At 68.9% G+C, this 113,382-nt stretch carries 101 protein-coding genes, 2 tRNA genes and 1 pseudogene (2 of these 104 cut by a window edge); 49 read left to right on the top strand and 55 right to left on the bottom strand.

Annotated features, from left to right (window positions below; translation table 11 throughout):
• From LCY71_RS00590 to LCY71_RS00600, 3 genes are all read left to right on the top strand, one after another.
• Positions 1–383: the 3' portion of a cupredoxin domain-containing protein gene (locus tag LCY71_RS00590; RefSeq protein WP_225334430.1), read on the top strand. The gene continues 1,186 nt to the left of window position 1, outside the view; the window shows 383 of its 1,569 coding nt (coding positions 1,187–1,569); its start codon lies off the left edge, out of view; it ends in the stop codon at positions 381–383.
• Between the two features lie 131 nt (positions 384–514).
• The gene (locus tag LCY71_RS00595) at positions 515–1,468 is read left to right on the top strand and encodes an Rv3626c family coenzyme F420 biosynthesis-associated protein (RefSeq protein WP_225334431.1); all 954 of its coding nucleotides are present in this window, start codon (positions 515–517) and stop codon (positions 1,466–1,468) included.
• A 63-nt stretch (positions 1,469–1,531) separates the two neighbouring features.
• A complete protein-coding gene (locus LCY71_RS00600) occupies positions 1,532–2,128 on the top strand; it encodes a DUF8159 domain-containing protein (protein ID WP_225334432.1) in 597 nt (198 codons plus the stop codon).
• Between the two features lie 23 nt (positions 2,129–2,151).
• Here the strand turns inward: LCY71_RS00600 and LCY71_RS00605 are convergent, their stop codons facing one another.
• The 3 genes from LCY71_RS00605 to LCY71_RS00615 form a co-directional block, all read right to left on the bottom strand.
• Positions 2,152–2,385 (bottom strand): DUF8527 family protein, encoded by a 234-nt coding sequence (locus LCY71_RS00605; protein ID WP_225334433.1) that lies wholly within the window; start codon positions 2,383–2,385, stop codon positions 2,152–2,154.
• Positions 2,385–2,906 (bottom strand): nuclear transport factor 2 family protein, encoded by a 522-nt coding sequence (locus LCY71_RS00610; RefSeq protein ID WP_373325139.1) that lies wholly within the window; start codon positions 2,904–2,906, stop codon positions 2,385–2,387. Before LCY71_RS00610 ends, LCY71_RS00605 begins: the two co-directional genes overlap by 1 nt.
• An 86-nt stretch (positions 2,907–2,992) precedes the next feature.
• On the bottom strand, positions 2,993–3,538 hold the full coding sequence (locus LCY71_RS00615) for a hypothetical protein (RefSeq protein WP_225334434.1): 546 nt from the start codon (positions 3,536–3,538) through the stop codon (positions 2,993–2,995).
• A 141-nt stretch (positions 3,539–3,679) separates the two neighbouring features.
• Here LCY71_RS00615 and LCY71_RS00620 point away from each other — a divergent pair, with 141 nt between their 5' ends.
• Positions 3,680–6,388 carry an AAA domain-containing protein gene (locus LCY71_RS00620; protein WP_225334435.1) on the top strand — a complete coding sequence of 903 codons (2,709 nt, stop codon included), beginning with the start codon at positions 3,680–3,682 and terminating at the stop codon, positions 6,386–6,388.
• Between the two features lie 43 nt (positions 6,389–6,431).
• Here LCY71_RS00620 and LCY71_RS00625 read toward each other — a convergent pair whose 3' ends face one another.
• From LCY71_RS00625 to LCY71_RS21630, 4 genes are all read right to left on the bottom strand, one after another.
• Complete coding sequence (locus tag LCY71_RS00625; protein WP_225334436.1) at positions 6,432–7,010, bottom strand: helix-hairpin-helix domain-containing protein; 579 nt, start codon at positions 7,008–7,010, stop codon at positions 6,432–6,434.
• A gap of 151 nt (positions 7,011–7,161) precedes the next feature.
• The gene (locus tag LCY71_RS00630; protein WP_225334437.1) at positions 7,162–8,928 is read right to left on the bottom strand and encodes a PH domain-containing protein; all 1,767 of its coding nucleotides are present in this window, start codon (positions 8,926–8,928) and stop codon (positions 7,162–7,164) included.
• On the bottom strand, positions 8,925–9,386 hold the full coding sequence (locus tag LCY71_RS00635) for a PH domain-containing protein (RefSeq protein ID WP_225334438.1): 462 nt from the start codon (positions 9,384–9,386) through the stop codon (positions 8,925–8,927). The genes LCY71_RS00630 and LCY71_RS00635 overlap by 4 nt, the downstream gene beginning before the upstream one ends.
• Before the next feature lie 129 nt (positions 9,387–9,515).
• Positions 9,516–9,824 (bottom strand): hypothetical protein, encoded by a 309-nt coding sequence (locus LCY71_RS21630; protein WP_373325140.1) that lies wholly within the window; start codon positions 9,822–9,824, stop codon positions 9,516–9,518.
• Here LCY71_RS21630 and LCY71_RS21635 point away from each other — a divergent pair.
• Both LCY71_RS21635 and LCY71_RS00645 read left to right on the top strand, forming a co-directional pair.
• Positions 9,768–10,382 (top strand): annotated as a pseudogene (locus tag LCY71_RS21635) (sialate O-acetylesterase); the annotation flags it as partial. The gene LCY71_RS21630 and the pseudogene LCY71_RS21635 overlap by 57 nt on opposite strands.
• A complete protein-coding gene (locus LCY71_RS00645) occupies positions 10,352–10,723 on the top strand; it encodes a dockerin type I domain-containing protein (RefSeq protein ID WP_225335860.1) in 372 nt (123 codons plus the stop codon). The pseudogene LCY71_RS21635 and the gene LCY71_RS00645, both read left to right, overlap by 31 nt.
• 7 nt (positions 10,724–10,730) lie before the next feature.
• On the opposite strand, the gene LCY71_RS00650 is transcribed toward LCY71_RS00645, so the two are convergent.
• Positions 10,731–13,493, bottom strand: a complete 2,763-nt coding sequence (locus LCY71_RS00650; protein WP_225334439.1) for an ATP-dependent helicase — start codon at positions 13,491–13,493, stop codon at positions 10,731–10,733.
• 133 nt (positions 13,494–13,626) lie between these two features.
• Between LCY71_RS00650 and LCY71_RS00655 the strand changes: the two genes are divergently transcribed.
• From LCY71_RS00655 to LCY71_RS00665, 3 genes are all read left to right on the top strand, one after another.
• Entirely contained in the window at positions 13,627–14,508 is an 882-nt protein-coding gene (locus LCY71_RS00655; RefSeq protein ID WP_225334440.1) for a dihydrodipicolinate synthase family protein, read from the top strand.
• Between the two features lie 54 nt (positions 14,509–14,562).
• Complete coding sequence (locus LCY71_RS00660) at positions 14,563–15,438, top strand: ArsR/SmtB family transcription factor (RefSeq protein WP_225334441.1); 876 nt, start codon at positions 14,563–14,565, stop codon at positions 15,436–15,438.
• Between the two features lie 369 nt (positions 15,439–15,807).
• Positions 15,808–16,596 (top strand): MBL fold metallo-hydrolase, encoded by a 789-nt coding sequence (locus LCY71_RS00665; protein ID WP_225334442.1) that lies wholly within the window; start codon positions 15,808–15,810, stop codon positions 16,594–16,596.
• Positions 16,597–16,626: 30 nt separating this feature from the next.
• Here the strand turns inward: LCY71_RS00665 and LCY71_RS00670 are convergent, their stop codons facing one another.
• From LCY71_RS00670 to LCY71_RS00735, 14 genes are all read right to left on the bottom strand, one after another.
• Entirely contained in the window at positions 16,627–17,694 is a 1,068-nt protein-coding gene (locus tag LCY71_RS00670; protein WP_225334443.1) for an mRNA surveillance protein pelota, read from the bottom strand.
• Between the two features lie 50 nt (positions 17,695–17,744).
• On the bottom strand, positions 17,745–18,470 hold the full coding sequence (locus tag LCY71_RS00675; RefSeq protein WP_225334444.1) for a DUF4013 domain-containing protein: 726 nt from the start codon (positions 18,468–18,470) through the stop codon (positions 17,745–17,747).
• Positions 18,471–18,614: 144 nt separating this feature from the next.
• Positions 18,615–20,741 (bottom strand): ribosome rescue protein RqcH, encoded by a 2,127-nt coding sequence (rqcH, locus tag LCY71_RS00680; RefSeq protein ID WP_225334445.1) that lies wholly within the window; start codon positions 20,739–20,741, stop codon positions 18,615–18,617.
• A gap of 49 nt (positions 20,742–20,790) precedes the next feature.
• On the bottom strand, positions 20,791–21,876 hold the full coding sequence (locus LCY71_RS00685) for an NAD(P)/FAD-dependent oxidoreductase (RefSeq protein ID WP_225334446.1): 1,086 nt from the start codon (positions 21,874–21,876) through the stop codon (positions 20,791–20,793).
• A gap of 60 nt (positions 21,877–21,936) precedes the next feature.
• Positions 21,937–22,698 carry an MBL fold metallo-hydrolase gene (locus tag LCY71_RS00690; protein WP_225334447.1) on the bottom strand — a complete coding sequence of 254 codons (762 nt, stop codon included), beginning with the start codon at positions 22,696–22,698 and terminating at the stop codon, positions 21,937–21,939.
• A complete protein-coding gene (locus LCY71_RS00695) occupies positions 22,698–23,159 on the bottom strand; it encodes an SHOCT domain-containing protein (protein WP_225334448.1) in 462 nt (153 codons plus the stop codon). Before LCY71_RS00695 ends, LCY71_RS00690 begins: the two co-directional genes overlap by 1 nt.
• Positions 23,160–23,230: 71 nt before the next feature.
• Complete coding sequence (locus LCY71_RS00700; RefSeq protein WP_225334449.1) at positions 23,231–24,895, bottom strand: tRNA uridine(34) 5-carboxymethylaminomethyl modification radical SAM/GNAT enzyme Elp3; 1,665 nt, start codon at positions 24,893–24,895, stop codon at positions 23,231–23,233.
• A 466-nt stretch (positions 24,896–25,361) separates the two neighbouring features.
• Positions 25,362–25,661 carry a hypothetical protein gene (locus LCY71_RS00705; protein WP_225334450.1) on the bottom strand — a complete coding sequence of 100 codons (300 nt, stop codon included), beginning with the start codon at positions 25,659–25,661 and terminating at the stop codon, positions 25,362–25,364.
• A gap of 45 nt (positions 25,662–25,706) precedes the next feature.
• Positions 25,707–26,192 carry a cupin domain-containing protein gene (locus LCY71_RS00710; protein WP_225334451.1) on the bottom strand — a complete coding sequence of 162 codons (486 nt, stop codon included), beginning with the start codon at positions 26,190–26,192 and terminating at the stop codon, positions 25,707–25,709.
• Between the two features lie 53 nt (positions 26,193–26,245).
• Entirely contained in the window at positions 26,246–28,465 is a 2,220-nt protein-coding gene (locus LCY71_RS00715; protein ID WP_225334452.1) for a DHH family phosphoesterase, read from the bottom strand.
• Between the two features lie 183 nt (positions 28,466–28,648).
• Positions 28,649–28,912: a hypothetical protein gene (locus LCY71_RS00720; RefSeq protein ID WP_225334453.1), complete on the bottom strand. Its 264-nt coding sequence runs from the start codon at positions 28,910–28,912 to the stop codon at positions 28,649–28,651.
• A 26-nt stretch (positions 28,913–28,938) separates the two neighbouring features.
• A complete protein-coding gene (locus LCY71_RS00725) occupies positions 28,939–29,553 on the bottom strand; it encodes a YIP1 family protein (protein ID WP_225334454.1) in 615 nt (204 codons plus the stop codon).
• A gap of 166 nt (positions 29,554–29,719) precedes the next feature.
• Positions 29,720–30,298, bottom strand: coding sequence for an NADPH-dependent FMN reductase (locus LCY71_RS00730; RefSeq protein WP_225334455.1), 579 nt, complete (start codon positions 30,296–30,298; stop codon positions 29,720–29,722).
• Between the two features lie 115 nt (positions 30,299–30,413).
• Complete coding sequence (locus LCY71_RS00735; protein ID WP_225334456.1) at positions 30,414–30,662, bottom strand: hypothetical protein; 249 nt, start codon at positions 30,660–30,662, stop codon at positions 30,414–30,416.
• Between the two features lie 389 nt (positions 30,663–31,051).
• Here LCY71_RS00735 and LCY71_RS00740 point away from each other — a divergent pair, with 389 nt between their 5' ends.
• The gene (locus tag LCY71_RS00740) at positions 31,052–31,291 is read left to right on the top strand and encodes a hypothetical protein (protein WP_225334457.1); all 240 of its coding nucleotides are present in this window, start codon (positions 31,052–31,054) and stop codon (positions 31,289–31,291) included.
• A 236-nt stretch (positions 31,292–31,527) separates the two neighbouring features.
• Here the strand turns inward: LCY71_RS00740 and LCY71_RS00745 are convergent, their stop codons facing one another.
• Together LCY71_RS00745 and LCY71_RS00750 are read right to left on the bottom strand one after the other, a co-directional pair.
• A complete protein-coding gene (locus tag LCY71_RS00745) occupies positions 31,528–32,160 on the bottom strand; it encodes a S26 family signal peptidase (RefSeq protein WP_225334458.1) in 633 nt (210 codons plus the stop codon).
• Positions 32,161–32,455: 295 nt separating this feature from the next.
• Positions 32,456–32,953, bottom strand: a complete 498-nt coding sequence (locus tag LCY71_RS00750) for a DUF7344 domain-containing protein (protein ID WP_225334459.1) — start codon at positions 32,951–32,953, stop codon at positions 32,456–32,458.
• 731 nt (positions 32,954–33,684) lie between these two features.
• Between LCY71_RS00750 and LCY71_RS00755 the strand changes: the two genes are divergently transcribed.
• The gene (locus LCY71_RS00755) at positions 33,685–34,437 is read left to right on the top strand and encodes an HFX_2341 family transcriptional regulator domain-containing protein (protein WP_225334460.1); all 753 of its coding nucleotides are present in this window, start codon (positions 33,685–33,687) and stop codon (positions 34,435–34,437) included.
• A gap of 329 nt (positions 34,438–34,766) precedes the next feature.
• Here LCY71_RS00755 and LCY71_RS00760 read toward each other — a convergent pair whose 3' ends face one another.
• Positions 34,767–35,699 (bottom strand): HhH-GPD family protein, encoded by a 933-nt coding sequence (locus tag LCY71_RS00760; RefSeq protein ID WP_225334461.1) that lies wholly within the window; start codon positions 35,697–35,699, stop codon positions 34,767–34,769.
• 110 nt (positions 35,700–35,809) lie between these two features.
• Between LCY71_RS00760 and LCY71_RS00765 the strand changes: the two genes are divergently transcribed.
• Positions 35,810–36,139, top strand: coding sequence for a ribbon-helix-helix protein (locus tag LCY71_RS00765; RefSeq protein ID WP_225334462.1), 330 nt, complete (start codon positions 35,810–35,812; stop codon positions 36,137–36,139).
• A 213-nt stretch (positions 36,140–36,352) separates the two neighbouring features.
• On the opposite strand, the gene LCY71_RS00770 is transcribed toward LCY71_RS00765, so the two are convergent.
• Positions 36,353–37,630 carry an MgtC/SapB family protein gene (locus LCY71_RS00770; RefSeq protein WP_225334463.1) on the bottom strand — a complete coding sequence of 426 codons (1,278 nt, stop codon included), beginning with the start codon at positions 37,628–37,630 and terminating at the stop codon, positions 36,353–36,355.
• A 136-nt stretch (positions 37,631–37,766) separates the two neighbouring features.
• On the opposite strand from LCY71_RS00770, the gene LCY71_RS00775 reads away from it, so the two are divergent.
• Positions 37,767–38,969, top strand: coding sequence for an AI-2E family transporter (locus LCY71_RS00775; protein WP_225334464.1), 1,203 nt, complete (start codon positions 37,767–37,769; stop codon positions 38,967–38,969).
• Between the two features lie 73 nt (positions 38,970–39,042).
• On the opposite strand, the gene LCY71_RS00780 is transcribed toward LCY71_RS00775, so the two are convergent.
• Complete coding sequence (locus tag LCY71_RS00780; RefSeq protein WP_225334465.1) at positions 39,043–39,330, bottom strand: PadR family transcriptional regulator; 288 nt, start codon at positions 39,328–39,330, stop codon at positions 39,043–39,045.
• A gap of 704 nt (positions 39,331–40,034) precedes the next feature.
• On the opposite strand from LCY71_RS00780, the gene LCY71_RS00785 reads away from it, so the two are divergent.
• Positions 40,035–40,751: a DUF7117 family protein gene (locus LCY71_RS00785; protein WP_225334466.1), complete on the top strand. Its 717-nt coding sequence runs from the start codon at positions 40,035–40,037 to the stop codon at positions 40,749–40,751.
• Between the two features lie 32 nt (positions 40,752–40,783).
• Here the strand turns inward: LCY71_RS00785 and LCY71_RS00790 are convergent, their stop codons facing one another.
• From LCY71_RS00790 to glyA, 3 genes are all read right to left on the bottom strand, one after another.
• Complete coding sequence (locus LCY71_RS00790; protein ID WP_225334467.1) at positions 40,784–41,677, bottom strand: bifunctional methylenetetrahydrofolate dehydrogenase/methenyltetrahydrofolate cyclohydrolase; 894 nt, start codon at positions 41,675–41,677, stop codon at positions 40,784–40,786.
• Between the two features lie 106 nt (positions 41,678–41,783).
• Positions 41,784–42,377, bottom strand: coding sequence for a hypothetical protein (locus tag LCY71_RS00795; RefSeq protein WP_373325141.1), 594 nt, complete (start codon positions 42,375–42,377; stop codon positions 41,784–41,786).
• Positions 42,378–42,440: 63 nt separating this feature from the next.
• Positions 42,441–43,715: a serine hydroxymethyltransferase gene (gene glyA, locus LCY71_RS00800; protein WP_225334468.1), complete on the bottom strand. Its 1,275-nt coding sequence runs from the start codon at positions 43,713–43,715 to the stop codon at positions 42,441–42,443.
• Positions 43,716–44,014: 299 nt separating this feature from the next.
• Between glyA and LCY71_RS00805 the strand changes: the two genes are divergently transcribed.
• From LCY71_RS00805 to LCY71_RS00815, 3 genes are all read left to right on the top strand, one after another.
• Positions 44,015–45,922, top strand: coding sequence for a hypothetical protein (locus LCY71_RS00805; protein ID WP_225334469.1), 1,908 nt, complete (start codon positions 44,015–44,017; stop codon positions 45,920–45,922).
• Between the two features lie 236 nt (positions 45,923–46,158).
• The gene (gene tbsP, locus LCY71_RS00810; RefSeq protein WP_225334470.1) at positions 46,159–46,980 is read left to right on the top strand and encodes a transcriptional regulator TbsP; all 822 of its coding nucleotides are present in this window, start codon (positions 46,159–46,161) and stop codon (positions 46,978–46,980) included.
• Positions 46,981–47,127: 147 nt separating this feature from the next.
• Complete coding sequence (locus LCY71_RS00815) at positions 47,128–48,906, top strand: YcaO-like family protein (RefSeq protein ID WP_225334471.1); 1,779 nt, start codon at positions 47,128–47,130, stop codon at positions 48,904–48,906.
• 92 nt (positions 48,907–48,998) lie between these two features.
• On the opposite strand, the gene LCY71_RS00820 is transcribed toward LCY71_RS00815, so the two are convergent.
• The 4 genes from LCY71_RS00820 to LCY71_RS00835 all read right to left on the bottom strand — a co-directional run bounded on the left by LCY71_RS00820 (position 48,999) and on the right by LCY71_RS00835 (position 51,767).
• Positions 48,999–50,150 (bottom strand): DUF63 family protein, encoded by a 1,152-nt coding sequence (locus LCY71_RS00820; RefSeq protein ID WP_225334472.1) that lies wholly within the window; start codon positions 50,148–50,150, stop codon positions 48,999–49,001.
• Between the two features lie 303 nt (positions 50,151–50,453).
• Entirely contained in the window at positions 50,454–51,269 is an 816-nt protein-coding gene (locus LCY71_RS00825) for an inositol monophosphatase family protein (protein WP_225334473.1), read from the bottom strand.
• 70 nt (positions 51,270–51,339) lie between these two features.
• Positions 51,340–51,534: a hypothetical protein gene (locus tag LCY71_RS00830; RefSeq protein WP_225334474.1), complete on the bottom strand. Its 195-nt coding sequence runs from the start codon at positions 51,532–51,534 to the stop codon at positions 51,340–51,342.
• A gap of 149 nt (positions 51,535–51,683) precedes the next feature.
• Positions 51,684–51,767: transfer RNA gene (locus LCY71_RS00835), tRNA-Leu, on the bottom strand.
• A 300-nt stretch (positions 51,768–52,067) separates the two neighbouring features.
• On the opposite strand from LCY71_RS00835, the gene LCY71_RS00840 reads away from it, so the two are divergent.
• Genes LCY71_RS00840 through LCY71_RS00855 form a run of 4 tightly spaced genes read left to right on the top strand, consistent with a single transcriptional unit; the run spans position 52,068 to position 58,958 of the window.
• Positions 52,068–54,899 carry a hypothetical protein gene (locus LCY71_RS00840; protein WP_225334475.1) on the top strand — a complete coding sequence of 944 codons (2,832 nt, stop codon included), beginning with the start codon at positions 52,068–52,070 and terminating at the stop codon, positions 54,897–54,899.
• A complete protein-coding gene (locus LCY71_RS00845) occupies positions 54,892–55,809 on the top strand; it encodes a hypothetical protein (RefSeq protein WP_225334476.1) in 918 nt (305 codons plus the stop codon). The genes LCY71_RS00840 and LCY71_RS00845 overlap by 8 nt, the downstream gene beginning before the upstream one ends.
• 9 nt (positions 55,810–55,818) lie before the next feature.
• Complete coding sequence (locus LCY71_RS00850) at positions 55,819–58,566, top strand: DUF1156 domain-containing protein (RefSeq protein WP_225334477.1); 2,748 nt, start codon at positions 55,819–55,821, stop codon at positions 58,564–58,566.
• Between the two features lie 2 nt (positions 58,567–58,568).
• A complete protein-coding gene (locus LCY71_RS00855; protein WP_225334478.1) occupies positions 58,569–58,958 on the top strand; it encodes a DUF8076 family protein in 390 nt (129 codons plus the stop codon).
• 870 nt (positions 58,959–59,828) lie between these two features.
• Here LCY71_RS00855 and LCY71_RS00860 read toward each other — a convergent pair.
• Positions 59,829–60,071: a hypothetical protein gene (locus LCY71_RS00860; RefSeq protein ID WP_225334479.1), complete on the bottom strand. Its 243-nt coding sequence runs from the start codon at positions 60,069–60,071 to the stop codon at positions 59,829–59,831.
• A 378-nt stretch (positions 60,072–60,449) separates the two neighbouring features.
• Between LCY71_RS00860 and LCY71_RS00865 the strand changes: the two genes are divergently transcribed.
• Entirely contained in the window at positions 60,450–60,818 is a 369-nt protein-coding gene (locus LCY71_RS00865; protein ID WP_225334480.1) for an SWIM zinc finger family protein, read from the top strand.
• A 2-nt stretch (positions 60,819–60,820) separates the two neighbouring features.
• Positions 60,821–61,090 carry a hypothetical protein gene (locus LCY71_RS00870; protein WP_225334481.1) on the top strand — a complete coding sequence of 90 codons (270 nt, stop codon included), beginning with the start codon at positions 60,821–60,823 and terminating at the stop codon, positions 61,088–61,090.
• Positions 61,091–61,093: 3 nt separating this feature from the next.
• Here LCY71_RS00870 and LCY71_RS00875 read toward each other — a convergent pair whose 3' ends face one another.
• Positions 61,094–62,251 (bottom strand): tyrosine-type recombinase/integrase, encoded by a 1,158-nt coding sequence (locus tag LCY71_RS00875; protein WP_225334482.1) that lies wholly within the window; start codon positions 62,249–62,251, stop codon positions 61,094–61,096.
• Between the two features lie 231 nt (positions 62,252–62,482).
• Here LCY71_RS00875 and LCY71_RS00880 point away from each other — a divergent pair, with 231 nt between their 5' ends.
• Complete coding sequence (locus tag LCY71_RS00880) at positions 62,483–62,962, top strand: DUF309 domain-containing protein (RefSeq protein ID WP_225334483.1); 480 nt, start codon at positions 62,483–62,485, stop codon at positions 62,960–62,962.
• Between the two features lie 4 nt (positions 62,963–62,966).
• Here LCY71_RS00880 and LCY71_RS00885 read toward each other — a convergent pair whose 3' ends face one another.
• Positions 62,967–64,070, bottom strand: coding sequence for a zinc metalloprotease (locus LCY71_RS00885; RefSeq protein WP_225334484.1), 1,104 nt, complete (start codon positions 64,068–64,070; stop codon positions 62,967–62,969).
• Between the two features lie 231 nt (positions 64,071–64,301).
• Here LCY71_RS00885 and LCY71_RS00890 point away from each other — a divergent pair, with 231 nt between their 5' ends.
• Positions 64,302–65,087, top strand: coding sequence for a M14 family metallopeptidase (locus tag LCY71_RS00890; RefSeq protein WP_225334485.1), 786 nt, complete (start codon positions 64,302–64,304; stop codon positions 65,085–65,087).
• A gap of 106 nt (positions 65,088–65,193) precedes the next feature.
• Here the strand turns inward: LCY71_RS00890 and LCY71_RS00895 are convergent, their stop codons facing one another.
• Positions 65,194–65,646, bottom strand: coding sequence for a UPF0179 family protein (locus tag LCY71_RS00895; RefSeq protein ID WP_225334486.1), 453 nt, complete (start codon positions 65,644–65,646; stop codon positions 65,194–65,196).
• Positions 65,647–65,718: 72 nt separating this feature from the next.
• A complete protein-coding gene (locus LCY71_RS00900) occupies positions 65,719–66,105 on the bottom strand; it encodes a DUF5820 family protein (RefSeq protein WP_225334487.1) in 387 nt (128 codons plus the stop codon).
• A 441-nt stretch (positions 66,106–66,546) separates the two neighbouring features.
• On the opposite strand from LCY71_RS00900, the gene LCY71_RS00905 reads away from it, so the two are divergent.
• The 8 genes from LCY71_RS00905 (at position 66,547) to LCY71_RS00940 (ending at position 76,793) form a co-directional block, all read left to right on the top strand.
• The gene (locus LCY71_RS00905) at positions 66,547–68,619 is read left to right on the top strand and encodes a PrkA family serine protein kinase (RefSeq protein ID WP_225334488.1); all 2,073 of its coding nucleotides are present in this window, start codon (positions 66,547–66,549) and stop codon (positions 68,617–68,619) included.
• Positions 68,619–70,901, top strand: coding sequence for a PrkA family serine protein kinase (locus LCY71_RS00910; RefSeq protein ID WP_225334489.1), 2,283 nt, complete (start codon positions 68,619–68,621; stop codon positions 70,899–70,901). Before LCY71_RS00905 ends, LCY71_RS00910 begins: the two co-directional genes overlap by 1 nt.
• Complete coding sequence (locus LCY71_RS00915) at positions 70,892–72,208, top strand: YeaH/YhbH family protein (protein WP_225334490.1); 1,317 nt, start codon at positions 70,892–70,894, stop codon at positions 72,206–72,208. Before LCY71_RS00910 ends, LCY71_RS00915 begins: the two co-directional genes overlap by 10 nt.
• Positions 72,205–74,232, top strand: coding sequence for a SpoVR family protein (locus LCY71_RS00920; RefSeq protein ID WP_225334491.1), 2,028 nt, complete (start codon positions 72,205–72,207; stop codon positions 74,230–74,232). Before LCY71_RS00915 ends, LCY71_RS00920 begins: the two co-directional genes overlap by 4 nt.
• Before the next feature lie 37 nt (positions 74,233–74,269).
• A complete protein-coding gene (locus LCY71_RS00925) occupies positions 74,270–74,650 on the top strand; it encodes a secondary thiamine-phosphate synthase enzyme YjbQ (RefSeq protein WP_225334492.1) in 381 nt (126 codons plus the stop codon).
• A 154-nt stretch (positions 74,651–74,804) separates the two neighbouring features.
• Positions 74,805–76,034, top strand: a complete 1,230-nt coding sequence (locus LCY71_RS00930) for a hypothetical protein (protein WP_225334493.1) — start codon at positions 74,805–74,807, stop codon at positions 76,032–76,034.
• A gap of 80 nt (positions 76,035–76,114) precedes the next feature.
• Positions 76,115–76,474, top strand: a complete 360-nt coding sequence (locus LCY71_RS00935; RefSeq protein WP_225334494.1) for a winged helix-turn-helix domain-containing protein — start codon at positions 76,115–76,117, stop codon at positions 76,472–76,474.
• Between the two features lies 1 nt (position 76,475).
• Positions 76,476–76,793 carry a DUF7521 family protein gene (locus LCY71_RS00940; RefSeq protein ID WP_225334495.1) on the top strand — a complete coding sequence of 106 codons (318 nt, stop codon included), beginning with the start codon at positions 76,476–76,478 and terminating at the stop codon, positions 76,791–76,793.
• A gap of 217 nt (positions 76,794–77,010) precedes the next feature.
• On the opposite strand, the gene LCY71_RS00945 is transcribed toward LCY71_RS00940, so the two are convergent.
• A complete protein-coding gene (locus tag LCY71_RS00945) occupies positions 77,011–79,011 on the bottom strand; it encodes an AMP-dependent synthetase/ligase (RefSeq protein ID WP_225334496.1) in 2,001 nt (666 codons plus the stop codon).
• 317 nt (positions 79,012–79,328) lie between these two features.
• Here LCY71_RS00945 and LCY71_RS00950 point away from each other — a divergent pair, with 317 nt between their 5' ends.
• Complete coding sequence (locus LCY71_RS00950) at positions 79,329–80,219, top strand: DMT family transporter (protein WP_225334497.1); 891 nt, start codon at positions 79,329–79,331, stop codon at positions 80,217–80,219.
• 179 nt (positions 80,220–80,398) lie between these two features.
• Here the strand turns inward: LCY71_RS00950 and LCY71_RS00955 are convergent, their stop codons facing one another.
• The 4 genes from LCY71_RS00955 to LCY71_RS00970 form a co-directional block, all read right to left on the bottom strand.
• The gene (locus tag LCY71_RS00955; protein WP_225334498.1) at positions 80,399–80,704 is read right to left on the bottom strand and encodes a DUF3892 domain-containing protein; all 306 of its coding nucleotides are present in this window, start codon (positions 80,702–80,704) and stop codon (positions 80,399–80,401) included.
• The gene (locus tag LCY71_RS00960; RefSeq protein WP_225334499.1) at positions 80,701–83,373 is read right to left on the bottom strand and encodes a hypothetical protein; all 2,673 of its coding nucleotides are present in this window, start codon (positions 83,371–83,373) and stop codon (positions 80,701–80,703) included. Before LCY71_RS00960 ends, LCY71_RS00955 begins: the two co-directional genes overlap by 4 nt.
• Before the next feature lie 211 nt (positions 83,374–83,584).
• The gene (locus LCY71_RS00965) at positions 83,585–86,875 is read right to left on the bottom strand and encodes a VWA domain-containing protein (protein WP_225334500.1); all 3,291 of its coding nucleotides are present in this window, start codon (positions 86,873–86,875) and stop codon (positions 83,585–83,587) included.
• Positions 86,872–88,749 carry a PKD domain-containing protein gene (locus LCY71_RS00970; RefSeq protein WP_225334501.1) on the bottom strand — a complete coding sequence of 626 codons (1,878 nt, stop codon included), beginning with the start codon at positions 88,747–88,749 and terminating at the stop codon, positions 86,872–86,874. The genes LCY71_RS00965 and LCY71_RS00970 overlap by 4 nt, the downstream gene beginning before the upstream one ends.
• Positions 88,750–89,013: 264 nt before the next feature.
• On the opposite strand from LCY71_RS00970, the gene LCY71_RS00975 reads away from it, so the two are divergent.
• The 5 genes from LCY71_RS00975 to LCY71_RS00995 all read left to right on the top strand — a co-directional run bounded on the left by LCY71_RS00975 (position 89,014) and on the right by LCY71_RS00995 (position 93,162).
• On the top strand, positions 89,014–89,859 hold the full coding sequence (locus LCY71_RS00975) for an NOP5/NOP56 family protein (RefSeq protein ID WP_225334502.1): 846 nt from the start codon (positions 89,014–89,016) through the stop codon (positions 89,857–89,859).
• Positions 89,856–90,488: a fibrillarin-like rRNA/tRNA 2'-O-methyltransferase gene (locus LCY71_RS00980; RefSeq protein WP_225334503.1), complete on the top strand. Its 633-nt coding sequence runs from the start codon at positions 89,856–89,858 to the stop codon at positions 90,486–90,488. The genes LCY71_RS00975 and LCY71_RS00980 overlap by 4 nt, the downstream gene beginning before the upstream one ends.
• Before the next feature lie 82 nt (positions 90,489–90,570).
• The gene (locus tag LCY71_RS00985) at positions 90,571–91,650 is read left to right on the top strand and encodes a glutamate--cysteine ligase (protein WP_225334504.1); all 1,080 of its coding nucleotides are present in this window, start codon (positions 90,571–90,573) and stop codon (positions 91,648–91,650) included.
• Positions 91,651–91,999: 349 nt separating this feature from the next.
• On the top strand, positions 92,000–92,632 hold the full coding sequence (locus tag LCY71_RS00990) for a winged helix-turn-helix domain-containing protein (protein WP_225334505.1): 633 nt from the start codon (positions 92,000–92,002) through the stop codon (positions 92,630–92,632).
• A 53-nt stretch (positions 92,633–92,685) separates the two neighbouring features.
• Complete coding sequence (locus LCY71_RS00995) at positions 92,686–93,162, top strand: phosphopantetheine adenylyltransferase (RefSeq protein WP_225334506.1); 477 nt, start codon at positions 92,686–92,688, stop codon at positions 93,160–93,162.
• Between the two features lie 21 nt (positions 93,163–93,183).
• Here LCY71_RS00995 and LCY71_RS01000 read toward each other — a convergent pair whose 3' ends face one another.
• Positions 93,184–93,492, bottom strand: a complete 309-nt coding sequence (locus tag LCY71_RS01000) for a transcription initiation factor IIB family protein (protein WP_225334507.1) — start codon at positions 93,490–93,492, stop codon at positions 93,184–93,186.
• Between the two features lie 72 nt (positions 93,493–93,564).
• On the opposite strand from LCY71_RS01000, the gene LCY71_RS01005 reads away from it, so the two are divergent.
• On the top strand, positions 93,565–94,077 hold the full coding sequence (locus LCY71_RS01005) for an MOSC domain-containing protein (RefSeq protein ID WP_225334508.1): 513 nt from the start codon (positions 93,565–93,567) through the stop codon (positions 94,075–94,077).
• A 33-nt stretch (positions 94,078–94,110) separates the two neighbouring features.
• Positions 94,111–94,194: transfer RNA gene (locus LCY71_RS01010), tRNA-Leu, on the top strand.
• Positions 94,195–94,517: 323 nt separating this feature from the next.
• Here LCY71_RS01010 and LCY71_RS01015 read toward each other — a convergent pair.
• Both LCY71_RS01015 and LCY71_RS01020 read right to left on the bottom strand, forming a co-directional pair.
• On the bottom strand, positions 94,518–95,663 hold the full coding sequence (locus tag LCY71_RS01015) for a glucosamine inositolphosphorylceramide transferase family protein (protein ID WP_225334509.1): 1,146 nt from the start codon (positions 95,661–95,663) through the stop codon (positions 94,518–94,520).
• 1 nt (position 95,664) lies between these two features.
• The gene (locus LCY71_RS01020) at positions 95,665–97,290 is read right to left on the bottom strand and encodes a COG1470 family protein (protein WP_225334510.1); all 1,626 of its coding nucleotides are present in this window, start codon (positions 97,288–97,290) and stop codon (positions 95,665–95,667) included.
• Between the two features lie 163 nt (positions 97,291–97,453).
• Between LCY71_RS01020 and LCY71_RS01025 the strand changes: the two genes are divergently transcribed.
• Positions 97,454–97,642 carry a hypothetical protein gene (locus LCY71_RS01025; RefSeq protein ID WP_225334511.1) on the top strand — a complete coding sequence of 63 codons (189 nt, stop codon included), beginning with the start codon at positions 97,454–97,456 and terminating at the stop codon, positions 97,640–97,642.
• Here the strand turns inward: LCY71_RS01025 and LCY71_RS01030 are convergent.
• Positions 97,639–97,866, bottom strand: a complete 228-nt coding sequence (locus LCY71_RS01030) for a DUF7385 family protein (RefSeq protein ID WP_225334512.1) — start codon at positions 97,864–97,866, stop codon at positions 97,639–97,641. The two genes, LCY71_RS01025 and LCY71_RS01030, sit on opposite strands and share 4 nt — an antisense overlap.
• 126 nt (positions 97,867–97,992) lie before the next feature.
• Between LCY71_RS01030 and cobT the strand changes: the two genes are divergently transcribed.
• The 4 genes from cobT (at position 97,993) to LCY71_RS01050 (ending at position 102,053) form a co-directional block, all read left to right on the top strand.
• Positions 97,993–99,036, top strand: coding sequence for a nicotinate mononucleotide-dependent phosphoribosyltransferase CobT (gene cobT / locus LCY71_RS01035; protein WP_225334513.1), 1,044 nt, complete (start codon positions 97,993–97,995; stop codon positions 99,034–99,036).
• The gene (locus LCY71_RS01040; protein ID WP_225334514.1) at positions 99,033–100,346 is read left to right on the top strand and encodes a cobyrinic acid a,c-diamide synthase; all 1,314 of its coding nucleotides are present in this window, start codon (positions 99,033–99,035) and stop codon (positions 100,344–100,346) included. The genes cobT and LCY71_RS01040 overlap by 4 nt, the downstream gene beginning before the upstream one ends.
• A gap of 109 nt (positions 100,347–100,455) precedes the next feature.
• Positions 100,456–101,265 (top strand): diadenylate cyclase DacZ, encoded by an 810-nt coding sequence (gene dacZ / locus LCY71_RS01045; RefSeq protein ID WP_225334515.1) that lies wholly within the window; start codon positions 100,456–100,458, stop codon positions 101,263–101,265.
• Positions 101,265–102,053 carry a mechanosensitive ion channel domain-containing protein gene (locus LCY71_RS01050; RefSeq protein ID WP_225334516.1) on the top strand — a complete coding sequence of 263 codons (789 nt, stop codon included), beginning with the start codon at positions 101,265–101,267 and terminating at the stop codon, positions 102,051–102,053. The genes dacZ and LCY71_RS01050 overlap by 1 nt, the downstream gene beginning before the upstream one ends.
• An 18-nt stretch (positions 102,054–102,071) precedes the next feature.
• On the opposite strand, the gene LCY71_RS01055 is transcribed toward LCY71_RS01050, so the two are convergent.
• Positions 102,072–102,572 (bottom strand): acyltransferase, encoded by a 501-nt coding sequence (locus LCY71_RS01055; protein ID WP_225334517.1) that lies wholly within the window; start codon positions 102,570–102,572, stop codon positions 102,072–102,074.
• Positions 102,573–102,642: 70 nt separating this feature from the next.
• The gene (locus tag LCY71_RS01060; protein WP_225334518.1) at positions 102,643–104,127 is read right to left on the bottom strand and encodes a TrkH family potassium uptake protein; all 1,485 of its coding nucleotides are present in this window, start codon (positions 104,125–104,127) and stop codon (positions 102,643–102,645) included.
• Positions 104,128–104,470: 343 nt separating this feature from the next.
• On the opposite strand from LCY71_RS01060, the gene LCY71_RS01065 reads away from it, so the two are divergent.
• Complete coding sequence (locus tag LCY71_RS01065; RefSeq protein ID WP_225334519.1) at positions 104,471–105,580, top strand: GNAT family N-acetyltransferase; 1,110 nt, start codon at positions 104,471–104,473, stop codon at positions 105,578–105,580.
• A 26-nt stretch (positions 105,581–105,606) separates the two neighbouring features.
• On the opposite strand, the gene purD is transcribed toward LCY71_RS01065, so the two are convergent.
• Positions 105,607–106,926, bottom strand: coding sequence for a phosphoribosylamine--glycine ligase (gene purD, locus LCY71_RS01070; RefSeq protein WP_225334520.1), 1,320 nt, complete (start codon positions 106,924–106,926; stop codon positions 105,607–105,609).
• Positions 106,927–107,048: 122 nt separating this feature from the next.
• Here purD and LCY71_RS01075 point away from each other — a divergent pair, with 122 nt between their 5' ends.
• The gene (locus LCY71_RS01075; RefSeq protein WP_225334521.1) at positions 107,049–109,202 is read left to right on the top strand and encodes a thioredoxin domain-containing protein; all 2,154 of its coding nucleotides are present in this window, start codon (positions 107,049–107,051) and stop codon (positions 109,200–109,202) included.
• 15 nt (positions 109,203–109,217) lie between these two features.
• Here LCY71_RS01075 and LCY71_RS01080 read toward each other — a convergent pair whose 3' ends face one another.
• Complete coding sequence (locus LCY71_RS01080; RefSeq protein WP_225334522.1) at positions 109,218–109,601, bottom strand: thioredoxin family protein; 384 nt, start codon at positions 109,599–109,601, stop codon at positions 109,218–109,220.
• Positions 109,602–109,771: 170 nt separating this feature from the next.
• On the opposite strand from LCY71_RS01080, the gene LCY71_RS01085 reads away from it, so the two are divergent.
• Complete coding sequence (locus tag LCY71_RS01085; protein ID WP_225334523.1) at positions 109,772–110,698, top strand: PLP-dependent cysteine synthase family protein; 927 nt, start codon at positions 109,772–109,774, stop codon at positions 110,696–110,698.
• A 106-nt stretch (positions 110,699–110,804) separates the two neighbouring features.
• On the opposite strand, the gene LCY71_RS01090 is transcribed toward LCY71_RS01085, so the two are convergent.
• The 3 genes from LCY71_RS01090 to LCY71_RS01100 form a co-directional block, all read right to left on the bottom strand.
• Positions 110,805–111,272, bottom strand: a complete 468-nt coding sequence (locus tag LCY71_RS01090; RefSeq protein ID WP_225334524.1) for a DUF5804 family protein — start codon at positions 111,270–111,272, stop codon at positions 110,805–110,807.
• 182 nt (positions 111,273–111,454) lie between these two features.
• Positions 111,455–112,642: a tRNA sulfurtransferase gene (locus LCY71_RS01095; RefSeq protein WP_225334525.1), complete on the bottom strand. Its 1,188-nt coding sequence runs from the start codon at positions 112,640–112,642 to the stop codon at positions 111,455–111,457.
• 56 nt (positions 112,643–112,698) lie between these two features.
• On the bottom strand, positions 112,699–113,382 hold the 3' portion of the coding sequence (locus tag LCY71_RS01100) for a methionine adenosyltransferase (RefSeq protein WP_225334526.1). It continues 519 nt past the right edge of the window; the window shows 684 of its 1,203 coding nt (coding positions 520–1,203); the start codon falls outside the window, past its right edge — the gene reads right to left on this strand; the stop codon is at positions 112,699–112,701.

Below are 113,382 nucleotides of genomic sequence, written 5' to 3' on the forward strand. Positions count from 1 at the left end.
ACGACCTGTTCTGCCTGCCCCACGAGCAGTTCGGCATGGTCGTCCGCGTCGTCGTGATGGAGGAGGACGGCGAGGTCCCCGAGGGCTACGACACCGCCAGCGCGACGGACGGTGAGACCGACGACGGCCTCGGCAACGAGACCGAGGCCGGACTCGGCAACGAGACCGAGGACAACGAGACCGAGGCCGGACTCGGCAACGAGACTGACACCGGCACCGCGCAGGGCGGGAACGGCGTCGGGCCGGCGCAGGCCGGCGTCTCCGACATCGCCCTCAGCGTCTTCCAGTCGCCCGAGATGGAACCGGGGAACATCGCCGACCAGGGCGAGGTCGCCTGGACCGACCTGACCGAGGTCGAATCCCAGCCCCCGGCCGGAGACTGATAGTCCGATAGCCGCGGTCCCCCGCCGCGTCCGTCGTCTCGGTGCGTCACTCTTCTCTCGCTTTCCGGCACCGGAGACGATAGCGGCGGCGCCGGGAGAAGGCCTTTGCCCCGTGCCCACGTCGTACGCGTATGGGACTGTATCGCAGCGTGCAGGCCGTCGCCGGGGCGTCCGGCGACGGACCGATCGACTGGAGCGCCGTCGCGGACGCGGCCAAGGGCGCCACCGACCCCGGCTCGATCGACCTCACCGAGGCCGAGCAGCGGGCGTACGCCGACGACGTCCGGGCGGCCCGCGACCGCGTCCGCGAGGTGGCCGGCGTGGGCTTCGACCTCCCCGACACCGTCGAGGTCCAGCATCGCCACCACTGGATCGACGCCAACATCGCCACCTTCGAGCGCGTCATGCGTCCGATCGAGGAGCAGGCCGACCTCATGCCCGGCCTCGCCAGAATCGCCAACACCGGGTCGATGGCCTTTGCTCTCTCCTTTCTGGGACGGAACGTCCTCGGCCAGTACGACCCGCTGTTGCTGGCCGACTCCGACGCCGGCCACAAACTGTACTTCGTCCACCCGAACATCGGTCGGGTCGCGGACATGCTCGAGGTGGACCACGACCGGTTCCGCCGCTGGATCGCCTTCCACGAGGTGGCCCACGCCGCGGAGTTCGGCGCGGCGCCGTGGCTCTCGGAGCACCTGGAGTCGAACCTCGAACAGACCGTCGAGGCGCTGACCGACGGCTCGTTCGACCGGGAGTCGCTCGGGGAACTGGACGTCACGATGACCGCCGTCGAGGGATACGCCGAACTGGTGATGGACCGGGCGTTCGACGACGAGTTCGACGACCTCCGACGGAAGCTGGACGAGCGCCGGAAGGGCCGTGGCCCCGTCGCGCAGCTGGTCCGGCGGCTGCTGGGCCTGGGGATGAAGCGCCGCCAGTACGAGCGCGGCAAGCGCTTCTTCGACGCCGTCGCCGACGAGCGCGGCGTCGCCGGCGCCGGCAAGGTCTGGGAGGCCCCCGAGAACCTCCCGACCGACGAGGAACTCGACAACCCACGCGCCTGGCTCGCGCGCGTCGATCCCTGAACCCAGGTATATTTCCATCCGTGAATAGAGAATTTTATATGCGATGACGAGGCAGCACCGGCCATGCGAACCCGAGCGATCGCTCTGTGTCTCCTCGTCGTGCTGGCGGGCTGTACGGGGACAGGGGGCGACCCCGGCACTGAATCGTCGACCGCCACGCACGTGACGAGCGACACCGCGACGCCGACCGCTACCCCGACACAGACCGCCACGCCGACTGCTACACCGACAGCGACTGCGACGTCGACGGCGACTGAAACGGCGACGCAGGCCTCCACATCGGAACCGGTCGAAGTGAACAAGTCCGAGTTCCGGACGGCGTTCCACGGCGTCCTCGAGGACAACAACGTCAGCGCCGCGTCGACTCGGTATGACGAAGCGAGGCTCGTGATGAACTACACCGAGTACAGCGAGAACACGACGGTCAGACAGGCGCGAGCCACCCTCGTCGCGATCACGTTCGCCGATATGGTAAACGCGACGCGCGGATACGCCCCCCTGAAACTGCACTACTATCTGATGACCGAGGAGGGCAGTCGTTCGCTTCCGTTCGTGATCCGACTCGAGACGGCCGAACGGTATAGCGAGGGCGAGCTCAGCTACGAGGAGTACGTCGAGGGGGTATGGGATCGATCCATGACGGACGTTCGGTGTCCCTGACGTGCTCGCGAACGCCCCCGGGCTCAGCGCCGCCCACGACGCCCGTCCAGCCGCGACATGCTGTCGGGGAAGACCCACCACGCCAGTCCGGCACCGACAGCCGCCCCGACCAGGCCCATGGCGCCCGCCAGCGGGAGCGCCGCGCCGCCGTGGGCCGACACCAGCGCCATCGAGAGGCCGACGAAGATGGCGAAGCCGATCCGGAACTTGAACATGAACGACCGGCTGCCCTCGGCGTCGATGGAGGGGCCGACCATCACAGCGCCTCCTCGTTGCTCGCGGCGTCGCCGGAAGACTCGCTGCGCTCGTCTTCCGACCTCTGGCTCGCTTCGCTCGCCAGGACGCCGCTCGCTCTCTCCGAGGCCTCACTCCGTTCGGCCTCGCGCGACACGTGCATCCCGACGAAGCGCCACTCGCCGTCGGGGTCGACCTCGCCGCCGGTCCTGCGCTCCAGCGTCCCGGACCAGCGCGTCTCGAACTCGTAGCGGATCCGCCGCTCCACGTCCGTCCAGCCCATGAAGACCTGATCGCTGAACCAGGCGTGCGCGTCGCGCTCCGTCACGCGGAGGGCGCGGCTCTCGACGGCCCAGTCCCGCGTGGTCTCGGTCTGCTCGCGCAGCCCCGTCTGGACCTCGTCGCCGACCAGCCGCTCGGAGAGCCCGTACTTCACGACGTCAGGGTCGTCGGCGAAGAAGGGTGCCAGCGGCTCTGCGTTCCTGAGAGACTCGAAATACCGGCGAACGGTCGCCGCGGCCGAGTCTGCGTCGCCCTCGTGCATGGCCGCCCGTCCGGGCCGCGGAGGTTTAGCGATTGTCGTCCGTCACGACGGGGTGCTCGCCGCGCAACGCGGAGAAGCGCCCTGCGCTAGTGGAACCCGCGCTCCACGTCGTCGTCGATGACGTCCTCGAACTCCTTGTCAAGCAGCTCCTCGGCCTCCTCGAAGGTCTCCGTCAGCTCGTCCATGACCTCGGGCCGGTCGTACTGGTCGAACTCCATGGGCCCGTAGGCTGGCGAGTCCATCGCGTCCATGACGTCCTCGAAGAGGGCGTCGGGCGTCGTCGGGGCCTCGGCGTGGGTCTGCAGCACTGTCTCCAGGCGCTTGGCCATGTCCTCGGCCTCGTCCTCGTCCTCGGCGGGCTGCTGGACGCCGAAGAGGCCGCTGCCCTCCTCGGGGAACAGCGGGTCCAGTTCGTCGTCGATGCGTCGGGCCACCTCGGCCCCGACCCCCTGGACCTCGAAGGGGTTCTTCGCGTAGGTCTTGAGCTGATAGACGCCTACCCGCGGGTGGCCGACGTAGAGGTCCTCGCCGATGCCGTTCGCGCGGTCGCCCCCCACGGCGCGCCACCCGTCCGGGTCGGCCTTCGACTCGACGACGTCCTCGAGGATGTCCTGCCAGTCGCGAACGCGCATACGAGCAGTTTGCACGCACTTCGGAATGAATCGTTCGGTTCATGGTAACCGTTGTCGGGGATCGATCCGGTCGGGATTCGCCGGGCAGCGGGCGGGACCACCGGCCGGACCGAAGGCGTTTTTCCGACCGCGCGCGTGGCAGTGAGCGTGCAACTGCGTGGGGTCGTCGTCGACGTCGCGGAACCGAAGACCGTCAGCACCGACTACGGCGACAGGGACCTCTGCGAGGTCACGATGCGCCCGGACCGGGGGCGGGGCGAGCCGACCACCGTGACGCTGTGGGGCAAGTGGACCGAGACGGCCGACTACCTCGACGTGGGGATGGAGCTGGCCGCCCACGACGCCGAAGAGCGGACGTATCGGGGCGAGCAGCAGTACTCCGTCGGGAGCGACGGCCGCGTCGTCGTGGAACCGGACTTCCTCGTCGACGTGACCGACGTCCGCTCGTGGGTCCAGTGCCCGCGGATGTACTACCTCAACAAGATCGGCGGGACGGACCACGCCTACCCCGTCGTGAAGGGGACCATCGTCCACGAGGTGTTCGGCGACCTGCTCCGGGACCGCGACCTCGACGAGGCCGTCGCGGACCACGTCGAGCAGGCGGGCCTGGACCTGGGGCTGCTCGGCCACGACGCCGAGGAGGTCGAGGCCGAAGTCCGCGACCACGCCTCCGCCATCCAGGGCTGGCTCAATCAGGGGACGCTGACGGAGAGCGACGAATGGAGATCCGAGATGACCCTGATCAGCGAGCGCTACGGGCTGAAGGGGCGGGCCGACGCCGTCCGGCGCGGGATGCCCGTGGAACTGAAGACGGGGAAGAACACGAAGCGCGACCCGCGCTTCCAGGACAAGATTCAGGCGGCCTGCTACGCGCTGATCCTCGGCGAGCGCCGCGAGGAACCGCCGGACACAGGCACCCTCCTCTACACCAAGAACGCCGCCGTCGACCGCAACGAGGAGTCCGGCGACCTCTCGCCCGCCAAGGACTTCTCCATGGGGTCGGGGCTGCTGGACTTCGTCGTCCGGACGCGGAACGAAATCGCGGCGATGGAGGCCGACGCCAGCGTCCCGACGGGCTACGAGGCCGACGCTAAGTGCGAGTACTGCTTCGAGCAGGACACGTGCATGGCCGTCTCGGGCCGGCTGGGCCAGGAGTCGAAGGCCGGCCAGGTCGGCTCGCCGGTCCCAGAAGAGGAGCGGGAGTACTTCGGTCGCTTCTATCGGGCCATCGAGGCCGAGCGCCGGGCGGTCCACCGCGAGTACGCCAAGCTCTGGGACCAGACCGCCGACGAGCGGGCCGACGACGACCGCGCGCTGGTGGACCTGGAGCCGCTCGGGCAGCGGCAACTGGACGGCGGCCGGTGGGAGCTACGGGCCGAGGGCACGGGCGCCGTCTCGAAGATCCGCGAGGGCGACGTCGTGCTGGCCAGCGACGGCGACCCGGTTTCGGGGAACGCCGAACTGGCCCGCGTCGAGCGGCTCGGCAGCGTCGACGACGGCGCGGACGACGCCGACGTGGTCGTCACCACCGACGAGCCCGTGGAGCTGCGGCGGCTCGACGTCTATCCCTCCGAGATCGGCGCCGACCGGATGCTGACGGCGCTTCACGACGGCGTCCTGACCCAGCCGCCCGAGCAGAAGGACGTCTTCTTCGGCCGGCGCGAACCCGAGTTCGAAGAGATCGAGGAGACGTTCATCGACAACAACGAGGCCCAGGACGAGGCCGTCCGCACGGCGGTCGGCGCCGGGGACCTCGCGCTGATCCACGGGCCGCCGGGCACGGGCAAGACCTACACGCTGGCCCGGATCGTCCGCGCGCTGGTGGACCGCGGCGACCGCGTTCTGCTCTCCGCCTTTACCAACCGCGCCGTCGACAACTGCATCGAGGCGCTGGAGGAACAGGGCTTCGACGACGTCGTCCGCGTCGGCACCGAGAGCGGCGTCCGCGAGGACATGCAGGAGTACCGGCTCGAATCGGCCGGCGACCCCGGCGAGTGCGTCGACCGCCTGGAGTCGGCGGACGTCGTGGCGGCGACGACGGCATCCTGCGGGTCGCGGATCATGCGCACGCAGTCGTTCGACGCCGCCATCGTCGACGAGGCCGGCCAGCTCACGGAGCCGGCCACGCTCGCCGCGACGAACCTCGCCGACCGGTTCGTCCTCGTCGGCGACCACCAGCAGCTCCCGCCCGTGGTGCAGGCCGAGGGCGGCGGCTCCTTCTCCGACGCCGCGGACCTGAGCACGTCGCTGTTCGAGCGCCTGATCGAGGAGTACCCCGAGGCCGGCGTGATGCTCGACCGGCAGTACCGGATGGCCCAGCAGATCCAGGCGTTCGCCTCGCGGGAGTTCTACGACGGCCAGTTGCGCCCGGCGACGGGCGAGGTGGCCGCCCAGCAAATCGGCGACCTCGACGGGGTCGATCCAGAATCGCTGCCGGCGCACCTGCGGGACGGCGTGAACTTCGTCGATCCCGACGGCGCCGCCGAGGGCAACACGAACCCCGCGGAGGCCGACGCGGTCGCGGACGTGGTCGACGCCTACCTCGCGGCGGGCGTCTCGCCGGGCGACGTCGGCGTGATCGCACCGTACCGCGCCCAGGTGGCCGAGATCGGCGGCCGCGTCCCCGACGGCGTCGCCGTCGACACCGTCGACCGGTTCCAGGGCTCCAGCAAGGAGGTCATCGTCGTCTCCTTCGTCGCGACGGGGTCGCTGGAAGGCCCCATCTTCGAGGACTACCGGCGGATCAACGTCGCGCTCACGCGTGCGAAGAAGGCGCTCGTGCTGGTGGGCGACGCCGACGCCCTCGCGAGCGACGACGTGTACGGCCGGATGGTCGAGTGGGCGCGCTGAGACCGCTCACGCGGCCCGGCGCGCCGCCGTCAACCGCGCCCGTTCAGAACTCCTCGGCGAACTCGCGGACGTTCTCCAGCGCCGAGGGGCCGACGCCGGAGACGCCCAGCAGGTCGTCGTCGCTCGCCCCGTGGACGTCGCTGACGGTCACGAAGCCCTGCATTCGGAGCTTGCCGGCCGTCTCCGGGCCGATGCCCGGGACGTCCTCGAGGGGGAACTCCTCGTCGCCGTCGTCGTCCGACTCCGCGTCGCCGTCGCCCTCTCCCTCGGGAGCGCGGCCGGCGACGAGGTCGAGCGCCTCGTCGAGCGCCTCGGCCTTGTGGGCGGCCTTCCGGCCCTCGGCGGCCTCGTACTCTGCGAGGGCGTCGCGGAGCCGGTCGTACTGCCCGGCGTCGACCGCGGGGTCCACTCCGCGGCGGACCCGGTAGCGGTTGCCCAGTTGCGACTCGAAGGTGTCTCGCGGCGTCAGGGTGGTCGACCCCGTCTCGTCGCGGACGAGCACGACGTGGTCGTCGACGTAGATGACCTTCCGCAGGTCGCCGCTGCGCTGGTCCTCGAAGACGGTCCCGATCTGTGCGTCGGTCCTGGTGGTTTCCGTGGGAGCGAAGTTCGCTTCTGACATTGTCGGGTGAGACGTGTGCCTGGTGGTTTCTCGGTCGGCACAGCAGCCTCGCCTCTAGACTGGTCACTGAGGCCCTTGTGTCCGTTGCTTTCGAGCGACCAGTCACGTCGCCGTAAGGGGATTTCGAGTGCTTTCGGCGGACGACCGCGATCTACCTGTCGCTCCCATCGTCCGGGGGGCCGGTCGCGCCGGGATCGGTCCCCCCCGAATCGCCCGGCGCGTCGGTCTCGCCGGTGCCGGCACCCGGGTCGAAGGTCCGCCTTGACGGGTCGCGGCTCCTCTCGCCTCGCCGTTCCCGGCGGCGCCGTACGAGGTCGGCGGCGAGGCGCTCTCTGAGCGTCCGGTGGAGGTCGCGGGCCGTCGCGTCGTCGAGGTCGTGGGCGATCGCGTCGCCGCCGACGAGGCCCGCGCTGCTGGCCGTGTCCGCGATCACGCTGGCGAGGTCGCGGCGGCGCTGGAACACCGTCCGCACGCCGATGACGGTCTGGACGCGGAAGTACGGCACCAGTCGGGTGTGGCGGACCCAGAAGCCCGCCCGCGTGGCGACGCCGTCGTCGGCCACGCCGTGACCGCGGTTGCGCCAGGCCAGGTGGCCGACGAGCGGTGCCGCTGCCAGCCCGACCAGCGTCAGCGGCCACTGGGGAACGGGGACCAGCAGTCGGTGGATCCCGAACACGACCGCCGTCGCGAGCAGGACCGGCAGGACGCCGTAACGGGCGGCGTACCGGCGTCGCGCCCGCTTCGGCGGTCGCTCGATATCGGGACAGTCGACCGGCCCCAGGCGCTCGGCGAACGCGACGACGGTCTCGCGGTCGTCGAACGGAACGGCCGTGTTGCTCGCGTCGCCGTCGTTCCCGCCCGCCGCGTAGCCCGCCGTCTCCAGGGCCAGCCCGGCGTACCCCAGGGGCCGCATCAGCGCGGTCTCCCGTATCGTCACGGTCTGGACCTTCTCCAGGGGGATGGAGCCGCTGAACCGCTGGACGAGCCCGCGCTCGTACCGCAGGTCGTCGCCGACCCGCTCGAGGCGGAAGTCGTAGTAGCTCAGGACGGTCAGGACGGCGCTGAGGAGCCACGAGGCCACGAGGAACTGGACGGCGGCGACGGCGGCGACCAGCGCGAGGTCGCCCGGCGACAGCGTCGGGAGGAGCTCGAACGAGAGCCGGGCGGGCCCGCCGAGCAGCGAGACGCCCGCGGCGACGGCCCGCCAGGCGAGGTCCTCCAGAAACGGCGTGCTGAACAGCGCCAGCACCGGCCCGCCGGGGCGGACCGAGACCAGGCCAAAGAGCAGCAGGTCGGTCGCCGAGAGCTCGTAGAGCAGTTCCCGCTCCGGGGGCGCGGTGGCCTCCGCGTCGACTTCGCGGACCGCACCGGCGACGTCTGCGTCGTCGGCCGCGACTGCGTCGTCGTCCACGCCGACCGATTCGCCGGCGCCGCCCGCCTCGGGCCGCTCTCGCCGTTCGCTCCGGCGGTCGGTCGCGTCGCGTCGGTGCCGGGCGACGGCCTCCTGGAGGCGGTCGGCCTCCGCGACGGTCACGGCGTTCAGCACCGCCTCCGTCGCGCTGCCGCCCGCCGTCTCGAAGTTGACGACGGCGAGGCCGGCGACGCGGTGAAACAGCCCGCGGCGGACGTCGACGTTCTGGATCCGGCTCAGCGGGATGTCCCGCTCCTGGCGGTCGAACACGCCCGAGGCGACCGTCAGTCGGCCCTCGGCGACCTCGTAGGTGAACCGGTAGTAGCGAGCGACGCCGTAGGCCAGGCCGGTGACCGCGGCCAGCGGGCCGAGGACGAACGCCCACTCGAACCCCACGGAGTCGACGACGGTCCCGATCGCGATCACCGCGAAGAGGGCGGTCGAGGCCCCCCGGACCGCCGCGTTGACCGCGCGCTGGACGGCGCTGAGGGGGTGGAGACGCCTCATACCGCGTCGGCGGCCTCGCTCTCGACAGCGAGGTCGCGGAGCCGCTCGCGCAGTTCCGTCGCCCGCTCCGGCCGCAGCCCGGGGACGGTGATGTCGGCGCCCCGCGAGCCCGCGGTGTAGACGACGACGCTGGCCAGGCCGACGGCCCGCTCCAGCGGGCCGCGCTGGGTGTCCGCGTGCTGAACGCGGACGTAGGGCACCGACGTGTCCACCTGCGTCACCACCCCGCGGACCAGGTACACCGAGTCGTTCTGTAACTCGAAGCGCCAGCGGCGGTACCGGAGGACCGCGTGGACGGTCCCCAGAACGGCGACGGCGAGCCAGACGCCGGCCGCGACTGCCGGTCCGATCGGGTCGAGGAACCGACCGAGGAACCACGCGAGGCCGGCCAGTACCGTCGCGAGGACCAGCCGCTGTCCGATCCACAGCACCTGTACCCGCGCGTGGAGGCTCTCCATGCGACGGTGGGCGGCCGGACCGACCAAAAGGGTTGGCGTCGGCGCGGAGACGTGCGGGAGCCCCGGTCCCACCGACGCCGGATTGCCAGCCCGGCGATCGTTCCGTTACATATCAACGCTAATTTTTTATCACTGATGGATGAAATAGGGGCCGACGCTTTCGAGAGCTGATCCGTTATGGGTGAGTATCACGACGATTCGATCGAACAGGGGGAAGGGGGACGTCGAACGCGCGGTCGGACCAGACGGCAGGTGCTGCGCGCCGGTGCAGCGACGGGCCTGGGAACCGTCCTGCTCGGCGGGAGTCAGACGGCCGCTGCGGATCCGTCGGACGTGCCGAAGGAGAACTTCCACGTCTACCTGGCGTTCGGCCAGTCGAACATGGAGGGGCAGGGGACGATCGAGGGCCAGGACCGCCAGGTGCCCGATCGCTTCCACGTCCTGCAGGACAAGACCTGTTCCGACAGGGGCTGGGAGTACAGTGAGTGGCGCGTCGCCGAGCCGCCGCTGAACCGCTGCTGGGCCGGCATCGGACCGATGGACTACTTCGGCCGGACGATGGTCGAGGAGGCCGACGAGTCGATCCACGTCGGCGTCGTCCCGGCCGCGGTCAGCGGGGCCGACATCGCGCTCTTCCAGAAGGGCGCGCCCGTCGGCCGTAACGACCGCGACATTCCCCAGCAGTTCGACGGGGCCTACCAGTGGCTGCTGGACCTCGCCCAGCAGGCACAGGCGGTCGGCACGATCAAGGGCATCATCTTCCACCAGGGCGAGACCAACACCGGCCAGTCCGACTGGAAGAACAAGGTCGCGGGCATCGTCAGCGACCTCAAGTCGGACCTCGACGTCGGCGACGTCCCGTTCCTCGCCGGCGAACTCATGTACAGCGAGTACAACGGCTGCTGCGAGGTCCACAACCAGGAGATCCACCAGCTGCCGGACCTGATCCCCAACGCCCACGTCGTATCGGCCGAGGGGCTGGACAACCAGGACCAGTACCACTTCTCGACGGAGGCCTACCGCGAGCTCGGCCGCCGGTACGCCGAGGAGATGCTCGAGCACGTCGACGTGTCCGACGGCGGCGAGTCCACGCCCGAACCCGTCGACCCCCCGAGGCGGAGCGCCCGTCCTGGCCGGGGAACGCGACCGATCCGGACGGCGACGGCTACTACGAGGACCTCAACGGCAACGGCGAGGTCGACTTCCGGGACGTCGTCGACTACTTCAACGGCATGGACGGCGAGGGCATGCAGAACGACGTCCAGTACTACGACTACAACGGCAACGGCGAGGTCGACTACGCCGACCTCGTCGACCTCTTCGGACAGGTCGAGTGACGGCCGATCACTCGCCGGCCGAGGCCTGACGGTCCTCGCCGTCCTCGATCTCCGCGAGGACGCGCTCGTGGAACTCCCGCAGGACCGCCGACTCGTCCTCGGCGAGGACGACGTCGCTGGCCATCAGCGTGGCCAGGCCGAACGCCCGCGGCGTCGGCGAGTCGACGCGGACCGTCTCGACGGTGACGTCGCCCGTCTGGACGCCAGCGAGGACTTCCTCGATACCCGCGACGTTGAGCCTGTCCTCCAGGATCTCGCGGTAGGTCTCCTCGATCACGGCGAACTCGTCGAGGTCCTCGGCGAAGGAGAGCAGCATCTCGGAGTTGACCTGCTGCTCGCTGGCGGACTTCTCGTAGCCCTTGTAGCGCTTGAGGATCATCAGCGAGCGCGTCGCGTTGATCCGGAAGTACCGCTGGAGGAGGTCCGTGCCGTCGAGGCTGGCCCGCAGGTCCTCGCGGGCGTCCGCGGGATCGACGTCCTCGACGACGGCCTCGACGTCGACCTTGCGGTTGAGCGGCATCGACAGCGTGAACCCGTGGTCGGCGACGGCCACCTGAACGTTGGCGTTGGCTCGCTGGGCGATGCGGTAGGCCAGCAGGCGCGAGAAGCCGTCGTTGAACCGCCGGCCGTAGCCGGAGTGGACGTGGTAGTGACGCTCGTACTCGTCGTGGTCCAGTACCTCCTCGATCACGAGGCGCTCGTCGGTCGCGACCGACCCCGAACCGGCGTAGGCGACCTGCTCTGAGAACATCCGCGTGACCGCGCGGACACTGTTCTCGTCCAGGGGGAACTCGCGCAGCCAGTGGCGCACCGCCGGCGGACCGCCCTCCGCGAGCTGGTCCATGAGCTGCCGCTGGAAGGCCAGCATCTCCCGGCCGAGGTCGTAGGACAGCGGGAGGCGCTCGGAGAACCACGAGGGGACGGTCGGGCGGGCGCTGGTCCGGTCGACGTACACCTTCGAGCCGCGGCGGTAGCTGTACTCGAAGTGGTCGCCCCCGAGAACGAACACGTCGCCCTTCTCCAGCGTGTCGAGGTACTCCTCGTCGAGCTGGCCCACCCACTCGTCGCCGGCCCGGGTAAACACGTCGCAGGAGAACGAGTCGGGGATGGTACCCACGTTGGTCATGTAGATGGCCCGCGCCATCCGGCCGCGCTTGCCGATCAGGTCCGCGCCGACGTCGAACTCCTCGTAGTGGTGCTCGCCCTCGGGCGGATCGTTGGTGTCCCGCCAGATCTTGGCGTAGACGTTCTTCTCCTCCAGCCCGGGGTAGTCGGCGGTGAGGTAGCGCATGAGCTGCTCCCACCGGTCGTCGCCGTAGTCGCGGTAGGGGTAGGCGCTCTGCAGGACCGACCTGATCTCCGACTCGCGGCGGACGCCGTTGATCGCCATGCCGTAGACGTGCTGGGCGGCGACGTCGTGGGCGTTCTCGGGGACGAACACGCGGTCGACGAACCCCTCCTCGGCCTTCTTGAGCATCACCGCGCACTCGACCAGCTCGTCCCGGTCGAGCGCGACGACGCGACCGGTGACTGTCTCGCCGAGCTGGTGGCCGGCGCGGCCGATCCGCTGGAGCAGCGCTGCGACGGACTTCGGGGAGCCGACCTGCACCACGAGGTCGACGTGGGGCATGTCGATGCCGAGTTCCAGGCTCGTCGAGGTCGTCACGACGTCGAGGCTCCCCTCCTTCAGCCGCTCCTCGATCTCCCGGCGGCGGTCCTTCGAGAGGCTGCCGTGGTGACAGCCGGAGTTGCCCTCGTCGTAGGCGTCGAACTGCTCCCGGAGGTTGTGCAACACCTGCTCGGCGCCCGAGCGGGTGTTCGTGAAGACGATGGTGTTGGTGTGGTCCCGGATCAGCTCGTGGAGTTGCGAGTAGAACCGGCTCTGGACGACGTCCCGCGGCGTGTTGATGAGGTCGTCCGCGGGGCAGGTCAGCTCCACGTCGAACTCGCGGGCGAAGCGCGCGTCGACGACCTCGAAGGCGCGCGTCTCGCCGAAGGCGTCGTTCCCCGCGGGATCGCTGCCCTCACGACCCACCAGGAACTCGCCGATCTCCTCCAGGGGCTCGACGGTCGCCGAGCAGCCGATGCGCGTGGGCGAGCCCTCGGCCATCGCCTCCAGACGCTCCAGCGAGACCGAGAGGTGCGTGCCGCGCTTGTTGTCCGCGAGGCTGTGGATCTCGTCGACGACGACGTACTCGACGGTGCGGAGCTTCTCGCGGAACTTCGGGCTGTTCAGCAGGATCGACAGCGTCTCGGGGGTCGTGTTCAGGATGTGCGGCGTCGTCTCCAGCATCTTCTGCCGGTCGCTGTCGCTGGTGTCGCCGTGGCGGATCGCGTGGCGGATCTCGACGTCCTCCCCGCGCTCCTCGAGTTCGTCGGTGATCCCGTCGAGCGGGACCTCCAGGTTCCGGTGGACGTCGTTGGCCAGCGCCTTCAGCGGCGAGACGTACAGGCAGTAGACGCTGTTGTCGAGCTCGTCCGCGCGAGCGCGGTCGAAGAGTTCGTTGATGATGCCACAGAAGGCACTTAACGTCTTCCCGCTGCCAGTCGGCGCCGCGATGAGGGCGTTCTCTCCCTCGTGGATCAGCGGGACGGCCTCCTTCTGGGGCGGCGTGAAGAAGCCGCCGTTCTCGGGGACGAACTCGCCGAACTCCTCGACCCACCAGTCCTGCACGACGGGCGCGAGCAGATCGAGCACGTCGCCGTCGTCGACGTCGACGGCCGCCGGGTCGACGCCGTCGACCGACGCCAGTCGCTCGCGTCCTTCCATTATGCTGGCGGTAGGACTGCGCGCCAAAGTGGGTTTGGTCACCGGAGCGGAAGTGGCGCGGCGGGCGGAAGTGAACGCGGCACCTGGCCTACAGTCGAAAGCAAGTAGGTCCGGAGACGCCACTGTGTCGACGATGGCAGACACCGAGATCCGGACGCCGATCGTGACGCCGTTCGACGAGGACGAGGCCGTCGACGCCGACGCGCTGGCCGACCTCGTCGACCACCTGATCGAGGAGCAGGGGGTCACCGGGCTGGTGCCCTGCGGGACGACGGGCGAGATGGGATCGCTGACCGACGAGGAGCGACGGGCGGTCGTCGAGACGACCGTCGAGGCCGCGGACGGCCGCGTCCCCGTGATGGCCGGCGTCGGCGAGACGGCCGTCGGCGAGGTACTCGATCACGTCGCGGCGGCGGCGGACGCGGGCGCGGACTCGGCGCTGGTCGTCGCGCCCTACTTCGGCGGAGACGCCCCGGCAGAGGGCAACGAGGAGTTCTTCCGGACCATCGCCGACGGGTCCGAACTGCCGGTGTACCTCTACAACATCCCGCCCGCCGTCGGCCAGGACATCGACGAGGGCACGGTCGTCGCGCTGGCCGACCACGACAACGTCGCGGGCGTCAAGGACTCCAGCGGCGACGTCACGTACTTCAACAGCCTGATCCGGCGGACGCCCGACGACTTCGAGGTCTACCAGGGGTGGGACGGGGCCTACGCGCCGTCGCTCGCCATGGGCGCCGACGGCGGGATCAACGCGCTGACGCACTTCTTCGGCGACGTGTACGCGGAGGTGGCAGAGGCCTTAGAGGCGGGCGACGTCGAGCGCGCCCGCGACCTCCAGCTCGGCGTGATCGACGAGGCGTTCGAGGCCTGCCGCGAGCACGGCTTCGCGCCGGCGACCAAGGCCGTCCTCGCCGAGCGGGGCGTGATTCCCCGCGGTTCGGTCCGGCCGCCCCAGCGGGAGGTCCCCGACGACGAGGCCGCCGAACTCGCCGCGTTCGTCGCCGACCAGTAAATTCCCGCCTGCGTATCCACGAGATACTTAACGTTCGACTACAGTGGATGGAGTATGTCCCTGCTGCCCTCCAGGGGACCCGAGACGAGCACCTCGCAGGACGGCGAGCTACAGGTAGTGGGCGTCGACGAGGACGTGGCCCCGCTGCTGGACGCGCTCAGTTCCGAGACCGCTCGCTCGGTCCTCAACGCCATCTACGAGGATCCTGGCACCCCCTCAGAGATCGCCGACCGGCTGGACATGTCCATCCAGAAGGTCTCCTACCACATCGACAAGCTCGAAGAGCAGGACCTCATCGCCGTCGCCGGCACCCGCTACTCCGAGAAGGGCCAGGAGATGACGGTGTACGAGCCCCCCGAGGACCCGATGGTCCTGTTCGTCGGGACCGAAGAGCGCAAGGAGTCGCTGCTGACGATGGTCAAGCGGCTCCTGCCCGTCGTCGGATCGCTGGGCATCGGCAGCCTCCTGATCGACCAGCTGTACGGCAGCGGCGGGCTGCTCCCGTCGTTCGGCGTGACCGGCAGCGGCGGCGACTCCGAGAGCGGAGGTCAGGACCTCGGATACGACGACGCCGGCGACGCGGGGGACGCCGGTGCCGGCGGCGACGCCGTGAGCCAGGCCACCGAGACGGCCACCGACACCCCGGCACCGACGGCCACGGAGACGGAAGGGGCGGACGTGTTCGTCGCCGAGTCCACCGAGACGTCCGCGGCGACCGAGACGCCCACGTCCGCGCCGGAGGCGACGACGACGGCGGCTGACGGCGGCGCCACGGAGACGCCGGTGCCGGCTCCGGACACCGTCACGGAGGCCGCCGAGATGGCCGGATCGGCCGGCGCGACGCTGTCGCCGGGCGTCGCCTTCTTCCTCGGCGGGCTGTTCGTCCTCGCGCTCGTGGTCGCCTGGTGGGCGTACAGCGGCCGACAGTGACCGGACGGCGACGTCGTCCCCGAGTTTCGATAGCTCAAAACGCCGTTTGAGTCTGGGGTGCCGTTTTGATGGATACCCGCGTAGACGCATCTGCGCCGGCGACGGGCCGCCCGATGCCTGCGCCTCTGACGCCCGTCGCCGGCCGTTCCGTGGCCGAGTGCGGTGCCGCGTCGCCCGGCCCAGGTGACGCCGGCACCCCGCTGGGTCCGTTGCGCCGCTGACCCCGACGTCTGCCTGCTCCGCTGACGCCGACGTCTGCCTGCTCCGCTGACGCCGACGCCCTCCCCACGCGACGCCCGCCTCGCCGACGCGCACCAGGCACGCGTCGTCGACGCCAACGCTTTGGCCCTCCTCGACGTCGGTCCGGACATGCAGCTGACGTTTCTCGGCACCGGGAGCGCCATGCCGACCGGCCGCCGGTTCCAGAGCGGGTATCTCCTGAGCGACGGCGACGACCGCCTGCTGGTCGACTGCGGCAGCGGCGTCCTCCACGCCCTCCAGCGCACCGACGCCGGCTACGAGGGGATCGACGCCGTCCTCCTGACGCACCACCACCTCGATCACGTCTCGGACCTGGACGTCCTGATGAAGGCGCGCTGGCTGGCCGGCGCGACGGACCTAGAGATTGCCGGCCCGCCCGGTACCGAGGAACTGGTGACGGACCTGCTGGACGTCCACGAGTACATGCAGGACCGGCTGGACCTGACGCTGCGGGACGTCCAGGGGTCGTTCTCGATCGCGGGGTTCGACGTCGACTCGAGGGAGACGCGCCACTCGATGCAGTGTCTCGCCTACCGGATCGGCCCCGAGGGCGGAGCGCAGTCGGTCGTCCTCTCCGGCGACAGCGAGGCCTTCGAGGGGCTGATCGAGTTCGCGGACGGGACGGGCGTGCTGGTCCACGACTGCTCGTTCCCGGACGACGTGGACGTCTCCAACCACCCGACGCCGTCCCAGCTGGGGACGGTGCTCGCCGCCGCCGACGCCGACCTCGGCCGGGTGTACCTCAGCCACCTCTACCCGCACACCGAGGGCCGCCACGAGGAGATGCTCGACTCCATCGGCAAGCGCTACGACGGCGACATCCGCGTCGCCGAGGACGGCCTGGCGGTCACCGTCGAGGCGCCCGCGGACGCTGAAGGGGAACGAGTAGGGGACTAGAACCAGGCCGTCAAACGGTCCCGCCGCCGTTCACTCCAGCCGGTACCGCAGCAGCGCCGCGATGCCGCCGAGGTTCGAGAGCTGGCGGCCGGGGTCGAACTCGCTGGAGAAGACGGTCACGTCCCCGCCCTTCTGCTCGGTCGTGCGGACGACGTCGTCGACGTCGACGTCCCACTCGCCCTCGTCGGAGCGTTCCCGTCGCAGGCGCTCGTCGACGATCAGCAGCTCCTCGATCGCGCCGAACTCGGCGGCCTCGGCGACCGCCTCGGAGCCGTAGGCGACCTTGGCGCCGGTGGCGATGCGCTCGGTCAGCTCGTCGATCAGGTCGGCCTCCTCGGCGATGCGAGTCTCCTCCTGCACCTCCTCGACGGCGCCGCGTTTGAGCACCTCGTGGACGCCGCGGTCGCCGACGGCGCTGGTGTCGACCGTCGTCGTCTTCTCGGCGACCTCGGGGGCCTTGTCCCGGATGTAATCGAGCGCGTCCTGCTTCGTGAAGCCGGGCCCGGCGAGGACGTAGGCGTCGACGTCCATCCGCCGGAGGACGTCCGTCAGTTCCACGAACAGCTCCTCGCGCGGCCGGGCGTAGTCGCCCTTGCCGGTCGTGCCCGTGATGGTCGCCCGCGACTCCGTCCCGTACTGGGCGACGGTGTGGACGTGGGCCTCTCCCTCCTCGACGGTGGCGATGGCGACGTCCGGGTTCTCCGTCGCACTCTCGGCCTCCGCCAGGCGCTCCTCCTGGTCGGGCTTCCACACCTTCTCGACGTCCAGTTCCGTGTGCTCCTCGACGTTGAGCGTGTGGTGGAAGCCGAGCTGGTCCTCCCGGGAGCAGTCGACGATCTCGCCGCCGACGCGCAGGCGGTTGGCGAACTTCGCGAACTCCACGTCGGTCACCTCGATGGCGACCCACATGGGCTCGCGCTCGCCGCCGGTGTCCCGCAGGTCCTCGTCGTTGCGCTGGATGCGCCGGGTCGTGTCGCCGCTGACGCGATCGCCGGGCTCGATCACGTACGTCAGGTGCCACAGGTCGTCGAGCGTCTCGGGGACCACGGTGACCCGCTCCCGGCCCGCCTCCGTCCGCTCCCGGCTCTTGATCCGCATGTGGGCGGACTTGCGGCCGGGGGAGTAAGTGTGCTTCCGTTCGCCGTCGCTCACGCGGCCGCCCGATCCGACGCGGTCGCGCGCAGATCGGCCGCCGGCACCTCGCGGACGCCCCGCCCGACGGCGTACGCCCCCGCGACGCTCCCGTAGAAGTTCACGAACGGGACCAGAACGGCCCCGGCGACGGTCGCGGCGAGGACGCCCGCGACGACGCTCGCCAGGATCGAGATCCCGACCGCGACCAGCCAGCCCGTTGCGTAGCGGCCGTTCAGACCGATCCGACGGAGCTCGCTCGGTGAGAACGCAGCGCCGAGCCGCCCCGTCCGGGCCAGCGCGGCCACGCCGGCGGGCAGGAGGTAGAGGGCCACGAGCGTCAGTCCCAGCGCGAGCGCGACGACGGCCAGTGCGGCGACGAGGGCGACGGGATCGACCATCGTACCGGTACTGACGGCTGAGCCCGGCCCCGTCTCCTCGACCGCGGTGAACGGCAGGAACAGCGTCAGTACCGCGACCGCGAACACGACGGCCGGGACCAGCCCGTAGACGAGCGCGACGACGAACGCCTTCAGCCCGTCTACGAGCAGTTCGCCCCAGTCGTCGAACGACGGCGGGGCTTCGTCGCCCTCGGCGACCCGCCGTACGACCCGGACCAGGTAGCCGAACACCAGGAACACCGGCACGACGAGCATCCCGAGCAGTCCCAGCACGCCGCCGACGACGATCGTTTCGAGCCTGTCGTCCCCCGTCCAGGGGTATCTGAGCGCGTCCTCGAACATTGGGTATCACCGCCGGGACCGTCGTGGATCGATCCGGTCTCGACGCCGGCGACGGATTGCCGGGCTGACAGACGACCGCGGGGCGCAAAACTGTATGCTGCCAGATTGCAGCGGGATGGCTCCGACCGCTCCGCTTCGATACCGCTAGTCGATCATCCGGCTGCCGCCCGGCGGCAGGTGCTCCTGAATCCTGTCGGGGCTGGCGATCTTCCGGACGAACGCGTCGTCCGCGAACCGTTCCTTGAACTCCCGGTAGAGCCGTTTGGCGATGTCGTTCTGGGCGTACTGGCCGGGCTCGACGCGGATGCTCGTCTCCGCCTTCGGCTCGATGGCCGACGGCGGGCCGCCGATGACCTGCGTCACGTCCTCTGCGGTGATGCCGACGGCCACCTCGCACGCCACGTCGCGGAAGTACGTGCGGTCGCCGCGGATGGCGAACCCGCCCTTCTCGAGGTACTCGCCGCTCTCGGGGGTCTTCGACACCTGATCGGGGTCGACCATGTACGCGTCGCCGGCGTGCTTGCCGCCCTTCCAGACCGAGGAGTAGGCGACGGCGAAGGTGGCGGCCTCGCGTCTGTCCTGCTCGGGGATGTCGACGTCGCGCGTGGCCTCGCTGGGGCCGGTCGCCTTGAGGATCGTGACGGGACCGCCGTGAGCCTGCGCGTGGAAGAACTTGTCACCACGCTCGAGGTACTTCTTGACCAGTTCCTCGTTCTGGTCGGCGTCGCGCCCGCCGATGACGAGGAAGTCGTTGCTGGTGCGGAACCAGCGGAACCGCTCGTACCACTGCTCGCTGTTGCGGACTGGGATGGAGGCCCGCGAGAGCCAGTCGACGTCCTCCTCTTCGTCCTCCTCGTCGCCGTCGCCGTCAGCGTCGCTCTCGCCGTCGGCGGCCTCCCACTCGTCGCGGCGCTGCTTTGCCTCCTCCAGGTCCTCGCGCGTGTCCTCAATGGCGGCCTTGGCGCCCTCCTTCTTCTCCTCGATTCGCTTGGCCTCCTTGTAGAGGCGGTCGGCGTTCTTCTCGACGCCGGTGTCGGCCTCGACGGTCACGCTGGTGCCGGACAGCGACAGCGTGACAGTGCCCTCCTTGCCGTCGACGGACTCGACCGCCTCGGCGGCCTCGATGCCGCGTTCCTTCCCCTCGGCGAAGCGCTCGTCGATGTCGTCCCAGGAGTGGCCCTCCTCGAGTGCGCTCTGGACGGTCGAGACGACCTCGTCGACAAGGTCGTACTCGGCGTACAGCAGTTCGGCCTTCTCGCGCTCGGCCTCGGCCTGCTCCTCGAAGTCCTCGATGGCCCCCTGCTGTTGCTCGATGATGCGCTCGTGCTTCTCGATCTCGGCCTCGAAGTCGGGACGCTGGGGCTCGCCGCCCTCGACCTCGTCCTCCCGGTCGGCGTTGAAGAAGAAGTCGTCCAGCGCGGCGTTGAACGAATCGAAGGCCTCGCTCTCGAGGTCCTCGTACTCCTCCAGGGGAATCGGCGTGGCGTCGACGCGGTGGCTGCCGTCGCCGTCCTCGTCCTGCTCGTAGTAGACGCGCGGATCGAGGTCGCCCTCCCGGAGTCGCGTCGCCAGCCGCTCGACGGCGTCGTACAGCGCCTCGAACTCCTCCTCTTCGGTGTCCTCGATGGACTGGTTGTAGGGCACCCCGGCGCGGGTACACAGTTCCTCGCCGTAGAGGCCGCCGAAGTTGAGCTGGGTCGCCAGCGTCCGGACGACGTCGGCGTCGGACTCCTGCAGCCGCGCGACGAAGCCCTCGTAGTCGACGGTCAGCGGGTTGAACCGCGCGGAGGGAAACTCGTAGGTCGCCCCGGGCGCGACGGTCCGGGACTTCAGCCGGACGGTCTCCAGGCAGTCGACGACCTCGCCGTGCTCGTCCAGCACGGCCACGTTGCCGTCGCCGAACAGCTCGGCGACGATGGTGGTGTTGGCGTCCTCGCGCTCGAACTCGAACTGGAGGATGCGGTCGAACTCGAACTGCTCGACGCCGGCGAGGTCCGCGCCGCTGAGGCGGTTGCGCAGCATCATCGCGAAGTCCGGCGGCCGCCCGGGCGCGTCCGGGACGTGCTCGGGCGCGGCGACGTGCGCCCGCAGGACGTCGCTGACCTCGATCAGGAGCTCGACGCGCCCCCGGTCGAAGTCCCGCAGCTTCAGGCGGACGAGTTCGTCGTCCTCGTAGAGGTAGGCCTTGTCGAGCTTGGCCCCCTCGTACCCGCCCAGCTCGCGCTCCAGGGCGGCGAGGTCGACGCTCGTCAGCTCCTGCTTCTGGTCCATGTCGGCACCTGCAGGGCGCGACGCAAAACGCTAGCGGAAGACCGACGAGCTACAGGGCCTCGGCGATGCGTTCGCCCGTCTCCAGCCCGTTCCTGATCGCGGCGTGGAGTCGAGCCTCGCCCGCCACCCAGTCGCCCGCGAGGAAGAGGTCGTGGTCCGCGGCCATCTCGATCGCGTCGTCGCTCACGCCCTCGTCCGGCAGCGCGTAGCGCCAGCCCTGGTAGTCCGTCCAGTCGGGGTCGGCGAGCCGGTCGTCGGAGAGCAGCGCCGCGGTCGCCTCGGCGGCGTCGGCGACGACCTCGTCCTCGGGGTCGTGAAAGCGCTCGGCCGACCAGTCCGGGGCCATCTGGACGAGCAGGAGGGCCTCCCCGTCGGGCACGTGCCCGGGCTTGCACTCCTCGCGACCGACCCAGCCGACGTCGTGGTCCCTGTCGGCGTTGACCAGTGCGTAGTACGGCAGGTCCAGTTCGAAGTCGTAGTGGAGCACGGCCGAGACGACGGCCCGGTAGGGGACCGAGGCGATCGACTCTCGCAGCCGGCGGCAGTCGACGTGGTCCCACCGGGCCTGCCCGAGGAGGTCGGCCGACTGGGGCGCGGGCGGCGTCAGGAGCGCGGCGTCGAAGTGGCCGTGGTCCGTCACGTCGGCGTCCTCGCGGGACGAACTCGAGCGAGGGCTCGTGGAGCTCTGCTCCACGGCGTCCTCGACGGTCCAGCCCCCGTCAGCGCTGGCGAGCGTCGCGACGCGCGTGTTCCGGTGGACGGTCGCGTCCGTCGCGGCGAACAGCCGCTTCGCGAGCTGCGTGATGCCGTCCTCGTAGGTCCACTTGTGTCCGTCGCCGCGGTCGCCCTCGCTGATCTCGCCGGCAGCGTCGAAGGTCCACACCGGCTCGGTCACGTCGACCAGCCCGTCGGTCGGGAGCGCCTCGGTCACCAGCTCGGTGACGCGCTCGTCGTCCGAGGTGAGGTAGTTGGCGCCGTACTCGTAGGTGCAGTCGCCCCGGCGGCGCGTGGCCGCGCGCCCGCAGAGGCCGCCGCTCTTCTCGAAGACGGTCACGTCGACGGGCTCGTCGCGGAGCGCGTAGGCCGCCGCCGCGCCGGCCGCTCCGGCTCCGACGACCGCCACCGTGGCTGTCATGTCTCTCGCTGCGGGCGGACGGCTCAAAGAACCCACGCCCGCGCGGTCCGGGCTGGGGCGTCACTCCGCGCCGGCGCCGTCCCCGACGTCCTCGAATCCGTCCGCAAGCGTCCGCAGCGCGTCCGAACCGCCCCGGACCAGCGGCGTCCCGTGGCTCATCGCGGCGACCTCGAACGGTCCCGAACGCTCGACCACTGACCGGACGCTCGCCCGGCACTCCGCGACGTCGTAGGAGTCCAGCCAGAAGGGGACCGTCAGTTCGGCGTCCGTCCCCCACACGAGGTCGCCCAGCAGCGCGACGCCGGCGTCGTGGACGTACGCGGCGTGGCCGGGGTTGTGTCCCGGCGTGAGATAGGCGGTGAACCGCCCGACGCGCTCGCCGTCCTCGACGGGTCGGACGTCGAAGCGGTCCGGGAGCGGGAAGAGGCGGCGCACGACGCGGTGGAACAGGCCCTTGTGGTGGAGCAGCGGCGGGTCCGCGTCGCCGACGAGCAGCCGGTAGTCGGGCGCGCCGATGTAGACCGGGCCGTCAAATTCCGGTGCGAGGCGCGCGAGGCCGGTGACGTGGTCGAGGTCGTAGTGGGTCAGCAGGACGCGGTCGAGATCCCCCGGTCCGTAGCCCGCGTCGGCGAGTTCGCTCCGGAGCGACGGGCGGTTACGCCAGTAGCCGGCGTCACAGAGCGTGACGGTCGGCTCGCCGCCCGCCTCGTCGTCCGCGCCGCCGGCCATCTCTCGCTCGTCGAGCAGGAAACAGTTCGTGGCCATAGGCGGGACCAGTCCGAGATCGAGCAGCCAGACGCCCTCGACGAGTTCGCGCGCCACTACCCGTACTCGCGCGCTCGATCCCCTTCCTCCTCCCGGTTCCGTCGCTGCTCGCGGGCCCGATTCACGTACTCGTCCGCATCTTCCAGGGTTTCGACCTTCAGGAGCCGCTCCAGTTTGTGCTCGAACTGCTCGTCGGTCAGTTCGCCGCGGGCGTACCGCTCGCGGAGCCTGGCGAGCGCGTCGTCATCGTTGCCGAAGGTGTCCGCGTCGCCGCGGCGCTCCGCCTCGCGGTTCTCGTGGCTCTTTCCCCACGGCCGTCCCCACTCCCGGCCGGTCTCCTCGGCCTCGGTCTCCCCGGCGGCGATCTTCACGATCGGTAACACGGCGGCGTAGCCGACGATCAGCGCCGCCAGCCACCACTCCTGGCCCGTGAACAGGGCCGCCATCCAGAGGCCGGTGACGAGCAGCGACGCGACCTCGACGGCGTTGTCCCGGAGGCGCTCGGCGGGGCTCCTCATGAGCGGACGCTTCGACGGGGTGGGTCAAAAACGTGGCTGCGCCGACGGCCGCTCTCGCCCCGTTCGGCCGGTCACAGCCGCTTGCTCACGTACGGCCCGTCCTGCTGGTAGCCGAGCTTCTCGCGGTAGTACTGGCGGACGCCGATGCCCGAGATGACCGCGAGCTTGTCGAAGCCGGCGTCGGCGGCGCGCTCCTCGGCCTCGCGGAGGAGGCGGCGGCCGTAGCCCTGGTGCTGGTGGTCGGAGTCGGTCTCGGCGGCCTGACCCACGCCGACCTGGCTCCCGTAGACGTGGAGCTCGCGGACGATGGCGGCGTTCTCCAGCTCCCGGCGGACGGGGTCGTTCGGGAACCGCAGGCGGCAGAAGCCCACGAGGAGGTCCTTCTCGCGGTCCTCGAAGGAGATGAAGTGCTCCGTGCCGCCGCCGGCCTCGTAGGTCGTCGTATCGAGAGTGACCTCCTCGGGGTCCTCGTCGTTCATCCCGACCTCGCGACAGCGGATGCAGTCGCAGGTCCAGCCGTGCTCCTCCATGCGCTGGCGCGCGAGCTGGCGGAGGTTGGACTTCCAGACGCCGCCCTCGATGAAGTCCGCGGGGATGTCCCGCTGGACGCGCTGGAGGCGGGTGTACTCCGGGATCATCGACTTGATCTCGGCGACGAGTTCGGCGGCCTCGTCGTTGGTCAGCGGCTCGAACTCGTCCTTGCGCCACCAGTCGTAGGTGACCGTCCCCTCGACGACGAGCGTGGGGTAGATCTTGAGGTAGTCCGGCCGCCACTCGGACTCCTTGAAGATGCGCCGGAAGTCCTCCAGGCACATCTCCTTGCTCATCCCCGGCTGGCCGGGCATCATGTGGAAGCCGACCTTGAACCCGGCGTCGCGCAGCCGGCGGTTGGCGTCGATGGAGGCCTGGACGCCGTGACCCCGGTGCATCTCGCGGTTGATCCGCTCGAAGGTCGTCTGAACGCCCACCTCGACCTTCGTCCCGCCGAGGTCGAGCATCCGGTCGATCTGCTCGGGGTCGCACCAGTCGGGCTTGGTCTCGAAGGTGGTCGCGACGTTGCGGACGTCCGCCGTCTCGTTCTCGGCGACGACGTCCTCTAGGTACCGGAACTCGTACTCGTCGGGGTCCTCCGCGAAGCTCTCCTCCTCCGCGGGCTCCGGCGGCGCCTCGGGGTCGAAGTCGTTCATCGCCTCTAGCGCCCGCTTGACGAACCACTCCTGGTAGTCGTGGCTCCGGGCGGTCATCGTCCCGCCCATGACGATCAGCTCCGCCTTGTCGACGGGGTGGCCGATCTCCCGGAGCTGGTTGAGCCGCAGCGTCACCTGCCCGTAGGGATCGTAGTCGTTCTGCTCGCCGCGCGCTGCCGCGGGCTCGTGACCGGTGTAGCTCTGGGCCGAGGAGAACTCCGAGTCCGGGCCGCCAGGGCAGTAGAGGCACTTGCCGTGCGGGCAGCGGTGCGGCGAGGTCATGATCGCGATGGGCGAGACGCCCGACGCCGTTCGGACGGGCTTGCGCCGCAGGACCGCCTCGAGCTCCTCGCGGCGCTCCTGGGGCGCGTAGTCCATCAGCTCGGAGTTCTTGGGCACCTTCGGCGAGGAGTGCTTCGAGCAGACCTCCATCTTCGCGCTCTCGACGTCCTCGCGCTCGAGGTCCCCCGAGAGGATCCGCTCGACCAGTTCCTCGCAGACCCGCTCGAAGGCCTCCGTCTCCGTCGGGTCCGTCGACTCGGTGCTCATCTGGTTGTCACAGAGTGGTCGTCTCGCGCGAATAAGCGTGTCGCTCCCAGGAGAAACCCGAAGAACTGCTACAGTCGAGACCGCTGGCAGTGACGACTGAACGGCCCCTCGCGCTCGACCGGTCTGACTCGCTGTCGCCCGAAAATCTTCGATTTTCGGGATGAGTGCGGGACGGAGTCCCGCGAACCACGCGCTTCGCTCGCTCCGCTCGCGAAGACCTCGTCCAGTGTCGTCGCTAACACTCGCTTCGCACGGGTGGCGACAGTACGCGCCGACGAGATGAATGCGGTCGTGTCCGCGCGACGCACGCGGGTATGAATAGCGAAGAGCGACCACCGTGGCGTATGCCAGCCGACGACGCGAGCGGCGACCTCTCGCGTCCGCCCGCGGGTGCGTCTTCTGCTACACGGCCGAGATGAGCGTCTACGGCGCCCGGACGGCCGTGCAAGCGCTCAGACCGGACTGATCACTGCTCCGCGGTTTCCGCCGTCGCCCGATGATAGCCGACGGCGTACCCGAGCCACAGCAGCGCCGCCGGAACGGCGACGAACGTCAGGAGGTCGAACACGGTGGCGTAGAAGACCATCGTCTCGCCGACCGAACCGGCCTGTGGGAACCACGCGGGAACCCCGCCACCCGACACCGCCGTCACGGCTATCCGCGTCAGCGCGGCCTCGCCCGCGACGATAGCGACGAGCGGGGCGACGAGGGCGGCGAGCGCCGTCCGGAGAGAGGGCTCGCTCCGAAGGGAGAGATCGGGGATCACGTGTCCGACCGGTCGTCGGAGCGCGTTACACCTACCTCCGGACCGTCACTCGTCGTCCCAGTAGGGCACTTCGGCGTCGATATCGAGGTACCGCGAGAGGCTCCGCTCGTCGGAGGGGCCGCCCGGCGCGGAACCGGCGTAGAGGCCGACCTTGCCGTCGTCCGGGTAGACCGTGACGTCCGGCTCGTTCATCGTCGAGACCGCCAGGTAGCGGAGGCCGTCGTCGCCGGCGCGGACCTCGTGGGCGCTCTCCTCGCCGCGGGGGAGCGCGACGTAGTCACCGGGGGAGAGGTCGTGTTCCACCTCGTCTGGACCGAGCGTCAGCGTCCCGCTCCCGTCGAGGACGAACAGCGCCTCCTCGTTGCCCTCGTGGTAGTGGCGGAGCCACGTCCGCTTGCCGGGCGGCACGTCGTAGAGGCTCGCGCCGAGCTCCTCGCTGCCGGCGGCGCGGCCGAGCTGCTTCCGGCGGAAGGTGCGGTCGCCGTGCTCGTGGTCGGTCCACTCCAGATCGCTCTCGTCGACAGGTTCCATGCGGTCGGGGTCGACCGCGGGCGAGAAGTAACTGCTGCTCGTCTGCTAGCCGTTCACACGCGGTCGGCGACGGCGGCCAGCGCGGCGTCGAGCACGGCGTCGCGCTCGCCGGCGAGGAAGCGGATGGATCCCTCGCGGGCGCTGCGGGCGCCGACGCCGGCCTCGGGGACCTGCTCGGCCACCTCGTCGGCCAGGTCGTGGACGTCCACGTCCGCGTCGGAGCGGACGTACAGCGTGTCCTCGTCGACGCCGACCAGCGCGTCCACGCCGTCGCCCTCCTGGCGGTACAGCTCGTCCAGCAGGAGCGTCTCCGGCGGGAAGTCGAACCGGTGAGTGAACGCGTCCGTGTCGAGGACGGCGATGTCGGCGCCGCCGACGGCCTCCTCGTCGAGGTTGGCCACGGCGGTGTCGACCTCGGTCTGGAGCTTCGTCCGGAACTGCTCGGCGACGTTGCCGGCCAGTCCGGTGACGTCCTCGTCGTCGTCGCCAAACAGGAGGTCGATGATCAGCTCGCGCTTGTCCTCGTAGGATTGGTAATAGGCCTCCAGTGCGACGGCCTCGCGGAGCTGGTCGATGGCCTCGGGGTCGTAGCCGGCCTCGGCGGCGGCCGAGAGGTACTGCTCTGGCGTGTCGTCCCAGAAGCTCACGGCGGGCAGGTGGACGAGGTCGTCGCGGACCTCCTCGTTGACGTGGGCGGCGACGTTGGCGGCCAGCGCGGTCGTCGTGGTCGGCGGCGCGTCGGCCACCGACGGGCTCACGAGCGTCTCGACGGCGTCGGCGACCTCGTCGTCGGCCACGGCGTCGTCGACGACGACGCGGGGTGCGCCGTACACGTCAAGCAGCTCGAACCCGTCGATGCTCTCGCGGGTGCTGCCGGCGGCGACGAACACGAACAGGGGGAGCTTCTCGTCGTGGCGCTCCCGGTTCTCCAGCATGTTCGTGGCGTCCTTGGTGGCGTCGTTCATGTCGTAGACGCCGCCCTCCAGCGGCCGACGGTCGAAGTAGTGGTACTGGGCGTCGGACTGGCGGTGCTCTTCTCCGACCAGCGGGAGCGTCGCCCGCTCCAGCGCGACGCCGGCGGCGTAACCGTCCGCGGTGGCGGAGTGACGGACGATGACCGGCCGGTCGGTGATGACGGCCTTCCGGACGGCGGTCGCGGCGTCGATCAGCTCGTCGCTCAGCGCGTCGATTGCGGGGTCGTCGGCCAGCGGCTCGACGGCGCTGGGCCGGGCGCGCTCGTCCAGCGCGTCGGCCATGCGCTGCTCGACCTCGCTGCGCTCCTCGTCGTCGAGGACGTCGAGCGCCTCGGTCTCGACCTGAATCTCGCCGCGGCGCCGGCGGACCTCGCCGTCCAGTCGGACGACGTCGTCCTCGACCACGTCGGGGTAGGCGCGGACGCCCGCCTCGATGAAGGCGGCGCAGTCGACGGTGCCGGTCTCGTCGCGCACCTGAAACACCGTCGGACCGCTCGTCTGGCGGACGCCGACGACCTCACCCTCGAGGCGGACGTCGTCGCCGACGCGGTCCCCGAGGTCCTCGACACGGGCGTGCGGGCGCTCCTCTCCGTCCGTCGCCGCTTCCGCTTCGGTCTCCTCGGTCCGCTCCTCGACGACGGCCCCGGCGTCGGCCTCCGGTTCGGCGGAGCCTTCGCCGACGACGCTGGCGCTCTGCTCGGCGCGCTGGTCGGTGTCGGCCCGACTCACGCGGCTCTCCGTCGTCTCGCCGGCATCGACGTCGGGCTGACGGGCCTCGACCTCGGCGTCCGCGTCGTCCTCGGTGTCGGCGGCGTCGCCGCTACCGTCGCTCGCCTGTCGCTCACTCCCGCCGCTCGCGGTGCTTGAGGGGTCGCTGCGCTCGCCCTCACTGTCTTCATTTCCCTCGTCGACCTCCTCGGCGAGGCGGGCGTGGTCGAACTCGGGGTCGTCGACGAGCGTGCCGCGGAACTCCCGCTCGGACTGGCGGATGGACCAGCCGAGGTCGACGTTGCCGTTGTCGCGGACGTTCTTGACCTTGACGTAGACCGTCTGGCCCGGCTCCCAGTCCAGCGAGTCGAGCCGCTGGTCCAGTTCGCTCCTGTGCAGGAGGCCGGTCACTCGGTCGCCGATGTCGACGAAGACGCCGAACTCGGCGAAGCCGTCGACGGTGCCGCGATAGTATCGATTCACCGATAGCTGGTCGGGGTTGTCGCCCCTGAACTCGAACAGGACGTCCTCCTCGTGGAGGTCACAGATGTGACCGTCCACAGACTTCCCGCAGATGATACACGAACCCATTGGCCGATGCAAGTGGGCCGGCACTAAAACGGTTGTCGGAATCGCTGTCGCCCCGTGGCCGGTCGCTCGCCGGGCCGATCCGCCGCCGTCGAGCGATCCGCGACTAGAACGGGGTGTCAGACGGAACGACCGGGAGATCCGCCCCTGAAGGAGGTTTTCGAGACTCGCCGCGGTGACGACCGGTCACTCGAAGACCGGGCTGTCCTCCTCGAGCATCTCGACGCCGCGGGCGACCTCCCTGGCCTGCTCCGGGTCGAGCGCGACGGTCACGTCGTTGCCCTCGTCGTCCTCGAAAGCGAGTTTGACACGGCGATCCCCGTACTCGCGGACGTCGATGCCGGTGACGTCGTACAGCGTCGCCGAGGCGTCCGTGTTCGACGCGCCGACGTGCTGGACGGCGCCGTCCGTGAGCTCGAAGGCGAACTGGTCGAGGTCGAGCGTGAGCATGTCTCGACGGTGGGCGGCCGGGACCGTTAAAGGTAGCCGACAGCAGCGACCCCCCGGAAGCCGTAGCCGAACACCAGAAGCGCCGGCAGCGCGGCGACGGCGGCCGCGCGCGGCAGCGAGAGGTCGTGAACGACGCTCGTCCCGACGACGTACAGCGCCCCGCCCCACAGCGCCGCGAGGACGCGCACCGCCGGAATCGGCAGCCCCGCCACCACGCAGGGCGCGGTGGCGTAGGCCAGGACCTGCACGGTCTCGCTGATGCCGCCGCGGTCGGGCGCGACCGGCGCCAGCAGCAGCGTCTGGACCGCGGTGGTGAGGTGGAGCGCGGCGGGCGCGACGAAGACGACTGTAGCCAGCAGCAGCAGCGCGGCCGCCGCCGGCGAGAGGTCGCCGATCACGGGATACGGGAAGGGAGCCAGCGAGACGCGACCCCGCTCGGCCAGCGCCGTGAGGGCGAACCGGCTCCCCTCTTCGAGGAGCACGACTGTCGCGGCGAACACCAGCCCGGGCGCCTGGTCGCCCGGACCGACGCCCGTCCGGAAGAACCGCCGCGGACGGGCGAGCACCTCGAACCACGCGCGGACGAGCGCGACCGGCCCGCGGTCGCGCCCGCCCGTCGGATTCTCGACCCACTGGGTCACGACCGCCACCCCCGGCGGCCGAGTTCCCGGTCGCTCGCGGTCATCTCCGTGAGATTGCCGCCGGTCGTACAAAGGGGCGTCGGGACGGGCGTCGCGGGCAACGGCCCGACAGATCAGCCGTCGGCTGCCCCGACCACTGACGGATCGCGCCGTCGCGCTCGCCGTGTCAGTCGTCGGCGCCCGGATTCTCGCTGCTCTCCAGACTGGCAGGGTCCGGTTCGATGTTGGCGTAGTGGACGGCCTCGCGTCCCAGCGTCTGCACGCGGTCCTCGGTCGTCTCGTCGGTCAGTTCGTCGCCGCGGAAGGCGTTCGAGGCGCGGGGGATGGCCGCCTGGTGGGGGATGACCCAGGCGTCCAGCGAGCGGCAGACCGACCGGAGGTGATCCAGTGCGGTGATGGGGAAGCTCCCGCCGGCGACGCAGAGGAGGCCGACGGTCTTCTTCTCGAACTCGTCGAAGCCGCAGTAGTCCAGCGCGTTCTTCAGCGGCGTCGCGTAGGAGCCGTGGTAGACGGGCGTCCCGAGCACGATCGAGTCGGCGGCCTGTACCTGCTGGCGGAACTGCTCGGCCTCCCCGGCGTCCTTCTCGTCGGCGTCGAAGACGGGCAGGTCCCACTCGCGCAGGTCCAGTAGCTCGGTGCTCGCGCCGGCCTCGCCTGCGGCCGCCAGCGCGATCCGCAACGCCCGCCTGGTGTAGCTCTCCTCGCGCAGGCTGCCGCAGATGGCCACGACGTGCGTGTCCGTCATGCCCCATCGTTCGCGCCTCTCGTCAATAGAGGCTGGGGCGAAGCCGCGTCGCTCCGCTCCGCACGGACGGTTCTGGGCGCATCGTCGGCGGTGCACCCGCCTTGAACGGGGCGGGTCACTCCCTGAAGCAACTGGCTTCGAGGGGTCCGTCGCCCGAATCGAGACACTCCAGCGGCGGGTAGCAGTGCGCCACCGACCGCGGGCAGTGCGGGTCGGGCTGGAGCAGGCCCTGAGACTCCGCGCCGATCACCGACGCCCCCACGTCGACCGCGGGGTCAGCGGTCCGGAACTGTGCACTGCCGACCTGCGCCCCGGCGAGCAGTACCGCCGCCAGCACCAGCGATGTGTACGCCCGTTTCGTCATACGCCAGTCGAACGGCCCCGGTTCCATTGTTATGTGCTCGAAATCCGGTTCGAACACGACGTTTTCCGCGTCAAACGGGGGGATCAGTCCGAAAGGGACGGACTAGAGGTTCGTTTGAGCGGCGATCCCCGTGCTCAGGCGAGAGTATACATATACAATTTGTTATTTAAATAACGACACTCGATAAATAACGCCGTTGATTGCCTGAACGTCACTTTTGATTATAGCATATTGCTTATACTAATCGCCCGTGGGTCAGTACGCCAATCCGGGCGGAGCGCCGGACGAGGCAGGCATCCACGGGCCGCGCGGATCCGGCGCCCCAGCGGCGAGGTCGGATCCGATTCGGGGCCCTGTGGTCGCTTCCGCCCGCGCACTGGTGATACACGATGAACAAAGCACTCCGGACGCTGCTCGCGCTGGTCGTCGCCACTGCGATGGTCGGCGGCGGCTTCGCGGGCACGGCAGCCGCACAGGACACGATCACCGACACCAGCCTCGTCGAACTCAACGGAAACATCGCCAACCTGGTCACCTCCATCGCCGTGAACGCCCTGAACCTCGGCGGTGAACAGTCGATCGGCGCGGACGTCGGCGGTAACTACGGGGCTGGCGACGTGCTCGGCTAATCGACAGCGCCCGCGACGCGTTTCCACCATTTTTCGCCCGGTCCGCGGACAGTCGCATCGATAGTCTACGCGGCCCGCTTCGCCCGAGCCGCGACCGTTCGGCCATCCCGGAACGGGTCGCCCTCGTTCAGAGCGACCGCGCTCGGCACGTCGACGGGCAAACCCGGAGCGACGCGTCCACCGCCGCAGCCGGAACCGTCGTGATTCGAGGTCGTGACTCCCCGCCGACCAGGTCGTTACTGGCCGACGGACGTGAAGCCGAGAAGCAGTCGGATCCGTCCGAGGTGGGGAACGCGGCCGTGAGCGGTCCCCCTGATCCACTCGGGGCGGACGGGGCGCACGCCGGCCGCCTGATCGTAGAACCCGTTCGCGTCGCCCTTCGTGACGAATCCGGCGTTCGGGGCCGGGCAGTTCGCCAGCTCCCGACAGCCGTCGGCGCGCAGGTGGTCTGAGTCCGCCTCGTCGTACCAGTTCTCGCCCTCCTCGACCCAGAACACGGCGCGGTGGATGATCGGCGATCCGGTCGCGCCGGGGCGCTCGTAGACGACGACGGACCCCGGACGCTGGATCGACTGGTAGCCGGTCTCGCCGGCGGCTTCGAGCGTGACGACCCCCGTACCGCGGACGCCGTCGCCCGGCGCGTACCGCCCGGGCTCGCTGACGTAGACCACGTCCCCCCGCTGCAGATGCGGTTCCATGCTACCGCTCTCGACGGCGACCAGCGGCGGCCACACCCCGCTGGTCGCGAACAGCAGCAGTCCGACGACGGTGCCGACGGCGACGGCGACGTCCCGGGCGATCTGGGCGACCGTGTTCTCCGACGCGACGACGCGCTCCGTCACTCCCCCGCGCTCTCCGTCCCCGTTCACTGAAGCCTCACCGCCGTTAACAGTCCCGTTCCCCGGCAGCAGTTGGGCCGGCGAGCGCCGCTGGCCCGGGGAAGGGTAGTCTCTGCGGCGCCCCCCGGCCGGCCCGCGAACGGGTCCAGCGGGGAGTCCCAGAAGCCCGCGGAATCGGAACCGCTCGGGCGTCGAGCGGTCGGCCCGGAGCCGGGATCAGGCGCGGCGTTGCCCGCTATAGCGTCGTCGTTCCCGGCGGTCGTCGCCGCCCCGAGTCCCACGTACAACCGTCCCGGACCACTCCCCGTTCCGGTCGGCCGCCCCGTCACAGCGCCCACCCCACGGCGACGGCGCTGACGGCGAGCAGCAGCAGCGCGATCGAGGCGATCGGATCGTCGAGGAGGACGAACGACCCCGTTAACGCGCTTCCGAACAGCAGACTGGTTCCAAGCACGTGGGCGCCGGTGATCGACGCGCCGTCGTCCCGCGACACGAAGTCGACCAGCTGCTCGATCTGTTCGAGGCGCTCCCGCGGATGGACCAAGTTGTCCGACCTGTCGTACTCGACGAGCCCCGCTCGCTCGAGCCTGGGGAAGTGCGACTGGTAGAGGGAGTTGTAGACGCTCTGGTACTCGTTCGAGGACACCTGTTCGTGCGAGGCGTCGTTCTCCCATATCGCGATCTGTTCGGCGATCCGGCTCGCCGCGACGGGTCTGTCCGCCGACACGAGAAAACAGAGGATGTATCGCCGGCGCTCGTTCCCCATCAGGTCGAACAGCTCGTTGTGGCAGAACTCTTCGAGGGGGAGGTCCGCCGTCCGCACCGACGGCGGGTCCGACTCGGGTCTGCGATCCGGCCCCGACGTGAGCAGCCCCGCACCGGACGGGGAGCCGTCGCCCTCACCCCGATCCGTCCTCGCGGCGCTCGCCGTGAAGAGCCGATCCGTCGTCCGTCCGGGCTGCGACCGTCGAGCTGGACTGACGCTTCCCGTCCCGCATACGTCGTACCGGCTCCACTGTCGAGGGAGCGGCCGTCCGCTCCGCCGTGGCGTCCGCAACTGCAGTCTCGATCCCATATGAAGGGGCCTCACTAGAGGAATACTTTAGTATGAGTTTGGAAAGACTTCGCAGCGGAGCAGTCAGCTCACCAAACGAACCTTTGATGCGGGGACGGCCCGTTCATAACTTACCGCGAACGAAGTCCGTAATATTTGCCCGTCGTACGATTGCCCTATAACGCCCCCCGTCGGCTGCTAGCGAGCGGTATTTCGGAGCGGGAGACCGGTAGTCGAGCGCAAACCGGGCCGTTCAGGTCGGCTGAACGAGATGTTTCGGACGGTTGGTCCCTGCGTGCCTCACGACGGTGTCGAGAGGGCCGGCGGGCGTAACGGCGACCGGCCGCGGGAAACCTGAAACACAACGCACGAATCCCCGGATTAAAGCGCCTTTGGGAGGCGATTACGCGCCCGTACAGCGAGGCGCGGTGAGAGGGACGGTGCGACCGGGGCGCTGCCCATCCGAAACGCTCTCGGCGGTCGCGGGCGGTCACGTCGCCATGCGGACCATCGACGAAGTACACGTCGTGCCGCTGGGGTACGAGCACGACCGGATCCTCGAGCCGATCCGCAAACACGACGCCGACGTCGTCTACCTGCTGAACGAGGGGGGTCGCGACCGGGGACTGACGCCGTATCAGGAAGCGCTCCTCGATGAACTGGAGGAAGACGGCCGGACAGTGCGCTTCCGGGAAGCCGACCTGTCGGACCTGTACGACGTGCTCGCGGTCGTGACGACTGTCGCCGCGGAACACGGCGACGACGTCGTCCGCGTGAACGTCTCCAGCGGCGGCACGCTCGCCGCCATCGGGAGCGCCATCGCCTGCATGGCCACGGACGCGACGGCCTACTACGTCCGCGTCGAGGAGCACGTCCCCGACCTGGACGACCGCCCGCGGACGCGGGGCATGCGCGAGGACGAGGTCCTCCCGTCCTACCCGATCGAGGCCGTCTCGCGCGATCAGGTGGCGATTCTCGACTACCTCGACGAGCGCAACACCGCCCGCTACACCGCGAAGAAGTCCGACCTCATCGAGTTCGCGGAGTCCGAGGGGCTCTCCTTCATCACCGAGTCGGACCCGACCAACGACAAGGCCAAGTTCGCGCTGCTGAACGCCAACGTCGTCGACCCGCTAGCGGCCGACGGATACATCGAGGTCGAGACCGTCGGGCGACAGAAGCAGGTCCGCCTCACCGAGACTGGCCGAAACGTCCTCCACGCGTTCCGCCACAAGCTGCGAACCGACGCCTGACCGGCCACGGCTCCCTCTCGTCGCCGCCCGCCCCGCTCTCGCAGTCGCGACGGTATCGTCAGTCGGAGTGACGAGGATAGTATAGATAGTGCAGATGATACTGATAGTATAGATAGTATCCGGGTAGAAATTACCAACCCGTCACGGGAACGTTCAGGTGCGCAGGTCGCGGGCACTTCGCCGCCCGGTCCTCCCTTTCGGCCCTCCACTCACGCCTGCCGACCTGCGTGCCGCAGGCAGGCGTTCGGCGCAGGAAGCGACGGGGCGACTTCTCTGCCCGCACGAGCCCGGTATCGACCGACGGACCGGCTCCGTTCTCGAAAGATGAGCTACCGCCGGAGCCGCGCGACCGTCTCGCCGTCCCGCTCGTCCGTCTCGACGAGGCCGTCGTCGGACAGGTCAGAGAGGAGGCCGCGGAGCCACTCCCGACCGTGCTCGCCGTCCGGCGCGTAGTCCACCCGCACGCGCGGGCCGAGGTCGTCGAGAAGGAGCTCGTCGTACTCCTTCAGCGTCGAGATCACCCGGCCCCGCATCTGGCGGCGGCTCCCCTCGAACTCGGGCTGTGTGGGGACGTCCGGCGCGGTGAAGTCGCCCGTCTCGTAGGCGTGGCACCACTCGCGCCAGGGACAGGACTCCCCGTCGCAGGCGGGCGCCTTCTCGCATGCCACCCCGCCCAGTTCCATGATGGCGTTGTTCCAGATCCGGGACTCGCCCTCGGGCATGAGCGCCCGCGCCACCGCCTCGAAGGCAGCGTCGTCGTCCGGCACGTCGAACGCGCGGTACAGTACCCGCTTGACGTTGGTGTCGACCACGGCGTCCCCCTCGTTGAACGCGAACGAGGCCACGGCGTTGGCGGTGTAGGGCCCGACACCGTGGAGCTCCTGCAGCGCCTCGGGCGACCGGGGCCACTCGCCCGGTTCGAAGCCCTCGACCTCGCCCTCGGTCACCTGCCGCGCCGACTCGTGGAGGTACTTCGCCCGGTTGTTGTACCCCAGCGAGTGGCTGGTCCAGAACGCGACCACGTCGGCTCGGTCGGCCGCCGCGAGGTCCGCGGCCGTCGGCCACCGCTCCAGGAAGGCCTCCCACGCTTCGACGACCCGTCCCAGCTGGGTCTGCTGGCTCATCACCTCGGAGACGAGAATCTCGTAGGGGTCGTCGGTCCGCCGCCACGGGAACTCCCTGTGGTCGTCCTCGTACCACGCCACCAGCGCGTCCCGGACCGCCTCGCGGTCCCCGGGCACGCTCCCCGGCAGGTCGGTCATCGGCCCTCCGTACCCGACCGCCCGGCTTGTCTCCTGCGGTTCTCGGTCCGCCCGACCACCACCGCAGGTGACCCGTAAGGTCCTTCCGCCCGGTGGCACTGGTTTCGGGCATGTCACTGGACGACCTCGCCGACGACGTCGAGGCCCGCTACGCCGACCTCGGCGACGACCTGACCGTCTCGCTGGACCGGGAGACGCGCAACGAACTGGCGATGCTATCCGCGGCGCTGGAACCGGACGACGAGGACGAACTCGTCCGCCGTGCCGTCCACATGCTGTTCCAGTCGGCCGTCGAGACGGGGAACCTCGACTTCCACCTGCGCTCGGCCTACGAGTGCACGTACGACGAGTACCTCACGGGGATGACCTTCGACGAGATGACCGGGGCCGACCAGTTCCCGCAGGCCCAGCAGAAAGACGATCGGCGCTACCAATTCTGAGACCACCTTTTTGCTGCAGGGGGTCGCCGCAGGCGACCCCCCTTGCAAAAACGTGGGCGAAAAACGCCTCGCGAGCGCCGGAGGCGCTCGCGAGTGAAACCGCGGCGCTTCGCGCCGCGGTATGCTTGACGGCTGACCTGCCCGTCCCCGACTCGCGCGACGAGACGCGCTCGCGGCCATTGAGCGAGTTCGTGTCAACGACACGGGCGTGGGTCACAGCGTCGCCGCCAGCGTCACGACCGTCGCGCCGACCAGCAGCGCGCCGCTCCAGACGGCGACGCGGTAGGTGAACTCCCGGTTGGAACTGGCGGCGGTCAGGCCGGCCTTGACGACGATGCTGGAGGCCGTCGCGACGAGGACGGCGAGGGTGGCAGTGCCGGCGCTGATGCCGCCCCCGCGGTACAGGAGGACGGCGCTCGTGGTCGCGCCGGCGCTGGAGACCAGCCCCGCGAGTGCGGAGGTGACGTACAGGCCGGCGTTGCCGAACAGGCCCTGGGCGGCCGCGCCGGCGACGAGCACGATCAGGAAGACGGCGCCGAAGACCAGGGCGTTGCGCATCGAGAAGGGGCTGTCGAGGTCCATGTCGACGGACTGGCGCCAGTCGGCGGTGTAGGCGGCGACGGCGACGCTCCCGAGGACCACGGCGCCCAGCGGCGCGACAGCCTCGACGAGCACGCCGCGCTGGAACGTGAAGGCGACGGCGATGACGAGGTTCCGAACGGCCATCGCCGCGTCGGCCAGCAGGATGGCCGCCACGGCGTAGGACGTGGCCTCGGGCCGCTGGTCGACGTGGTCGAGCATCGTGCCGACGACGGCCGTCGACGAGGCCAGCCCGCCGAAGAACCCGGTGACGGCGATGCCCCGGCCGCCGTAGGTCTGGACCACGCCGTAGTTGACGATGCCGATGCCCGCGACGGTGACGACCATCAGCCAGACGACCCGCAGTTCCACCTCCAGCGGGAGGCCGGCGACGGTCGTCTCCAGCGGCTCGGCCGGCAGGAGCGGATAGACGACGAACGCGAGGATGGCGAACTCCGAGGCCGACCGCAGTTCCGAGCGGCTCAGTCCCCACGCGAACCGGTGGAGCTCCCGCTTGAGGACCAGCAGCAGCGACGACAGCACGGCCACTGTCACGCCCTCGAGGACGAATCCGCCGGCGACCAGTGCACCGACGCCGTAGGCCACCAGCATCGAGACGGACGTGGTCAGCGCCAGCCCCTCGTGCTCGTCCTCGTCTGCCAGCAGCCCTTGCACTGCCAGCAGGACGCCCTGGACGATGACCAGCAAGCCGCCGACGACCAGCAGCAGCTCGGACTCCGTGACGGTGAATACGGCAGCCAGCAGGCTGATCAGGGCGAACGTCCGGACCCCGGCGGCCTTGTGAGACCACTCCCGCTCGAACCCGAGGAACATCCCCAGCGCGCCCGCGAGGACGATTCGCACGACGTCCGCGTCGGCCGGCACCGCCGAGAGCTGTGCTAATCCCGACACTGTCGGCGCTACGTGGCCGGCCCACGTAAACGGTGCCGCTGTCGGTTCGTCGAGCCCTCCTCGGGAACGACGCGCCGCTCGGGAGGTGATCTGTGCGCCCCCGTATCTTTTGGTGACGTGACGTGAAGCCGGCCGCATGGTCGAGTTCGAATTCGACGTCGACTGGGCGCGCGCCGCCTGGATCGCGTTCGGCGCCGTACTGGTCGCGGCGCTGTTCGTGGTGGGCTACGCCTTCGTCGGAACGTTCGTGTTCGGCCTGTTCCTCTACTACGCGACCCGGCGGCTCTACCGGCGAGTACGACAGCGGATCGGCCCGCCCAGCGTCGCCGCGGCGGCCTCGCTGCTGCTGCTGGCGCTGCCCGCGCTGGCCCTGCTGATCTACACGCTGATCGTCGCCGTCGGACAGCTCTCGACGTTCGCGGACGACCTCAACGGCGGATCGGAACAGCTCCAGCCGCTGCTCGACCTTGCGGAGCCGTACACGGGCGAGCCCGCCGGCTTCCCCGACCCCGCGACCGTGCTGAGCGGCGTCGACGCCGGCACTGTCTCGACGACGCTCGAGAGCGCGGTCGGCTACCTCGCCGTCCTCGGGACCGGTCTGCTGCACCTGTTCGTGATGCTCGCGCTGGCGTTCTACCTGCTGCGCGACGGCCCGCGGTTCAACCGCTGGCTTCGCAACTTCACGGACCAGCGGGGCGTGCTCGACCAGTACATCCGCGAGGTCGACCGGAGCCTGGACAAGGTGTTCTACGGCAACATCCTCAACGCCATCATCACGGGCATCGTCGGCGCGGTCGCCTTCAGCCTGCTCCAGTACGCCGCTCCAACGGAGACGGTCGCCATCCCGTACCCGGCGCTGGTGGGACTGTTGACCGGCATCGCCAGCCTGATCCCGGTCGTCGGGATGAAACTGGTCTACGTCCCACTGGCCATCTACATGGCCATCCGTGGGGTCATGGCCGGCGAGGGGCTGTGGTTCGTCGGCATGTTCGCGCTGGTCGCGTTCGTCATCGTCGACACCATCCCGGACCTGCTCGTCCGGCCCTACGTTTCCGGGGGGAGCCTCCACACCGGCGCGCTGATGTTCGCCTACATCTTCGGCCCGCTGATCTGGGGTTGGTACGGCATCTTCCTGGGGCCGATGCTGCTGGTGCTCGTGGTCCACTTCGCGCGCATCGTCGCCCCGGAACTGCTCTCTCACGAGGCGATCAGACCGTACGCCGTCGACCCCGGAACGCTCGGGCCGGGCGAAGAAATCGAGGGGTCGCCGGACGCGACCGGTCCAGAAACCGCTCCCGACGGGTCGGGCGAGGCGTCGCCGGACTACAGTAGAAATTGAAACGCTCTACACGTCGAGAGACGCCTCGGGTGGTCCCCGAGTGTATCGTCGCGTTCAATTTCGACGATAGCAGTCAGGCCTCGCTCTCGACCTCGACGTACTGGTCTTCCCACTCGCGGCGCGCCTCGATCTCCCGGCGACCGCGCCGGGTGAGCGTGTAGAAGTTCGTCCGCCGGTCGCGCTGCCCCTTCTCGACGAGTCCCTTCTCGACGAGGGTGTCCAGGTTGGGGTAGAGGCGCCCGTGGTGGATTTCCTTCTCGTAGTAGTCTTCCAGCTCTTCTTTGATCGCCAGCCCGTGTGGTTCCTCCCGGCCCGCGATGACGTACAGGAGGTCCCGCTGGAAGCCTGTCAGGTCGTACATCGGTAAAGTCTATTCGTACTGTTATTGTCGTAATCGCATAAATATATCGCATCCGCCGCAAACGCGACCGGACCGCCCGTCGAGGGCCGTAGATGGAGATTCAAGATAAGTAACATAACTGATGTGTCGGGCTGTCGAATCCAGTCAACTGTCCATCACGACTGCGATGTGACGGCGCCACGGCTCGCACTCCGTCTCGGGTTCGGGCCGATCGTCGGGCGGTCCCGCTCCGGACGCTGTTCGGTCGACGCAGACGAACGCCCGGGGCGGCGTTCGGAACGTAACCGTCGACGGACGCCGGACCGGACGACGAGCGCGGCTGACGGGGAACGGCGACTGGTGGCGACTGTCGGTGAACGGCGACCAGCGGGGCTGACGAGAGCAGTGGCTCGTCGCAGGCGATCCGGATGCCGACGGGTCGCGGAGTCGATCACCGGCGACGACGAACCCGTCGCTGGGAGACGTGACGTCGAAAGCAAAGTGGAAAACGGCCATGCGGAAAAGCGCACGGCCGTTTGCCGCCCTGAATTGGTCCCCGCTGACGCTTCGGCCCTCCAAGCGAAGCGTCACGTGGATCGTGGAGCCATATCCACTTAAACGTACCGGCCGCTTGCGATTTCGGCCGCTCGGGCGCTGCTGGCCGCCGCCGCGCCGGCGGAGTCAGTCACGGAATTGACTTGGGGCGTCGCCACGGACGATGGGACATGAAGGTCCGCGGACACCGCGAGTGCAAGGACTGCGGGACGCGGTGGTCCTACTACGACTCCGGGAGCGTCGTCTGCCCCGACTGCGGGAGCATGCACAGCGTGGGCGTCGACGAGCGGACCCGCCACACCGACGCGCCCGCCACGTTCGACCTGACGCCGGTGCGCAGCCGCATCGACGAGGACCCGCTGCGGCGCGTCGCCGAGGACGCCGCCGAGCGCGCGGCCGAGTACGTCCGCAAGCGGGGCTTCGTCGACGCCGGCGACCTCCGGCTCCTCGACGGCACCTACCTAGCCGCGCAGGTGGTCCGCCACGTCGGCAGCGAGTTCGCGCGCGGCCTCAAGCACGGCGACGCGGAGGAGCTGTACTTCCTGTCGCTGCTCCGCGACGCCGACGACGGCGAGCGCCCGCCCGCCGAGGAGGTGCCCGACTCGCTGCGGGCCCCCCACGGCCTCGCGATGGCGGCCGCCGTCGAGGCCTACCAGCGCGACCTCCGGACGTACCTGGACGATCACCCGGACGAGTCCGCACGGCGGCTGTCCGGTCGGGCCCGCGACCACCGCAAGCGGATGGAGGCGCTGGACGGCGACGTCTCGCCGCGGGACGCCGAGCGGCTCCTCCGCGCGGTCCGCGACGTCGGGAAGTACGTCGCCGAGGGCGACGAGAGCGCGCTCGTAACGGCGGACAACTGGCTGGCAGGGATCGAAGACGACTGAGAAGCGGGACCGCCGATCGGCGTCGGCTCGACCTAGGGCAGGTCCACGTCGACGTCGTGCTGGAGGCCCGTCGCCTTGACGGTGTTGTACAGCAGCATCGCGCGGGTCATCGGGCCGACGCCGCCGGGGACGGGCGTGATGACGCCCGCGACTTCCCTCGCGCTCTCGAAGTCGACGTCGCCGACCAGCTCGTAGCCCTTCTCGTTGTCGGCGTCCACCCGGTTGACACCGACGTCGATGACGGTCGCGCCCTCGGCGATCATGTCGCCGTCGATCATCTCGGGGACGCCCGCGGCCGCGATCACGATGTCCGCGTCGCCGGTCTTCGCCGCGAGGTCGTCGGTGCGGGAGTGACACACCGTCACCGTCGCGTTGCCGTCGTCGGCCTTCTGGAGCAGGAGGTTGGCCATCGGCTTGCCGACGATGTCCGACCGGCCGACGACGACGGCGTCCTTGCCCTCGGTGTCGACGCCGGCGGCGGAAAGCAGCTTCTGGACGCCGTGTGGCGTGCAGGGCCGGAAGCGCGCCTCGCCGGCGACGAGCCTGCCGACGTTCTCCGGATGGAACCCGTCGACGTCCTTCAGGGGATCGATGCGCTCCAGCACCGCGCGGTCGTCGACGTGATCCGGCACGGGCATCTGGACGAGGATGCCGTTGACCGACTCGTCGGCGTTGAGGTCGTCGACGGTGTCGAACAGCTCGTCGGCGGGGGCGTCGGGGTCGATGTCGACGTCCCGGGCCTCGATGCCGACCTCCTCGCAGTCGTCCTGCTTCATCGAGACGTACGTCTCGCTCGCGGGGTCGTCGCTCATCAGCACCGTCGCCAGCGTGGGGCGGTGGCCGGCGTCGGCCAGCGCGTCGATCGAGTCGACGAGGTCGTCGCGGATCGACTGGGCGACCTCGTTGCCGTCGATGATTTCGGTCATCACGTAGACGGGCGCGTCCGCGCTGTAAAAACGTCACCATGACACTGTCGACACAGTGGGGAACCGGCGTCGATCGCCGGAGGACGCCGTCGGCGGCCCGCTCCCGTCAGGGACAGGGCTCGTCGGCGAAGTCGTCGGGTTCAGAGCCCTGCCTGACCGCCCGCGTCGCGCCGCCGGGCAGCGAGACGAGCATCGCCTGGCCGCCGTACTCGTGGATCTGGTCGTGGCCGCGGACGGCGACGCAGGAGGTCCCGTCGGGGACCGAGACGGTCGCCGAGCGCGTGAACTCCTGGGTCCCGTGTGCGTGCGCGAGGTCACGGCGACCCAGTCGCTCGCCGTCGAGGGTCTCGACCTGCCACCAGTTCGCGTAGCCGTCTTCTCCGTCGTCATCGTGGTGCAGGGTCACATCGAAGCGGTACTCGCCGGCGCCCTCGTCGCTGACGTCGACGCCGACGACGTTGGCCTCTCTGAGGACCAGCGCCGGCGTCGGGGACGACCGGGTGTCGTCGGTCGCCGTGGAAGCGTCAGTCGACTCGTCAGTCGCAGTGTCGTCCTCCGTCGCGACAGTCGGGGTCGCCGACGCGTCCTCCGGCGAGTCCGCTCCGTCCGTCGCCGCCGCGCCGTCGTCGGAGCCACCGCACCCCGCCAGCGCGGCGGTCGCCGCCGCGAGTCCGGTCAGAAAGTGTCGCCTGTCGGTCACGTGCAGTGCGACGCGGCGGCGACGTAAAAAGGTCGGCCGCTGGCGTCCGCCCTCGGTCGACGATTACTCGAAGACGAGGCCTTCGCTGTCGTCGCCGTACAGCGGGTACTCGTCGGTGAGGGCGTCGACGCGGTCGGAGACCTCCGCGACGACCTCGTCGTCGTCGGGCGCGTCGACGACCTGGTAGATGAGGTCGGCGACCTCGCGGCAGGCGTCCTCGTCGAACCCGCGGGTGGTCAGCGCGGGCGTGCCGGCGCGGATGCCGGAGGGGTTGAACGCCGACCGCGTCTCGCCGGGGACGGTGTTGGCGTTGAGGACGATGCCGGCCTCCTCGAGCGCCTCCTCGACGTCCTTGCCCGGCGTGTCCGGGTGCGAGGGCCGGAGGTCGATCAGGACGAGGTGGTTGTCGGTGCCGCCGGAGACGAGCTCGAGGCCGTGCTCCTGGAGGCGGTCGGCGAGCGCCTGCGCGTTGGCGACGGTCTGCTCGGCGTAGTCGGTGAACTCGGGGCGCAGCGCCTCGCCGAAGCCGACGGCCTTGCCGGCGATGTTGTGCATCAGGGGGCCGCCCTGCATGCCGGGGAAGACGGCGGAGTCGACGTCGTCGGCGTACTCCTCGTCGCACATGATGATGCCGCCGCGGCCCGCGCGGATCGTCTTGTGGGTCGAGCCGGTGACGAAGTCGGCGACGCCGACGGGCGATGAGTGGACGCCCGCGGCGACGAGGCCGGTGATGTGGGCGATGTCCGCGAGGTGGTAGGCGTCGACGGCGTCGGCGGTCTCCTGTATCGTCTCCCACTCGACCTCGCGCGGGTACGCGGAGTAGCCCGAGACGATGATGTCCGGGTCGAACTCCTCGGCGTGCTCGTGCAGCGCCTCGTAGTCGACGTAGCCCGTCTCCGGATCGATCTCGTACTGCTCGACCTCGTAGACCTGGCCGGCGAAGTTCGCCGGGTGGCCGTGACTGAGGTGGCCGCCGTGGGTCAGGTCCAGCGAGAGGATCCTGTCGCCGGGCTCTAGCATCGCCAGGTAGACGCCCATGTTGGCCTGCGAGCCCGCGTGGGGCTGGACGTTGACGTGCTCTGCGCCCCACAGTTCCTCGGCGCGCTCGATGGCGATCTCCTCGACCTCGTCGGAGAACTCGCAGCCGCCGTAGTAGCGCTCGCCGGGGTAGCCCTCGGCGTACTTGTTGGTCAGGACCGAGCCCTGGGCCTCGAGAACGGCCTCGCTGACGTGGTTCTCGCTGGCGATCATCGCCAGCGTGTCGTTCTGGCGCTCTACCTCGCCGGAGAGGGCGTCGGCCACGGCGGGGTCCGTCGCCCGGAGGTGCTCGTCGTACATACCCGGAGTTGGCGCCCGGGCCGATAATATACTGGCGGTTGGTCGCGGTCGGGCGCGCCCGACCGGCGTGCCCAAGCGTCGTGTCACCAAATTGCAGGTGTGTGGAAACAATTATGTCGACCCGCGTCCACCACAGTCTCGTATGGTTCCCTGGGGGGGGAACACAGAGGGGGAAGGGAGAGGCCGGACCTTCCGACGTCGCCTGGGGCGCGGCGTCGGACGCGGCGACCGGCGTCCTCCCGTCGCTCCGACGACAGCTGGATCGAGAGCCCGAACGACCCGACGAGCTGCCGGCCGGAGTGGAGCCGCGCTGCGCGGGAACGACCGAGCGGCTGGTCGTCCTCTGCGACGACGTCTCCGTCTCGGCGGTCGGATTCACGGCGAGATACCCCGTCGACGCGACCACCGAACTTCCGGAGGGCGAGTACCTGCTCCGGTGTCGCCCGGACGCGCCGTCGACCGGCGACGGGACGGCGACCGTCCGCTTCACCGGTCCGGCGACCGTCGAGCCGGCGGACTCGCAGGTAGTCGTCTCGTTCTCGGCGCCCACGTCGGTGACGCTGGGCGTCGGCTGGCCCGGCGACGGTGACCGGGGGTCGATCACCGTCGAGCCGACGCCCGAGGGGGTGGCGACGGCCGTGACGGCGATGGCCAGCGCCCACCACACGACGGCACCGGCCCGCTCGCACCCGATCTTCCGGGCCACGCCGCCGTCGGTCGAGCTCGACTCCGAGACGGTCGTACCCGACCGGATCGAGGCGGAGACGCCCGACACGGGGATCGAGTTCCGCGTCCCGCGCTCGCTGGACGCCGTGTTCGTCGCCGCGCCGCTGGCCTACTACCTCGGCGCGGACGTGATCCCCGAGGACCGGGAGCGGCCGCTGCTGGCGGCGCCGTCGGCCGGCGTCCGCCGCGAGTTCGGGTGCCTGCCCGACTTCCAGGGCGAGTGCGCCGACCTGCTCCGGCGGACGTTCTTCCTGGACTGCCTGACGCGGCGTGTGTCGCCCGAGCGAGACCTGCTGGACCCCGACGGATCGCCGTCGCTGGACCCCGGAGCGGTCCGGTCGCTGTCGCCGGCCGAGCGGCTGGCGCGCTACCTGGCGGTGCCCGACGACGAGCTGTCGTCGTCGCTGCCGGACTGGCACCTCTCGACGTACGCCGCGCCGGAGCCCGATCGGGTCCCGTGTCTGCCGCACCTGCTGGACCGCCTGAGCCTGATCTACCTGCCGGCGGCCTCGGAACTGGAGGCGACGGACCTGCTCGACGAGACGCTGACGGACGCCTACCTCACGCGGGGTCACTGCGCCCGGAGCACGGTCCTCAAGCCCGAGCCCGGCGCGGGCCGAGTCAGCGCCTGGCTCGCGCCCGGGACGCCCATCGACGCGTTCAAGGCCAGCGCCCGGGCCTACGAGAACCGCAGCCGCGCGTGGACCGACGACGCGGACGAGCTCCGCGTGGCGGTCGTGCTCAACGAGGCCGAGATGCGCGACGAGCGGGCGACGGTGGCCGACGTCTACGACGAGGGGGCGGCGGACCTCCCCATCGACGTGACGGTCCACGAGGAGCTGTCCCGCTCCGAGCTGGCGGGCGTCTTCGAGACGGAACACGACTTCGTCCACTACATCGGTCACTGCGAGGACGACGGGCTCCGCTGCGCCGACGGCACGCTCGACGTCGCCGACCTCGACGCGGTCCGGACGCCCACGTTCTTCCTGAACGCCTGCGGCTCCTACGAGCAGGGGCTGAAGCTCATCGAGCGCGGCGGCGTCGCCGGCGCCGTGACCCTCAAGACGGTCCTGGACCGACAGGCCGCGACAGTCGGAACGGCCTTCGCTCGCCTGCTGACCCACGGGTTCAGCATCCAGCGGGCGCTGGACCTGGCCCGCCGGCGGATCATGATGGGCAAGGACTACGCCACCGTCGGCGACGGCACGTTCGCGCTGCTCCCGAGTCAGCGCCAGCCCGTCGTCGCCCGCCTCGAGACGGCCGAGGACGGTTACCGGCTCTCCTGTGACGTCCTCACCGTCCGCTCGAACGGCGCCCGGTACGCGCTGCCGTTCGACGAGGGCGCGACGCTCAACGGCACCCGGACCGAACGGGTCCTCTCCGAGGGCGAACTCCGAGAGGCGCTCTCGGACGCGTCGCTGCCGGTCGTCCACGAGGGCGACCTCAAGTGGTCGGACGAGATCGTCGAGCGCCTCAGGTGAGGCTCCCCGGCCGTCGCCGTCGTGCGGTGGTCGCCGCTGCGGAGCGCCGGACCGGTTTCTTGACAGATCGTCGCCCGCGGCGGACGGGGAGCGACGTGTCTGCCGTCATCTGTCCGCCGAGCGACCGGGCCAGTACACGTTGGTGACGCTTTCGTAATCTTTTCGTACGACTGACGAATATCCTCCCTAGATGGCCAGTAAAATTAAATGTGGCTCCCTACAACATGACTACTAGCATGACTGCCGATACGATCCTGGAACGTGAGGTCACCGACGTACTCGCGACCGTGTTCGACGACGCGTCGGGGCCGGTGTACGCTGTCAACCCCTCTCGGGCAGCGATCGGGGACCTCGTCACCGCGCTGGGCGAGCACGCGGATCCGCCCACGGTGCGACTGCTGGCGGCCGATCGACAGCTGAAGGACGTCATGGACGACTTCATCGTCGCGAGCCGCGCCGCCGACCTCGTCGACGAGGGCCTCCTCGAACTGAAGGTGCTGGAGGACGCGCCGAACCACTCCCTGCTGGTCACGGGCGACTCCGTGGTCGCCATCGTCGACGTCGGCGAGCAGGTCGCCGGCCTGACCACCGACGACGGCGACTTCGTCGGGGGCGCCGACGACTACTACGCCGACGAGTGGGAGCGCGCCGAGGCCTACTCGCTGCGGACGCCGCCGATCAGCCAGGTCCGCGAGACACTCGAGACCGACATCGGGCCGGACGCCGCCTCCGACTTCGACGGCGTGCTCGAGTCGCTGCAGACCGCACGCGGCGACGGCGACGGTCTCGACGAAGTGACGATCAGCCTGCTCGTGGCCGCCAAGAACGGCGAACTGCTGTACGACATCAGCAAGTGGGGCGAGGACATCGGCCTCGCCAGCAAGGCCACCTTCTCCCGCACCAAGACCACGCTGGAGGACATGGGCCTCATCGACACCGAGAAGGTGCCCATCGACGTCGGCCGCCCGCGCCTGCGCCTGATGCTCGGCGACGAGCGCCTCCAGGACGCCGACACCGACGAACTGGCCAACGTGGCCCAGAGCATGCTCGCCTCCTGATCGGGTCACTCTCACTCGTCTTCTGATACTGCCGGCTGTACGTTCGTAAAGATACTCGCCACTCCGTGGTGGCGAGTACTTTCGAGATGTCACAGCCGGCAGTATGAGCCCGCGGCCTTTTTCTCGCAGTCCGTCCACGGGAGCGGTATGGACACCGACGTTGCGCTCGTCGGCTCGGGGCCGGCCGCGGAGGCCGCCCTGGCCGCGCTCTCGGACGCCGACCTCGCCGTCGAGGGCGGAGCGTCCGCTATCGACTCCGCCCGGGCGGCCGTCGTCGTCGACCGGATCGGCGCCGACGCCTTCGACCGCGTGAACGAACTGGCCCGCGAGTCGAGCACGCCGTGGCTGGCCGTGGAACTGGGCGGCGTCGGCGGCTATCCCGTCGTCGACGTCGCCGTCGCCGGCTTCGATCCCGGCCGGGAGTGTTACGACTGCCTGCGCGGGCGCGTCGCGTCGAACGTCGACGACGAGTCCGAGCCGGTGCCGGCGCCGGACGGGCCGACCCAGCGACTGGCGGGCGCCGTCGCCGGTCGCCGCGTCGTCGCCATGTTCGAGGGCGATCAGGAGGCGGCGCCGCTGGGCCGCGTCATCGAGGTGCCGCACGCCGAGCGACGGTTCCTCCCGCTGCCCGGCTGTGGCTGCGGCGGCGAGCGCGACCACCTGCCCCGCCGCGACGACGACCCGGTCGACGTCGAGACGGCGCTCGCCCTCGCCGAGCAGGGGCTCGACGATCGGACCGGCATCGTCCAGCAGGTCGGCGAGGCGCACTCCTACCCGGCGCCGTACTACCTCGCAGAGCTCTGCGACACGTCCGGGTTCAGCGACGCCACGGCGCCGCGGAAGGCCGCCGGCGTCGCCGTCGACTGGGACAGCGCGTTCATGAAGGCGCTCGGCGAGTCCTTCGAGCGGTACGCCGCCGGCGTCTACGACGAGAGCGACGCACGGACCGCGGCGGCGGACGACCTGGCGGCGGTCGTCGAGCCGTCGCGATTCGTCGCGCCGGGCGAGGCTCCCGACGGCGAACTGGAGTGGGTCCTCGCGGAGAACCTCGATTCGGGCGCGGAGCACTGGGTCCCCGCGGACCTGGTCTTCCACCCGCCGCGCTCCCGGGATATCCGGCCCGCTGTCACGACCGGCCTCGGCCTCGGGTCGTCGGGCGTCGACGCGCTCCTGTCGGGGCTGACCGAGGTGATCGAGCGCGACGCTGCCATGCTGTCGTGGTACTCGACCTACGAGCCGCTGGGCCTGGCCGTCGAGGACGAGGGCTACGAGACGCTCGCGGCCCGTGCGCGTTCCGAGGGGCTGGAAGCGACGCCGCTGCTGCTGACGCAGGACGTCGACGTTCCGGTGGTTGCAGTTGCGGTGCATCGCGAGGGCGAGCGAAGCGAGCCCTCGGAACGAGCGAGCGGGAGCGAACAGGGTGAGCGACACGCGAGCCGCGAGGGTGACTGGCCCCGCTTCGCCGTGGGCTCGGCCGCCGACCTCGACCCGGCGCGGGCCGCCCGCGGCGCGCTGGAGGAGGCCGTCCAGAACTGGACGGAACTCCGGAGCATGGGGCCCGAGCAGGCGGCCGAGGAGAGCGGCGCCATCGGCGAGTACGCCGAGTTCCCCGAGGCGGCCCGCGCGTTCGTCGACCCGGCGCAGACCATCCCGGCCGACTCGGTCGGGCCCGACGAGGTGCCCGAGGGCGGGGCCGCCCTAGACGCGCTTGTCGACCGGCTCTCGGCGGCCGGGCTGGACGCCTACGCGACCCGGACGACGACGCGGGACCTGGAGCTGCTCGGGTTCGAGGCCGTGCGCGTGCTGGTTCCGGACGCCCAGCCGCTCTTTTTCGGCGACCCGTTCTTCGGCGAACGGGCCGAGCGCGTGCCCGACGACCTCGGGTTCGAGCCGCGGCTGGACCGCGATCATCATCCGTTCCCGTAACGGGGCCCCATCGCCCGTTCCCGTAACGGGGCCCCATCGCCCGTTCCCCTAACGGGGACGGCAGAAAAGCGGAGAGCGTCGGTGCCGGCCGGTCAGATCCCGAACGTCACCCGCACCATGTCGCGGGTCCCGGGCCCGAGGCCGACGGCGGTCACGGCGACGAGCAGGACCAGCGCGTAGCGGGGGCTGTCCTCGACGAACTCGTCGGTGAACAGCCACAGCACGAGCGTGGCGACGACCATCTTCACGACGAGGAACGGCCAGGAGGTGCCGATCGCCGCGCTCAGGGAGGCCGGCTGGAGCGTCTCCGTGGCGGCGATGATCATCCGGTTGGCCGGGTGCTTGGCGTAGTACTGTAGCGGGATGCCGATCGCCGGCAGCCAGTCGGCCGAGAGGACGTTGGCGACGCCGTCGATGGCGTGCCCCCAGAGGACGAAGAAGCTCACCCAGCCCGTCGCGGCCGTGACGTGCTCGTAACGGGCGTCGATCAGGCGGAAGGCGCCGTAGGCGATGGCCGTCGCCAGCCCGACGGTCAGTACGAGCATCTGTGGGTACAGGCTGACGTACTCGCGGGTCAGCGCCAGGACGAGCAGGTACAGCAGCGACCCCGCCAGCAGCGCGCTCCCGAGGAGCGTCAGCGTGCCGTGGGCGTCGTCGACCAGCCCGGCCGAGTCCAGTCGGCGCACTGCCAGCAGCGCGCCCAGCGTGATGACGAACAGCACGAAGTAGATGACCGGACTCACCAGCAGCGAGTTCCACGGGTACGGCAGCGCCGGGTCGACGCCCGCGCCGACCGCGGCGTCCGTGGCGTCCTCGACCACTCGCAGCGTCCCGCCGAGCAGCATGAACGGGACCAGTGCGTAGTACAGCGACAGCTTCCGCGCGAGGTCGTACTTCTCCAGCAGGAAGTACACCCCGATCAGCATGAACACGAGGACGACCATGTAGCCGACCTCCGAGACCAGGGTGTACCCCGGCTCGGCGTAGACGGCGTCGCCGCCCTGCGCCGAGGCACAGGCGCTCGCGTCGTACAGCAGGTTGACCGTCGACCCCTCGCGGACCGCGCAGTTGGCCGCCTGTGCGTCGGCGGCGACCGGCCCCCAGAAGTACTGCCAGAGGAACCGGTCCCACACGAGCCGCGGCGCCGCGGCCGCCCCCGCCGCGACGACGCCGACGAACGCGACGAACGCCACCAGCCACCCCCGCAGCGGGTCGACGTCGCCTAGCACGTCCTGGGTTTCCATGTCCGTGTTCCCGAGACGACCCACTTTCAGCGTTCCGGTCGCTAGCCTCGGTAGTCACTCGATCTGACACCACTGCTGCAGTCGTCGACGAGAGCGGCCAGAAACCCCCCGCTCGCTCGGCTACTGCGACTCGCTGCGCGCGCTCGTTTCACTCTCGTGCTTGCGTCGTCTCGAACGCCGGGCGAGTGGCCCCTTTCAGTCCCGGAAGGCGCTTCGCGCCTTCCGACCCTCGCGGAGGCGTCGCCTCCGCTCCGTCCCGCCCAGCGTGGACTGGCCAGTCCTCGAACCTGTTCAGTTGTTCAATCACTCCAGTGCGTCCTGGGCCGCTTCCACGAGCGCGTCGTGGGCCTCGCCGTTGGAGGCGACCAGGCCCTCGCTGTCGTGTCGCCAGCGGTCGCCGTCGACGTCGGTGACGGTGCCGCCGGCCTCGCGGACGAGGTGGACGCCGGCGACGGTGTCCCAGGCGTGCGTCGCGTTGGGACAGACCAGCCCCTCCAGGGCGCCGTCGGCGACCTGCGCGAGCGTGGCCTGGAAGGAGCCGATGCGGCGCATGTCGCCGAACCGCTCGACGACGGCGCGACAGAGGTCGCCGAAGGCGTCGCGCTCGTCCATGCCGAACCAGCCGACCGGCGCGACGACGAAGATCTCGGGATCGGTCCGGTCGCTGACCGACAGGGACTCGCCGTCGCGGGTCGCGCTGTCTGGGCCGCCAGCGTAGAGTTCCTCCTGCGAGGGGAGGTAGACCGCGGCGGCGGCCGGCTCGCCGTCCTCCACCGCGGCCACCGCCGTCGCCCAGGTGCGACTCCCGTGGACGAAGTTCGTCGTGCCGTCGATGGGGTCGACGATCCACGCCGGGCCCGACTCGGGCAGGTCGTCGACCAGATTCGCGCCGTCGTCGCGGACGGCGTCCTCCTCGCAGACGAACGCGTCGTCGGGGAACTCCTCGCGGACGGTGGCCACCACCTGCCGCTGGGAGTCCCGGTCGAGCTCCGTCACGAGGTCGTTCTTGTTGTCCTTGGTCTCGACGGCGTGGTCGGCGCGGAAGCCCTCCCGCGCGACGACGCCGCCGGCCCGCGCCGCGCGCTCGGCGATCGCCGCCCGGTGGTGTGCGTCCGTCATAGCGATCGCTCGGGGACCCGCGACAAAAGGCGTGCCGTTCCCGATAGCGGATCGGCGACTGCGGTCCGACTCAGTCCTCCGCGTCGGCCACGGCTTCGAGAATGGAGTCGGCGATGTCCCGCGCCTCCTCGGGCGTGTACAGCACCTGATTGCCCAGCGACTGCTCGATCCGGACGTAGCCGTCGTCCGTCTCGATGGCGAAGTACGCGGTGTTCTCCAGCGGAGGGACCTCCAGGCCGCCCGATTCGGACTGATCGGTTGCCATGTGTGCACGTAGCACTGAAAGACGCTTAAGTTCTGGGTCGATCTTCGGTCAACAGTACCCGTTTTTCCAGCACCTGTGGCTCTCAACTGATTCTACGCCGCAGAGGTTTGCGAGGGCAAGACGCTCCGTCTTGCCGCACTGCGAGGCAGTGCGAGGGAGGGGATTTGAACCCCTGGACCCCTACGGGAGCGGATCTTGAGTCCGCCGCCGTTTCCGGGCTTGGCTACCCTCGCACGCACGTTGTCAGTTGTGCCCTTACAGGCTCTCATGGCCTGTATCTCGATTCCGGGAAGCGGGCACCGAGATTTTTGCCCTTCGCTATCTTAAACTCCCCGGGTTGTCGGACTCCTTTCCACCTGTCGTTTCTGACCGTGTGTTGTTAACCGCGAGACTGCGAGCCGGTGGTTTGGGTCGCGTGGAAAATACTGGAATCGGGGAGATGACTCGATGAGCCGGCGCGAGCGTAAACCCCGGCCCACTTTGCCGGGACTTCGTCGGAAAGACTAACTGACAACAATCTGCATTGGGGGTATATGGCAGATGGCGTAATCTCTGACTACATTTCCCCGGCTGAAGAAATTCAGACCGAGAGCGGTGAAATCACCGCCGACAACCTTCTCGATGAGGTTAGCCTCTACAACCTCTATGACAGCCGGGAATCGCCTGAACAGGACGCTGAACGCATCTTGAACATCACCTATCCGACCGAGACACTCAAAACAATCATCAAACGGACCGGAGAGAAATTCGATTCCACTACGAGCGTTTCAGAAGGGGCACACATCATTGGCGGCGAGTTCGGGAGTGGTAAGAGCCACATCGAACTCGTTCTGTACCACCTACTCTCTTCGCCCGGAATCGGCGAAGAGTGGTTAGCAGAGAACGACATCGAAGCCTCACTCCCGTCCGAGGCACAGACCGCCGCTCTCCAGATGCTAAATCTAGACAGCGACTACGACAAATTACACGTCGCTGTTGGGGACTACCTGGGCATCGAAGAGTGGCAAGAAGGAGACCCGCCCGGGGTTCACGAAATTCGAGATTCTCTCGAAGACCAGCCGACAGCCGTTTTCATTGACGAGTTCGAGCGGTGGTTCGGTATGAGTGGCCGTTCTGACTATCGTGACGACAATCTCGGCTTCCTTCAGAATCTTCTCGAAGCGGCTGGCCGTGACGATACCCCGCTCACAGTTTTCGTCTCACTCCTGTTCGAGGAGGCAGACGTCGAAGCGATTCTCCCACGCACGAACCCGTTCCGTCACGACCTATCCCGCCGTCGGGATGAGAAGATTCGGTTCCTTCTTCATCGGCTCGTCGGTGACGTGAAGGACCCCGATGGACTCGCCTCACTGGCGCAAGAGTACACTGACGTCTATCGGAACAACGGGCAGATTCAACTTTCAGATTACCAGGACATGGAGGACAGGATTGAGCAATACTATCCCTTCCACCCGCTGGCTCTGGATACCCTGATGGACAAGTTCTCCGAACAGCAGGGACATCAGGACGCTCGCGGTCTCCTCCATCTCCTCACTGAGATTCTCGCCGACAACTTCCATGAGGTAGACCTCATCCTAACCGGTGACATCGACGTCTTCGAGTACACCGGTTGGTTCCGCTTCATCGACGGGGAGTTAGTTAGCAAGTATCTGAACGACTATCACCGCCTCGGCGAGGCAACGTCCGATGAACGGGGCGGAGAGAAGACCTTTGAGCCGCACATCGAGGAACTCCTGAACATCGTTCTCCTTCACAGTCTCGCCCGGGGCGGAGAAGAGGGAGCAAACAAACGTCAGATGCTCATGGGGACGATGCGGAAGGGCAAGAACGCCCACGAAATCATCCAGACGTTCACCGAGGACCTCTTCGGGCACGCATGGCACGTCTTCCGCATCAACGGGGAATACGCCTTCGACACCGACGAGAACCCGGCGGCCCGCATCGAGAAGAAGGCTGAGGACATCCACAAGAATACAGCAATCCACCGTGTTGAGCGGCTCATCACCGATGACCTGTTCGACGGGCACAACAACGTCCATATTCTCAATCCCGTAAACACGGAACAGGACATCCCAGACAACAAGACCCTGAAAATCGTCGTCTCATTGTCGGCCAAACAGAGCCAACAGGCATACAATCAGCAGTTCGAGGACCTCACTACCGGGCAGGAACGCGAGTTCAACAACACGCTCGTACTCGTTTCGCCACAGAAACGCTCTAGCGTTGACTCGAACAGCGGTATCAGGGAACTTGCCCGGAAGGTTGTTGCTGGTGAGGAACTAGACCGAGAGGAGGAGGTTCTTCCCGACGGGTTCGATGACATACACAATCAGAACTATCAGAACCTCCGAGACCGAGTTCGTGACAAGTTCGGAACTGTCCACACCTCTACCGAACGCGGTCTCGTCCCACAGGACATCTCTGTGAGTGGAAATATGGACTTCTACACGGCCACCATCGAGGAAATCAGGCCCGACAGTAGTCAAGTCCGTTCCGAGGTTAAGGAGGCAGTTGAGGACGCGAAAGGCGGCGGAATACAGTATCAGCACCTTCTCAACGACTTCTACCGGGATACTAAGTACACGACACTCACCGAGGAGCAGGAACTCAAAGACGCAATCCAATCCCTCTGTCGGGACGAAGTCATCAAGGCCGGTTCGTACTTCGGTGAACGGGTCGGGAGTATAGGTAGCGATACTGTCCTTGTTCACGAGGACTACGTCCAGACAGTCGAGGATGACGATGACGACGAGACCACTACAATCACCGTCGATGCCACGGCCACCGGCGGAGTCAGTGGAGGCGGTTCCTCTGGTGGAGTCGAGACGAGTTCAGGAACCGATGAGGCCGGCGAAACTGCTTCGGGAGCGGGACAAGTATTTGCTTGCCCACAGTGCGGAGACGAGTTACAGGGAACGAGTTGTGACTGTGGCTTCGAGTTTGACGCTTCTGACATCAAAGAAGGGAACGTCACTGTCGAGGGAGGCGACGCCTCGACCCTTGTAGAGACGTTCGAGGAGGAAGACCTCGAAGGTTCGACTACCTCGCGGTTCCCGGTGATGGGCGAGTTGGACGCTGATGACAAGCCGAGCCTCATCGACAGTTTGGAGCGTGAACTCGGAATTGAGTGGACGATTCATACCGTGAACCTCTCTTACACGGGAACGTTGACCGCTGACGGTGTTGCGAGCCGTGGTCTTGACGCCGACAGTCTCGCCGACCAAGTCGAGGTCGATGAAACCCTGACAATCTCCCCCGATGAACCGTTGTCACGGGATTCCCTCTTAAACGAAGTTCTGCTCCGGCTGGACGTGCCCGATGACGCCTCGTTCGAGGTTTGGCTGGAGGTCGAGAAAGGTGAGTGACGAACTCTACGGGGCGGACGAACTCGCTGAACTCGTTCGGAGAGAGTCAGTTTTGGAAGGGACGTTCGAGTGTCTTCGGCGTATTTGGTCACAGACAGACGCGCTGGCCGACCAGAATCTCGCCGCTGAGTATAGGACCCGGTCGCTGGAGCACCACTTGAGTCGGCAAGAACCTAAGTTGTATGACGAACTGAAAGCGTCGATGGGTGACCATCCCATCAAGAATCTCGACTCAGGCTGTGGCGTCATCATGGACGCTCTCAGTCTCCGCGAAGGGTTCCAACTCATGCGTGACCTCCCGGAGACGCACGGGTGGGACGTCACGCTAGACTGGGCAGGAATCGAACGCCTTCCGTCAGAGACTCAGTTCATCTGTCGGGAGTGGTTCGATGCCCACAGCCCCTCCGCAGTCAACCGAGACGATTACCGATTCGTGGGCGACCTGGATGTACCCCAGTTGCCTGGAACGAACCCCGAATTCGTTTGGACTCGTCACCCCGACCGTCGGCTCGAAGACTCGTTCAAGGGCCACTACTCCTCCGAGGAGATGACCGACATCTACGAGGACGTCAAGGGCCTGCTCGAAGACCTCGTGACCGAGAGCGTACACGAGGAGTTCCTCGTGACTAGCGACCACGGTTACGTCAACGTTCACGACACAAATCCCTACGTTCTCTCGGACAGCGATGCGGAGGCTCTGAAGAACAAGTTCAGTAGTCGCTTCAAAGAAGTCGAAGACGGCTATGCCTTCGACCAACTCCGAGACGCCGGTGTCATCGAGCGGGTCGGTGGGTACTACGCCGTTAAGGGGTACTACACGCCGACTAAGCGCGGAGCATCGAAGCGAATCAAACACGGGGGCTTCAGTCTGATGGAGTGCATGACCCCTGTCCTGCGAATTAGTACCTAAGAGATAATCATGGAAACCTGGGACAAACTACCGCTGAACCTGATGGACGAACTGGCCGAGAAAGAGACGTACCGCCGTGACGTGTACCGCCCCATCTATTCGCTTCACAAGTGGTGGGCACGCCGTCCCGGCTCAACCTTCCGCTGTCTCGGTCTTGCGGCACTGACCGACGATACAATTACGAAGGACAACATTCTCACCGAGCGGTCTAGTGGGAGCCACGACGGCCTGTATCTCGACTCCTACGACAAGAACATCAATCCAAATGATGAGCACATTGACCGCGACGTGACTGTTCTTGACCCCTTCGCAGGAGGAGGGACAACCCTTGTCGAGATGAACCGACTGGGAGCGGATGTTACCGGATACGAACTCAATCCGGTTGCATGGTGGACCGAAAAAAAGTCGATGGACGACGTCAATCTCGACGTTCTAGAACAGGAATTCGACCGGATATTAAAGGAAACAAGAGAAGAACTGGCGAGTCTCGGCGAAGACGAGGACATCAACTGCTATACCACCATTGACCCTCGGACTGGAAAAGAGTGTGAAGTGCTCTATTACTTCCAGTCACAGCGGATTCCCTGTTTGACTTGCGACGAGGAAGTCCAACTCTTTCCACGTTATCAACTGGCTAAGACAAAGAAGACTCGTCCAGGTGCACTCTATTGCCCAAATCAGGACTGTGACGACCGTATCATCGAACTCAAGGACCGCAGTAAAGGACTCGATGAGGGAGACGAGGTCAAGTTCGTTGATGGCAGGGTAAAGATTCTCACAGGGATGGATAGTGACGAGGAGCCGGACCTAACTATCTCAGAAGATGGAAACGAAGTGTGTCCGAACTGTGCTTCCGAGTTTGACCCTAATGACGGGACATACGGGTACGGGAAGTACACTTGCTCAAACGGCCACAAACATGACGTCAAGGAAACCCTTCAACGACGCGACGAAAAGCCACAATTCGACAGATTTGCACTCCAATATCTAGACCCTCAAGGGAACAAACGTATCAAGGAATTTGATGAGGCCGACCGTCAACGTGTGAAAGAAGCACAGAAAAAGTTAGACAATATCCGTGATAAACTCCCAATTCCGGAACAAAAAATCCCAGTAGGGGACGAAACAGACCGTATTGTAAACAATTATAACTATATTCACTTCCAGGACCTTTTCACTAATCGCCATCTGTTGACCTTTGGATTATTATTTGATAAAGCACGAAAGACACGTGAACAAGACTTTGAACACGCTGATTCAGAGAACATTGCAGAGTTCTTGATTACGACAATCTCCGCATCGTTAGAATACAACTGTAAACTTTGTCGGTGGCATACGGGCAACTCTAAGGGGATTAGTGTTTTTGAGAGACATTCTTTCGCTCCGAAACCCCAGCCAGTTGAACCTAATCCGCTAAACGGGGCGGGTAATATATCTTCGGTTCAGAACTTCTTTGACAAGGTCTATGAGGCGAAGCAATACTGTGAACGTCCTTTCGAGAAAGTCAAGAATCGACAAAAAGGCAATGTAGAACAGTTCTATGTTGAAACGGAATCAATTGCTGAAGACCGCGTTGCGGGTCTAGACTGTAAAACAGCAGAACGGATGGACGAAGAGGACGAGTCGGTGGACTACGTCATTACAGACCCACCGTACTATGACAATGTCCAGTATTCGGAACTCTCCGACTATTTCTACGTTTGGCTCCGGGAGTGTCTTCAAGAAGAGTATGATGAGTTCCAGCCTGAATTAGTTCCGAAGGCCCGAGAAATCGTCGCTAACAAGAGTGCCAACAAGGATGAAGAGTTCTTTGTGGAGTCGCTCGCTAACGTATTCTCGGAGTGTCACCGCGTTCTGAAACAAGACGGTGAGATGGTGTTCACGTACCATCACAATGAGAACGAAGCGTGGTCCGTGATTCTGGAGGCCCTCATCAGGAGTGGCTTCACGGTGACCGGTGCCTACCCTGTTCAGTCGGAGATGCCGAACAATCCTCATATCTCCGAACTCGACAACGCGGAGTACGACATCCTCATCTACGCCAACAAGGAGCAAGCAGACGAGGAAATTACTCTCACGGAACTCCGTCAGAATCTCTTCTTCGAGTTGCAGGACATGGCCGCCGAAGAGCGTGAGCGGCATGAAGACCTCTCGAAGGCCGACCTCGGAGTCATTCTCCGTGGGAAGTGTATGTACTACTACTCTCGATACTACCCGAACGTCTACTCCGAAGGCGAACAGGCCGGGATTGACGAGGCGCTGGAGACCGTTGACTCCATCATCGAGCAGGTTCTTGAGGGGTCGGTCAATCTCCCCGCGAGCATTGATTCGGTGAGCGAAGCATACGCCGCATTCGTCCAACGCGGTCCCGAAGGATACGACGACCTCAACAAGCAACTCCTCGCCAAGAATCTCAACGTCAGTGAACTCGAAGAGGAGAACCTCGTGAAAGGCCCGCGTGACCGGAAAGAGCCGGTCCCCGCTGACGAGCGAGTTCACCACATTGAACGGAAACTTAGCAAGAACGGAGACGGCGTCCAGCAGACGCTCGGAGGAGACGAAACAGAGTCGGATGCACTGCTGGACATCGACAAGGTTCAATACCTCTATCATCTCTACAAGACGGACCAGAATACCTCTGAGTTCCTCAACGAGTGGAAAGATGACGACCTCGAAGCCCTCGCGGAGTTCCTGGCCGACGCTACTGGGGATGACCGCTATGAGAACGTGATGGAGATGAACTTGGCACAATTCTGACTATGTCACTTAACGCAGGCTACAACCTAGTCACGGACCGGGTCGAGGACACCCAGGAGGAGATGCCGGCGTTAGCGTTCTTCCGCCGGCTCGCAGGAGAGGGTTCACTTCCCCCTCGCCTCACAGTGACCGGTCTCGAAGACCTCCTCTACCAGACCGACGAAGGCGAACTCGATGACGCCGTTCGAGAACTCCGCGACGTTCTGCGTGAGAGTGGTTCGTTTAGCGGTCCGAAGGCGATACAGTTCGTTTTCGATGGCGAACTGGTGGATGACGACATTTTCACTGTTCGTATCGAACGAGGCGGTGAAGCAGTCTACTTACCCATCGGGAATCTCTTCGTTGAAGAGCCGAATCCCGTCGGTCCCAATCATGCGGTAGCCCGAAAATAGGGATACCCCATTTTCGACATCTGTGGAAAACCAGGGCTAATCTGGACCCCTAAATTGGTTTTCCCGTTAGGTCACTCACGTCGCTCTGAGGCCGTTTCTGAGAGGTTCTTTTCTGAGAGGATGTATCCCTTTCACCACCTCGAAGAAACCGCTTGAGAGCGGTGTGGTCGCGGCTCACGTGTCTAGCCTGCGCATGAACGTGACCGAGTGGTTTCCCTCGCTGAATCGGCCCTTCCCAGATTGGACAACGACGTAGTCTGTATGGCTTTCTCTACGGAAGTCTGTGGGTGGTTGTTCGTGGGCTCTGAACCGTTGAATAGGAGCGTTTTAGACTAAACGGGACTAGCACCGATGACGCCGCGAGGTATTTACACGTGTTCTGGAACGCGTTTAGTCTACGGTGTATTGAGAACCGGGGACCGAGACCGTGTTCGAGACCGTTGGGTGGATTTCGAAAAGGGTTGAGAACGGTTAGTGCGGCCACCTCTTGAGTATCTCCCATTAGTGTCGTCACCCCTCTGGTAACCACCCATGGGTTAACCCCCTTGTATTCCCCCTTACAAACATCTGACATCTCCCCCAGTTTCTCCTGTGGGGACGGCCGATACATCGACAATTGTCTAAACCGTCTACTCTACTCGTTGTTCAACCCTGGATTTCTGACACCGTCCATACACTGGGTTTCCAAATGCGCTAATAGTAGCCAAATCGGCGGCGTGAGCCAACCGTCCATACTGACACTTTTCACCACCAGTCTATGCAATTAAACATCGGGTACGAGAACCCCGAAAATTCAGACAAAATCGGGTTCAATTCGCGAGCCGACTTACCAACAAATCAACCCCACACCCCCCTCGCTGATGTAACAACTTACCCCGTGGGTTCTGAGTCGGGTAGCCAGTACACCGTGTTTTTCCCGCCAATCTGCTTCCCGTTGAGTCGGCCTTCTTCGCGGAGGGATGAAAGTCTCTTGTAGGTGGCACTTCTTCCGATTGGTAATTCTTCTTTTACTTCATCAGTCGAAAGGACCGGGTCACTACTTTCCTGAAACAACTGGAGAATCTCTTCATCCGTCACTCGGGGCTTTCGCCCCGGCTTTGAGTTGTCGCTCATGTACCAAAACAATCTCCGGTCGAAGTTAATTCTTACCGTTAGAGGTAGTAACCTTCATTGTACGGGCGCTAAGGCCGATTTCCGGTAGTTTTAACTTTGTTACCGCCAACGGTAGTAATACGAAGACGACCCGTCCCTGGGGCGTAACTCGCGGAAAACGCCCGGTGCTGGAACACCGGACGGGTGGTCTTCGTTGCCCCGAAGACCATGAGAGAAAACGAATCTACGGCTGAAAAGCGTATCGTTGAACAACTGGATTTCGGCCCGAAGACGGCCAAGCGGGTCGGATAGGAAGCATGGGAATTCACCGTCGTCGGCCCCCATCAAGTCGAGGTCACGAACGCCAGTTACGGCTTCGAGAAAGACGACCACGTATACGTGGTCGGCGTCGAGGAGCGGGACGGCGTTGCAGTCCCTGCCGAGTGTGAGTGTCCTGCTGACCTGCACAGGGAACCGGACTGTAAGCACAAGGTCGCACTGGCGACGGTCGGGGGCTCGACCGTTCTGCAAGCCGCTGTCGCTTACGAGCCGCCCGCGCCGGCGTCATCGGATACTCCCACGAGCGGAGCGACCACTGCCGCCGATATGCTCCAGACCGACGGCGGGACGGTCGCGGTCGAAGCCTCTGCCGACGAGCCGGATACCTGCCCAAACGGCGAGGAGTGGTGTCCCGGTCCCGACGCCGACGAGTTGCCCTGTTTCCCTTGCTACTGCGACCGTGAGGAGCGGGAGGCAAGGGAGGTGTAACGATGTTCGGGAACAACCTCCTCCGAACCCTCGCCCTCGTCATCGGTGTGGTGCTCGTCGTGGTCGGCGCAGGGACGGGCTATGGTGGCTACAACCAGATGCAAGCCGCCGAGGAGTGGAGCCAGCAGACACACGACTGCGGGAGCACTATCGGCGACACGCGGGAAATTGAGTGTCCCGACAACCCCTATGATGGTGGCGGTCAGAAGGTCGCTTTCGGCCTACTGCTCGCCGTCATCGGGGGCGTGATTTCCCGGTGGGGAACGAGATAGCAGTCAGCCCATTTTGTCGAGCGCGTCGCGGCGGTCACTAACCGGCGCGGCGTCGTATTTCATCGTCGTTTCGGGACTCTTGTGCCGGAGTTGTGCCTGTGCCGCTGCGAGGTCTTCCTCGCGGGTCATGTAGGTCCCGACCGAGTGGCGAATCGAGTACCAACTCATCCGCCGGTTCTCGTACTCGATGCCGGCGCGGTCACACAGGCGACGCAGGAGCCGCCGGAGGGACCGCGGTGTGAACGGGTTCCCGTGAGTGGTTAGCCACAACTGGTCCGTGTCGTCAAACATCGGGTAGTGGCTCCGTTCGTGCATCCAGCGTTCCAGTGCCCGCGCGGTATCCGTTCGGAGACTCACTTCCCAGTTGTCGAAGTTCTTCGAGGACTCTTCTTTCGGGATACGGAGGACGGCATTCTCGACGTCAACCCACGACGTTTTCGCGCTGGCGACCTCATCGGGACGAAGCCCTGCGTCCAGGCTAGCCCACACCATCGACGTGTACCGCCAACTCGGGATTTCGTTTTCCTCCCAGTCGTCTACACCAAGTTCTTCGACCGGCGTTCCGGTGTGTTCAGCAACGTAGGGTTTCAGGCGCTCACGGCGTTCCTCTTTGCACTTGACCGTACTGTAAGAGGGGATGGTCCCATATTCGAGAGCCGCTTCTCGGAGTTCCTGGCGTTCGCCTTTCGTGAGGTAGTCCTGCGGTTGCTGAGAGTTGTTTGTGCTAAACGTTTGGTCCGGGTCCCAGTCGGGTTCATCGTACTCGCAGTGTCGCCACTTGAAATATCGCTTGACCGAAGTGAGGCACTTCTTCTTGTGCGACTGGCTCTTGTCAGAGTACGCGACGGCGTCGATGAAGGAATCCGCGTGGTCTGTCGTCGGAACGGCGACGTACTCATCTTCTTTCTTCCAGACGAATCGCTCGAACAGACCCAAACGGTACATCGTCCGCTTCGCTGTGGCCTCTGCGTATCCTATCTTTTCATCCGGCTCTTTCCCTTCTCGCAGGAGCCACCGGGCGAACTTTTCCCGGTGGTTTCGGTAGTCGAACTCCTGCTTTTCGTTCAGCATCTTCGCCGACTCATCGGGAACGAGCGGGAAGGGAATCTGTACGTCGGACTGCTCGCCGATGTTGGAAACGAAATCGGACTCGCGGGACATGGTTTGTCTCCGCCCGCGTTCCGTCCAGAATCGAGAGTTTCGGGAAGGCGAGGGTCTTGATTTCGGGCGCGGACCCGTCCGACGCGCCGGTAGGCGCGTCTTGAGTCCGCCGCCGTTTCCGGGCTTGGCTACCCTCGCACGCGGGTGAACGGTCGGCCGGCGGCGGTGTAAAGCGTTCCGACTCGACCCACTGGCGACACGGTTTCCCCCGTGGACCGGCAAGGGGGCGACATGGACGAGCACACGCGGGACCCCTCGGTCGCGCCGCCGGCGGGGGACCCGACGGGCTGGCGGGCGGACGGCCAGTGGGAGCACGCGACGCTGCGGCGGGCCGTAGTCCACGGCGTGCGACTCTACAACGCCGGGGAGTTCCACGAGTCCCACGACTGCTTCGAAGACGAGTGGTACAACTACGGCACGGGAAGCACCGAGAGCGCCTTCCTCCACGGGATGGTCCAGGTCGCGGCCGGCGCGTACAAGCACTTCGACTTCGAGAACGACGACGGCATGCGAAGCCTGTTCAGAACCGCGCTGCAGTACCTCCAGGGCGTGCCGAACGACTACTACGGCGTCGACCTGCTAGACGTGCGGACGACGCTGACCAACGCGCTGAACGATCCGACCGAACTCCACGGGTGGCAGATCCGCCTGGACGGGGAGGAACCCCTCGCGCGGGACGTCGACTTCGAGTACGCGGAGTCGCTCGACTAGCCGGCTACAGGTACGGTCCCATCACGTCGAAGTCGGCGTCGTGTCCGAGCCCGATGGCGTGACCGAACTCGTGGGTCACGACGCCGTCCCGGTCGGAACTGGTCAGTCCCGACTCGACGTAGACGGGCACGACGCCGCGCACCGGGACGTCGCTCGCCTCGACGAGCGGGGCGCACCCGACGACGCTGCCCTCCGAGGACGTGCCGCACTGCTGCTGGACGTCGTCGACGAAGTACACCCGCACGTCGACGGTTTCGCCGGCGTCGCTCTCCGCGGCCCACTGCAGGCGGGCCTCGTAGGGCGTCCGCTCCGCGTGGACGCGCTCGTTCCAGAAGTCCATCGCGTGCTCGACGCTGCCTTCGGCCCCGGATTCGGGTTCCGCTATCTCGACCTCCAGTCGCGCCTCCTCGTAGGGGTTGTGCGACTGCAGCGTCGGGATCGGATCGTCGCCGTCCGCGACGCCGTCGTCGTCGGTGTCCGGATCGGTCGGGTCGGTCTCCCCCGATAGCTCCTCGGGGTCCGTCAGCCCGTCGTCGTCGGTGTCCGCTGCGGTCGGATCGGTCTCGTTCTCCCGCTCCGCCAGGTCGTCCAGCCCGTCGCCGTCGGTGTCGGCCGCCGTGGGGTCGGTCGGGCCGCGCAGTTCCTCGGCGTCGCCGAGGCCGTCCCCGTCCGTGTCGGCGTCGTCGGGCGCCAGACCTTCGTCCAGTTCGCGCCCGTCGTCGACGCCGTCGCCGTCGGTGTCCGCCGCGGTCGGGTCGGTACCGACCGCGAGTTCGACCGAGTCGTTCAGCCCCTCGCCGTCGGTGTCGGCCGTCAGGAGATCCGTCCCGACCTCGACCTCCCGGGCGTCGTTCAGGCCGTCGCCGTCGGAGTCGGCGGCGAGGGGGTCGCTCCCGTGCTCGTGGACCTCCGCACCGTCGTCGAGGCCGTCGCCGTCGGTGTCCACCGCGGTCGGGTCGGTCCCGTTCGCCGTCTCGGCACCGTCGTCGAGGCCGTCCCCGTCGGTGTCGGCGTCCATCGGATCGGTCGGGCCGACGAGCTCCTCGGCGTTGCCCACGCCGTCGCCGTCAGAGTCGAGAACGCCGGCGACGGCCGTCGAGGCCGTCATCGTGAGCAATACGACGAGCAACAGAGGGATACGTGAGTGCTTCAGATGACCGACGAGGGACATGACCGGCAGGTAGTCGGGTACGAACGGATAAGCGCGTCCCCTCGATATCAGGGTTTGATACGCCGACTGACAGCGGCGCTATACGTCGATCGGGTCCCGTGCCCGGAGCGCCGACCGACCGGATTCGAACCGTACGGACTATGAGCGGCTAGTGCCGACGGTGTCGACATGCGGATAGAGACGCTCGGCGAGGGCGACCCGGAGGTCGCCGTCGTCGGCGGCATACACGGGGACGAGCCGGCGGGAGTCCACGCCGTCGAGACGCTGCTGGCGGAGCGGCCGCCGGTCGAGCGGCCGGTGGCGCTGGTCGTGGCGAACGAGGCGGCCGGCGAGGCCGGCGAGCGGTACCTCGACGCCGACCTCAACCGGTCGTTCCCGGGATCGCGCGACGCCGACGCCCACGAGGAGCGGCTGGCCGCTGAACTGGCCGAGGCAGTCGGCGACTGCACGACGCTGGCGCTGCACACCACGCAGTCCTACGAGGACATGTTCGCCATCGTCGACGAGATCGACGACCTGGCGCGGTCGGCGTGCCCGCGCCTGTCGGTCGACGCCGTCGTCGAGGCCGGCGCCGACTACGAGGGCCGGATCTTCGCGTCGGTCCCCGACGCCATCGAGGTGGAGTGCGGCTACCAGGGCTCCGAGGCCGCGAAGGACAACGCCGTGCAGGTCGCCCGGGAGTTCCTCCGGGCGGTCGACGCCCTCCCCGGCGAGGCAGAGCGCAAGCGCGACGAACTGCCGGTGTTCGGGCTGGGCGGACCCGTGACGAAGCAGTCGGCGGACGTCTACGAGGTGTACGCGACGAACTTCGAGGAGGTCGCGGCGGGCGAGGCGTTCGCGGCGGCCGACGGCGATCCGATCGAGGCGGACGAGTCCTTCCACCCCGTGCTGATGTCGCCGGAGGGCTACGAGGACGTGTTCGGGTACACCGCCGAGCGCGTCGGGACGCTGTGATACGGGCTGTCGTGGCTGTGCTCCGGTTCGACCGCCCGTAGTCTGGCGGTCACCGGTACTGACCGACGACAGTCCGTACGAGGGATACCGATCGACGGTGCTGGCGTCACTCCTCTTCCGGCGGTTCGAACTCGACCAGCGTCAGGTCCCGGCCCAGCGCGCAGTGGTCGTGTGGCGGGTCGCCGACGACCTCCGAGATGCGGTACTCCTCGCCGAAGTCGGCCCCGTCGGGCACGCAGAACTCGTGGCTGGGGCAGTTCGTGTGCGGGCAGGGGCCCTCGAGGGCGGCGTTGCTGCCGGCGAAGGCGGACTTGCCGGCCACGTTGGCTCGAATCGGAGCGGGCTCGACCTCGACCGCGCGGACGCCGCCGTCGTGGACGGCGCAGTCCAGCGTCTGGCCCCCTTCGCGGACGTCGACGACGCGGTACTTCCGGTCCTCGGTGAGGTTCAGGCACTGGTCGCGATAGGGGCACCCCTCGCAGCCGCTGGCCTCGCCGTGGAACACGAACTCCGTCCCGGGCTCGGCGAGGCGGGTCCCGACGAGCGTGACGGTGGTCATGGCCCCGTCTAGGCGTCCTGCGTGATTAAGCGTTGGCTCCCGGGGTCGACCGGTTCCGGCCGTCGGGACGGCTCAGTTATCGCCGTCGCGGTCGGTCAGTTCGTCCAGGCGGTCGAGGTAGTCCTCCCGGGGGACCTGGTAGTAATCGCGGTAGTCGACGCCGCCGGCGTCGAACTCGGCGGCCGCGTCGGTCGCGGCGTCGAGGGCCTCGGCGCGGGTGCGGTAGGAGCCGACCTCCCGGTCGATCTCGGGCTCCAGGTAGAGAGTGACGTACCACGACGAACCGGCTCGCTGTCCGCCGGGGCGTCGGTCCCGCCGCCCGCGGGTGAGGTAGATGGTCGGCATGCACTGCGGCGGGAGGTCGCCGCCGTCGAAGACGTCGGGCCGGTACGCGAGGACGACCTTGTCGGGCTCGTTGCTCCAGACCTGCCACCCCCGGGGCGCGTCGTCGAGGCTCATACGGACCCTGCGTGTGCAGGCGAAAAGAGTCCGACGGTCGGACTCGATAGCTGGCATATAAACGGCGTCGCCAGCGCCGGCGCCGTGGGCCCGCCACATCGCGGGCTGTGCGGGGGTTCTCCCGGACCACGCATGCGGAGATATCCGCCGCTACCTCCGGGTCGGAGAAAGGGTTATACGTTCACAGGCCCCACACAATAAATACTATCGGAAGCAGTTCCGATCCCTGGTATCACCCGCCGGGAGGGGTGTCCCCGCGACCGAGGGTGGTACGTGGAAACACATGGCAACCACCGAGCAACCTGCGCCCGGTCGCCCGGGCGACGCGCCCGCTGGCGCCCGTGCGCGGAGCGTCCGGTGTAGCGGAACTGCACCCGTGGTGTGCGGCGCGACCGCGACTGGCACCGACGCCAGGTCACGACTCGAACCGTCCGTGATAGTATGACAGGCACCAAAGAGACTCTCGAAGAGCTGAGCGCGGAGTACCAGGACGCGATTCCCGCCGACCTCCGAACGACCCACTCGTTCGACTGGTACCTCGAGCAGCTGTACGACGATCCGAGGATCGCACGCAACGCGCACCAGCGCGTTGCCGACATGTTCGACTACTACGGCACGGAGTACGACGAGGACACCGGCGTCGTGGAGTACAAGCTCGCCTCGGAGGACCCGTTACACGACGGCGAGAACACGTTCTACGGGCGCAACATCCACGAGGCGATGCACGAGTTCGTCAACAAGGTGAAGTCGGGGGCCCGCGGACTGGGTCCCGAGAAGCGGATCAAGCTCCTCCTGGGGCCGGTCGGCTCCGGCAAGTCCGACTTCGACCGGCAGGTCCGCCGGTACTTCGAGGACTACACCCAGCGCGAGGAGGGGCGGATGTACACCTTCCGGTGGACGAACCTCTGCGACGTCATCCCGGATCAGGACCCGGCCGACGACGTCGTCCGCTCGCCGATGAACCAGGACCCGCTCGTGCTCCTCCCCCAGGAGCAGCGGGACCGCGTCATCGAGGACGTCAACGAGGAGCTCGACGCGCCCTACACCATCCGCAACGAGCAGGCGCTGGACCCGGCCAGCGAGTTCTACATGGACAGGCTGCTGGCCCACTACGACGACGACCTCCAGGCCGTCCTGAACGACCACGTCGAGGTCGTCCGCCTCGTGGCCGACGAGAACCAGCGCCGCGCCGTCGAGACCTTCGAGCCCAAGGACAAGAAGAACCAAGACGAGACGGAGCTGACCGGCGACGTCAACTACTCGAAGATCGCCATCTACGGCGAGAGCGACCCGCGGGCGTTCGACTACTCCGGGGCGTTCTGTAACGCCAACCGGGGCATCTTCTCCGGCGAGGAGCTGCTGAAGCTCCAGCGGGAGTTCCTCTACGACTTCCTGCACGCGACCCAGGAGCAGACGATCAAGCCCAAGAACAACCCCCGGATCGACATCGACCAGGTGATCGTCGGGCGCACCAACATGCCCGAGTACCGGGACAAGAAGGGCGACGAGAAGATGGAGGCGTTCAACGACCGGACCAAGCGGATCGACTTCCCGTACGTCCTCCAGTACGAGGAGGAGGCCAAGATCTACGAGAAGATGCTGAAAAACGCCGACCTGCCGGACATCCAGGTCGAGCCCCACACCCTAGAGATGGCCGGCCTGTTCGGCGTCCTCACGCGCGTCGAGGAGCCCGACGCCGAGGCAGTCGACCTCCTCCAGAAGGCCAAGGCCTACAACGGCGAGATCGGCGAGGCCGACGACGTCGACGTCAAGAAGCTCCGCGAGGAGGCCGCCGACAAGGCCGACGTCGGTGAGGGCATGAACGGCGTCTCCGCCCGGTTCATCGGCGACGAGATCGCGGAGGCGATCATGGACTCGATGCACCGCGACCGGCAGTTCCTCTCGCCGCTGACCACGTTCAACCACTTCGAGGAGAACTTGGAGAACCACGGCTCCATCGCCGAGGAGGAGTTCGAGACCTACTACCGCTACCTCGAACTCGTCCGCGAGGAGTACAAGGAGCGGGCCATCGAGGACGTGCGCCACGCGCTGGCCTACGACGTCGACGAGATCCAGCGCCAGGGCGAGAAGTACATGGACCACGTGATGGCCTACATCGACGACGACACCGTCGAGGACGAACTCACGGGTCGCGAGCAGGAGCCCGACGAGCAGTTCCTCCGCAGCGTCGAGGAGAAACTGGACCTGCCGGAGGACCGCAAGGACGACTTCCGCCAGGAAGTGAGCAACTGGGTCTCCCGCCGGGCCCGCGAGGGCGACACGTTCAACCCGCAGGACAACGACCGCCTGCGTCGCGCGCTGGAGCGGAAGCTCTGGGAGGACAAGAAGCACAACATCAACTTCTCGGCGCTGGTCTCCAGCGGCGAGATGGACGACGACGAGCGCAACGAGTGGATCGACGCGCTCATCGAGCAGGGCTACTCCGAGGAGGGCGCGAAGGAGGTGCTCGAGTTCGCCGGCGCCGAGGTCGCCAAAAGCGAGATGGAAGACTGATGACAGCCGAGGAGTACATCGACCGCGCCGACGACACGCTCGACCGGACCTACGAGGAGCCGATGCCCCTGTCGGCGTACGTCGAGAGCGTCCTGGAGCAGCCGGAACTGGCCTCCCACGCCGCGAAGTACCTGCTGGACGCCATCGAGGAGGCCGGCACCCGCACCGTTATCGAGGAGGGCGAGGAGAAGGAGCGCTACCGCTTCTTCGACGACCCCCACAACGACGGCGAGCACGCCATCCTCGGCAACACCGAGGTGCTCAACGGGCTCGTCGACGACCTGCGGTCCATCGCCGCCGGCCGCGGCAAGGACGAGAAGATCATCTGGCTCGAGGGGCCGACGGCGACCGGCAAGTCCGAGCTCAAGCGCTGCCTCATCAACGGCCTGCGGGAGTACTCGAAGACGCCCGAGGGCCGGCGCTACACGGTCGAATGGAACGTCGCCGCGGCGGGCTCGGCGGACGCCGGGCTCACCTACGCGGACAACCCGGTCGAGGACGAGGATGACTGGTACGAGAGCCCCGTCCAGGTCCACCCGCTGGCCGTGTTCCCAGAGGAGGTCCGCGAGGAGCTGCTGGCGGAGCTCAACGAGCGCCTCGACGACCACGTCGACGTCCACGTCGAGGGCAAGCTCGACCCCTTCTCCAGGGAGGCCTACGACTACCTCGAGGAGCAGTACCGCCGCGAGGGCGTCGAGGACCTCTTCTCGGCGGTGACGGGGCCCGAGCACCTGCGCGTGAAGAACTTCGTCGTCGACGTCGGGCAGGGCATTGGCGTCCTGCACTCCGAGGACGAGGGCAGCCCCAAGGAGCGGCTCGTCGGCTCGTGGATGCACGGCATGCTCCGCGAACTGGACTCCCGCGGACGGAAGAACCCGCAGGCGTTCAGCTACGACGGGGTCCTCTCGCAGGGCAACGGCCTCCTCACCGTGGTCGAGGACGCCGCCCAGCACGCCGACCTGCTTCAGAAGCTGCTGAACGTGCCCGACGAGGGCCACGTCAAGCTGGACAAGGGCATCGGGATGGACATCGACACCCAGCTGATCATCATCTCCAACCCCGACCTGGAGGCGCGGCTCAACCAGCACGCCGACCGCGAGGGCCAGGACCCGCTGAAGGCGCTGAAGCGACGCCTCGACAAGCGGGAGTTCTCGTACCTGACGAACCTCTCGCTGGAGGCGGAGCTGCTGCGCCGGGAGCTGACCAACGAGACGGCCGTCTGGCAGGCGGACTCCTGGGACGAGATGGAGTCGTGGATCCAGGAGCCGCTGACCGTCCAGGTGCGGGACTCCAGCGCGGCGGTCTCCGACATGGAACTGGCTCCCCACACCGTTGAGGCGGCGGCGCTGTACGCCGTCGCCTCGCGGCTCGACGGCCAGGCGATTCCGGCCGGCCTCGACCTGGTGGACAAGGCCCTGCTGTTCGACCGCGGCTACCTCCAGGAGGGCGACGAGCGCATCGACGTCGAGGACTTCGAGTTCGCCGACGACGCCGACGACGGCGAGGGCGGCATCCCCGTGACCTTCACGCGTGACGTCGTCGCCGACCTGCTCCACGAGGAGCGCGACCGCCACCACCCGGACCTGCCCGTCGAGGACGTCATCATGCCCCGCGACGTGCTCAACGAGATGGCCGAGCGGCTGGACACCGCGCCGGTGTTCTCGCCCGGCGAGGCCGCCGAGTTCGAGGAGCGCGTCGTTCCCGTCAAGAACCACGTCTTCGCCGAGCAGGAGTCGGACGTCCTGGACGCCGTCATGCGCGACAAGCGCGTCGACGTCGAGACCGTCGAGGAGTACATCGAGCACGTCTACGCCTGGGAGTCCGACGAACAGATCGAGAACGAGCGCGGCGAGTACGTCGACCCCGACCCGCTGACGATGAAGGTGTTCGAGGTCGAGCACCTCGGCCGCTTCACCGAGGCCAACTACGACGGCAACGACCCCGACGAGGCCGTCAGGCAGTTCCGGACGGACAAGATCATCACGGCGCTGAACCGCCACGCCTGGCGCCAGCGCGACGACGAGTTCCGCGTCGCCGACGTCAACCCCAAGGAGATCCCCGTCATCGAGACGGTGCTGGGCAGCCACGACTGGGACGACGTCAAGCGGACCTACGAGGACTTCGACCCGCGCCAGTGGGACGACCCGCCCAGCGGCACCGAGACAGCCGACCTCAAGGCCAAGACCGTCCGGAACATGCAGGACATGTTCGACTACAGCGAGGCCTCGGCCGAGCTGACCAGCCGCCACGTCATGAGCCAGGTGAGCTACAGATGGGACTGAGAGACGACCTCGAGCGGTACCGGGAGGTGGGCGAGAACCGCCGCCAGGACCTCGCCGAGTTCATCCAGTACGGCGACCTCGGCCAGAGCCGCCAGGACTCCGTGCAGATCCCGATCAAGATCGTGGACCTGCCGGAGTTCGCCTACGACCAGCGCGACATGGGCGGCGTCGGCCAGGGCCAGGGCGGCCAGCCCGAGCCCGGCCAGCCCGTCGGCGACCCCGAGCCCGGCGACGGCGACGAGGACGGCGACCCCGGCGAGGAGGGCGCGGACCACGAGTACTACGAGATGGATCCCGAGGAGTTCGCCCAGGAGCTGGACGAGCAACTCGGGCTCGACCTCGACCCCAAGGGCAAGACGGTCGTCGAGGAGACGGAGGGCGACTTCACGGACATCACCCGGACCGGTCCCTCGTCGACGCTAGACTTCGAGCGCCTGTTCAAGCAGGGACTCAAGCGCAAGCTGGCGATGGACTTCGACCGGGACTACGTCCGCGAGGCGCTGAAGGTCGACGGCTGGGGTCCCGCCAGCGTCTTCGAGTGGGCCCGCGACGAGGCCATCCCCGTCTCCAAGCCGTGGCTCGACGATGCCTACGAGGAGATCCCCCGCGAGGAGCGCGCCGAGTGGGACAGCATCGAGGAGATGGAGGCCGAGGTCGAGCGGACCGACACCGCCGCTCGCATCCGCCGGGAGGGCGTCGACCAGATCCCCTTCCGCCGCGAGGACGAGCGCTACCGCTACCCCGAGATCGTCGAGGAGCGCGAGAAGAACGTCGTCGTGGTCAACATCCGCGACGTCTCCGGGTCGATGCGCAAGAAGAAGCGGGAACTGGTCGAGCGGACGTTCACCCCGCTCGACTGGTACCTGCAGGGGAAGTACGACAACGCCGAGTTCGTCTACATCGCCCACGACGCGGAGGCCTGGGAGGTCGAACGCGACGATTTCTTCGGCATCCGCAGCGGCGGCGGGACGCGCATCTCCAGCGCCTACGAGGTGGCCGCCCAGCGGCTGGAGGAGGAGTACCCCTGGAGCGACTGGAACCGCTACGTGTTCGCCGCGGGCGACTCCGAGAACTCCAGCAACGACACCGAGGAGCGGGTCATCCCCATGATGGAGGAGATCCCCGCGAACCTCCACGCCTACGTGGAGACCCAGCCCTCCGGCAACGCGATCAACGCCACCCACGCCGAGGAGGTCGAGCGCCACTTCCGCGGGGCCGACGACGTGGCCGTCACCTACGTCTCCAGCCCGGCGGACGTCGTCGACGCGATCTACGAGATCCTCAGCACCGAGGAGGAAGACCAATGAGCACCGACGATCACGTCCGCAAACAGCGGATCGCCGACGGACTCGAAGAGCCGGTCGACGAGGCCGCGAACCTGGCCGAGCGGCTGGGCCTGTCGCCGTACCCGGTCAACTACTGGATCGTCGACTACGACGAGATGAACGAGCTGATCGCCTACGGCGGGTTCCAGCAGCGGTACCCGCACTGGCGCTGGGGGATGAAGTACGACCGCCAACGCAAGCAGGGCCAGTTCCTCGGCGGCAAGGCCTTCGAGATCGTCAACAACGACGACCCCGCCCACGCCTTCCTCCAGGAGTCCAACGAACTGGCCGACCAGAAGGCCGTGATCACCCACGTCGAGGCCCACGCCGACTTCTTCGCCAACAACGAGTGGTTCGGCCTGTTCACCGACCGCGGCGTCGAGCGGGGCGGCGACGGCCGCGGCCCCGACGCCTCCGCGATGCTCGCACGCCACAGCGAGGCCATCGAGGAGTACATGCAGGACCCAGAGATCGACCGCAGCGAGGTCGAGAAGTGGATCGACCACGTCCTCTGCCTGGAGGACAACATCGACCAGCACCAGCCCTACGTCCGGGTCCAGGTCGACGGCGAGGACGGCCGCTCCGACGAGGAACTGGCCGACGTCGCCGACCAGCTCGAGGATCTGGAGCTGTCCGAGGAGGTCCGCCACCAGGTGTTCGACGACGAGTGGCTCGACGCCCAGCGCGACGACGAGGAGGCCGTGACCTTCCCCGAGGAGCCCGAGGAGGACCTGCTGGCCTTCCTCCGCAAACACGGCCGTCAGTACGACGACGAGGCCGGCAAGGCCGTCGAGATGGCGGACTGGCAGCGGGAGATACTGGAGATCCTCCGCCGGGAGTCGTACTACTTCGCCCCCCAGAAGATGACGAAGGTGCTCAACGAGGGCTGGGCCGCCTACTGGGAGTCGATGATGATGGGCGAGGAGAACTTCGCCGGCGACGACGAGTTCCTCCTCTACGCCGAGCACCAGGCCCGGGTGCTGGGCTCGCCCGGCCTCAACCCCTACAAGCTCGGCAAGGAGCTGTGGGAGTACGTCGAGAACTCCGTCAACCGGCGCGAGGTCGTCGAGCGGCTCCTGCGGGTCGAGGGCATCACCTGGCGCAACTTCCAGGACGTGATCGACTTCGAGCGGGTCCAGGAGCTGCTCGAACCGGAACCGCGGCTGGTGGACGTCCCCGGTCACCTGGACGAACTCGACCCGGACGACCCCAGAGTCGACGCGGAGACCCTGGCCACGGCTCGGGACGGCGACGTCGACGTCGAGCAGTACCCCTGGAAGGTGCTGACCTACGACGGGCTGGTCGAGCGCCACTACTCGCTGGTCAAGCCCCAGTACCGCGGGTTCGTCTCCCGGATCAGCCAGAACGAGCTGGAGCGGATCTCCCGGTACATGTTCGACGACGCCCGCTACGACTCGGTCGAGGACGCGGTCGCCGACGTCGACTACGCCCGCGGCTGGGACCGGATGCGCGAGATCCGCGAGAGCCACAACGACGTGACCTTCCTCGACGAGTTCCTCACCCAGGAGTTCGTCGACGAGCACAACTACTTCACCTACGAGTACACCCGCGCGTCCGACGAGTACCGCGCCACCTCGACGGAAGCCGCCGACGTCAAGAAGAAGCTCCTGCTGCAGTTCACCAACTTCGGCAAGCCCACCATCACCGTCGCGGACGGCAACTACCGCAACCGGAACGAGCTACTGTTGACCCACCAGTACAACGGCGTCGTGCTGGACGTGGAGCAGGCCAAGGACACGCTCGAGCGCGTCTTCGAGCTGTGGGGCCGCCCCGTCAACCTACTGACCATCGACAAGGAGTACGACGAACACGACGTCGAGGTCGCCCGCCGGCGCGACCGCGAGCCCGAGCCCGAGGAGGTCGGCAAGCGCCTCCGCTATGACGGCGAGGCGGTCACGGTCGAGCAGGTCGACTGGTCGGCCGTCGAGCACCTCGCGGCCGACGACGTCGACTACGACACGAAGCCCGACGAGTGGCTGGCGTAACCGCCGTTTTTTCCGCTCTCGCCGCGAACGAACGCGCATGTCCACGTTCACCGTCGAGACCGACCGCCGGCTGCAGGTCGTCGACGTGACCGACAGGGTCCGCGAGGCGCTCCCCGACGACGCCGACGGCACGGCGACCGTCTTCTCCCGGCACACCACCGCCGGCGTCGCCGTCAACGAGGCCGAGTCGCGCCTGCTGGGCGACTACGAGGCGATGCTCGCCGACCTGGTGCCCGACGAGGGGTGGGACCACGACGAACTGGACGGCAACGCGGACTCCCACCTGCGCTCGCTGCTCGTGGGCGCGAGCGAGACAGTGCCCGTCAGTGAGGGCGATCTCGGCCTCGGAACCTGGCAGTCGATCCTGCTCGTCGAGTGCGACGGTCCGCGGACCCGGACGGTCGAGGTCCGGTCGTGATACGCGCTCGCCACAGTTCCGTCCGGGTATCGGTCTGACGCGGGACACACCCGGTTGGCTACTAATTGGTATTTAAATTCTTCGTCGGTCTGCGCCGGTGCGCGGTCGACTGGCCGGTATAAAGGGGGCGGAGGACGGTCGTTCGAGTGCGCAGATGCCACCAGCAGACGAGCCCTCCCGGCCGACGCGTCGCGCCCTCCTCAGGGCGGGCGCGGCGGCCGCCGCGACCCTGACGACGAGCGCGGCGGGGTGTACCAGCATCCCGCCGCTCGGCAGCAAACCCTCGTACGGGCGAGTGGACGTCCCCGACGCCGGCCCGCCGGACTACCGGCGGTGGCTCCCGGCGCAGTCGGTCGTCGAGACCGACGACGACTGGCTGATCACCTACGCCGAGCCCGGTCCGTTCGACGGCCCAGTCCCCGAGGAGTTCGTGGCTCGCAGGGGCTTCACGATCGCCGAACTGGACTACTTCGGGATCGGATACGAGCGTTACGACCGACTCGTCAACACCAACCTCGCGACGGTGATCGAGGCCGAGTTCGCCGCCGGCGAGGTCGCGTCGACGCTCGCGGAGACCGGCTACGAACCGGACGGGTCCTACCGCGACTACGACCTGTACGCCCGGTCGGACGTATCGCGACGGGCGGCGGTCCGCGACGGCGCGATCGTCTGGACGAGCGCCGAACACCACCGCGCGGCGAATCTGGAGGCGACCGTCGACGCGGGGCGCGGCGACGTCGAGCGGTACCACGAGGCCGACGACGCCTTCGCGGCGGTCACCGACGCGGTCGGCGCAAGCCGAATGCTATTCGTCGGCGGCGGCCACCCCGGACTTGTCACCGAGCGCGCGGAGATGGGCGCGGACGCCTTCAGGATCAGCGACGCCGCGTATCAGGTCCTGATCGAGCGGTATCCCGAGGGGCGGACCATCTCCGCGGAGCGGATCAGGCGCGTCCTCGAGGACCAGCCGCACGAACTCACGTCCAAGGCGGAGACGCCCGACGTCGCGGTCGACGGCCGCCACGCCACGGTCGAGGCGCGCGTCCCGCTGGCGCCGGACCGCGACCGCGATCCGATCCGCGATCCGCCGCAGGTCACCTGGGGCGGCTCCTTCGACGCCGAGGCGCGGACCGTGACGATCCGCCACGAGGCCGGCGAGGCGGTCGACGCCGACCTGCTGTGGTACGACGTCGACTCGACCGACGACTACGGCGAGATCGAGAAGACACCGCTCTGGACCGGTGGTGGCGCTGTCGAACCGGGCGACGAGGCGACGATCGACCTGAGCGACAGCCCGGACGCAGCGGGCGTGCAACTGGAGTACGGCACCGAGGGTATCGGCTCGCTCACCCTGTTCCACTATCCGCTGGAGGGGAGCAGATGAGCGCGATCGCGCGCCCGAACGGGGTCTGTCCGGACGCCTCGCGACTTCGGCCGGCCGAGAGCAAGTTATTTCCCCCACGTATGACAGAGGACGCTGTGAGCGAGGACGCCGACCTTGCCGACGTCGTCGCGCTGCTGGACGACGAGCACGTCCGGTCGATCCTCGTCGCGACGAGCGCGGAACCGCTGTCGGCGAAGGAACTGGCCGATCGCTGCGACCTCTCGGTGTCCTCGATCTACCGGCGGGTCGACGACCTGCGCGACCTGAATCTCCTCGAGGAGCGCACCCGGCCCCGCAGCGACGGCCACCACGAGACCGTGTACGTCTCCGCGCTCGACCGGTTCGAGCTGACGATCAGCGACGGGGTGCTGGACTGGACGGTCGACCGGGCCGGCGACGACGTCGCCGACGAGCTCTCCAGAATGTGGGGGAACTTCTGAGATGATCGGGTTCACCTCGGCCGTCGGCCTCGCGGCCGGCGCCGCGGCGACCGGGTCGGCCCTCGTCGGCCTCTACATCGGCGGCCACGCCTACCGCGGCCTGCGTCGCAACGACGACCCCTCGATGCGGTACCTCTCGATCGGGATGATCCTCCTGTTCGGAGTCACCTACATCACGGCGCTCGTCGGCCAGGGGCTCATCACCTTCCGGGTCGTCCCGGTCCGCTACCAGAACGTGTTCCGCCTCCTGGTCCGGGTCCTCCAGCTGACCGGGCTCGTCACGATCGCGTACTCGCTGCGCGTCGCGACCCGGGAGTGATCCGACCCCGGCCGCTCCGCTGACGTTCCCGTCGCTCGGTCCCCGTTGACGTTCCCCTCCACTCCCCTCGCCCGCTGACGCCCTCCACGCCCATCGCCCCGCTGACGTTCCCCTCCACTCCCCTCGCCCGCTGACGCTTCCATCCACCCTCCGCGGCGTCGCCGGCACCGTCGGGCGTCGCCGCCCCCTCCGTGGCTTCCATCCGCCGCGTCGCCGCTCACTCCCCGTAGATCCGATCCAGCGCGTCGGCGTGCTCCCCCCGAATCGCCCCGCGGCGCTTCTTCAGCGACGGCGTGAGCAGGCCGTTCTCCGGAGTCCACGGGCCGGCGACGAGGGCGAACTCGCGGACCTTCGCCGGCCGGTCGAGGTCGGCGTTGACGTCGGCGACTGCCTCGCCGACCCACTCGCGGACGCGCTCGTCGCGACACAGCGCCGCGCGGTCGTCGGGCAGGGCCAGCCCCTCGCGCTCGCCCCACCGCCGGGCCGCCGCGGCGTTGGGGACGATCAGCGCGCCGACGCTGCTGCGGCCGTCGCCGACGAGCATGGTCTGGTCGATCCGGTCGCTCGTCGCGAGCGCGTCCTCGACCGGCCGGGGTGCGACGTTCTTCCCCGTCGAGAGCACGAGCAGGTCGGTCAGTCGGTCGTGGAAGACCAGGTAGTCGTCCGCGGTCCGCTCGATGAGGTCGCCCGTGTGGAGCCAGGCGCCGCCATCGTTCCCCTCTGAATCACGGCTGGCCGGCCCGCCGTCGGACTCGACGGTCGCCGCGACGGCTGGAGCCTCGTCGGTGAACGCCTCGGCTGTGGCCTCCGGGCGGTTCCAGTAGCCGTCGGTGACGTTCGGGCCGCGGACGAGCAGCTCGCCCACCTCGCCGTCGGCGTCGAAGTCGTCGGCGTCGACGACCGACGCGTCGATCCGGACGTCGACACCGGGGACCGGCGGCCCCAGCGTCCCCGGGCGGACGTCGTCGGGCGGGTTGACCGAGACGACCGGGGACGCCTCGGTGAGGCCGTACCCCTCCAGAATCGGCACGCCCATCCCGACGTAGGTCTCGCAGAGGGCTTTCGGGAGGCTCCCGCCGCCGCTGATCATGAACTCGAGGTCGCCGCCCAGCGCCTCGCGCACGTCGCCGTAGACCAGGCGGTCGGCGACGGCGCGGCGGGCCCGCAGCCACGGCCCGGGGTCGTCGGCTCGCGCCCACTCGCGGGCGACGTCGACCGCCCACGAGAAGACCCGCTCGCCCAGCGGCGACTCGCCGGCCCGCTCGCGCATCCCGTCCAAGAGGCGCTCGTAGAGGCGGGGGACGCTCGCGCCGGCGTTCGGTCGGATCGCGGCGAGGTCGTCGGCGAACGTCGCCGGCGACTCCGCGTAGCCCACCGTCGCGCCGGCACCGAACATCAGGAAGTGACCCACGAGGCGCTCGAAGACGTGCGCCAGCGGCAGAACGGAGATCGTCGTCGTGTCGGCCGAGAGCGCAGGGGTGTCAGGACCGCGGTCGGCGTCGGGCCCGAGTCGGCGGTACATCTGGTCGACGTTGGCCCGGAAGTTGCGGTGCGTGAGCCGCACGCCCTTGGGCTCGCCCGTCGTCCCCGACGTGTACACGAGGCTGGCCAGGTCCGAGGGGTCCCGCTCCGCGAGCCAGGACTGGTAGGTCGCCTCGTCGTAGGCCGCCTCGCCGCGCTCGTAGACGTCCGCCAGCGTCCTCTCGTCTCCGTCGACGTCGTCCATCGCCACGGCGAGCTCGACCGGCAGGTCGTCCTCGACCGCGCGGACCCGCTCCAGCTGCTCGGCGCCGCCGACCACGACGCCGCTCGCGCCGGGATCGGCCAGCAGGTGTCGCACCTGCTCCGTCGAGGCGCCCGTGTAGACGGTCGTCACGACCGCGCCGGCGGCCAGCAGGGCGAAGTCGGTCAGCGCCCACTCCATGCGTGTGTCCGCGTAGATAGCCATCCGGTCACCGGGCTCGACGCCCAGGTCGCGGAAGCCGGCCGCCAGCCGGCGGACGACCGACCGCGCATCCTCGTAGGTGAGCGCCCCGTACTCGCCCCGGAGCGGCCGCTCGATCGCGGTCCCGGTCAGCGAGCGACCGCCGACGCCCTTGTACAGCTGCGCGGCGCGGCCGGCCGCCCGGTCAGCGCTCGCCTCGAACAGCTCCGGAATCGTCCCGTCGGGGGCCGCGGGCGCGCCCTCGCCCTGGTCGCTGGGCTCGGCATCTGACATGTTGGGTAGCTAGGCGGACGGCCGTGAAATACGTGGGGGAACGGCGGTCGCCGCCCGGACGGGCGCCGCCGGCGGGACGACACGTCGTCGCCTCGGCCCGCGCCGACAGACTCGCTGTGCTCGTCTGTCGAGCCTGGCCTCACACAGTTCGGCCGGACGCCGGGAGACTCCCGCTGGTCGTCTCCCGAGCCCTGACTCGCTACGCTCGTCAGGACGCCGCTGGAGCACAGCTCCAGCGAGCCCACGCTCGCTACGCTCGCGTGGACGCCAGCAGATTCAACAGTCGGTGCTCCCTCCAACGAACGGGAGCGATCAGTATGTCGGCGACGTCGATCGGAATCGGGCTCGCGACGGTCGCGACGGTCGCGGTGGCGATCCAGAGCCTCGCGGTCCGGCTCGGGACGCGGACGCGGACGGTCACCGACGTCGTCGCCGTCATCTTCGCGATTAACCTGGCGGTGCTGGTCCCGGCGACGACGATTCTCTACGGCGACGACCTCGGGCTCACGCCGATGTCGACCGCCGCCTTCGCCGCCGGAGGCATCCTGGGGTCGCTGCTGGCCCGGTTCGCGCTCTTCGTCGGAATCGAGCGGCTGGGCGCCAGCAGGGCGGAGCCGCTGAAGTCGACGTTCCCGCTGGTGGCCGTCGTCGGCGCCGTCGTCTGGCTCCGGGAGTCGCTGACGCCGTCGCTGATCGCCGGCGTCGCCCTCCTCGTCGGCGGCGCCGTGGCGGTGTCCTGGGACGCCCGCGCGAGCCCCGCGACCGCGGCCGGACGACGGGCGCTGGCCGACCTCCGCTTCCCGCTGGCCGCGGCCCTGGTGCTGGGGATCGACCCCATCTTCACCGCGGTCGGGCTCGGTGCGGGGACGCCGTCGCTCGTCGGCGTGACCGTCCGCGTCCTCGCGGCGGCCGCCGCGTTCGGGCTCTACCTCGGCTGGCGCCGGCTCCGCAGCGGGCGACGCCTCCGGGTCGGCCGCAATCGGTGGCTCGCCCTCGCCGGGCTGGCCAACACGGTGTACCTCGGGGCGTACCTCGCCGCGCTCGACCGGGCGCCCGTCTCCGTGGTCGCGCCGATTCTCGGGGCGAGTCCGCTGGTCGTCCTCGTCGGATCGGCCCTCTTCGTCCAGAGCGAGGAGCGGGTGACCGTCCGGCTGGGCGCGGCGGTCGCCGTGCTCGTCGTGGGCGTCGTCCTCGTCCTGCGCGGATAGGGGAGTCCGCCCCGTTCGCGAGGGGACCGGCGACGGCCCACGGGGCGTGGACCCACGTCGCGTAAACTGCGCTATGGTCGGAGCCGTCCGGCTTCCCGTCGCGCACGCGGACGAACGCCAGCGGTGATGCAGCAGAACGGCGCCGGGGGCGACGGAGACGAGGGAGGACGGCGACGCACTCAGAACTCGGGCAACTCGCCGAAGTTGTCGGCGGCCGTTTCGGTGCCGTCGGTCCTGAGGTAGGGGTCGTCGCCGGCGTTCACGAGGGTCACGTCGCCGCCGCGATGGAACCGGTCCTCGCGTTCGATTGCCGTACAGTAGTCGTACCCGAGGCGGATCAACTCGATCGCGGCGGATCGGTCGACAGTCGCCGGTGGCGAGAGCCGCTCGCCGTCGTCGGTGTGGCGCCGCAGCGCGGCGACGTGGTCGCCGTCATCGGCGTAGCGGACGCCGGTGATCACGAAGTCGGCCCAGGTCCCGGTCATCGGTCCAGCAGTCCCTCCAGTCGCTCCAGCAACTGCGCTCGCTCTTTGGGGCCGACGGTCGTCTCACCGTCAGACGTCGCCGCCGCGCGCTCGGCCTCGACGCCCACTGTGTCCGTGAAGCCGAACAGACCCTTCGTCGAGTGGCCCCCGACGGCACCGACGAGGCGCTCGCTGCTGTCCATCCCCATCGCGGCGGCGGCGGACCCGTCGCCGATCTGGAAGATCGTGGTCGTCTCTCGGCCGGCCCCGCCGTCGCTGACCGCCTGCCCGCCGCTCCGCCCGGGTGCGATTCCGGATCGGGTCTCGCTGAACCCGCGGACGTCGACGCCCGTTCCGGGCCCGCCCGTGGGGTGGCCGTAGTCCGGCGCGGTCAGCGCGTCGATCATGTCCACGACGACCTGCTCGGCGCCGACGGGCGGCGCCTGGCCGCGCGCCTCGCGCGGGACCTGTCGGGCGACGGCGGCGACGCTCTCCGGGCCCATCGGACAGACGGTCCCGAGGAAGGCGCCGAACGTGCCGCCGGAGTCGGCGGCGAGGCTGGCCGACTCCCTGTGAGGGCTGGGGTCGGTGTACCCGCCGCCGCGACAGCCGCCACTCATGCCGTCGATGCGGCCGAACGGGAGGCGACCGCCCCGCTCGCGGCCCTCGCCCTCCCCACCTTCGCCCCTGCCCTCGCCGCGGTCGCCCTCTCCGCCTCGCCCCTCGCCGTCGCCGCCCTCCCGCGGCAGTCCGCCGCCGGACGGACCCATCGTGCCGCCCCCGCCGCCGTCGGCCGGCGTGGTCCCCGCTTCGCCCGCCCCGCCGGGCTCGCTGTCCCCGCCGTCGCTCCCCTCGCCGTCGGTGCCACCGTCCGATCCGCCGCTCGGTTCCTCCCCGCCGGAGCCGGGCTGTCCGTCGCCGCCCGACTCGCCGTCTCCAGTGGATTCCCCGTCGCCGGTCGACTCGCCGTCCCCCGTCGATTCCCCGTCGCCGGTCGACTCTCCGTCGCCGGACGTTGGGTCGCTCGCCGGGTCCTCTTCGTACTGCTCTTCCTGTGACTCACCGGCCGACTCGCCCCTGTCCTCGTAGACGAAGACGATCTTGCCGGGCGTGTTCTCGTCCTCCGTGTTGTTGACGTGGACGCGCCGGTCGGCGTCGCCCGACGGGTTCTCGTCGACCCGCTCCACGTGACCGCTCGGCGTCGAGTCGCCGGGCTGGGCCTCGCCCCAGTCGGTCGTGCCGCCGCCCTCGCTCTGGCGCGCGCCGTCGTTCATCATCCGCCCGCGTCCGGTCCCGCGGTCGAACCCCAGCGTGAAGCCGCCGCCGTCGGAGAGCATCCCCGAGACGGGGACGCGGCCACCGCCGGACTCGAACTGCCGGCCGCGCTCGCCGCCGAAGCCGAAGCCGCCGGGGCCGAGTCCCCGTCCGCGGTCGGGTCCGATTCCGCGCCTGCCGTCAGCGCCGACCCCGCGCCTGCCGTCGCCGGCGCGACCGGGGCGATCCCGACCGAACCCGAGCATGTCGACGTACTGGCGGTACACGCCGAGGCCCGCGTCGGCGAAGCGGGTGCTGAGCGTGAAGTTCTGGACGTTGTACCCGAACATGACGCCGGCGCGCTCGCGGCGGGGATCGACGCCCCAGGCGTTCGCGTGATCGCCGAAGTGGTCGAACAGCGGCGCCACGGTCCGACCGACCCAGCGCTCGAAGACGCCGCCGTCCGCCCAGTCGGGCGGGCCCACGAAGTCGCCGCGGCCGACGTCCAGGCGCTCCTCGTCGAAGGCCTCGACGACGTCCAGTAGTTCGCGATACACGTCCCCGGGCCTGGCCTCCTCGAGCGACGCGGCGTCGGCGTCGTTGGCCAGCGCCTCCTTCAGGGCCTCCGCCGACTCAGTAACGGCCTTCTGCTCGCCCAGGTAGTACAGTTCGCCGTCGTATCGGGCGTAGACCCCCTCCTCGATCGCCCCGTAGTCGAGCGTCGGGGCCTCGAGGATCGACTCCTCCCAGGTTTCGTTCTGCCGGTGGGCGAAGTCGTACGAGGACGGTTCGCCGTCCTCGAACTCCTCGACGACGGCCTCCCGCCGGTCCGAGAGGTCGACGCGCTCGCTCCCGACGTGGACCGGGAGGACGTACACCTTCCCCCGGAACTTCAGGACGATCAGGAAGAGCACGTCCTCGTCGGGGTCGAGCAGCGTGTCGCCGCCGACGCCGACGTCGACGACCCGGCGGATCCGCCGGCCGTCGTACTCGAGGACGACCTCGTGGCGGCCGTACTCGTCGGCCTCGTACTCGAAGACGTCGCCCTCGGCGGCGGCCTCGCCGTCGACCCGCCAGGTCGCCGCGGCGTCGGCCCGCTCGTCGAAGAACTGCGGCCGTCGGAAGGTCGCCGACTCGCCGCCGCGCAGCCAGAACCGGTACTGGTCGGGCCGGTTCCGGAACCCGCCAGTCCAGCCTTCCCGGGTGTCGGCGTCCCGCTTCCCCTCGTCGGTCGCTCCGCTCTTCCCCGCCGACTCGTCGGATTTCTCCCGGCCGCCGTCCGCGACGACCCGGACGGCCCGGGCCGTAACGCCGGAGTGCGACAGCGCTTCCGCGAGCGTCTGTGCCTGCGCTTCGTCGAGACCCGCGGCCAGCACCTGCGCTCCGTCGTCCGCCGCGAGTCCAGTTCCCTCGCCGTCCGATGCGTCCCGTGCCACGTCCCGTCGCCCCGCACCACCCGTCGATCGGTCCGCGCCGCCTGTCGCGTCTGACACGACGTGATAGGTGTGCGCCATCGTGTGACGAGCACCGCCGTCGGCGCTCGTTTGGACCTCCCGATGGCCGGGCGATAGTTCTATCTGCCCGGTAGTTCCGGATTGGCGGCCACTGCGATTCCTCTCGAAGCACCGACGGCACCGTCACGGACGCTCAGCGCTCTCGCGCGCCGTTCGGCGTGCGCTGCGGACCGGTCGGCTCCCGCCGCCCGACGCCCGCTCGGAGTTCCGGGAGCGTCCACGAGAGCGTCGCCTCGCGCAGCGACACCGAGACAGTGGGGGAACCGGCTCCCCCGGCGGCGGACTGCCGGAGTCGCTCGGCGAGGCCCGTTCCGACGCCCGCGACCGACTCGAGACGGTCCGAATCGGCGGCGAGGACGTCCGCGAGCGTCTCGAAGCCTGCCGATCGGAGCGCCTCCGCCCGCTCCCGCCCGACGTCGTCGACGCGCTCGAAGGCGGCGCCGGCCCGGGCCGCCTCGGCGGGCACGTCCACGCGGAACCGATAGCTCCCGTCACCGCGGTCGACCACTTCGCCCGCGCTTCCGGCATCGACGGCGACGGAGACCTCGTCCGCGAGGGCCGGACCGAGCAGGTTGTCGACCTGGTCCCGCGGCGTCACGCGGACCCGCAGCGACTCGGCGTCGCCCACCGATCGCTCGTCGACCACCTCGGCCGTCGTCCGGGCGGGCGAGGGGCGCGAGACCGCCGCGAGCGTTGCCCGGCACTCGCGAGTGAGCGTCCGGCCCTGGCGCTCGTACTCGACGACCGCGTGAACGTCGTAGGCACCCTCCGCTCGCAACGGGTCGAGATGGGCGCTCACGGGCGTCTCAGCGCCCTCGCCCGCTTCGACGTCCGGCCGCGTCGTGGTCCGCTCGCGAAACCGGGGGTCTCGCCGCACCGCCTCGGCCAGTTCGCCGCGGATCCCGTCCGCCGCGTAGTCCTCCGACGGATCCCGGTCCGGGTCGAGTCGGTCGAACGCCGCGTCGTACAGGCGCACCGCCGCGTCAGCGCTGGCGTCGTCTGCCGCGTCGAGGGCCTCCAGGGACTCGGAGAACGCCGTGCGGTCGACGCGTTCGTCGCCGACGACGGACCCGTCGGGATTCGATCCGTCGCCAACGCCGTCGTCGGGTCCGTCGCCGTCGTCGACGCCCTCGCCAGCGAGCAGGTCCGCGTACAGCTCCCCGCGGCTGTGGACCGGTCGCTCGACGGCGACGTCGACGGCGTCGGGCGCGACCGCGGCCCCCTCCTCCGTCAGTTCGAGGTCGAGGCGCGCCGGGTTCCCCGTCGCGTCCGCGTCGCGGTGGACCGAGCAATCGACGCCGAGATCGGAGTCCACGATGACGGACACCCCGGCCGTGATCTGCCGTCCGGGGCTCGATCGATTGCGGACTACGAGCGCCCAGTCGCCCGCGTGCGCGCCGCCCGCGGCCGCCAGCGGCAGGTCGACGCGGTAGAACTGCGATGTCGCCGTTCCGCCCTGCCGGACGCCCGCGGCGCTCCCGGCGAACGTCGGATCCACGAGCGTCCCGTCCGGCGCCCGGAGGCCGACGTCGACACTCGCCTGCGGGTCGTCCCAGTAGGCCGCGAACGTCGCGGCGTGGTCGACCTCGCCCAGCGTGGCCGCGACGTCCACGCCGTCCCCGGCGTCCACGTCGTACGTCGGGTCGACGGCGACGTACTCCCCGATCGCGTCGGCAAGGATCTCGAGGAAGAACTTCTGGAGGCGGAGCCACCGCTCCTCGGTGAGGTGGAACGAGCCGTCCTCTGGCGCCTCCTCGTCGGCGGACTGGCCGGCGAGCTTCGAGAGGACGGGGAGGTCGACCTCCGATCCGAGGCCCAGGCCGACCGTGTGGACGGCGAATCCCGACAGCGTCGACAGGTCCACGCCGCGCTGCTCGTCGGCGGGCAGGACGTACGGCGGCTCGTTCTCCATGCCGTCGCTGACGACGACCAGGACTCGCCTGACGTCGTCCCCGTCGCTCCCGAACTCCGAGCGCGCGGTGACGACGCCGTCGCCGATGGAGGTGGTCCCGCCCGGCGACAGCGAGCGGATCGCGCGCTTCGCCGCACGCCGGGTGTTCCGCGGGGACTCGGTGACCGCCTCGAGCGGGTGGACGACGGCGGCGCTGTCGTCGAACCCGACGACGGTCAGCTCGTCGCCGACGCCCGCACGCAGCAGGTCCACGAACGTGTCGGCGGCGCGCTGGAGGGCCGCCATCTTCGACTGGCCGCCCGCCGGCTGGCGCATGCTCCCGGAGCGGTCGAGCACCAGTCCCGCCTCGACCGGCGTCGGTTCGACGCCGCGGCCGAGCAGGACGACGGACGCCGCGCTTCCGGGGCCGTCGTGATCGATGCGCAGTTCGCCGGACGAGACCGCGACGTCAGTCGGGCCGAAGGCCACCTCGACCCGTTCGCTGTCGCCGGGCGGCACCGTCGCCGACGCGGTCCGGGCGTCGAAACCGTCACCGGTCGCGGTGACGTTCGTCACCGAGAGCGGCGCGCCGCCGTCGTTGTGGACGGTCACGGCGGCCCGGAGCGTGTAGCCGACCTCGACGGCGCCGAAATCGAGCGTCGACTCCTCGACGCGCGCACTCGGACCGCCGGCGGCGGCGTACTCGTGGACCGCGCCCCGGCTGACGTCGGCGACGTACGCCGATCCGCCGCCGACGGCGATCCCGTGTCCGGCTCCGAACTGGCCGGAGCGGCCGAACGACTCGGCGTGGGCGCCGCTCGCGTCGAACTCCTGGACGCGGCGGTTGCCGTCGTCGACGACGTACAGGTGGTCCGACGCGTCGACGGCGAGACCGACCGGATCACGGAACTCGCCGTCGCGACTCCCGGTGCCGCCCAGCGGTCCGCTGGACCCGCCGTGGACCGTGACGACGTCCCCGGATCGGTCCGAGACGTACACGGTGCCCGCACCGTCGACGGCGATGCCGCTCGCGTCGCCCCAGCTCCCGCCGGTGACCGCCTCCGACGCCGATCCCGACGCGCCGTCGACTCGCACGACCCTGTCGTTCCCGGCGTCGAGGACGTACCAGTCGCCGCCCCGCCACGTCAGCGCGGTCGGGTCGGCGAGCTCGGTCCCCGCAAACGTCCCGCGGGTCCCGCCGAGGAACCCACCGTCGTAGCCGTACGCGTCGGCCGCGGCGTCGTAGGAATACCGGTCGAGTTCGACGTTACCGGCGTCGAGGACGACGAGGTTCCCGTCGCCGTCGACGGCGACGTCCATCGGGACCGACAGTCCCTCGGTCGAGGAGTCCGTCCCGTAGCTACCGATCGTCTCCGTCGTCGGCGACGACGCCGTCGCGTCGAAGTGGGCGACGTGGTGGCCCGCGCCGTCGGCGATCAGGAGCCTGTCCCGCGGGTCGTCGAAGGCGAGGCCGAACGGGCGCTGCAGGTCGCCCGTCGCGACCGTCCGCACGAACGCGTGGGTGGAACTCATTGGTAGAGCCAGGATCTGGTCGGGTTGTGACAGCACTGTGCGACGTCGGCCCAGGCCGGACGGAGGGTGATCGGCGTCTCGACGGTCGCGCTGCCGCCGTTGCTGTTGACGAACTTCGCGACGCCGGCCTGGAGCCCACGCCACAGGACGTCGCCGACCCCGTAGCCTATCGACGGGTGGTCGGTGTAGAGAGTCCTGTCCGCGGCGCGCGTGTAGAACGTGTAGGTGCCCCGGTCGTTCTTGAAGATGCCCCACTCCCGGTTGCCGCTGACGGGGTGGGCCAACACCGGGTAGCCGTCGACCGCGGAGGTGGTGTAGGTCGTCGAGAACCGCCAGTGGGTGGCGTCGTAGGCGGTACAGACCACCGTGGCGTTATCCGGGCCCGTCAGGTCCAGGAAGATGAAGGCACCGACCGGCGACGAGGAGTGCCAGGTCCAGCGGTGACGCGCGTTCCAGGGGGTGAACGTCGTCGGGGCGAACGAGATCGCGGAGATCTCCTGCAGGTAATTGATGTTCAGGCGGACGTACTCGACGAGGTCGGACGGCGTGAACGTCTGTCCCTGCACCGTCGGGAACGCGTCGATCCGGACGGGGTAGTAGTCGAGGTTGACCGGGCCGATGGCGTCCTCGATCGGCTGGAACCGCCCCGACGAGACGTCCGGGTCGTTGTGCAGGCCTCGCTGGACGGACGCGGGGGGCCGGAAGCTCACGAGGTCCGCCCAGAACTGGAAGGGGTCCAGGTACAGGGCCTTCTCCTCCGTGGTGGACGTCGAGTACCCGTCGACCGTCAACAGGCCGAAGTCGCGCGCTCCGACGACGCTGAGGGAGACGTCGTACGGCCCGGGCTCGGTTCGCAGTCCGTCGACGTCGTAGAGGTGCCAGGTGAACTGGCCTCGTCGCGGCGGCTTCCCGCGCGTGACGTCTTCGTACACCGGCGCGCGACCGGGCCGCTCCAAGTGACGGACCAGCAGTTCCAGCATGAAGAAGCCGTACTGCTGCTCTAACTCCCGGTAGAGGTCCGGACCGATCTCGTACTCTATTCGGACCCGGTCGTCAGTCGGCCGCTCGACGTGGGCCTGGCGGTCGCTCGTCGGAGAGAGCACGCTGACTCCGCCGGCCCCGGCCGACTCGCCGATCGCGATCGTCGCGTCGTCCTCGTCTCGCCCACGGTTCCCGTAGTAGGTCGACACGTCGTCGTCGGTGACCTCGAGTTTGAACCGGTAGGTGCCGCGCGCCCCCGGCGGGACCGTCGCGCCCTTCGGGACCGCCGTCACCCGCGCACCGCTCCCCGTCGAGACCCGCTTCGCCATCGACTGCACGAACCCGCGGTTCGCGCTCCGCGTCAGATCGACGGTGGGGCCGTCGATCAGGAACCAGCGATAGTTGAGCGACGCCCCGGGGTCCGGGTCCGTCGTCCCGCTGCCGTCGAGTTCAGCCGCCTGCTGCAGCGACCCGTCCGACACCGACACCTCGGCGTCCGCCCCGGCGTCCGCCTCGGGGTCGTGGTTGAGCAGGTAAGTGAACACGCGCGACCAGTCCCAGGTCGAGTGGGAGTCGTCCAGCTCGTCGCCGGCGCCGAACCGGACGTGGAGGCGCCGCTGGTTCGGGTCGCGCGTGAAGCGCTCCCAGACGCGGGGCGGCAACCGGACCCGCGCCACCTCGTAGCGGGAGTACCCGCTCGCGTCCGCGAGGTCGAGCGGGTAGAAGTTCGCCGCCGAGCGGCCGAACGGCTGGGAGAACAGCGACCTGTCGAGGGCCCACTGAACGGCGTAGAACAGCGGCGACGGTAGCCGCTCGAACCGCTCACCGCCCTGCACGAGGGAGATGTCCAGTTCCGGCGGTGGCTCGTCGACGTGCCTAATCCAGTCGGCCATCGGTCTCACCCGGCCGGTTCTCGTGCTTCCGCGCGGCTACCGCGCCGCGCGTACTCGCTTTCGGTCGCGTCCGCCTCGCCATGGCGTCTTTCGAATCGTCGCTCGGGGAGGATAGCGGTTTCAACGACCTGGTGGCGACAGCGCGCCCACATGCGGTGCGTTATCATCTATCTTACTCCCAGCATCGCTGCCACTCGGGGAACGCTGGGCGGGCCGCTCCGACCAAGCCGCAGCTTTTTCGCCGCGGCCCGGATACGGCCAGGTATGACCGACGAGGCGGGATGGTTTGCCGGGCTCGACCCCGGAGACGAGACGGCGGCGGCGAGCGCGATACGGGACGGAGCGGCTGACGAACCGGCCGACTGGGCGTCGCTGGCCGTCGAGAGCGGCTTCGCCGACGACGAGGCCGACTACTACGACCGCCTCAAGGCGGCAACGACGGCCGCGACCCGCGAGGCCGTCCGGGAGCAGGCCGGGGCCGGGGATCAACAGTTGATCCACGCCGTCCGGGCCGTCGACGACTGCGAGCGGACGGCCAACGAGCTGGCCGAGCGCGTCGCGGAGTGGGCCGAGAGCCTGTACGACGACGCCGGCGCCGGCGTCGAGTACGCCCGCGAACTCGCCGAGCGAGAGCCGGAGGGCCCCGGCGAGGAGCGCCTCGTCGCGCTGGCGGGGCGGGTCGCGGACCTGGCCGACGAGGCCGAGGCGCTACGAGAACGGATCGAGCGGTCCGCGCCGGAGGTGGCCCCGAACCTCTCTGCGCTGGCGGGGCCGGTGCTGGCCGCACGGCTCATCTCGCTGGCGGGCGGGCTGGAGTCGCTGGCCAAGAAGCCCAGCGGTACCGTCCAGGTGCTCGGCGCGGAGGAGGCCCTGTTCGCGCACCTCCGGGGGAACGCGCCCTCGCCCAAGCACGGGATCATCTACACCCACGAGGCGGTCCGCGGGACCGACCCCGAGCACCGCGGGTCGGCGGCGCGGGCGCTGGCGGGCAAGCTCTCCATCGCGGCGCGGATTGACCACTACAGCGGCGACCTCCGGCCGGAGCTACAGGACGACCTGGCCGAACGGATCGAGCGCATCCAGTCCCGCTCCGGGGGTGACGACGCGTGAGCCTGCCCGACGGCGTCGACCGCCGCGAGTTCGGCGGCGAGGCGTCGCTGGCGACCCGCGGCGACCCCGTCTACGGCGAGGCGACCGACGGCGAGTGGCGCCGGTGGAACCCCCACCGGTCGAAGCTCGGCGCGATGCTGGAACTGGGAATGGACACCGGGCTGGCCGGCGGCGAGACGGTGCTCTACCTCGGCGCGGCGGCGGGGACGACCGTCAGCCACGTCGCCGACTTCGCGGGCCCGACCTACGCCGTCGAGTTCGCTCCCCGTCCGGCATCGGACCTGCTGGACGCCGCCGAGCCCCGCGAGAACCTGTTCCCGCTGCTCAAGGACGCCCGCGAGCCCGAGACGTACGCCCACATCGTCGAACCGGTCGACGTCGTCGTGCAGGACGTCGCAACGCGCGGGCAGGCGCTGGTCGCGCGGCGCAACGGGCTGTTCCTCGAGGGGGACGGCCGGCTCCTGCTGGCGATCAAGGCCCGCAGCGAGGACGTGACCCGCGAGCCCGGCGACGTGTTCGACGACGTCCTCGACGAACTGCGAGAGGACTACGAGGTGCTGGAGACCGAGCGGCTATCGCCCTTCCACGAGGACCACCTCGGCGTGGTCGCGCGTCCGAAGCCAGAGTGAACGAGGGGAAGACAGTCCGGACGGATCGACGTGCGAGCGGGTGACGGAACGCTTTAACCCGACGCGGGCGATGCTCCGTGCGATGGAGGAGACGGGCTCAGCCGAGGTATTCGACAGGACGGGCACCCTCGGAATCGAGGAGGAGTTCTACGTCGTCGACGAGCACGGTCGGCCGACCTCCGGGACGGACGAACTGGTCTACGAGTCCGACCCGCCGGCGATTCTCGATGGCCGTCTCGACCACGAGCTGTTCAAGTGCGTCATCGAGACGCAGACGCCGCTGATCGAGTCGCTCGACGAGGCCCGGGCGGCGTTAGACGACGTCCGGGACGCGCTCGTCGAACACGCCCGCTCGGAGGGGTTCGGCATCGCGGCCGCGGGCCTGCACCCGCTGGCGAAGTGGCGCGAACTCGAACACGCCGAGAAGCCCCGCTACCGGGAGCAACTCGACCGCATCCAGTACCCACAGCACCGCAACGTCACGGCCGGCCTGCACGTCCACGTCGGCGTCGACGACCCGGACAAGGCCGTCTGGATCGCCAACGAGGTCCGCTGGTACCTACCGCTGATGCTGGCGCTGTCGGCCAACTCGCCGTTCTGGAACGGCTTCGACACCGGGCTGGCCTCCGCCCGCGCGAAGATCTTCGAGGGGCTGCCCAACACCGGAATGCCCACCGCCTTCGACTCCTTCGAGGAGTTCCGGACCTTCGAGGAGCGCATGATCGAGACGGGCAGCATCGACGACCGCGGGGAACTGTGGTTCGACGTCCGCCCCCACTCCGGCCACGGCACCGTCGAGGTCCGCACGCCGGACGGTCACCGCGACCGCGACGTCGTGATGGCCTTCGTCGAGTACGTCGCGGCGCTAGTCGAGGACCTCGGCGCCCGCTACGAGGACGGCGAGTCCGCCAGCGGCTACCGACGCGAGATCCTCGACGAGAACAAGTGGCGCGCGCTCCGGTACGGTCACGACGCCGAACTGATCGCGCAGTCGGAGTCGGCGTCGGTCCCGCTGGGCGAACTCGTCGACCGCGAGTGCTCGCGCCTCGGCGTCGACGGCATCGGCACGGTCTACGAGCGCGAGAGCGGCGCCGCTGCCCAGCGGAGGATACGCCGCGAGGAGGGCGTCGACGCCCTCGCCGCGGAACTGGAACTGCCCTGAGTGAACTGCGGTCGTTCGGTACCGGGTCGACCGCCCGTAGTCGGACGGCCGACCCGATCACAGTCCTGATGAGTCGCTCCGGGTGCCACCCACCCAACCCAACAGTGGCCCCGGTGCCGATCCCCCCACTACCCGTGAGGGTCCGTCAGCGGTGTCGGTCCCATGCCACACCGCTACGTGATACATGCGAGGATGCCAGTATATAGTTTCCGAGCCATTTTACAGCCGATAACAGGATGGCCGTTTCGCCCCTCTTTAAATACCATCCCGCTACCGCATCGTGTCCTCTGCGAAGGGACCCGTGGATTTTAGTCCGTGACGGCCCTCTCGTCCCCCTAGAGACGTTACTATGGCTCCGGACGATGCACGCGACGACGGCGAGGCGGGCGGCGACGTCCGCGACAAGATCGAGGAGGGGGCCGACCGGGCGATGGAGCAGTTCGACGAGGGCGTCGTCGACCTGCTCTCGTGGGTCTTGGACACGGAGACGCGAGCGCGCATCTACGTCTTCCTCCGCGAGCACCCCGACAGCACCAGCGAGGAGGTCGCCGAGGGGACCGGGCTCTACCCCAGCACGGTCCGCGAGGCGCTGGCCGAACTCCACGACGAGGAGAAGGTCACCCGCCGGAAGCGCGAGTCCGGCGGAGCCGGCAACAACCCCTACGAGTACGCCGCCATCGCGCCCAGCGACCTCGTCGCCGACGTCGTCGACGACGTCCAGTCAGAGCTCAACGCCGTGTTCAACCTCGACGAGTACCTCGGCCCGGGTGACGAGTCGAACGGGAACGAGCCGGTGACGATCAGCGTGGAGAGCGGGGACGACAGCGACGGGCCCGACGGCCCGACCGGGAACGGAGTCGACGCCGCGAGCGGCGATTCCGACGCGCGCCACGAGATCGACGTCGACTCGGCCGACGAGGACCTCGGCGAGAGCGACGGTTCCGACGGGTCCGGCCCGTCGAGCGACGCCGCGGGCGAGTGACGGCGCCCGGGCGAGTCGAAGCCAATAAACCGCGAGCCGCCGTGACCGGAGATATGAAGGTCGCGCTGGGCGGGACGTTCGATCCGATCCACGACGGACACCGCGCCCTCTTCGAGCGCGCGTTTGAGCTGGGCGACGTCACGGTCGGCCTGACCAGCGACGACCTCGCGCCCAAGACACGCAACGACGAACGACCGATCCGCTCCTTCGAGGAGCGCAGGCGCGACCTCGAGGCCGAGCTGTCCGACTTCGTCGACGAGCGCGACCACGAGTTCGAGGTCCGCCCGCTGGACAGCCCCACCGGCATCGCGACGGAACCGCAGTTCGACGCGCTCGTCGTCTCGCCCGAGACCGAGACCGGCGGCAAGCGCATCAACGAGATCCGCCGGGAGAACGGCCACGAGCCCCTCGAAATCGAAGTCGTTCCCCACGTCAAGGCCGAGGACGGCGACATCATCTCCTCGACGCGCATCGTGAACGGGGAGATCGACGAGCACGGCGCCCTCACGCCCGACCGCGACGGCCGCTGATTCGCTGCCGTCAGCGCCCGTTTACCAGTCGGGCGCCTCCAGCCCCGCCTCCTCCAGCAGATCCTTCCAGCGCTGCTGGATCGTCAGCCGGGAGACGTCGGCGGCGTCGGCCACCGCGGTCTGGGACCGCTCCTGGCCGCTGACCAGCGCGCCGACGTAGAGGCTCGCCGCCAGCGCCGACCGCTTCGACCGGTCGTCGTCCGGGACGGTCGTCAGGAACAGGTCCACCGCCCGCGAGCGCGCCGTCCCGTCCAGCTCCAGGGCGTCGGCCGCTCGCTCTATCTCCTCCAGCCACTCCTCGTGTTCCCGGTGGTCGCTGGCGCGGTACACGATTCGCCGTACGGACGCCCGTACTGTAAACTTCTTCGGGAGCCCTTTGACGGTGGGTGCCCAACGATAGCTATGCACACAGTCCAGCAGATCTGGACCGCGCCCGCCGCCGGCGAGCCCATGGAAGCCCGCGGGTCCGTCGAGGCCGTCCGCGACGGCGGCCTCCGCGGCGACCGGTACTTCCGCGGCACCGGCTACTATTCGCCCTTCGACGTCTGTCAGGTCACTCTGGTCGACAGCGGGGCCATCGAGTACGTCCGCGAGGAGTTCGACGTCGACCTCACCGACGGCCGCCACCGCCGGAACCTCGTTGTGGACGCCGACGTCGTGGACCTGCTCGACACGAAGTTCCGGGTCGGCGAGGCCGTCTTCGAGGGGACGCGCCGCCGACCGCCCTGCGCCCACGTCGAGGAGGTCGCCGGCGAGGAGGGCGTCGCGCGGGCCCTGAAGGAGGAGCGGGGCGGCATCTGCGCCGACGTGGTCGAATCGGGCGAGGTCCGAGTGGGAGACGAACTGGACGTGCTGGAACAGCTGGACGACCCCGACGCGCTGGCCGATGCGATCCGGGAGCGACGAGAACGTTAGGTTCATGTCCGCCCTGCGGGTATGGTGGGGTGCGCGCGGGTAGCCAAGCCAGGAAACGGCGCAGCGCTTAGGACGCTGTCCCGTAGGGGTCCGCCGGTTCAAATCCGGTCCCGCGCACTGACTGAGTTTTTCGAGCGAAGCGAGAAAACGAAGGAAGGAGCAGGACCGATTTGAACCCTGGAAGTCACAGCCTGCGCAGCGAAGCGAGCAGGAATGTCTTCCTCTGGTTCAAATCCGGTCCCGCGCATTTTGCGACGAACGATCCGTGAGCCGCAAATCCGGTCCCGCGCACTGACCGAGCTTTCGAGCGGAGCGAGAAAACGAAGGGAGGAACAGGATCGATTTGAGCCCTGCAAGTCACAGCCCGCGCAGGAGAGGGGCCGACGGTCCGGTGAGTCGGACGACGCGGCGGCGCGACTGGTCCGGATCGTCCCGATCGCTCACGGGTCGCCTCGATCGGTCACGCGATAGACGCCGATGGACCACTCGTCGTCGGCGTCCTTGCCGTCGACGGGGACGACGTTCGCGTCGCCGCGGTAGGGGAGCGCGGCGTCGACGTGGTGCATGCCCTGGTCGCGCCAGCCGTCGTCGAACGTGGCCTCCAGCAGCGGCGAGGCGTCGATCTCGCGGTGGCCGTACTCGCGCTCGCTCAGCGCCGTGACCTCGAAGCAGCGGACCTTGTCGCCGTAGGTGCGCTCGACGTCCTGGAAGAACAGGTACAGGTCGTCGCCGTCGATCAGGGGGCGCCCGGCGGGCCGGAACTGCCGGGGCTGGGTCGTCACTGGACTGTCGGGGTGTTCGGTCCAGTCGGCGCCGAGCAGTGAGGGGGCGTAGTGGAGGCGAGTCCCGTGGACCGAGTCCTGCTCGACCGAGAGGAGGTACCAGGTGCCGTCGCGGCGGAACAGCGTCGGGTCGCCGACGTGCTCACCGTCGATGGGGCGCTCGACGAGCGTCCAGTCCGTCGGGAAGGAGTCGGCCCGGTAGAGGCGGAACTCCGGGACGCCGCCGTAGTCGTAGGTGGACTTGTCCGGCGTCATGTACCAGGTTCCGTCGACGCGGAAGACCGCAGGGTAGGCCAGGTGCTCCGGTTCGTCGAGGACGATCCCCTCGTACGTCCAGCCGAGGCCGTCGTCGCTGCTGGCCAGAGCGATGTCTGGACTGGCGTCCTCGGCGTCGTAGGCCGCCTCGAAAAAGAGGTGGTAGGCCCCGTCGGCGACGGCGACGAAGGGGTCGGCGACGTAGTGGACGTCCTCGCGGTCCGTGACGTCGTCGTCGGTCAGCACGGGGTTGTCGGCCCCGGGGTGCGGTTCGAGGGTGGGCGGTGCGTCGACGGTCATCGGCCGCGGGAAGGACGGCGGGGTTCCCGACCCCTCCGAGGGTTCAGCCCCGTCGGGCGATTCGGTTTCGTCGGGCGACGCCGTCCCTCCAGATGCCTCGGTTCCGGCGGGCGACCCGGTCTCGTCGGACCGGCTCGCCTGGCCGACGCATCCGGCGACGGAGGCCAGAGCCACGGCGGTGCCCGCGTTCCGCAGGAACGACCGGCGATTCCGTCTGTCGCGGCCGCCTGGTGACTGCTCTCCAGTCACGTCAGGCGACCTCGACGGCGTCCTCGACGACGCGCTCGGCGAGGTTCGTCTCCAGTTCGTCGGGGTCGCTCTCGGCCCAGACGGCGACGTGGACGTCGTAGCTGCCCGCGGGCGCGCCCGACTCGACGGTCCACTCGACGGTGACCGTGCTCGTCTCGCCGGCGGAGAGGGTCGCGGGTCCGCCGGTCGTCCCGCCGTTCGTGTGGGCGAGGCCCTCGGGGTCGATGGCGCTGTAGCCGACGAAGAAGGTGTGGTCGTCGGACCCCGTGTTCGTGACCGTGACGTCCGTCTCGACGACGTCGCCGTCGCCGTAGGTGCCGCCGGACACGGCGACGTCCTCGATGCGGGCGTCGATCTTCGGTGCCTCGCCCACGGCGAAGGCGTCCCGCAGAATCCTCTCGTCGAGCTTCGTCTCCAGGGCGTCGCGGTCGCTCTCCGCCCACACAGCGATCTGCGCGTCGTAGCTCCCGTCGGGCGCGTCGGACTCGACCGCCCACGAGACGGTGACGTCACGCCGCTCGCCGGGGCCGAAGGTCACGGCCCGGCCGGTGGTCCGGTCGTTGGTGTGGGCGAGGCCGTCGGGGTCGATGGCGCTGTAGCCGACGAAGTACGTCCGCTCCGCGGCGGCCTCGTTCTCGACGGTCGCGGTCGCGGTGACGGCCTCGCCGGACCCGTAGGTCCCGCCGGGGACGCTGGCGTCGACGAGAGTCGCGCCCACGTCGCCGTCCTCGCGGACCTCGAAGGCCGCTTCGGCGTAGAGCTCGTCGCATTTGGTCTCCAGCGCGTCGCGGTCGGCCTCCTCCCACACGGCGAGGTGAGCGTCGTAGTCGCCCGTCGGCGCGTCCGACTCGACGTCCCAGGAGACCGTCACGGTCTGGGATCCGTCACCGTCGAGCGCCACTGACTGGCCGGTCGTCCGGTCGTTCGTGCGGACGCCCCCCTCGGGGTCGATGGCGCTGAAGCCGACGAACACCTCCCGGTCGTCGTCCCGGAGGTTCGCCACCGTGACGTCGGCGGACGCGGTGTCGTCGCGTCCGAACGGCCCGTCCGGGAGGGTCGTGTCGGCCATCGCGGCGACCACTTCGTGGTCGTTCCTCGCCGTGAGGTCGGCGTGGTCCCCGAAGAAGTCGGGGTCCCCGCTGGTGTAGACGTCGATCGTCGCGAGGTAGTTGTACGCGACGGTGTTCAGCGCGACGACGAGGTCGCCCTCGTCGGGGTCGTAGCGGATCACCCGGAGGCCGCCGTCGAGCACCTCGTTCGACCACGAGGGGTCGAGGTCCTCCAGAAGGAGGTGGTCGTCGACGACGTCGACGTGGCTCCACACGTAGCAGTGCAGGCCCTCGATCGACGCGACGTCGCCGGTGATCTCGGCGGTGACGGCGTCCCGGAACGCGACGTCTACGTCGGACGACTGCGCCGCGGCCGTCCCGCCGAGAGCCGCGGGCAGGCCGAGCGCGAGCGCGCCTCGAAGGAATCGCCGACGGCCGCGCGACCGGAGTGTACGCGTGCCCGGAGTGCGACCGTCGGGAATCTCCCGGCGGCCGTCGGGAGGGGCGTCGACCGCCACTCCGCCGTGACCACCGCCGTCCGTTTCCGTGGGTTCGTTCGCTTCGTCAGTACCGCCCATAGGGTGACGTACACACCGGAGTTGCACGTCAGTTGTTACCGCATAGCTGTGCGGAACGTTATCGTAGTCGCCGATTGGCCGCTCTAGCGGCGCGGTGCCGTCGCCGTCCGTCAGTTCCCGCGGCCGACGATTGATAGTGCCCGACGCCGAAGGGGAGGTACCGATGTCCTATCGAATCGAGCGGCCGCCGGGCGAGGAGCGCGGTATCGTCATCGCCTGTGAGGACCACGACCACCGGCGGGAGTTCCGTCCGGCGGAGAAGCGGGTCGCCTTCTTCTGTCCCGACTGCGGCGTCGAGGTGGAGGTGGCCCTCCGCGAGGACGATTGGCGACCCCTGTCCGAGCGCTGCTAGGGCTTGTGGGTGAACAGCACCACGTTGCCGTCGTGGGTGGTCGTACACAGGTCCAGTTCCACGTCCAGGTTCAGCGACGTGAACTCCTGTTTGCAGACCACCATGTCGTCGAACGGCTCCTCGCAGGCCGGGCAGGCGACCGCGGTGGTGTTCTGGTACGACCGGATTGCCTCGTTGTCCTCGCGCGGGGTGAGCGACGAGACGAGTTCCTCGAAGTCCTCCATGCTTTCACGCGGGCACGCAGTCGACTTAAATCGTGGTCCTCGTTGGCACGGGCTGAGAGAGCCGCACCGCGCTCGCCGCCCCGCCGACCGACGCGTTAAAATGCGCTTGAACGTCTGCAATCAGGCATGACTGCCACCAGGCTCGTCCTCGCGGCGGGGACCACGCGGACGGCCGCGATCGACGGGCTCAGCGCCGCTGGGGCGGATTCGGATCTGCTCGCTCACACGCCGGCGGCCGACGCCGAGATCGTCGAGTACGGCTCCCCGGTTCGGGCGCCGGCCGTCCCGCAGAGCCCGACGGGGTGTCTCACGCCGGCGGTCGTCACGCGGGCGATCAGGGGTCTCGTGGACCTGCCGGTGACCGTCGTCGACGGGGGGCTGGCTGAACCGGCGGGCGCGCCGACCGTGACCGTGGGCGCGCGTCCGGGCGACGATATCAGGGAATCCGACCCGGTCCCGACGGCGCCCGGTGCGATGACCGCCGCCCGCCAGTTCGGCGAGGCGCTGCCGGACGACGAGATACTGCTGGCCGAGACGGTCCCGGGCGGCACGACGACGGCGCTGGGCGTCCTCCGGGCGCTCGGAGAGGCGGGCAGCGTCTCCTCCTCGCTGCCGGAGAACCCCATCGAGCGCAAGCGCGAGGTGGTCGCGGAGGGGCTGGCAGCGAGTTCGCTCGAACCCGGCGACGCCACCGACCAGCCCCGGCGAGCGGTGCGGCGGATGGGCGACCCCGTCCTCGCCGTCGCGACGGGCGTCGCACTGGGCGCGCTCCGGTCGGACACCGCGGTCACGCTGGCCGGCGGGACGCAGATGGCCGCCGTGGCCGCGCTGCTGCGTCACGCCGGCGTCGAGCAGCGGCTTCCGCTGGCGACCACGAGCTACGTCGCCGACGACGAGTCCGCGGACCTCGCCGGCACGGCCGAGCGGTTCGACCTCGACCTGACGGTGACCGACCCCGGCTTCGGCGACGCCGACCACCCCGCAATGGCCCGCTACGCCGCCGGGGAGGCCAAGGAGGGCGTGGGCATGGGCGGCGCGCTCGCCTTCGCCGACCGGGCGGGCGTGTCGATGGCCGAGGTCCGCGAGCGCGTCGCGGCGCTGGCCGACGACCTGACGGGCGAGGACGGCGCGGACGAGACGGGAAGCGCAGCGGCGGGGAACGTCCCGTGAAGGGGTTCGTCCTCGGCGGAACGTCCTCCGGGGTCGGGAAGACCGTCGCGACGCTGGCCGTCATCGAGGCGCTGCAGCGGGCGGGCGAGGCGGTCCAGCCCGCCAAGGCCGGCCCGGACTTCATCGACCCCAGCCACCACGAGGCCGTCGCGGGCCGCCCCTCGCGGACGCTGGACCTGTGGCTCCAGGGCCGGGACGGCGCCCGGCGGAACTACCGGCGCGGCGAGGGCGACGTCTGCGTCGTCGAGGGCGTGATGGGCCTGTACGACGGCGACGCCTCCAGCACGGCCGCCGTCGCCGAGGCGCTCGACCTCCCCGTCGTCCTCGTGGTCGACGCGGAGGCGGGCATGGAGAGCGTCGCGGCGACGGCGCTGGGCTTCCGCGAGTACGCCGACGCGGCGGGCCGGGACGTCGAGGTCGTGGGCGTCCTCGCCCAGCGCGCCCACGGCGGCCGCCACGCGGAGGGGATCCGCGACGCCCTGCCCGACGGCATCGACTACCTCGGTCGGATCCCGCCCAGCGACGACCTGGAGATCCCCGACCGGCACCTCGGCCTGGAGATGGGGCGGGAGTCGCCGCTGGATCCGGACGCGCTGGCCGCGGCCGCCGAGGGCGTCAGGACCGACCGACTGCTCGACCTTGCCAGGGAGCCGCCGCGGCCGGGGTCCGGCGATCCCCGTGACGGGAACGCCGCCGACGGCGACCGGCCGACCGTCGCCGTCGCGTCGGACGCGGCCTTCGCGTTCAGCTACGCGGCGACGACCGAGCGGCTCCGGGCGGTCGCTGACGTGCACACGTTCTCCCCGCTGGCCGGCGACCCGCTGCCGCCGGCCGACGGCGTCTACCTCCCCGGAGGGTATCCGGAACTGCACGCCGCCGAACTCGCGAGCGCCCGGGCGCTTTCCGACCTGGCCGACCGCGCCAGCGAGGGGCTGCCCGTCTACGGCGAGTGCGGCGGGATGATAGCCCTGAGCGAGTCGCTGATCACGACCGACGGGGACGCACACGAGATGGCCGGCGTCCTCCCGGCCGAAGTGGAGATGCGCGACCGCTACCAGGCGCTGGACCACGTCGAGCTGCGGGCGACGCGGGACGTGCCCACCGCCGCCGCGGGCGAGCGCCTGCGCGGCCACGAGTTCCACTACTCGCGGGCGGACCTGGGCAGCGACGCCCGCCTCGCCTTCGACGTGGTACGGGGCGACGGCGTCGACGGCGACCGGGACGGCCTCGTCGAGTACCGGACGCTGGGGACCTACTGTCACTGCCACCCGGAGAGCGGCGCGTTCGACGCTTTCGTCGGGCGGCTGTGACCCCGGACCATCCCGCGGTCTACCCGGACGCCCGAGACGGCCGTGGCGGGCGTCTGCTGTCCGTCAGAAGCCCACAAGGTTTTTTCGAGAGGCGAGGCTATCGTGACCGATGACCGAGCTGCAGGCGCTGGTCGAGGAGTTCGTCGCCGACGCGGATGCCGTGTTCCTGTTCTCACCGAGCGCGTCGCTGTACGAGCGATTCGAGGACTGCGAGCAGGAGGTGGTCGTCGTCGCCGCGGAGAACGCGGTCGAGGCGCCCTCGTTCGTCGAGCTACCCCTCGAGTTCACCGACCTCGAGGGCCGAGTCCGCTTCGGCATCGAGGGAGCGCTGGATCGGGGATTCGTCGACGAGGACGACGACGTGCTCTGCATCGCCGACGCATTCGGCAAGGCGGCGGACACGTTCGTCCGCGTCGGCACCGACGAGTTCTCACCCTCCGGCGTCTACGACCTGTTCACCAACAGCCGGGCGGAGCCGTCCGTCATCCGCGACGTCATCGACGTCGTCGTCGAACTCGGGAAGAAGGGCCAGAAGGGCAAGCCCGTCGGCGCGCTGTTCGTCGTCGGCGACGCCGGCAAGGTGATGAACAAGTCCCGGCCCCTCTCCTACAACCCCTTCGAGAAGTCCCACGTCCACGTCGGCGACCCCATCGTGAACGTGATGCTCAAGGAGTTCTCCCGGCTGGACGGCGCCTTCGTCATCTCCGACGCGGGCAAGATCGTCTCCGCGTACCGCTACCTCGAACCCTCGGCCGAGGGGGTGGACATCCCGAAGGGCCTGGGCACCCGGCACATGGCCGCCGGCGCCATCTCGCGCGACACCAACGCCGTGGCCATCGTCCTCTCCGAGAGCGACGGGCTGGTGCGGGCGTTCAAGGGCGGCGAGTTGATCCTCGAACTCGATCCGGAGGAGTACTGATGCAGTTCGACTGGGCGGATCTCATCCGACGGATATTCTCCCGTGAGACGGCCTTCACCGTCTCCGTCGCCATCCTCGTCCTGGGCGCGGTACTCGGTTACTTCGTCTGGCGGTGGACCCGCGACCTGATGCGGGACGCCGGCGTCCCCGAGGCCGTAGAGGGGACGCCCTTCGAGCGGACTGCCCGCCGGTTCGGGACGTCGACGGTCGGTCTCGTCTCGAACCTCGCGGCGCTGTTCGTCTACGTGGGCGCGGTCATCCTCGCGCTCAACGTCTCGCAGCTTTCGGACACGGCACTGTTCTGGTCGCAATTCACCGGCTTCCTCCCGGACCTGTTCGTCGCCGCCTTCGCGCTGATCCTCGGACTGATCGCGGGCGACAAGGCCAAGCTCGTCGTCTCGGAGCGCCTGCGCAGCGTCAAGCTCCCCGAGGCCGGCCTCCTGCCGGAGCTGGTCAAGTACAGCATCTTCTTCCTCGCGCTACTGATCGCGCTCGACCAGCTCGGCGTCGCGACGGGCGCGCTGCTGATCCTGCTGGCCGCCTACGCCTTCGGCCTCGTGTTCCTCTCCGGGCTGGCGTTCAAGGACCTGCTGGCCGCCGGCGCGGCCGGCGTCTACCTCGTGCTGACCCAGCCCTACGGCATCGGCGACGAGATCCGGGTCGACGGCCACCGCGGCATCGTCCAGGAGGTCGGCATGTTCGTCACTCACATCGAGAGCGACGAGGAGGAGTACATCGTCCCCAACAACCGGGTGTTCGCGTCCGGCGTCGTCCGCGTCCGGAGCTGACGGTTCGGCCGCCGCCGCTCAGTCCTCGTCGATCGGCTCCGCCGGGATGCCGGCCACGGTCGCACCGGGCGGCACGTCCTTCGTGACCACGGCGTTGGCACCCACCTGTGCCCCCGCGCCTACCTCAACGCCCGGGAGCAGGACGGCCCCGGCACCGATCATCGCTCCTTCGCCGATCACCACTTCGCCCGTGCGGTACTCGTCCTGGAGGAACTCGTGGCAGAGGACGGTCGCGTCGTAGCCCACGATGGCGTGGTCCTCGATCGTGATCAGCTCCGGCCAGAACACGTCCGGCGTGGCCGTCAGCCCCAGCGAGACGCCCTCTCCGACCGTCGCGCCCAGCCGACGCAGCAGCCAGCTCTTCGCCCGCAGGCTCGGCGAGTAGCGGATCAGCCAGACGACGAGGAAGTTGACCACGATGCGGAGCGGCCGCTTCGCCTCGGGCCAGTGGCGCATCGAGTTGCGCGGGCCCGGCGTGGCGGTCCGCTCGATCCGGTCGTGTCGCCGCGGTCCGGTCACGCCCGTCCGTAGACGGCCGCGGACCTTGAAACCGTCCGTGTGGGCGCGACCGCCACGGCCGTGCCCTGACTCACCGCCAGAAGTTCGGCGTGAGCAACACGAGCACGGGGATGATCTCGATGCGCCCGACCCACATCAGCAGCGTCATCAGCACCTTGCTCGACCGCGCGAACCCCTCGTACGTGCCGTAGGGTCCGGCTCGCCCGAACGCCGGACCGATGTTGAAGAAGGTCGACGCGGCCGCCGTCAGCGCCTCGAACTCCGTGACCGACTGGTTCGCCCGTGCACCGTCGGCCACGATCAGGACCGTCGCGAGCAGGAAGAAGACCAGCGCGACGAGCGTATAGGCGTACACGTCGCGGATCGTCTCCTCGTCAACGGCGTCGCCGCTCAGTCTGACGACCCGTACGGCGCCGCGGTGGGAGGCTACCGACAGGTCGCGACCGAACGCCTTCAGGACGACCAGCCACCGCAGCGCCTTGATCGAGCAGGTCGTCGACCCCACCATCCCGCCGACGAACATGCACATGAACAGCACCTGCTTGGCCGCCGGCGACCACGTGTTGAAGTCGACCGTCGCGAAGCCCGTCGTCGTCACGATGGAAGTGACCTGGAAGACGCTCTGGCGGACCGCCGTCCACGGCCCGGCCGCGTAGTCGGGGTCGGTGAGGAGCAGGCCGACCATCAGCAGGCTCGTGACCCCGAGGATCCCGACGTAGAAGCGGAACTCCTCGCTCTCGCGCAGTCGGGCGAGGTCCCCGCGGACCAGCGCGTACAGGAGAGCGAAACTCGTCGCCCCCAGCGCCATGAACGCGACGACGACCCAGTGGACGACCGGCGCGAAGGCGCCGACGCTCTCCGCACGGGGCGAGAAGCCGGCGGTCGCCACCGACGTCAGCGCGTGCGCGACGGCGTCGTAGGCGGTCATCTCCGGCGCGAGACCGGCGACCCCGAGCGCGAACAGCACGAGCGCGGCCAGCGCGGTCAGCCCGACGTAGATGCCGACGATGATCCGTGCGGTGTCCTCTATCTTCGGGGTCAGCCGCGTCGACTCGGTGCGGGCCTCCGACTCCATCAACTGCGCGCCGGCGACGGACAGCCGCGAGAGCACGGCCGTCGCCAGCAGCAGGATGCCGAGGCCGCCGAGCCACTGGAGGACCTGCCGCCACATCAGCAGCGCCCGGGAGTGGACGTCGAAGTCCCGGATCACCGTCGCGCCCGTGGTCGTGATCCCGCTCATGCCCTCGAAGGCGGCGTTGACCGGCGAATCGAACACACCGGTCCCCTCGACGACCAGTGGGACCGCACCGATCAGTCCGACGCTCAGCCACGACAGCGAGACGACGAGGAACGCCTCCCGCTCCTGCAGGCGCTCCCGCTCGAGCCGCTCCAGGCCGACGCCGAGAGCGAGCGTCCCGAGCATCGGGATCGCGTACGGAACCGGCGACTCGCCGTACAGCAGCGCCACGAGGACGGGCGCCAGGAAGGGGACTGCGTACCAGCGCAGAATCGCCCCGAGGATGCTCGCCGTCGTCCGGAAGTCGATCGAGGTCACGCGTTCACCGTCGCTGGCCCGGCGGAGTCCGCGTCAGCCGAGCCGCGGGCGTCCAGTGGTCCCGGCAGCGGTCGCTCCTCGTTCCGTCGTCGGTCACGGTTTGCCGTACCGGGGCGAGTCCCTTGAAGTTCGCGGGCTGATATGACGGGCGTCGGACGCGAGAGGCGGTCGAGCGGTCGCGGTCGAACCCCTTCCGAGGTGATAGCTAGATGATCCCCGGAGCGTGGCGACTCGGTCTCCAGCTCCGTACCCGTCTGTCACCGTATTGGTATCCTATCGCGGGAAACGGGCGTCTGTAAAAGGGGTAAGCGGGGGAACGGATGGACAATCGAGGTTCCACATCGTGGCCAAGTCCCAGCACGACACGACGACGACAGCGACCACCGTCACGGTCAGACCGTTCGACGGGGACCACGCCGGGTTCCTGGAACTGTACGAGGACGTGTGGGGGCGGTCCCGCGGCCGGGACTGGTTCGACTGGCGGTTCCGATCGAACCCCGCGGCCGACGCCGTCGGGATGGTCGTCGCCGAGGCCGACGGCAGACTGGTCGGTACCGAGCCCTGCCTGCCCTTCGCCCTCCGGGCCGGAGCGGAGCGGCTGCGCGGCCTCCAGCCCGCCGACTGGATCGTCCACCCCGACTACCGCCGCCAGGGCGTGTTCAGCCGGATGACCCGTCGGTGGATCGACGACGTCGCCGACGCCGACCTGTTCTTCAACTTCCCGTCGGCGGCGCTGCTGCCGGGTCTGGACTCGTACGGGTGGCGCACCGCCGGGCCGCTCCGGACGTACTACCGGCTCCAGCGGCCCGGCACCATCGCCGACGCGCTCGACGTGAACGCGGCCTGCACCGCGGTGCTCCGCCGCCTCGCCCCCGTCGCCGGCCGGTGTCTCGACCTCGTCGCGTCCGCCGACGAGCGCGAATACCAGCGAGTGGTCAGCCACGACGGCGTGCCCGTCGGCGTCCTCACCGACCTCTACGAGCGCTCGGTCCCGGACGCCCTCCACGTCGAGCGCTCGGCGGCGTACCTGTCCTGGCGCTACGACAACCCCTGCTGGGACGTAACGACCTACGTCTCGCGGCTGGATGGAGATCCGACGGCGGCGCTGATCGCCTGCCGGCGCTCGATACCGGCCGTGGAGAAGACGACCGTCGCGGACGCCCTTCCACTGGCGGTCCCCGACGAGTGGACCCGCGCTGGGTTCGAGGCGTGCCTGGCGGCGCTGTGCCGGGACCACGCCGACGCGGCCGTCCTCGACGCCGCGGCCGACTCCCTCCCGACCGAAGTGCTCGCCGCTGCCGGTTTCGTCCCCGGCGACCGGTTCCCGCTGTCGACGTGTACCGACGCGACGACGTTCGTCACCCGACCGATCGACGCGACGGTGCTGCCCGGCCGCGCGCTCGACGAGACGGAGAACTGGCACCTCTCGCTGGGCGAGCGGGACATCGCCTGATCGCGGGCCGAGCCACCCCCTGCGGTCTACTCGCCCCGCAGTCGGGCCACGTGGTCGATGCGCTGCTGGACCAGGTCGGCCGTGCCGATGTCGTGGCGCACCCGCAGGCCCTGCTCGCCGGCGCCGACCAGCGCCTCGTCGGCAATGGTCTCCGCGTCGGCGATGGTGTCCGCGACGCCCACGACGGCAAAGGAGCGGGAGGTCGTCGTGTAGATGCCGTCCGACCGCTCGTCGACGCTGGCGTAGTAGAGGATGCCCTCTCCGCCCTCGACGCCCGCCGCGGCCTCGTCGACGCTCTCGTCGTCCACGGTGACCTCCGCGCCCGCCTCGGGGTCGGTGGGGTAGCCGTCGGGGACGGCGTACTTGCAGACGGTCGCCTTCGGGGCGAACGAGAGCTTCGGCAGCGAATCGCCCTCGCGGGCCGCCACCAGCACGTCGAGGAAGTCCGTGTTGAGCACCGGCAGGGTGTTCATCGCCTCGGGGTCGCCGAAGCGGGCGTTGAACTCGACGACCTTCACGCCCTCCGCGGTGAGCATGAACTGCCCGTAGAGGACGCCCTTGTAGCCCTCGAGGGCGTCGACCGTCGCCCGGAGGACGTCGACGGCCTCCATGTAGTCGTCCTCGGTCATGAACGGTAACTCGAGGCCGGCGTCGGAGTAGCTGCCCATGCCGCCCGTGTTGGGGCCCTCGTCGCCCTCGTAGGCGCGCTTGTGGTCCTGGACGGCCGGCGTGGCCCGCAGTTCGCCGTCGGCGACGAACGCCTGGACGGTGAACTCCTCGCCGATCAGGCGCTCCTCGAGGACGACCCGTTCGTAGTCCGACTCGCGGAGGTACTCCTTGGCCTCCGCCTTGCTGATCTGGTCGCCCGTGACGCGGACGCCCTTGCCGCCGGTCAGCCCGGCCGGCTTGATCGCGAGGTCGCCGTCGTAGTCGTCGACGTACTCGCAGGCCGCCTCCATGTCCTCGAAGGTCTCGAAGTCCGGGCAGCCCGGGACGTCGTGCTCCTCCATGAACCGGCGCTGAAAGCCCTTGTCCGTCTCGATGCGGGCCTGCTCCTCCTGCGGGCCGAACGTGTAGACGCCGGCGTCGTCCAGGGCGTCGGCCACGCCGGCCTCCAGGGCCGCTTCCGGGCCGATGACGGCCAGCGTCGCGTCGACCTCCTGAGCGTAGGTCCTGACCGCCGTGGGGTTGGTCGAGTCGAGCGTCTCGAAGCCCTCGGCGACGGCCGCGATGCCGGGGTTGCGGTTGCCGGCGCACGCGTACAGGTCCGCGGCCGAGTCGGCGAGCGCGCGGGCGATGGCGTGTTCCCGACCGCCCCCACCGACCAGCAGCACTGTCTCTACCATGTGCGGAGTCCCTCGCGGTGGCCGCCTAAAGGTTATCGTTCGTCCATCTCCGGCTGAAGTCTCCACGTCTCCGTCGCTGTCCGTTCGGACCCACTTTAGGGCTCGACGGCCAACCACCAGGTATGAGCGACGATCCGGACCCCACCGAGCGCAACCGGCTCGACGAGGAGGAGAGCCCCTACCTGCGCCAGCACGCGGACAACCCGGTCAACTGGCAGCCCTGGGACGAGCGGGCCCTGGCGGCGGCACGGGAAGAGAACAGGCCCATCTTCCTCTCGATCGGCTACGCCGCCTGCCACTGGTGTCACGTCATGGAGGAGGAGAGCTTCCAGGACGAGGCCGTCGCGGAGGTCCTCAACGAGCACTTCGTCCCGATCAAGGTCGACCGCGAGGAGCGGCCGGACCTGGACTCGGTGTACATGAGCATCTGCCAGCAGGTGACCGGCCGCGGCGGGTGGCCCCTCTCGGCGTGGCTCACGCCGGAGGGCAAGCCCTTCTACGTCGGGACCTACTTCCCGCCGGAGGAGAAGCGCGGCATGCCCGCGTTCGGGGACCTGCTGCAGGACATCGCCGGCTCCTGGTCCGACCCGGAGGACCGCGAGGAGATGCACAACCGAGCCGAGCAGTGGACCAGCGCCATCGAGAGCGACCTGAGCCAGCCCTCGCCGTCGGCCGACGGGGAGACGCCCGGCCCGGACGTCCTCGAGACCGCGACCAACGCCGCCGTCCGCGGCGCCGACCGCGAGCACGGCGGCTGGGGCGGCGGTGGCGGCCCGAAGTTCCCCCAGCCCGGCCGCCTCCAGTCCCTCGCCCGCGCCGCCGAGCGCGACGGCCGCGAGGACGCCCGCGAGGTCCTCACCGAGACGCTTTCCGCGATGGTCTCCGGCGGCCTGTTCGACCACGTCGGCGGCGGCTTCCACCGCTACTGCACCGACCGGGAGTGGGTCGTCCCCCACTTCGAGAAAATGCTGTACGACAACGCCGAGATTCCCCGCGCCCTCCTGACGGGCTACCAGCTGACGGGCGAGGAAGCCTACGCCGAGGCCGCCGCCCGGACCTTCGCGTTCGTCGAGCGCGAACTGACCCACGACGGGGGCGGCTTCTACAGCACGCTCGGCGCGCAGAGTCCCGCCTTCGACGAGGACGGCGAGGCTGGCGAGGACGAGGAGGGCGCGTTCTACGTCTGGACGCCCGAGCAGGTCGAGGCGGCAGTCGAGGACGAGACCGACGCCGACCTCTTTCGCGACCGCTTCGGCGTGACCGAGCGGGGCAACTTCGAGGGAGCGACGGTGCTGACGATCAGCGAGAGCGTCGCGGACCTGGCGGCGTCGTACGACCTCGACGAGAGCGAGGTCGAACAGCGCCTCGAACGCGCCCGCGAGCAGGTCTTCGAGGCCCGCGCCGAGCGCCCGCGGCCGGACCGCGACGAGAAGGTGCTGGCTGGCTGGAACGGCCTCATGGTCTCCGCGCTCGCCGAGGGCGCCCTCATCCTCGACGACGCGTACGCCGAGCGGGCCGCCGACGCGCTCTCCTTCGTCCGCGAGCACCTCTGGGACGATGCGGAGGGGGAGCTGAAGCGCAGATTCAAGGGCCAAGACGTCCGCATCGACGGCTACCTCGAAGACTACGCCTTCCTCGCGCGGGGAGCCCTCGACCTCTTCCAGGCGACCGGCGAGGTCGAGCACCTCGCGTTCGCGCTGGACCTGGGCCGCGCGATCGAGCGGGAGTTCTGGGACGAGGAGGACGAGACGCTGTACTTCACCCCCGAGAGCGGCGAGTCGCTAGTGGCCCGGCCGCAGGAGCTGACCGACCAGTCGACGCCCTCCAGCGCCGGCGTCGCCGTCCAGACCCTCTTCGCGCTGGACCACTTCACCGACCACGACCGCTTCGCCGGAATCGCCGAGGGCGTCCTGGCGACCCACGCCAACGACGTCGAGGCCAGCCCGATGCAACACGCTTCGCTCGTCGTCGCCGCCGACCAGTACCACGAGGGCGAACTCGAACTGACGCTGGTCGCCGAGGACGTCCCGGCCGAGTGGCGCGAGACGCTCGCCGAGACGTACGTCCCCGGACGCCTGCTGGCCTGGCGGCCGGCCGACGACGGCGAACTGGAGCGGTGGCTCGACGCGCTGGACCTGACCGAGGCGCCACCGATCTGGGCCGACCGCGGGCAGCGCGACGGCGAGCCGACGGTCTACGCCTGCCGGAACTTCGCCTGCTCGCCGCCGGACCGCGAGATAGCGAGCGCGCTGGAGTGGGCTGCGGAAGAAGTCTAGACGAACTGCGACCGCTCAGGCCAGCGCCGCTTCGATCTCGTCGGCCAGGTAGACCGAGATGGGGACGGGCTCCTCCTCGACGAAGCGGGCGATCTCCTCGCCCTCTTTCTCGACGACGACGGTCGGGATCAGCTCGATGTCGTACTCCTCGACCTTCGGGCCGACCTTGCTGCCGTCGTCTTCCTTCTCGACCGGGTAGTGCTCCACGTTCTCGTCGGGCACCTCGGCCGCCTCCAGGGCCGCGCCGAAGTCCGGGAGCTGCGAGCGGCAGTCCTTGCACCAGTCGCCGCCCCATACCCTGAACGTCAGTTCGTCGCCGTGTTCCTCGAGCGTCTCGACGGTGTCCGAGTAGGCGTCCTCGACCCACACCGGGTTCGGCTCCATGGTCTCAAGTGGCATGCTGGGTGCGTACGCAACGGAACGTTTTAACGTCCCCGCCTCGGAGGCCGGCGGAGCTAACTCGGTGGCCCTGGATCCATCGTTCCAATCACAACTGCTAGCGTCCGGGCTCTCGGCACGGCCTGCCGGTGGCGGCGGGGGTTTACGGCCCGGCCGGCAAGGCTCCCAGTATGAAGGAGTCTATCCTGGAGACGCTGGGGTCGCCGCTCGTGGCGGTGGAGTCGCCCGAGGACGCGACCGTCGCGGCGAAGGTAGAGTCGTTCAACCCCGGCGGATCGGCCAAGGACCGCCCGGCGACGGCGATGATCGAAGCAGCGGAGGACGCTGGCGAGGTCACGCCGGGCGACACGCTCGTCGAGCCGACCAGCGGCAACACGGGCATCGGGCTGGCGATGGCCGGCGCGGTGAAGGGCTACGACGTGCGCCTGATCATGCCCGGCTCGAAGTCGCCCGAGCGCCGACAGATCATGGAGGCCTACGGTGCCGACATCGAACTGGTCGATGGCGACATCTCGGACGCGCGCGAGCGGGCCGACGAGCTCGACGAGCAGGACGGGTTCCTCCAGCTCCGGCAGTTCGAGAACGAGGCGAACCCGCAGGCGCACTACGAGACGACCGGTCCGGAGATTCTCGACCAGGTCGGCGACCGGACCGTCGACGCGCTCGTGGCCGGCGTCGGCACCGGGGGAACCATCAGCGGGATCGGACGCCGGCTCCGGGAGGAGTTCCCCGAGATGCGGATCGTCGCCGTCGAACCCGAGGACAACGCCGTGCTCTCCGGCATGGAACCCGGCACCGGCGAGGACAGCTTCCAGGGCATGGGCCCGGGCTTCGTCAGCGACAACCTCGACGTCGACCTGCTCGACGACGTGACGACGGTGGGCCTCGACGCGGCCGAAGCGGAGTCCCGCCGGCTGGCGCGCGAAGAGGGGATCCTCGTGGGCCAGTCCTCTGCCGCGTCGAACCTGGCCGCCCGCGAGGAGGCCGAGCGGCTGGTCGACGAGGGCGCCGAGGACCCGCTCGTCGTGACGGTCTTCTGGGACAGCGGCGAGCGCTACATGTCGACGGGCATGTTCGAGGACTATAATAGAGATTGAAACTGTTTACACATCGAGGGACACCCGGGGTGTCCCTCGAGTGTGTCATTGCGTTCAATTTCTACTATAGTTCGGTTCTGCCGACGCGCGCTACCGCCTGCCGGGGTCACGCGCCGAACTCGTCGGCCGTCACGCGGACGACGAGCGTGTCCGAGACGTCTCGCAGGTCGTACGCCGGGATGGAGTCGCCCGTCCGGGTCACCAGCATCGGTTCGACGAGCTTCGGCGGCCCGTCCTCGCGCTCGACGACGCCGTACACCGAGAGGAACCGCCCGCTCTCCCCGTCGTCGACCGCGTCGTCCCGGACGGCCGTCGCGAGGTCCCGCGAGAGCCACTCCGTCTCGCTGATCGACGGCTCGCGGACCAGCGCCGCGTCGGCGAACCGCACGAGGTACCAGTCGAGGTCGTTCAGAAGCGAGACGGCAGCCCCCAGGCTGACCGTCTCGACCGCCAGCGAGTTGGCGAACGGCTCCCGCAGGTCGTAGGTCGCCAGGGCGTCGCGGGCCGTCTCCCGCGAGAGGAGTTCGTACCTGAGGTTGACCTCCCCGTCGCCCACCAGACAGACCTGCGTCATCGTCAGGAGGGAGTTTTCGCCGCGGGTTAGTGGTTACGGGTCGCGGGCGCACTGTACGTCGTCACTACCGATAGTTCCGGCGACGGCCCCGGAAGCCCCCTCCCGGTGGGGACTGTGCCGGTCGCCTCCGAGTGAGCAAAATTCGATTCGCAACCGGAAGTGGCGGCTGACGCGAAAGGCGCTCAGGGATCGATCGGCACGATTTCGGCGTCGCGAGCGGCCTCGCGGGCCCGCTCGAGGAGGTCGTCGGGCTCGAGTTCCCTGACGGTCGCCGGGTCGGCGTTGGTCTCGGGGAAGGAAGGGGCGACGCGGTTACAGCCCGTCGGGATGGTCGACTTCTCGAACGTGCCGATCTCGCGGGCCTGCTGGGTGATGTCGGACTTGTTCGCGGTGAGGTTCGGGCGGTGGACGGGGCAGTCGACCGCGGTGTCCGTCGCCGCGAGGTTGGCGCTGGTCTGGCTGGACTTCTGGCCGACGGCCTCGCCGGTGGCGATACCGACGGCGTCGGTCGCCTCGACGACGGCCTCGGCGGCCGCGAACATGTAGCGGCGCAGCGAGAGCATCCGCGTCCGGTCGAGTTCGTCGGCGAGGTCGGCGACGTCGTCGCCGCCGGGGACCACTCGCACGTCCACGTCCGTGTTGGGCGCGTGGGCCGCGAGGTCCTCGACGGTCGCGACGGCGCGCGCGCGGTGGTCCGGGCCGCCGTAGTCGCCGAGGTGGACGTAGACGGGCCGGACCGGGCAGCCGCGGCGCATGAGCCGCCAGGCGGCGACGGGCGAGTCGATGCCGCCGCTGATCAGGACCGCGACGGGGTACTGGGTCCCGACGGGCAGGCCGCCCGGCCCCTCGCGCTTCTCCGTGAAGAGGTAGGCCCGGTCCTCGCGGCACTCGACGTGGACCGTGAACGCGGGGTCGTCGAGGTCGACCTCGGGCTCGCCGCCCGACGACTCGATGGCCTCCCAGACCGCGGAGCCACCCTCCTGTTCGAGGTCGCGGCTGGAGAAGTCGTGCACGTCCTCGTGGCCGGCTCGGCGGGCGCGGACGGCGAAGGGGCCGCCCTCCCAGCAGGCCTCGGCGGTGCGGGCCAGCGCGTCTTCGATGGCCGACAGCGTTGGCTCGACTGTCAGCGCCGGGCTCGCCGAGACGACGCCGAACGCGTCGGCGGCGACGTCGGCCGCGCGGTCGGGTTCGTCGGTGTGGACGAACAGCCGCGTCCGCTCGCGCTCGATCTCGCCGTCGACGCCGCGGTGGGCGAGCAGCGCGGCGAGGTTGTCCGCCAGGCGCCCCTCCATCTTCCGTCGGACCTGGTCGCTCTTGATCCCCAGCTCGCCGTGGCGGACCAGCACGACGTCGGCTCCCGGCGGTTGCATGGCCGTCGCTTGCGGGAGGGAGAATAAACGCGTGTCGCTCGGGAGCGACGGCGCGTTCAGAACGTCGACAGCTCGCCGTCGATGACCCGCTGGGTCAGGTCGGTCACGCCGGCGAGTTCGTCGTCGATGGCCGCGCGGACCTCGTCCTCGATGTCCGCGACGGTGACGCCCTCCTCGGTGACGACCGAGGCGTCGGCCACGTGGGGGTCGTCGATGGGCGATCCGATCTGGGAGAGCAGGCGGATCTGGAGCTGGCGGATGCCGTCGACCTCGTCTGCGACGGACTCGGCGATCTCCGTCGACAGGAGGTTGTAGATCTTGCCGATGTGGTTGACCGGGTTCTTGCCGGAGGTGGCCTCCATGCTCATCGGCCGATTGGGCGTGATCAGGCCGTTGGCGCGGTTGCCCCGACCGACGGAGCCGTCGTCGCCCTGCTCGGCGGAGGTGCCGGTCGTCGTCAGGTAGATCGATCCCTCCTCGTAGTCGTCGGCCGTGTTGACGTGGACCGCGACGTCGCGGTCGGTGATGTCCTCGGCGAGGCCCTTGACGTACGCCTCGACGCCGGCGACGGCCTCTCTGTACTCCTCCAGGTCGGCCACGTGGCGGTCGACCATGGCGGCGGCCACCGTCACGTCGACGTGGTCGCCCTCGCGCTTGCCCATCACCTTGACGTCCTGGCCGACGACGGGGTTGTCGTCGCTGTACTCGCCGTTGAGCCGGCGCTCGGTCTCGCGGACGAT

It is taken from the genome of Halomicrobium urmianum, from assembly GCF_020217425.1.
GTDB lineage: Archaea > Halobacteriota > Halobacteria > Halobacteriales > Haloarculaceae > Halomicrobium > Halomicrobium urmianum.

What these genes read in the sequence shown, in the direction of transcription:
- LCY71_RS00595 (WP_225334431.1), top strand. Translation starts at nt 515, where the DNA reads ATGGGACTGTATCGCAGCGTGCAGGCCGTCGCCGGGGCGTCCGGCGAC.
- LCY71_RS00600 (WP_225334432.1), top strand. Translation starts at nt 1,532, where the DNA reads ATGCGAACCCGAGCGATCGCTCTGTGTCTCCTCGTCGTGCTGGCGGGC.
- LCY71_RS00605 (WP_225334433.1), bottom strand. Translation starts at nt 2,385, where the DNA reads ATGGTCGGCCCCTCCATCGACGCCGAGGGCAGCCGGTCGTTCATGTTC.
- LCY71_RS00610 (WP_373325139.1), bottom strand. Translation starts at nt 2,906, where the DNA reads ATGCACGAGGGCGACGCAGACTCGGCCGCGGCGACCGTTCGCCGGTAT.
- LCY71_RS00615 (WP_225334434.1), bottom strand. Translation starts at nt 3,538, where the DNA reads ATGCGCGTTCGCGACTGGCAGGACATCCTCGAGGACGTCGTCGAGTCG.
- LCY71_RS00625 (WP_225334436.1), bottom strand. Translation starts at nt 7,010, where the DNA reads ATGTCAGAAGCGAACTTCGCTCCCACGGAAACCACCAGGACCGACGCA.
- LCY71_RS00630 (WP_225334437.1), bottom strand. Translation starts at nt 8,928, where the DNA reads ATGAGGCGTCTCCACCCCCTCAGCGCCGTCCAGCGCGCGGTCAACGCG.
- LCY71_RS00635 (WP_225334438.1), bottom strand. Translation starts at nt 9,386, where the DNA reads ATGGAGAGCCTCCACGCGCGGGTACAGGTGCTGTGGATCGGACAGCGG.
- LCY71_RS00650 (WP_225334439.1), bottom strand. Translation starts at nt 13,493, where the DNA reads ATGGAAGGACGCGAGCGACTGGCGTCGGTCGACGGCGTCGACCCGGCG.
- LCY71_RS00655 (WP_225334440.1), top strand. Translation starts at nt 13,627, where the DNA reads ATGGCAGACACCGAGATCCGGACGCCGATCGTGACGCCGTTCGACGAG.
- LCY71_RS00660 (WP_225334441.1), top strand. Translation starts at nt 14,563, where the DNA reads ATGTCCCTGCTGCCCTCCAGGGGACCCGAGACGAGCACCTCGCAGGAC.
- LCY71_RS00665 (WP_225334442.1), top strand. Translation starts at nt 15,808, where the DNA reads ATGCAGCTGACGTTTCTCGGCACCGGGAGCGCCATGCCGACCGGCCGC.
- LCY71_RS00670 (WP_225334443.1), bottom strand. Translation starts at nt 17,694, where the DNA reads ATGCGGATCAAGAGCCGGGAGCGGACGGAGGCGGGCCGGGAGCGGGTC.
- LCY71_RS00675 (WP_225334444.1), bottom strand. Translation starts at nt 18,470, where the DNA reads ATGTTCGAGGACGCGCTCAGATACCCCTGGACGGGGGACGACAGGCTC.
- rqcH (WP_225334445.1), bottom strand. Translation starts at nt 20,741, where the DNA reads ATGGACCAGAAGCAGGAGCTGACGAGCGTCGACCTCGCCGCCCTGGAG.
- LCY71_RS00685 (WP_225334446.1), bottom strand. Translation starts at nt 21,876, where the DNA reads ATGACAGCCACGGTGGCGGTCGTCGGAGCCGGAGCGGCCGGCGCGGCG.
- LCY71_RS00695 (WP_225334448.1), bottom strand. Translation starts at nt 23,159, where the DNA reads ATGAGGAGCCCCGCCGAGCGCCTCCGGGACAACGCCGTCGAGGTCGCG.
- LCY71_RS00700 (WP_225334449.1), bottom strand. Translation starts at nt 24,895, where the DNA reads ATGAGCACCGAGTCGACGGACCCGACGGAGACGGAGGCCTTCGAGCGG.
- LCY71_RS00710 (WP_225334451.1), bottom strand. Translation starts at nt 26,192, where the DNA reads ATGGAACCTGTCGACGAGAGCGATCTGGAGTGGACCGACCACGAGCAC.
- LCY71_RS00715 (WP_225334452.1), bottom strand. Translation starts at nt 28,465, where the DNA reads ATGGGTTCGTGTATCATCTGCGGGAAGTCTGTGGACGGTCACATCTGT.
- LCY71_RS00720 (WP_225334453.1), bottom strand. Translation starts at nt 28,912, where the DNA reads ATGCTCACGCTCGACCTCGACCAGTTCGCCTTCGAGCTCACGGACGGC.
- LCY71_RS00730 (WP_225334455.1), bottom strand. Translation starts at nt 30,298, where the DNA reads ATGACGGACACGCACGTCGTGGCCATCTGCGGCAGCCTGCGCGAGGAG.
- LCY71_RS00735 (WP_225334456.1), bottom strand. Translation starts at nt 30,662, where the DNA reads ATGACGAAACGGGCGTACACATCGCTGGTGCTGGCGGCGGTACTGCTC.
- LCY71_RS00740 (WP_225334457.1), top strand. Translation starts at nt 31,052, where the DNA reads ATGAACAAAGCACTCCGGACGCTGCTCGCGCTGGTCGTCGCCACTGCG.
- LCY71_RS00755 (WP_225334460.1), top strand. Translation starts at nt 33,685, where the DNA reads ATGCGGACCATCGACGAAGTACACGTCGTGCCGCTGGGGTACGAGCAC.
- LCY71_RS00760 (WP_225334461.1), bottom strand. Translation starts at nt 35,699, where the DNA reads ATGACCGACCTGCCGGGGAGCGTGCCCGGGGACCGCGAGGCGGTCCGG.
- LCY71_RS00765 (WP_225334462.1), top strand. Translation starts at nt 35,810, where the DNA reads ATGTCACTGGACGACCTCGCCGACGACGTCGAGGCCCGCTACGCCGAC.
- LCY71_RS00775 (WP_225334464.1), top strand. Translation starts at nt 37,767, where the DNA reads ATGGTCGAGTTCGAATTCGACGTCGACTGGGCGCGCGCCGCCTGGATC.
- LCY71_RS00780 (WP_225334465.1), bottom strand. Translation starts at nt 39,330, where the DNA reads ATGTACGACCTGACAGGCTTCCAGCGGGACCTCCTGTACGTCATCGCG.
- LCY71_RS00785 (WP_225334466.1), top strand. Translation starts at nt 40,035, where the DNA reads ATGAAGGTCCGCGGACACCGCGAGTGCAAGGACTGCGGGACGCGGTGG.
- LCY71_RS00790 (WP_225334467.1), bottom strand. Translation starts at nt 41,677, where the DNA reads ATGACCGAAATCATCGACGGCAACGAGGTCGCCCAGTCGATCCGCGAC.
- glyA (WP_225334468.1), bottom strand. Translation starts at nt 43,715, where the DNA reads ATGTACGACGAGCACCTCCGGGCGACGGACCCCGCCGTGGCCGACGCC.
- tbsP (WP_225334470.1), top strand. Translation starts at nt 46,159, where the DNA reads ATGACTGCCGATACGATCCTGGAACGTGAGGTCACCGACGTACTCGCG.
- LCY71_RS00815 (WP_225334471.1), top strand. Translation starts at nt 47,128, where the DNA reads ATGGACACCGACGTTGCGCTCGTCGGCTCGGGGCCGGCCGCGGAGGCC.
- LCY71_RS00820 (WP_225334472.1), bottom strand. Translation starts at nt 50,150, where the DNA reads ATGGAAACCCAGGACGTGCTAGGCGACGTCGACCCGCTGCGGGGGTGG.
- LCY71_RS00825 (WP_225334473.1), bottom strand. Translation starts at nt 51,269, where the DNA reads ATGACGGACGCACACCACCGGGCGGCGATCGCCGAGCGCGCGGCGCGG.
- LCY71_RS00830 (WP_225334474.1), bottom strand. Translation starts at nt 51,534, where the DNA reads ATGGCAACCGATCAGTCCGAATCGGGCGGCCTGGAGGTCCCTCCGCTG.
- LCY71_RS00840 (WP_225334475.1), top strand. Translation starts at nt 52,068, where the DNA reads ATGGCAGATGGCGTAATCTCTGACTACATTTCCCCGGCTGAAGAAATT.
- LCY71_RS00850 (WP_225334477.1), top strand. Translation starts at nt 55,819, where the DNA reads ATGGAAACCTGGGACAAACTACCGCTGAACCTGATGGACGAACTGGCC.
- LCY71_RS00855 (WP_225334478.1), top strand. Translation starts at nt 58,569, where the DNA reads ATGTCACTTAACGCAGGCTACAACCTAGTCACGGACCGGGTCGAGGAC.
- LCY71_RS00860 (WP_225334479.1), bottom strand. Translation starts at nt 60,071, where the DNA reads ATGAGCGACAACTCAAAGCCGGGGCGAAAGCCCCGAGTGACGGATGAA.
- LCY71_RS00870 (WP_225334481.1), top strand. Translation starts at nt 60,821, where the DNA reads ATGTTCGGGAACAACCTCCTCCGAACCCTCGCCCTCGTCATCGGTGTG.
- LCY71_RS00875 (WP_225334482.1), bottom strand. Translation starts at nt 62,251, where the DNA reads ATGTCCCGCGAGTCCGATTTCGTTTCCAACATCGGCGAGCAGTCCGAC.
- LCY71_RS00880 (WP_225334483.1), top strand. Translation starts at nt 62,483, where the DNA reads ATGGACGAGCACACGCGGGACCCCTCGGTCGCGCCGCCGGCGGGGGAC.
- LCY71_RS00885 (WP_225334484.1), bottom strand. Translation starts at nt 64,070, where the DNA reads ATGACGGCCTCGACGGCCGTCGCCGGCGTTCTCGACTCTGACGGCGAC.
- LCY71_RS00890 (WP_225334485.1), top strand. Translation starts at nt 64,302, where the DNA reads ATGCGGATAGAGACGCTCGGCGAGGGCGACCCGGAGGTCGCCGTCGTC.
- LCY71_RS00895 (WP_225334486.1), bottom strand. Translation starts at nt 65,646, where the DNA reads ATGACCACCGTCACGCTCGTCGGGACCCGCCTCGCCGAGCCCGGGACG.
- LCY71_RS00900 (WP_225334487.1), bottom strand. Translation starts at nt 66,105, where the DNA reads ATGAGCCTCGACGACGCGCCCCGGGGGTGGCAGGTCTGGAGCAACGAG.
- LCY71_RS00905 (WP_225334488.1), top strand. Translation starts at nt 66,547, where the DNA reads ATGACAGGCACCAAAGAGACTCTCGAAGAGCTGAGCGCGGAGTACCAG.
- LCY71_RS00910 (WP_225334489.1), top strand. Translation starts at nt 68,619, where the DNA reads ATGACAGCCGAGGAGTACATCGACCGCGCCGACGACACGCTCGACCGG.
- LCY71_RS00915 (WP_225334490.1), top strand. Translation starts at nt 70,892, where the DNA reads ATGGGACTGAGAGACGACCTCGAGCGGTACCGGGAGGTGGGCGAGAAC.
- LCY71_RS00920 (WP_225334491.1), top strand. Translation starts at nt 72,205, where the DNA reads ATGAGCACCGACGATCACGTCCGCAAACAGCGGATCGCCGACGGACTC.
- LCY71_RS00925 (WP_225334492.1), top strand. Translation starts at nt 74,270, where the DNA reads ATGTCCACGTTCACCGTCGAGACCGACCGCCGGCTGCAGGTCGTCGAC.
- LCY71_RS00930 (WP_225334493.1), top strand. Translation starts at nt 74,805, where the DNA reads ATGCCACCAGCAGACGAGCCCTCCCGGCCGACGCGTCGCGCCCTCCTC.
- LCY71_RS00935 (WP_225334494.1), top strand. Translation starts at nt 76,115, where the DNA reads ATGACAGAGGACGCTGTGAGCGAGGACGCCGACCTTGCCGACGTCGTC.
- LCY71_RS00940 (WP_225334495.1), top strand. Translation starts at nt 76,476, where the DNA reads ATGATCGGGTTCACCTCGGCCGTCGGCCTCGCGGCCGGCGCCGCGGCG.
- LCY71_RS00945 (WP_225334496.1), bottom strand. Translation starts at nt 79,011, where the DNA reads ATGTCAGATGCCGAGCCCAGCGACCAGGGCGAGGGCGCGCCCGCGGCC.
- LCY71_RS00950 (WP_225334497.1), top strand. Translation starts at nt 79,329, where the DNA reads ATGTCGGCGACGTCGATCGGAATCGGGCTCGCGACGGTCGCGACGGTC.
- LCY71_RS00955 (WP_225334498.1), bottom strand. Translation starts at nt 80,704, where the DNA reads ATGACCGGGACCTGGGCCGACTTCGTGATCACCGGCGTCCGCTACGCC.
- LCY71_RS00965 (WP_225334500.1), bottom strand. Translation starts at nt 86,875, where the DNA reads ATGAGTTCCACCCACGCGTTCGTGCGGACGGTCGCGACGGGCGACCTG.
- LCY71_RS00970 (WP_225334501.1), bottom strand. Translation starts at nt 88,749, where the DNA reads ATGGCCGACTGGATTAGGCACGTCGACGAGCCACCGCCGGAACTGGAC.
- LCY71_RS00975 (WP_225334502.1), top strand. Translation starts at nt 89,014, where the DNA reads ATGACCGACGAGGCGGGATGGTTTGCCGGGCTCGACCCCGGAGACGAG.
- LCY71_RS00985 (WP_225334504.1), top strand. Translation starts at nt 90,571, where the DNA reads ATGGAGGAGACGGGCTCAGCCGAGGTATTCGACAGGACGGGCACCCTC.
- LCY71_RS00990 (WP_225334505.1), top strand. Translation starts at nt 92,000, where the DNA reads ATGGCTCCGGACGATGCACGCGACGACGGCGAGGCGGGCGGCGACGTC.
- LCY71_RS00995 (WP_225334506.1), top strand. Translation starts at nt 92,686, where the DNA reads ATGAAGGTCGCGCTGGGCGGGACGTTCGATCCGATCCACGACGGACAC.
- LCY71_RS01005 (WP_225334508.1), top strand. Translation starts at nt 93,565, where the DNA reads ATGCACACAGTCCAGCAGATCTGGACCGCGCCCGCCGCCGGCGAGCCC.
- LCY71_RS01020 (WP_225334510.1), bottom strand. Translation starts at nt 97,290, where the DNA reads ATGGGCGGTACTGACGAAGCGAACGAACCCACGGAAACGGACGGCGGT.
- LCY71_RS01025 (WP_225334511.1), top strand. Translation starts at nt 97,454, where the DNA reads ATGTCCTATCGAATCGAGCGGCCGCCGGGCGAGGAGCGCGGTATCGTC.
- LCY71_RS01030 (WP_225334512.1), bottom strand. Translation starts at nt 97,866, where the DNA reads ATGGAGGACTTCGAGGAACTCGTCTCGTCGCTCACCCCGCGCGAGGAC.
- cobT (WP_225334513.1), top strand. Translation starts at nt 97,993, where the DNA reads ATGACTGCCACCAGGCTCGTCCTCGCGGCGGGGACCACGCGGACGGCC.
- dacZ (WP_225334515.1), top strand. Translation starts at nt 100,456, where the DNA reads ATGACCGAGCTGCAGGCGCTGGTCGAGGAGTTCGTCGCCGACGCGGAT.
- LCY71_RS01050 (WP_225334516.1), top strand. Translation starts at nt 101,265, where the DNA reads ATGCAGTTCGACTGGGCGGATCTCATCCGACGGATATTCTCCCGTGAG.
- purD (WP_225334520.1), bottom strand. Translation starts at nt 106,926, where the DNA reads ATGGTAGAGACAGTGCTGCTGGTCGGTGGGGGCGGTCGGGAACACGCC.
- LCY71_RS01075 (WP_225334521.1), top strand. Translation starts at nt 107,049, where the DNA reads ATGAGCGACGATCCGGACCCCACCGAGCGCAACCGGCTCGACGAGGAG.
- LCY71_RS01080 (WP_225334522.1), bottom strand. Translation starts at nt 109,601, where the DNA reads ATGCCACTTGAGACCATGGAGCCGAACCCGGTGTGGGTCGAGGACGCC.
- LCY71_RS01085 (WP_225334523.1), top strand. Translation starts at nt 109,772, where the DNA reads ATGAAGGAGTCTATCCTGGAGACGCTGGGGTCGCCGCTCGTGGCGGTG.
- LCY71_RS01090 (WP_225334524.1), bottom strand. Translation starts at nt 111,272, where the DNA reads ATGACGCAGGTCTGTCTGGTGGGCGACGGGGAGGTCAACCTCAGGTAC.
- LCY71_RS01095 (WP_225334525.1), bottom strand. Translation starts at nt 112,642, where the DNA reads ATGCAACCGCCGGGAGCCGACGTCGTGCTGGTCCGCCACGGCGAGCTG.